Below are 115,343 nucleotides of genomic sequence, written 5' to 3' on the forward strand. Positions count from 1 at the left end.
CGACACCGTCGCGCCCCTGCGGCTCCGCGCCGCCTTCTGCGCTCCGCCTCCGGAGCGCCTCAGCCGGCGTCGAGGGGGCGACCGTGCTCGACCCTCCGGGCCTCCGCGCGCTCACCCCCTCGACACCGTCGCGCCCCTGCGGCTCCGCGCCGCCTTCTGCGCTCCGCCTCCGGAGCGCCTCAGCCGGCGTCGAGGGGACGACCGTGCTCGACCCTCCGGGCCTCCGCGCGCTCACCCCCTCGACACCGTCGCGCCCCTGCGGCTCCGCGCCGAGCCGGGCGGCGACCTCCTCCAGCGCCAGCACATAGACCGCGGCCTGGCGGGCGGCGGCCCCGACCTTCGCCGGGTCCGCCGAACCGTCGAGCAGCGGGAACGACTTGATCTCCACGACGGTCCAGCTGCCGTCGGGGTGGACGACCACCGCGTCCGGCTCGAGGAACGCGGGGGAGCCCGCCACGTCCAGGGCGAGCATCGGATGGTCGAGCAGCGCCCAGGTGCCCGCCTCGGTGGCCTCGCGCAGCGCCAGTGCCGTACGGGCGGTGCGGCCCTCCGGGCCGACCGCGGCGAGGTCGGGGACAAGGGCACCGTCCGGTGCCGCGGCGGCCGGGTCCAGCTTCTCGTGCACCAGCCGGAGCAGCTCGGCGCCGCCGTCCGCCTTGACCCGGGCCTCGAAGGCGTTGCCCCGCATGAAGGCGAACTGCGACTGCCCGAACGCCGACGGCGCACCGAGGGCGCCCGCCAGCACCGCCTTGTCCACCCCCGCCCCGTCCAGGAGCGCGCGCCGCCGGCACCCCGGGTTCGCGGCGAGCGCGGCGAGGGCGCGCGCGTCGAGCGCCTTGGGCGGTACGGCGCCGCGCAGCTCAGCGAGTTGGTGCCGGAGCGCCGTCCCCCGCCTCCGCGGGGGAGGTACCCGGCTCGGCTCGGGGCCCGGTGCGGGAGATGCGCTGTCGGGGAATTCGCTCACCCGTCGAAGTCTGGCATCCGCCACTGACAATCGAGGAACCCGAGGCCCGCGGGGCAGCTGTGACCGGCGCGGACCGGGCCCGCAGCCGGGTCCTGACCGTGTCCACCGCCCGCATGAGTGGCCGTGCCGCCACAAGGCCTGCGCCCATGACGGCGACGCCCGCGACCGCGTCGAGGAGGTAGTGGTTCGCGGTGCCCATCACGACGAGCGCGGTCAGCAGCGGATAGGCGACACCCGCCGCCTTCGCCCAGCGCGTGCGGCCGTGCCGCCACAGCATCACGCCGCACCACAGCGCCCAGCCGACGTGCAGGCTCGGCATCGCCGCGTACTGGTTGGTCATGCCGCCCAGGCCCCGCGGCGCGCTCGCCTGGCCGCCCCACCAGCCGTACGAGCTGTACTGGGCCATGGTGTCGACGAAGCCGTGGCTCCCGGAGAGCAGGCGGGGCGGGCAGGTGGGCAGCAGCGTGAAGCCGATCAGGCCGATGAACGTGGACGTCATCAGCCAGGTGCGGACCGCCCGGTAGTGCTCCGCGTGACGCCTGAAGACCCACACCAGGAGTACCGGCGTCACCAGATAGTGCAGCGAGGCGTACCAGAAGTCGGCCGGTATCCCGATCCACGCCTCACGGGTCAGGAAACGGTTCAGCGGGTGCTCGGCGTCGATGTGGAGCTGCTTCTCCAGCCGCAGGATCGCCAGGCCGTGATCGACGGCGTCGGAGACGTCACCGCGGGCGAGGAGCCGGCCGGCGGAGTACGAGGCGTACACCAGGAGGATCAGGGGCAGTTCGGTCCACCAGCGCAGCCGGGCAGGGCGGACCTGCCCGGTGCCTGGTATCTCGGCCTGCGGCATCCGATTCGCCCTCCCCCTTGCTCTGCTGCGGCACCCGACGGGCCGGTCGTGCCACCCTACGGCGTCCGCTTTGCGCCCCGTCGGGGCGCCCCGGCCCTCAAAGACGCAAGGATCGCCCCCCGGGTTGCCCGGGGCGGAGTGGGACATGATGGAGTGATCCCCCTGTTGATTTCTCCCGGAAAGGTTCCCCATGGCACCGCGCATCCTGCTGGCCCGGCACGGACAGACGGCATGGTCGCTGTCCGGCAAGCACACCGGCAGGACCGATGTGCCGCTTCTGGAGGAGGGGCGACGGGGCGCCAAGCTCCTGGGCGAGCGGCTGCACCGGGCGCCGTTCGACGGGCTGCCCGGTGTCGAGGTGCGCACGAGTCCGCTGGCACGCGCGCGTGAGACGTGTGAGCTGGCCGGATTCGGCGAGCGGGCGAGCACCTGGGACACGCTGATGGAGTGGGACTACGGGGCGTACGAGGGGATGACGCCAGCCGAGATCCAGGCGATCCGGCCGGGCTGGCTGATCTGGCGCGACGGTGTGCCGGAGGGGGAGAGCCTGTCCGAGGTCTCCGCGCGTGCGGACGAGGTCGTCGCCTGGGCCCGCGCGGCGGACCGTGACGTCCTGGTCTTCGCCCACGGCCACATCCTGCGCTCCATAGGAGCGCGCTGGCTGGGCCTGCCCTTGGACTTCGCGGCACGCATCAGGCTCAACCCCACGTCGTTGTCGGTGCTGGGCTGGGCGTACGGGGAGCCGGCGATCGAGTCCTGGAACGACCGCGGCCATCTGACGGTCTAGCGGGGCGCGTCCCACGGCACGTCCGCGCGGGACTGAGGATGCGGCCGCGCGGACTGGGGGTTAGACCGCGCGGACTCACGGCCTCACGGATTGCGGGTCGGGTCGTGCGGCCTCACGGATTGCGGGTTGGGTCGTGCGGCCTCACGGATTGCGGGTTGGGTCGTGCGGACCCACGGATTGCGGGTTGGGCCGCGCGGCCTCACGGACTGCGGGTTGGGGCGGACGCAGGGTGCGGCCGCGCGGGGCCGGGAGTGTGGGTCTTCCGAGGGTGCCACCGCGCCGGGCGGTGCGGTGGCGGTCTCTCACGCCGTGCGCGGCAGGCTCGCGTGCCGGTCGAGGAAGGCCGAGACACCCGATGCCCGCCGGTGTGGCAGCAGCACCCTCGCCGTGCCCGCCAGCATGGTCAGGACCCTGGACGACTGGACCTGGTCCAGGAGGTCCAGTACGCGCAGGCCCGCCTCGGCCGCCTCGTCGGGGCGTCCGCCCCGGGCCAGATCGTCGGCGAGCTCCGCGGTGTACAGCGCGATGTTCCGGCTGAAGTGCGGATCCTGCAGATGCGCCGCGCGCCGCGCGTGCCGGGCGGCGCGCGGCCAGTCGCCCAGCGTCGACCAGCACTGCGCCTCGAGTCCCTCGAGCTCGGCCTCTCCGTAGAAGGTCATCCACTCGGGGTCCGCGTCCGACGTCCCTCGCTCGAACAGGGCCTGCGCCCGGGCCAGCGCCTGTTCGCAGCCCGCCCGGTCCGCGAGCCCCGCCCAGCCGCCCGCCTCCCGCAGCGCGAGCAGCGACATCAGGCGGTGTGAGCCGAGCGGCCGGGCGGCACGCTGCGCCGCCTGTGCCGCCCGTACGGCCTCCCGGGGCCGGCCCGCGTCGCGGGCGAGGAACGCGGTGTTGCAGAAGGCGTGCGCCTCCAGGGCCGGGTCCCCGGACATCCGGGCGGTGGCCAACGCCTCCGCGTAGTGCGAGCGTGCGTCGTCGAAGCGGCCCGAGTCGTGCGCCAGCCACCCCACCGAGATGGCCAGTTCTCCGGCACCCGCGTACAGCCGTTCCGTGACCGCCTGCCGGGACGTGCCCGCATCGAGCAGCGCGTACGCGGTCCGCAGGGGGGCCGCCGCGCGCCGGTAGAGGCCGTCCGCGCCGTGCCGGTCGTCGAGCAGTCTGATTCTGCGAACGGCCTCCTCGAGTGCGCCCGCCTCGGATGTGCCCGCACGGTGGACGGGACGTTCGGCGGCCGCTGCCGAGCCGCCGAAGGTGAGCCCGAACGGGCCCAGGGAGGCGGCCGCCACGGTGGCGGTGCCTCCGGTCATGAATGCGCGACGCCGCACGTCGCTCTCCTCGTGGTTCTGTTCGTCGTCCGGGCCTGTGCCGTACGACTCGTGTGTCTCGTGGATGGCTCGGGTGTCCCGCATGTCATACGTCTCACATGCCCTCGGGGTCTCACCGGGGGCACCGGAGTAGCTGCCGGGGCGCGTGGGGGGCGCCTCGTCGCCGGTGCGCGCCCCCCGGCCGCGTACCGACGAGCGGGGTGCGAACCCCAGGTCCGCGAGCGTGCGACCGGGGAACATGTGCAGGAACACGCGTTCGTAGGCGTAGTTGGGGCAGCGGATCTCACCGGCCTCCACCCGGCCGATGTAACGAGCGTCACAGCTGACCCTTTCGCCGATCTCGCGTGCGGCGCGCCGTACCGCCGCGGCGAACTCGCCGGGCGAGCGCTGTCCGCGCAGTTGCCGGAAGGCGAGGTTCGGCCGCGGTGGCCGGGGGGACTGGGACGAACTCATGGCCGGGCCCTCTCTTGCGAACCGTCGAACCATGCCGGTTTCAGGATGGCTTGTCCGTGTGGTGCCCGTTGGCTCCCTGTGTCCGGCGGTGCAAGAAAGTACCTGCCTCGCGGGTGCCGTCACGCACGGTTTGGCTACAAACCGGATATCTCATGCGCGATCTGCCATGAACTGCCATCCTTAACGGCGGTGTTGTGCCGTTGCCGTTGACGTTCCCCCGCGTTGAACGCTGTGGACCGGGAGCCGCCCGAACTCCCGACCCAACTCAGCGTCGAGGAGGGGTTCCGTTGGAGGCCGGGATGCAGACCAGGCAGAGCACCGAGTTCCGTGAACAGTCGTCGGCCGCACGGTCCGTGCCGACGCCGGAGTGCGGCGCACCGCCGCACCGGGCTCCCGACCTCGTGACCGTCCCGGCCCGGCAGGGACTCGAGGCGGTCGACATCCTCCGCCGCGGCGCGGGCGACTGCGTCGGCCCCGTCCTGCACGACGGCGGCGACACCCTCGGCTTCCTGGTCCCCCCGGGCACGGCGGACGGATGGGACGTCCCGGGCAGCACCTGCACACAGACGGACGGGAAGGGCCTGAGCCTCTTCGCCGAGCAGCCCCAGACCGAGGGCACCGGCTGGCTGCTCCCGCCCGGCGATGTGGAACTGGCCACGGACCCGGCGGTGCTGCGCGAGGCGCTCGGTGAGGCGGCCCGGCTGATCGAGGCCGCGGACAACTGTCGGTGAGCGCTCGCGGACACCGCGGAATCCCGCCGCGGCGGCCACCGGCCCCGAGCGGCCGCCACCTGTCGTTCCCCCGATAATGGCGGGATGGGCAGGTCACGGAACACGCGGCGCGGGCAGGCGGCCGAGGCCGTGGTCGAGGCGGTCGACGGCGGGCTCGCCCAGCTCGTACCCGACCGGGACCGGGCACGCGCCTGGACCCTCCTCATCGACGGCGCCCCGCAGTCGCACGTCGACCTCGACGACCCGGCCCACCTCGCCTTCGAGTACCAGCGCCGCCTCGGCCACATCATCGACCTGGCCGCCCAGCCCGGCCGTCCGGTGCAGGCCGTGCACCTCGGCGGCGGTGCGTTCACCCTCGCCCGCTACACCGCCGCCACCCGCCCCCGCTCCACCCAGCAGGTCGTCGAGCGTGACGCGGCACTCGTCCAACTCGTGCGGCGCGCTCTGCCGTTGGACCCGAACGCCCGGATACGGGTGCGTTCCACGGACGCCCGAGAAGGGCTCGCGAAGATACCCGACGGCTGGGCGGACCTGGTCATCGTGGACGTGTTCAGCGGGGCGCGCACCCCGGCGCATCTCACCTCCGTCGAGTTCCTCGGCGAGGTCCGCAGGGCGCTGAAGGACGGCGGCCTGTACGCCGCCAACCTCGCCGACGGCCCGCCGCTGGCCCATCTGCGCGGCCAGATATCGACCGCGGCGGTCGTCTTTTCCGAGGTCGCGCTGGTCGCCGACCCGGCTGTCCTGCGGGGAAAGCGCTTCGGCAACGCCGTCCTGGTCGCCTCAGCGCATCCGCTGCCGGTCGCCGAACTGACCCGCCGCGCCGCCTCGGACCCGCACCCCGCGCGCGTGGAGCACGGCAGGGCCCTGACCGACTTCACCGGTGGTGCGGCGGCGGTCACCGACGCGGCGGCGGTGGCGTCACCGGCGCCGCCGCCCTCGGTGTTCCGCTGACCGCCGGCGGGCGCCTGCCGCGGGTCCCCACGGGCGGCCGGTGCTCGGCCGGCTAGTAGTTCCCGATCTCCACATGGGGCGGACCGTCGTGCCAGGTGCAGAACACCGACACCCGGTCGGCACCCGAACTGAACTCCACCCGGATCCACGACTCCGTCTTCCACACCTGCATCGACCAGCCCGCCCCGGGCGTGGCCGACACCAGCGTCGCCGACGTCTGCCCGAGGTCGAAGACCGCGCGTCCGCCGTCGGTGTCGTAGCTCTTCACCCGGCCCGAGGAGGACGAGGAGGACGCGGCGGTCGACGGCGAGGACGGGGTGGCGTGTGCGGAGGGGCCGGGACGGGCGCCGGCCGTCTTAGAGGGGGTCGGCCTCGGGCTCGTCGCCGGCTTCCCGCCGTGACTCACCGACGCCTCGGGCCGCTCCGTCGACGACGTCAGCGGGGCCGCCGCTCCCTGTGCCGTGGCACCGCCCGCCGTGATGGGCAGGGCGCGCGGCGGGTCGTACGCGGTCCCCGCCATGACCGTGTGGACACCCCACCACGACAGCGTGACCGCCGCGCCCGTGGCGAGCGACCACGCCAGTACGTGTACGAGTCCTCTCAGCATCCCGGCCATACTGCCTCACGCGTCCCACCCGCGTCTCACGGGTCGCACACAGTTCCGTTTGTCTCGTTGGCCCACAGGAGTTGTCCACAGGCCCCGGCCGGGCTCCCCCGTATGGCGTACGGTGCCGCCCATGGCAAGTGTGCTCGTGGTGGAGGACGACCAGTTCGTACGCTCGGCGCTCATCAGGCACCTGACCGACGCCGGGCACACCGTGCGCAGTGTCGGCACCGCACTGGAGGCGTTGCGCGAGGTCGCCCATCTCTCCTTCGACGTCGTGATCCTCGACCTCGGACTGCCCGACCTGGACGGGTCCGAGGCGCTGAAGATGCTGCGCGGCATCACCGACGTGCCGGTGATCATCGCCACCGCGCGGGACGACGAGACGGAGATCGTCCGCCTGCTCAACGCGGGCGCGGACGACTATCTGACCAAGCCGTTCTCCGTCGAGCACCTGTCGGCGCGGATCGCGGCCGTGCTGCGCCGCTCCCGCGCCGTCGCCACGGACGCCGCGTCGCCGACGGTCATCCGGGTCGGCGGCCTGGCCATCGACCCCCTGCGCCGCCACGCCGAACTGGACGGTATGCGCCTCGACCTGACCCGCCGTGAGTTCGACCTGCTCGCCTTCCTCGCCGGCAGGCCCGGCGTGGTCGTCCCGCGCCGGGAGCTGCTCGCCGAGGTGTGGCAGCAGTCGTACGGGGACGACCAGACCATCGACGTCCATCTCTCCTGGCTCCGGCGCAAGCTGGGCGAGACCGCGGCCAGGCCCCGCTATCTGCACACCCTCAGGGGCGTCGGAGTGAAGCTGGAACCGCCGAGGACGGAGCCGTCGGCATGAGGTGGGCCCTGGTCAAGGTGTGCGTGGCGGTCACCACGATGGTGGTGGTCGCCTTCGCCGTCCCGCTCGGGCTGGTCATCAAGGAGATGGCCCGCGACCGGGCCTTCTCGAACGCGGAACGGCAGGCCGCCGCGATCGCGCCCGCGCTCTCCATCACCACCGACAGGGACGAGCTGGAGCGGGTCGTGGCCTCGGCGGGCTCCGACGACGGGATCGCGGTGCACATACCGGCGGGCGACGGCACGAAGGCGGCCGACATCGGCCGCCGACGCGCCGCGGCCGAGGACATCGAGACCACACGCCGGCTGGGCAGGGCCTCCACCACCGAGGTCCCGGGCGGCTCCGCACTGCTCCAGCCCACCGCGCTCAGCTCCGGTGCGATCGCCGTGGTCGAGGTGTACGTGCCCGAGTCCGACGTGTCCAACGGAGTCGGCACGGCCTGGGCGGTGCTCGCCGGGGTCGGCATCGCGCTGATCGTCGGGTCGGTGGCGGTCGCCGACCGGCTCGGTGTGCGGATGGTGCAGCCCGCGCAGCGTCTGGTGGAGGGTGCGCACGAGCTGGGGGAGGGGAAGCTCGGGGCGCGCGTCCGGGAGGAAGGGCCCACCGAACTGCGCCTGGCGGCGGCCGCGTTCAACTCGATGGCCGACCAGGTCGTACAGCTGCTGGCCAACGAGCGGGAGCTGGCGGCGGACCTGTCCCACCGGCTGCGCACCCCGCTGACCGTGCTGCGGCTGAACGCGGCGTCGCTCGGCGAGGGACCGGCCGCCGAACAGACACGAACGGCCGTGGCACAGCTGGAACGCGAGGTCGACACGATCATCCGCACGGCCCGGGAGGCCAAGCCGCAGACCGTGGCGGCGGGCCCGGGCGCCGGGTGCGACGCCGCCGAAGTGGTCCGCGAACGGATGGAGTTCTGGTCGGCGCTCGCCGAGGACGAGGGCCGCAAGTGGCGGGTGGCCGGGATCGACCGTCCGGTACGGATACCCGTGGCCCGCGCCGACCTCGCGGCCGCGCTCGACGCACTGCTCGGAAACGTCTTCCGGCACACCGCGGAGGGCACGGCGTTCGCGGTCGACGTGCACAACGGCGAGGACGCGGTGATCGTGCTGGTCTCCGACGCCGGGCCGGGCATCGCCGACCCGGACGCGGCGATGGCCCGCGGCCGCGGTTCGGGCAGCGACGGCTCGACGGGCCTCGGCCTGGACATCGTGCGCCGGCTCGCCGAGTCGACCGGCGGGGACGTACGGATCGGCTCGTCGGTGCTGGGCGGCACGGAGGTGCGGATCTGGTTCCAGCTGGACGGCCGGGCCCCGGTGCGCCGGGGGCACCGGGGGTCGGTGCGACGCCGCCGATCCGGGAGATTGGTCTCTACCTTTAACCGTCCCCGATCCCTCCCTTAAGCGCACCCTAAGATCCTCAACGCCCGCCCGGAAGCGGCGTTTTGACCGATTCCGGCTCGCTAGCGTGCTGCCGCATCCACCCCCCAGTGAGCAGCGAAGGCAGGCACGCGATGAGCAGTACGCACCGGCGCAGGATCAGCGGCAGGAACAAGGTGATCGGTGGCATCGTCACCGCCTCCGTCGTCGGCGGCGGGGCGATCCTGATCACCGGCACCGCGCACGCCGCCGGGGTCGGCGCCGTGTACACGAAGACCAGCGAGTGGTCGACGGGATACACCGCGCAGTACGTCGTCACGAACGACAGCGGTCAGGCCAAGGACGACTGGACGCTCCAGTTCGACCTGCCCTCCGGCGCCAGGCTCAGCTCGCTGTGGAACGGCACGTCCACGGTGAACGGACGGCACGTCACCGTGCGGCCGCCGTCCTGGGACAAGGACGGACTCACCGCGGGCGAGTCGGTGACCGTGGGCTTCGTGGTGAACGGAGCGGGCGATCCGACCGGCTGTCTCATAGACGGAGCGAAGTGCTCGGCGGACGACGGCGCGACACCGGAGCCGAGCGGCCGTCCCACCAGGACCGCGACGCCGACGCCGTCTTCGACGCCCACGTCCAGGCCGACGTCCACCGCGACGGCGACCGCCGAGCCGACCCCGACCTCCCCGGTCACCCCGTCCCCCTCCCGGACCACCGGCGGCACGACGACCGGCGCCGGCTTCGCCCCGTACGTCGACACATCCCTCTTCCCGGCCTTCGACCTGCTCGCCTCCGCGAACGCCACGGGCGTCAAGGACTACAACCTGGCCTTCGTCACCGACGGCGGCGGCTGCACGCCCAAGTGGGGCGGCGTCACGGCCATCGGCAGCGACGCGGTGGCCGCGCAGATCGGCGACCTGCGCGCCAAGGGAGGCGACGTACGCGTCTCCTTCGGCGGCGCCTCCGGTTCGGAACTGGCGACCACATGCTCTTCCGCGGACGCGCTCGCGGCGGCGTACGGGAAGGCCGTGGACGCCTACAAGCTCACCAAGGTCGACTTCGACGTCGAGGGCGGCGCGCTGCCGAACGCTGCCGCGAACACGCGCAGGGCGCAGGCCATCGCCAAGCTCCAGCAGCAGCACCCCGGCCTGGACGTCTCGTTCACCCTCCCGGTGATGCCCGAGGGCCTGACCCAGGACGGCGTGAACCTGCTGGCCGACGCAAAGTCGAACGGTGTGAGGATCTCCGCCGTCAACATCATGGCGATGGACTACGGCCCCGCGTACAGCGGAGACATGGGCACCTACGCAGAGCAGGCCGCCACCGCCACCCAGGCGCAGATCAAGAGCGTCCTCGGCCTGTCCGACAGCGCCGCCTGGAAGACGGTCGCGGTCACGCCGATGATCGGCGTCAACGACGTCTCGTCCGAGGTCTTCAAGGTCGACGACGCCACCCAGCTGGTGAACTTCGCCAAGTCCAAGGGTCTGGGCTCGCTGTCGATGTGGTCGGCCGCCCGTGACAAGAGCTGCGCCGGCGGTGCCAAGCCCACTGCGGACGCGACGTGCAGCTCGATCACCCAGGACCCGTTCGCGTTCTCGAAGGCGTTCGCCGCCCGTAACTAGCGGCCGCCCGCCCGGGGCGCGGCACGTCGCGTGCCGCGCCCCGGGCCGGTCAGGCGTCCACCGGGGGCAGCGTCCCCGTCCGGGCCGCCCGGCCGTACCAGTGCGCGCTCGACTTCGGGATGCGGGCCAGCGTCGCGTAGTCCACGTACACCGCCCCGAACCGCTTCCCGTAGCCGTACGCCCACTCGAAGTTGTCCATCAGGGACCACAGGTAGTAGCCGCGCACGTCGGCGCCGTCCGCGAGGGCGCGGCGGACCGCCGACAGATGCGCGTGCAGGTAGGCGATCCGCTCCGGGTCGTGGACGCGGCCGTCCGGGTCCGGCTTGTCGTCGTACGCCGCGCCGTTCTCCGTCACGTACAGCGGCAGCCGGGGCGCCTCCCGCGTGTACCGCATGATCAGCTCGTACAGCCCGGACGGATCGATCGTCCAGCCCATCTCCGTGCGCTCGCCCGGCGTCCGATGGAAGGTCACGTCGTCCGCTCCCGGCCAGGGCGAGTACGGGCTCGCTCCGTGACCGTCGGGCCGCGGGCCGCTCGGGCTCGCCTCCCCGGCCGCGGACACGAGCGTCGGTGTGTAGTAGTTGAGCCCGAGCGCGTCCAGCGGCTGATTGATGACCGCCAGGTCCCCGTCCAGGACGTGCGACCAGTCACTGACCGAGGACGTCGCCGCGAGCAGCGTCTCGGGGTACGCCCCGTGCAGCATCGGGCCGTGGAAGACGCCGTTCGCCAGGTCGTCGATCTTCCGGCCCGCCGCCAGGTCAGCCGGGTCCTGCGACACGGTACGCACCACCGAGGAGTTGAGGCTCACCGCGACCGTGTTGCGGGACGGCATCACGGAACGCAGCGCGGAGGCACCCAGACCATGGGCCAGGTTCAGATGGTGGGCCGCGCGCAGTGACGCCGCCGCGTCCGTACGGCCCGGGGCGTGCACCCCGGAGCCGTAGCCGAGGAACGCGCTGCACCACGGCTCGTTCAGAGTGATCCACTGCTCGACGCGGTCGCCCAGTGCCTCGCCCACGATCCGCGCGTACTCGGCGAACCGGAACGCCACATCCCGCTCCGGCCAGCCGCCGGCGTCCTCCAGTTCCTGCGGCAGATCCCAGTGGTAGAGGGTGATCGCGGGCTTGATGCCGTGGGCGAGCAGTTCGTCGACCAGACGGCGGTAGAAGTCCAGGCCCCGCTGGACCGCGGGACCCCGGCCCGTCGGCTGCACCCGCGACCAGGAGACCGAGAAGCGGTACGCCGTCAGGCCCAGCTCGGCCATGAGCGCGACGTCCTCGCGGTAGCGGTGGTAGTGGTCGACAGCGATGTCACCGGTGTCGCCGTCGGCCGTCCTGCCCGGCGTATGGCTGAAGGTGTCCCAGACGGAGGGCGTACGGCCGTCCTCCCGCACCGCCCCCTCGATCTGGTACGCGGACGTCGCCGCGCCCCAGAGGAAGGCGGGAGGAAAGGTCACGGGCGTTGCGGGCTCAGACATGGAAGCGCTCCCATTGAGGGTCGAGGAGGCCGACGGTGGTCGGGGAGGGGGAGGAGAGGCGGGGAGGCAGGGGAAGGGGTGAAGGGGCCGGGGCCGCGGTGACCCGGCCCCCGGCAGGGCGCCGGGCGGCGGCGGAGAGAGTCAGCCCTTGATCGCCCCCTGCATGATCCCGCCCACGATCTGCTTCCCGAACAGCAGAAAGGCGATGAGCAGCGGCAGCGTGCTGAGCAGGGCACCGGCCATGATCACCGCCTGGTCGGGGACATAGCCGGTGCCCAGCGAGTTGAGCGCGACCTGGACGGTCGGGTTCTGCTGGTTGAGCGCGATGATCGGCCACAGGAAGTCGTTCCAGGCGAACACGAACGTCAGCAATCCGAGCACGGCCATCGCGGGCCGCGCCGCGGGGAAGACCACGTGCCACAGGATCCGGGGACTGCTCGCGCCGTCCACGCGCGCCGCCTCGATCAGTTCGGTGGGCAGCGCCTGCACCAGGTACTGCCGCATGAAGAACGTGCCGAACGCGGTCACCAGGGTCGGCAGGACGACGGTCTGCAACCGGTTCGACCAGCCGAGGTCGGACATCCACAGATACAGCGGCACGACGGCCAGCTGCGGCGGGATCATCATCGTGCCGATGGTCAGCAGCAGCAGTGCGCCGGAGAACCGGAACCGCAGCTTGGCGAAGGCGAACCCGGCGAGCGTGGAGAACAGGACCGTACTGACGGTGATCGTGGTGGCCACCAGCGTGGAGTTGAACATCGCGGTGCCGAGACCCGCCTGGTCCCAGGCCGCCTGCAGGTTCTTGAACAGGTTCCCGCCGAACCACAGCGGCGGTGGCGTCTCGGCGAGCCGCCGGTCGGTGCGGGAGGCCGCGACCGCAGTCCACACCAGCGGCGCCAGCGAGACGAGCGCGAAGACGGTCAGGACGGCATAGGTGACCGGGCCCGCGTCCAGCTGCCTGCCCGCGCCCGTCATCCGGGGTCGCCCAAGACGCCGGCCGCCGCGCGGCCGCGCCTTCGCCCTCGTCCCCGGCTCTCCCCCGGTCTGCGCCTTCGTCGCCTTCGTCTTCGCCCCGGCCTCCCCGGGCGCCTGGGGAAAGGTCAGATCGCCGGCGCTCATGGGGACTTCCTCAGTCGTCGGGAGAGCAGCATGTTGACCACTGCCACGATCACCAGGATCAGGAACATCGACCAGGCGATAGCGGAGGCCTTGCCGAGGTTGCCGATGATCCAGCCCTGGTCGTACATGTACAGGCCGAGCGTCTGGTACTGGTGCTCGGAGCCGCCCTTGGAGCCGCTGACCCCGCCGAACAGCAGGGGCTCACCGAAGAGCTGCGTCGCGCCGATCGTGGAGACGATCACGGTGAACAGGATCGTCGGCCGCAGCATCGGCACCGTCACATGGCGGAACTGCTGCCGGCGCCCCGCCCCGTCCAGCGCCGCCGACTCGTACAGATCGCTGGGGATCGCCTGCATCGCCGCGAGATAGATCAGCGCGTTGTAGCCGGTCCACCGCCAGATCACGATCGAGGACACCGCGAACTGCGAACCCCAGTCCGACTCCCGCCAGTTGACCGGGTCGACGCCGACGAAGTGCAGCAGCCAGTTGATCATGCCGCCGTCCCAGGAGTACAGCAGCGTGAAGACCAGCGTCGCCGCGGCCACCGAGGTGGCGTACGGGGTGAGCATCACGACCCGCCAGGCGGTCGAGCCGCGCAGCCGGTAGTTGAGCAGATGCGCGAGCCACAGGGCGGCGAGCAGCTGCGGCACCGTCGAGATCACACCGATGGAGAAGGTGTTTTGCAGCGCGTTCCAGAAGAACTCCGAGGACAACAGGTTCGTGTAGTTGCCCAGGCCCGCCCAGGTCTGGTGGTCCAGCGCGGACAGCTGCACGTGGTGCAGCGAGTACCAGGCCGTGTAGAGCAGCGGGACCAGTGAGAAGGCCCCGAAGACGACGAAGAAGGGGGCGATGAGCACGTACGGCGACGCCTTCATGTCCCAGCGGTACAGCCGGCTGCGCCAGGAGGCGGTGCCCTTTGGCGGCGTACCGCGACCGTGAGCGCCCCGGGCCGCGCCCGGCTGGTTGCCGGGCGCGGCCTCGGCGCTCGACGCGGGGTGCGCGAGAGCCTCGTGGGAGCTGGTCACTGGCCGAGCACGTCCTTGATCTCCTTGGCGGCCGCCTCCCAGCCCTGGGCCGGGGTCTTGCCCTTCTGCTCGACCTGGAGGATGCCGACGTCGGCGATCGCGCTGTCGATCGGCTTGTCCTTGGGACCGAGGTACTGCGCCGGGATGGTCTTCGCCGAGTCGGAGAAGATCTGGGTGAGCGGTGCGTCGGAGAAGTAGGCGGTGGTGTCGGCCTGCGGCTTCAGGCTCGGGTACGCCGACGGGGTGGAGGGGAAGCTGGCCTGCTTGGCGAAGACCTTCGCCTGCTGCTCGGGCGCGGTCAGCCACTTCGCCAGGGCGATGGCCTCCTTCTGGTGCCTGCTCGCCGTCGGCACGCCGAGGAAGGAGCCTCCCCAGTTCGCCGCGGTCGGCGCCGCCGCCACGTCCCACTTGCCCTTGCCGGAGTCACCGGACTTCTGCTCGATGTAGCCGATCATCCACGCCGGGCAGGCGATCGTGGCGAAGGTGCCGTTGGCGAAGCCCTGGTCCCACGTCGGGTCGAACTGCTTCAGCTTCGCCGACATGTCGCTCGTCGCCGCGGTCATGGCGACGTCCCAGGCCTTCTTGACGCCTTCGGACTTGTCCCAGACGACATTGCCGTCCTTGTCGTAGTACCGCTCGCTCGCGCCGCCCACCGCCGCGTTGTAGACCGAGGCCGCCGAGTCCATGAACTTGGTGCCCTTGGGCGCCTTCTTCATGTACTGCTTGCCGAGGTCGACGTACTTGGCCCAGTCGCCCTTCCACTGCTCGGCGAGCTTGGTGCGGTCCGTCTCCAGACCGGCCTTCCGGAAGAGGTCCTTGCGGTAGCAGACGGCCATCGGGCCGATGTCGGTGCCGAGCCCGATCGTCTTGCCGTCCTTGGTGGTGGCCTGCGCCAGCTTCCAGTCCAGCCACTGGGACTTGTCGGCCTCCTTGCCGAGGTCGACGAACTTGGCGGCCTGCGTCTGCACGGCCTCGGTGATGTTGCCGACCTCGATCGCCTGTATGTCGTCCGTGCCGGAACCGGCCTGGAGCCGGGTGAGGACCTTCGGCCAGTAGACGTCGGTGCGGGTGGTGACGTTCTCCTTGATGGCGATGTCCGGGTGCAGCTTCATGTACTCGTCGTAGAGACCGGCCTGCTGGTAGCCGAAGACGCCGAAGGTGCCGACCGTGAGGGTGATCCTGCCCTTGCCGCCGCCACCGCCGGTCGCGTCCGGCGAGCCGTCGTCCGAGTCGTTGGCGCAGCCGGCCAGCAGCCCCGTGGTCAGCGCGGCGACGGCCGCGAAGGCCACCGGCCCGTGGGACCGGCGGGTACTCGTGCGCATTGCGTCCTCCTGTTGCCTGATGTGCCGACCCCCCGGCCGACTCCATTGGCTGGAGCCGTTCGTACGCGCTGCGGCCCGGGCGGGGAACGTGCGGGACGTGTAGGTGTCAGGTAGTGTGGGAGCGCTCCCATGAGTGATGTGTTGAAGAGTCGTGGGTCGGGACGGGGGTGTCAAGGGAGCGGACGCGGCGAACTGCGTTCGGTTGTCAGGCCGTCAAGCACGGCCGGGGAGGGCGCGCGGCCCGTCCTCCGAGGTCCGGTGGCCCGTCGCGACGATCACCGCGGCGGAGACGGCTGTTAGATTCCAGGCCGGCGTGAGAGTACGGCGGAAGGCGGAGCCCCATGGCAAGCCACGGAGCGCGGGGCCGGAGCGGTGGCCGGCCCACCCTGGAAGAGGTGGCCGCACGCGCCGGTGTCGGACGCGGCACGGTGTCCCGGGTGATCAACGGCTCGCCCCGGGTCAGTGACGCGACGCGCGCGGCGGTCGAGGCGGCGGTCGCGGAACTCGGCTATGTGCCGAACACGGCGGCGCGGGCGCTGGCCGCCAACCGTACGGACGCCATCGCTCTCGTGGTCCCCGAGCCGGAGACCCGCTTCTTCGCCGAGCCGTACTTCTCGGACATGCTCCGGGGTGTGGGGGCCGAGCTGTCGGACACGGAGATGCAACTGCTGCTGATCTTCGCGGGCAACGACCGTGAGCGGCGCCGGCTGGCCCAGTATCTGGCGGCGCACCGGGTGGACGGCGTCCTGCTGGTGTCGGTGCACGCGGACGATCCGCTGCCGGACCTTCTCGCCCAGCTGGAGATCCCGGCGGTGATCAGCGGCCCCCGCTCGGAGCACGAGGCGCTGCCGTCGGTGGACTCCGACAACTACGGCGGCGGCCGCTCGGCGGTCGAGCACCTGATCGCCCGCGGGTGTTCGCACATCGCCACGATCACGGGACGTCTCGACGTCTACGGCGCCCAGCGGCGCGTCGACGGCTACCGGGACGCGCTGCGGGACGCGGGCCGCGCGGTGGACGAGACCCTGATCCTCCCCGGTGACTTCACGGAGGAGGGCGGCCGCCGGGCCATGACGGAACTGCTGGCGCGCCGGCCTCGTCTGGACGCGGTGTTCGCGGAGTCGGACGTGATGGCGGCCGGTGCCCGTCAGGTACTGCGCGAGGCGGGCCGCCGTATCCCCGACGACGTGGCGCTGGTCGGCTACGACGACTCGGCGATCGCCCGCCATATGGATCCGCCCCTGACGAGCGTGCGCCAGCCGATCGAGGAGATGGGCCGGGCGATGACCGACCTCCTCCTGGAGGAGATAGCGGACCGCCGCCCGGCGTCGTCACGCGACCCGGAGCGCCGCAGGCTGGTCCTGCCGACGGAACTGGTGCGGCGGGACTCTTCCTGAGGCGCGGAGGCTTCCGGCGCCCTGATTGCGTACGGTGAGCGCTGCGGAGCGTGCGCCCTGAGCCCCTGGGGAGTCGGCGGCCGAAACGCAGTCCAGCCGGTTCCCGCTCCCACGGGCCACCGGCTGGCTACTGAGGGTGAGTGACGGGACTCGAACCCGCGACATCCTGGACCACAACCAGGTGCTCTACCAGCTGAGCTACACCCACCATGACCGGTGTCTTCTGTTTCCCGCACCGGCCGAGAAAAAGTGTACAGGGTCCGAAGGGGTGCTCGCGCCAGCGTTTCTCCGGGGCCCGTTCGGGCCCCGTCGAGGCCGCTATCGCGCGGGCAGCACGTGCCGGGCGGCGATCGTGCGCGCCGTGTCCGAGTCCGGGCCCGGCTGCGGCACGAAGATCGCCTCCCGGTAGTAGCGCAACTCCGCGATCGACTCGCGGATGTCGGCCAGCGCCCGGTGGTTGCCGTTCTTCTCGGGACTGTTGAAGTACGCCCGCGGGTACCAGCGCCGGGCCAGTTCCTTGATCGAGCTGACGTCCACGATCCGGTAGTGGAGATAGTCCTCCAGCGTCGGCATGTCGCGGGCCAGGAAGCCGCGGTCCGTGCCGACGGAATTGCCGCACAGCGGCGCCTTGCCCGGTTCCTTGACGTGTTCCCGTACGTACGCGAGAACCTGCTCCTCGGCGTCCGCGAGCGTCGTGCCGGCTGCCAGCTCGTCGAGCAGTCCCGAGGTGGTGTGCATCTGACGCACCACCTCCGGCATCGTCTCCAGCGCCGTGTCCGGCGGCCGGATCACGATGTCCACGCCCTCGCCGAGTACATTCAGCTCGGAGTCGGTGACCAGCGCGGCCACCTCGATGAGCGCGTCGTCGGACAGCGAGAGTCCGGTCATCTCGCAGTCGATCCACACCATGCGATCGTTCATGTGTCCCACCTTATGGCCCGCCACGGCCGTGCGGACCGCCCGTGCAGTGACCGTGCGTGGCAGTGCGTGGCAGTGCGGGGCGGTGAATGGCTGGTGCATGGCCGGTGCATGGTGGCGCATGGCGGCGTATGACGCGGATCGGGGGGAGGGCCCTGGCGGCCACCCCGGGCGGACGGCGCGAGTGCGCCGGAAGGGCGGGGCCGTGAGGCGGTACTACGCCGATACGTAGTACCGCCTCACGGATCCCGCCCTTCCCCGGGCCGGCCGCGCTGCTAGTGCGCGCTGCGCTGCCCCGGCAGGCTCGGGCGGCTCGCCGCGTACAGCTCCGGTACATGCCTGCCCGGGTGGTCGACGTGCCTGCCGTGGTGGTCCGTGGACAGGGACGTCGGGTGCCCGAGCGCGCTCGCGGCCGCCGTGCGGCGGGTCTGGAGCGGAACGGGGGCGGCGTCCTGCACCAGATGTGGCGTCGCGGACCCTCCGGGGCCGTCCGGGTCCCCCGGCCGGTCGCCCTGGGGGCGGCGCGCCCGGTACGCGGCCCGGTACGCCGCCGGCGACGAACCGAGCTGGCGCCGGAAGTGCCCGCGCAGCGCCACCGGGGAGCGGAAGCCACAGCGTCCGGCGACCTCGTCGACCGAGTAGTCGGAGGTCTCCAGCAGCCGCTGCGCCTGAAGCACCCGTTGGGTGATCAGCCACTGCAGCGGCGCGCTGCCGGTGAGCGAGCGGAAGCGGCGGTCGAACGTCCGTCGGCTCATGTACGCGCGCGCGGCCAGCGTCTCCACGTCGAACTGCTCGTGGAGATGTTCCAGCGCCCAGGCGACGACCTCCGCGAGCGGGTCGGCGCCGATCTCCTCAGGTAAAGACCTGTCGAGGTAGCGCTCCTGACCGCCGCTGCGGCGCGGCGGGACCACCAGGCGCCGGGCGAGCGCGCCCGCCGCCTCGTTGCCGTGGTCCGTGCGCACGATATGGAGGCAGAGGTCGATACCGGCCGCCGTGCCGGCCGACGTCAGTACGTCGCCGTCGTCCACGAACAGCTCTCGTGGATCGACGTGCACCGACGGATAGCGCTTGGCCAGCGTCGGCGCGTACATCCAGTGGGTGGTGGCCGGTCGCCCGTCCAGCAGCCCGGCCGCGGCCAGGACGAAGGCGCCGGTGCACAGCCCGACGATGCGGGCACCCTCCTCGTGCGCTCGGCGCAGTGCGTCGAGCGCTTCCTCCGGCGGCGGCGAAGTGATCGAACGCCAGGCCGGCACCACGACGGTGCCCGCCCGTGAGATCGCTTCGAGTCCGTACGGCGCGGTGAGTTCCAGGCCCCCTGTGGTCCGCAGTGGGCCTTCCTCTCCGGCGGCCACCAGCAGTCGGTAGCGCGGTACTCCGGCGTCCTGGCGGTCAATCCCGAACACCGAAAGCGGTATGGAACTCTCGAAGATGGGGCCGCCGCTGAACAGCAGCACCGCGACGATCTCCTTGCGGCGTCGCCCGGACAGTTTCCGGGCCCCGGCATCCGCTGTGGCAGTGGAGTCGTGGCTCATCCTGCTAAGCCACCCTTGGTGGTCGCGGCTCCTCGGTTGTGTCGCTCCTGCACGTTTCCCCTCGGTCCTGCACGAGTCCCCCGCCGTAAGACAGTCATGATCGAATTTACTGTGTCCCGCAATGCCGGCGTGACCAGTTCACCATCCGGCACATTGTCGACATGGCAACTTGGCGTGAAGCATTCGATCACGAAGGGTTGCACTCGTGGGCCGTGCAGGGAAGTGCGCCTCGTCCCAGTGGCCAATCCCCATAGGGTGCGGGAGCCCTCCAGGACCCTTTCGGTGCAGGTGGAACGGGGGGTGGGGGGCCGTTCGACCCCCTGATGCACGGGTGCAAGAAGTTGGCTGAAAAGAGGCGGGGGCGTGCGCGGAAACCGGTCAGTCGACCGGAGTGTTCGCTCCCCCGTTCCGCCCGCCCCTACGCGCCCCCGCTCCGGCCGCTCCGGACCGGACGGGGCGGGATGGGCGATCCTCGCCTGCCGACCGTGCCGCGCCCCGCTCGCACTGCCGCAGAAGCGCGCGGCAGGCCCAGGTGACCGCCGCCAGGCCGAGGGTGGCGCTGATCGCACCGGCGACCGAGGTGCCGCTCCAGACGAGGACCACGGGAACCAGCGCACAGGTGAAGCAGGCCCAGCGGATCACCACGGTCGCCGTGTCCGGCGCCGGGCGGTTCCGGGGGGCGGGGCGGGGTGCGGACACGGCGGGCTCCCTGAGGCGGTGGGTCACCGGAATCAACGCGTCCGAGGGCGGTCGGTCACTGGGGGCGCGCCGGTCGGTCCCGGGGGCGAGGTGCGGGCGCCGGTCGGTCACCGACGGCAGGGCGTGCGCCGGTCGATCGCCGGTGACCGTGTGTGCGACCGGTCGCCCACTGTCCGGGCTCTTACCGCGGAAACCGGGCCGCCGCCCTGGTTGCTCGGTGAACCCTGTGCAAACCGGCTGTACGAGGCAGCAACCATTGCGTGACGGGCGTCCTCTCGTGCATGCTCCCTGGAACCCAGTGATGAGGGTCCCCTGGTTCGAGTGAAGTCGAGAACACGGGGAGTGCGCAGGATCTGGGCCGAGGAGGCGTGCCGCCGTACCCTTGGGGGTATGGGGTTGGGAAGATGTTTCCCGGACACAGCTCCGCCGTACAGTGTCGTCCCACCCACGAGGATCACAACGCCGAGACACTCATGGCCGGTCACGAATTCTTCGATCCCGCGGACCGCAAGCGCCGCGTCGCCGACCCCACGGCGGCCGAGCCCTTGGCGGCGGAAGAGTCACGCCCGTCCTGCGACCCCGCCTTCAAGCACGGTGTGGTGGTCGGCTTCGACGGTTCCACCTCCAGCGAGCGCGCGCTCGCCTATGCGATCGGCATGGCCCACCGCTCCGGTTCGGGTCTGATCATCGTCCATGTCGCCAACCGGCTTCCCACCACGGTGTGGGCGGGCTGTGAGCCGCCGGTCTTCGTCGACGTGCCGGACCACCGCACGGAGGTCCTCGGGCTGGAGCTGGCCTGCGCGGAACATCTCGCCGAGGTGCCCTGGATCCTGGTGGAGCGCGGCGGCGACATCTGCCACGAACTCGAAGAGGTGGGCCGGGAGTACGAGGCGGACGCGATCGTCGTCGGCTCCACGCACGGCATCGTCGGCCGTATCTTCGGCTCGGTCGCCGGCCGCCTCGCCAAGCGCGCGCGACGCCCCGTCGTCGTCATTCCCTGACTTCCCCGGGATCGCCCGGCTTCCTCGGCCCCGCTGCGACCCCGGCGTTGTGCAACCGCAACTCGCCGTTGTCTCAGGTGAGATGAGGCGTGGGTAGTGCCAACCCCCTTGTGCGGACGCCTGAACCTACTCGCGCGTAGAGGTGTTTGTGCCCTTGTGAAGGGCATATATCGCTCACCGCACGACCGTACGTGCAGGACAAGAAGGGAGCCCGCCGTGGACAACGACGTCTCTGCGGGAAGCACCACCTCGATCGTCGGCCGACTCGCTCTCGGGATAACGCTGTTGGCCTTCGGTCTCGGAACCACCAAGGTGATCGACGGTGTGACGACGGCCGACGCCGTGTCACTGGCCCACTACGTGGGCGGCGTTGCCCTGTTCCTCGCCGGACTGCTCGCTTTCCGCGACCGCGACACCGCAACGGGTACGGCGTTCTCGGCGCTCGGTGCCCTGTGGTTCACCTGGGCCGTCACGGCGGGTGGCCAGGTGTCCGACAACGCGGCAGGACTCTTCCTCCTGCTGTTCGCCCTCGTCGCCCTGAGCCTGGCGCTCGGAGCGGCCGGCGACGTCCTCGGCCAGGGCACCTACGGTCTGCTCTGCGTCTCGCTGGTGCTGCTGGCCGTCGCCCGCTTCGCCGGCAACGACGCGCTCGGCAAGGCCGGCGGCTGGTGCGCGGTCGCCGCGGGCGCGGTCGCCTGGTACGCGGCGACGGCGGTGCTGGCCAAGTGGCCGACGTCCCTGCCGCGACGTGCTGCCGGCCGGGGGGTGACGGCCGCCGGCTGAGGCAGCGCCGGGCCGGGGAAGGGCGGCCCCGGTCCCGTGAGGGAACGACCCCCTGTGCTGGTGGCGCACAGGGGGTCGTTCACCGCTTCGGACGCGGTCGCCGGACGCGATCGTGAGAGGGAGGGGAGCCGCTACTCCACCGTCACCGACTTGGCCAGGTTCCGGGGCTTGTCGATGTCCCGGCCCAGCGCCAGTGCCGTGTGGTACGCGAGGAGCTGGAGCGGGATGCCCATCAGGATCGGGTCCAGCTCGTCCTCGTTCTTCGGGACCACGATCGTGTGGTCGGCCTTCTCCTGCTCCTCGTGGGCGACCGCGAGGATCCTGCCGCTGCGGGCCTTGATCTCCTCCATGGCCGCGCGGTTCTTCTCCAGCAGGTCGTCGGCCGGCACGATCGCGACCGTCGGCAGGGCCGGCTCGATCAGTGCCAGCGGGCCGTGCTTCAGTTCGGAGGCCGGGTAGGCCTCGGCGTGGATGTACGAGACCTCCTTCAGCTTCAGCGAGGCCTCACGGGCCACCGGGTAGCCGCGCACCCGGCCGATGAAGAGCATCGAGCGGGCATCCGCGAACTGCTGCGCCAGCTCCTTGATCTCCTCCTCCTGCTTGAGGATCTCGGAGATCTGCTCGGGCAGCTTCCGCAGGCCCTCGATGATCCGCTTGCCGTCGCGCACCGACAGGTCCCGGGTGCGGCCGAGGTGCAGCGCCAGCAGCGCGAACGCCACGGTGGTGTTGGTGAAGCACTTGGTGGAGACCACGCACACCTCGGGGCCGGCGTGCACGTACATGCCGCCGTCCGCCTCACGCGCGATCGCCGAGCCGACGACGTTGACGATGCCGAGCACCCGCGCGCCCTTGCGCTTCAGCTCCTGGACGGCGGCCAGCACGTCGTAGGTCTCACCGGACTGGGAGACCGCCACGTAGAGGGTGTCGGGGTCCACGACCGCGTTGCGGTAGCGGAATTCGGAGGCGGGCTCGGCGTCCGCGGGGATACGGGCCAGCTCCTCGATCATCTGGGCGCCGATCATGCCGGCGTGGTACGAGGTGCCGCAGCCGAGGATCTTCACCCGGCGCACCGCGCGCGCCTCGCGGGCGTCCAGGTTGAGACCGCCCAGGTGGACGGTGGAGAACCGGTCGTCGATGCGGCCGCGCAGCACCCGGTCCACGGCGTCGGCCTGCTCGTGGATCTCCTTGTGCATGTAGGTGTCGTGGCCGCCCATGTCGTACGACTCGGCCTCCCACTCCACGGTGGTCGGCTCGGCCGTCGTACGGGTGCCCTCGGTGGTGTAGGTACGGAAGTCGTCGGCCTTCAGCGTCGCCATCTCGCCGTCGTCCAGCGTCACTATCTGGCGGGTGTGGGCGACCAGGGCGGCGACGTCGGAGGCGACGAACATCTCCTTCTCGCCGATGCCGAGGACGACCGGGGAACCGTTGCGGGCGACCACGATGCGGTCGGCGAAGTCGGCGTGCATCACGGCGATGCCGTACGTGCCCTCGACCACCCGCAGTGCCTGGCGGACCTTCTCCTCCAGGGTCTCGGCCTGTGAGCGGGCGATGAGGTGGGTGAGGACCTCGGTGTCGGTCTCGGAGAGGAACTCGACGCCGTCCGCCTCCAGCTTCTTCCTGAGGTCGGAGGCGTTGTCGATGATGCCGTTGTGGACGACGGCGACCTTGTGGTCGGCCGACATGTGCGGGTGGGCGTTCACGTCGGAGGGGGCGCCGTGGGTGGCCCAGCGGGTGTGGGCGATACCGGTGGTGCCCTTGAAGCGCGCGGGGACCTTGGCCTCAAGGTCGCGGACCCGGCCCTTGGCCTTGACCATCTTCAGGCCGGCCGTCTTGGGGGACGTGACGACGATGCCCGCCGAGTCGTAGCCGCGGTACTCCAGCCGCTGCAGACCCTCCAGGAGAAGCGGGGCCACATCGCGCTTACCGATGTATCCGACGATTCCGCACATATATGTCCTTAGTTCTCTCTGTCCCCGTTGTGGTGAATTGTTCCTACGGTCTGTCAGTCGCGTGGTGTCGCGTCTCAGCCGTAGACGATGCGGCGCAGCTGGCGGAGCGTAAGCTCGGGCGGTGCGACCGCGCGGTACCTCAGATCCGCCTCGATCCGCTCGAAGATCGTCGCGTTCACCAGGCCCTGGGCCTGTAGCTCGCGGTGGCGACGACGGACGAACTCCTCGATCGTCTCGTCGAAATAGGCGAGCACGTCCTGGACCACACGCAGCGCCTCGCCCCGGCTCAGGGTCGTGGACCGCGTCAGATGATCAACAAGTTCGTCGTGCACCCGGTAGATCCTGCGGTACAAGCGCCGGAATCGCAAGAATCGTGCCCGATTTCGGGTAGACGCCCCTTGGAACTCTCATGGGTCCGTGTTCGACGGCTGTCCATTCTGTGTCTTGCGCCACGTTGCTGATGTGGAGGAACTTCAGGCCACATGGACATACCTCGTATGGGAGTACCTGAGAAGCTCGCCGGCCGCATGAGCATGGCGGAGCAGCACGAGTACCTGCGCTCGAGATTCTCCCGGCGCACGATGATCAGAGGCGGCGCCGTGACCCTGGGCGCCGTCACGGGTGGCGCGTTCGTACCGGGCGCCACCGCCCAGGCCGCCGTCCCGGCCCAGCGCACGGCCCCCGCGACCGAGTCCGTCGACGGTGCCCTCGTCGCCCCCTTCGGCCGCCACCTCGCCTTCGGCAACGACCCGCGCACCGAGATCACCGTCTCCTGGCAGGTCCCGGTCGCCGTGAAGAAGCCGTTCATCCGCATCGGCGCCCACCCCTGGGACCTGTGCCGCAAGATCCCCGCCGAGGTCCGCACCCTCTACACACCGGCGGGCGTCGGCGCCAGCGGCGACCACACCCAGTACTACCTGCACGCCAAGCTCACCAACCTGCGCCCCGGCAAGACCTACTACTACGGTGTCGGCCACGCGGGCTTCGACCCGGCCGAGCGGCACCTGCTCGGCACCCTCGGCACCTTCACCACCGCTCCCGCCCACAACGAGCCGTTCACCTTCACCGCCTTCGGCGACGAGGGTGTCAGCTACCACGCCCTGGCCAACAACAGCCTGCTGCTCGGCCAGAACCCGGCCTTCCATCTGCATGCCGGCGACATCGCCTACGGCGACCCCGCGGGCCAGGGCAAGACCTCCGACACCGGCTTCGACTCGCGCGTGTGGGACCAGTTCCTGTACCAGACGGAGTCGGTCGCCAAGCAGGTCCCGTGGATGCCGGCCTACGGCAACCACGACATGGAGGCCTGGTACTCGCCCAACGGCTACGGCGGCGAGGAGGCCCGCTGGACCCTGCCGGACAACGGACCGGACCGGAAGAACCTCCCGGGCGTCTACTCCTTCGTCTACGGCAACACCGCCGTCATCTCGCTGGACGCCAACGACATCTCCTTCGAGATCCCGGCCAACCTCGGCATCTCGGGCGGCACCCAGACCAAGTGGCTCGAGGCGCAGCTGAAGACGTACCGGGCCAGCGAGGACGTCGACTTCGTCGTCGTCTTCTTCCACCACTGCGCGTACTGCACCTCCACCGCGCACGCCTCGGAGGGGGGCGTGCGCCAGGAGTGGGTACCGCTGTTCGAGAAGTACTCCGTGGACCTGGTCATCAACGGACACAACCACCAGTACGAGCGCACCGACGTCATCAAGGCGGGCACGGTCGCCAAGAAGCTGCCGATCGGCGGTACGGCGTACCCCGAGACCGAGGGTGTGGTGTACGTCACTGCGGGCGCGGCGGGCCGCAGCCTGTACGCGTTCAGCGCCCCGCTGTCGTACGAGGGCCACGAGAACGAGGTGGACTCGGTCGCCTCGTTCATCAACACCAAGGACGGCAGGCAGAACGAGACGGTCGCCTGGTCGCGCGTGCGCTACCTCGACTACTCGTTCCTTCGCGTCGACGTCACCCCGGCGCCCAAGGGCCGTTACGCCACCCTGACGGTGCGCGGCATCGCCGAGTCGGGTGAGCAGGTCGACCACTTCACGGTGGCGCGCCGCGCGAAGTAGGGCCACTCCCGCGCCCGCAGGACGGGCGCGGGAACGGCGGGCGGCTCTCGCATCGGTGCCGAGGGCCGCCCGCTCGGCATTGACTGACTCACCGGCCCTCAGCACCTCCCGCCACGGGCTGATTTCCGCCGTCGGGGGATTGATTCCCCTCCTGGTGCGGGGAGAGTGGTCTATACCCATCTCGTCCAGTCCGGGCGACCCCTGGGTCCGCGTGGAAGGGAGCGCATGTGTCACAGCACCACAGAACGCCCCGCATCCTCGGAACGCTGCTGCTCGTCGCGACGGCCGGACTCACCGTCGGCGTCGGCACCCAGCCCGCCGCGGCCGCCCGCGGCACCACCGCCACCCCCTTCGACCGGGTGGTCCCGGCGCCCGCCTCGGCCGAGGCGGGCGGATCCCCGTACAAGATCACCCAGGGCACGCGCATCCGGGTGGACGGCACGAGCGAGACCCGCCGAATCGGCGAGTACCTCGCGGGCGCCCTGCGGCCCTCCACCGGCTACAGCCTCCCGGTCACCACGGGCGGCACCGGAGGCATCAGACTCACCCTCGGCAGCGGTCCGTTCGGCGACGAGGGCTACCGGCTCTCGAGCGGCACCGGGGGCGTGACCATCACCGCCCGCCGCCCCGCCGGCCTCTTCCACGGTGTGCAGACCCTGCGTCAGCTGCTGCCCGCGTCCGTCGAGAAGAAGACCGTGCAGCCCGGCCCGTGGACCGTCGCGGGCGGCACCGTCACGGACTCGCCGCGCTACGCCTACCGCGGCGCCATGCTCGACGTCTCCCGCCACTTCTTCACGGTCGCCCAAGTAGAGCGGTACGTCGACGAACTGGCCCTCTACAAGATCAACACCCTGCATCTGCATCTGAGTGACGACCAGGGCTGGCGCATCGCCGTCGACTCCTGGCCGCGCCTTGCCACCTACGGCGGCTCGACCCAGGTCGGCGGCGGCCCTGGCGGCTTCTACACCAAGGCGCAGTACCGGGAGATCGTCCGCCATGCCGCCTCCCGCTATGTGGAGGTCGTCCCCGAGATCGACATGCCCGGCCACACCAATGCCGCCCTCGCCTCGTACGCCGCACTGAACTGCGACGGCGTCACACCCCCGCTCTACACGGGCACCGACGTCGGCTTCAGCTCGCTGTGCGTGCCCAAGGCGGTGACGTACGACTTCGTGGACGACGTCGTGCGGGAACTCGCGGCCCTCACCCCGGGCCGCTACCTCCACATCGGCGGCGACGAGGCGCACTCCACCGGCCACACCGACTATGTGGCGTTCATGGACCGGGTGCAGCCGATCGTCGCCAGGTACGGCAAGACCGTGATCGGGTGGCATCAGCTGACCGGAGCGCACCCGGCGAAGGGCGCGCTCGCCCAGTACTGGGGGCTCGACGACACGAGCGCCGCGGAGAAGGCCCAGGTCGCGCAGGCCGCGCGGAACGGCACCCGGCTGATCCTGTCCCCGGCCGACCGGGTCTACCTCGACATGAAGTACACCGAGGACACGCCCCTCGGACAGGACTGGGCCGGGCTGGTGGAGGTCCAGCGGTCCTACGACTGGGATCCCGGCGGCTATCTGCCGGGCGCCCCGGCCTCTGCGGTCGCCGGCGTCGAGGCGCCGCTGTGGTCCGAGACGATCGTCACCGACGCCGACATCGACTACATGACCTTCCCACGGCTGCCGGGCGTGGCCGAGCTGGGCTGGTCGCCGGCCGCCACACACGACTGGGACGCGTACCGGGTGCGGCTCGCGGCGCAGGGACCGCGGTGGGAGGCGCTGGGGATCGGGTACTACCGGTCGCCGCAGGTGCCCTGGCCCGCGTGACAGGCCACCCGAGGCTCGCGCCGTAGGCCGCACGAGGGGCGGTGAACCCGCCGGCGGGCACCCCGGTGGACCGTACACCGGGGTACCCGCCCGCCCCGTGGGGGTCAGCGGCCCGCGATCGGATTCCTCAGGGTCCCGGCCAGCTGGAGCGCACCCGAGGGGTCCGTCAGATCCACCATCTGCCGGTTGTCGCGCAGCTGGAGCCGGTTGAGGCAGGACAGGGCGAACTCCGGGGCGAACATGTCGTACCGCCGGAACCGCTCGGCGAGGTGCGGGTTCGCGTCCTGGTACTCGTGCACGACCTCGGCGACCGTGCGCCAGAAGTCCTCCTCCTCCAGGATGCCCTCGTCGGCGAGGTTCGCCGCGACGAAGCGGAAGAAGCAGTCGAAGACGTCCGTGAAGACGGACAGCAGTCTGTGCTCCTCCGGGACCTCGACCCGGATCCGTGCCACCTCCGGCGGCAGCACCGCGTCCGGGTCCATCACCGCGATCTCCTCCGCGATGTCCTTGAAGACCGCGCGCCGCACCACACCGTCCTGAAGGACGAGGATGACGTTCTCGCCGTGCGGCATGAAGACGAGGTCGTAGGCGTAGAAGCAGTGCAGCAGCGGGGTGAGGTAGGCCCGCAGATAGTGGCGCAGCCACTCGGCCGGGGCGAGTCCGGACCGCTCGATCAACGCCCCCGCGAAGGAGGCACCCTCATGGTCGACATGGGCCAGGGAGGCCATCGTCGCCAGGGTCTCGCCCTCCTGGAGCGAGGCGACCGGGCTCTCGCGCCACAGGGCGGCGAGCATCTTGCGGTACGGGGAGGTGCGGTCGGTGGCCGCCTCGTACTCCGGATGGCGGTAGCCGACGGCCGCCCGCTCGCGCAGGATCGTCAGTCCGGTCGACCTCAGTACCGGATCGCTCTCGATCAGCCCGTGCAGCCAGTCGTTGATTGCCGGGGTCGCCTCCATGTAGGCGGCCGAGAGACCCCGCATGAAGCCCATGTTGAGGACGGACAGGGCCGTCTTCACATAGTGCTTCCCGGGGTTGTCGCGGTTGAAGAAGGTCCGTACGGACTGCTGGGCCAGGTACTCGTCGTCACCCTCGCCGAGGCAGACGAGGTGCCGGCGGGCGACCTCCGCGGCGAAGGTGACGGTGAGCTTGTTCCACCACTGCCAGGGGTGGACGGGGATGAGGAGGTAGTCCGCCGGGTCCAGGCCCTGGTCGGTGAGGTGCCGGTGGAAGCGTGCCAGGGTCGCGGCCCCCAGCTCCTGCCGCAGGAACGACTCGTAGGTCAGGCCCACGCCCGCCGTGAACGCGGCCCGTGAGCGGTGCGCCGCCAGCCACACCAGCCGAAGGGGGCTCGCGGTCTCGGGCGCGTACGACAGGTACTCGTGGATGCCGAAGCCGAGCCGCCCGTTGTTGGCGACGAAGCAGGGGTGGCCCTCGGTCATCCCGGTCTCTATGGCCTGGAAGCCGCTCCGGGCGAGTGCGGCGGAGGTGATCTCCGGCTTGGTGAGCTTGTAGCAGGTACCGGAGAGCGTGGAGGAGATCTCCTCCAGGTAGACGGGCAGGATCTCGTCACTCAGGCCCAGCGAAGTCCTCAGCTCGATGAAGAAGTCCAGGGCTGACAGCGGAAGTTCGGCACCGTCACGGTGGCGGGTGATCGACTCGGGGGCGATCCGCCAGTGGTCGAGGGCGCGCAGGGTGGCGCTGAACCGGTAGCGGGTGAGCCTGTCGTCGCTGAGGACGACGTAGTGGCCGTCGTCCCCCGGTTCGGGGGTGATCAGCCGCTCGTGCGCGAACTCGGCCAGCGCCTTGCGTATGAGCAGACGGTTGGCCTGCTCCCAGCGCTCGGGGGAGAGGTGGGCCACGGCGTCGGCGAGGTTCATCCCGTCACCGCCCGCTCGAACCGGTCGCGGGTGCAGAAGCTGAGCAGCGCCGTCTTCTCCGGCTTGGTGATCTCACGGTCGGGCACGAAACCGACGGCGGCGTTCAGCGCGTGTACGGCCGTGTTGCGCACGTCGGGCTCCACCACGATCCGCTCGGTGGCCGGGTCCTCGAAAAGGTGCCACAGCACGGCGGTGATGACGGCCCGGGTGAACCCGTGCACGGGCCGGTCGGTGGGGGCGACGAGGAAATGCATGCCGACGTCGCCGGGCCGGGGCTCGTACAGGCCGACGAGTTCCCGGTGGGCGGGGTCGTACTGCTCCATCAGGAAGGCGGGTTCGCCGTCGTGCAGCCCGAGGAACGCGTGGTGGTGCCGGTCGGCCGCGATCTCCATGTACGCGCGCTCGACGTCCTCGAGCCGGGCGTCCTGCATCATCCAGAAGGCCGCCTTGGGGTGGGTGAGCCAGCCGTGCAGGAGTTCGGCGTCCTCGAGGGGGTCGAGGGGGCGGAAGGCGAGGGTGCCCATCAGAGGGGCGGTGCTCATTGGGGACTCCTGGGCCGTGTGGGTGATCGTCTTTGAGACGGGAATGCGATTGCGTGGTCCGGTACAGGTGGCGAGTTTCCCGAGTGCGCCTGGTACGGACCGAACTCGTGGTCCTCGACCGGGACCACAACGCTGCACAGACCATCCTGGCCGCCGGGCAGGCGGTGTCGGCCTGTGGAGCCGGTGTAAGACCTCAACGGAAACCCTCCGGGCGGGCGGTCGGCGATGAGGCAGGAAATCCTTTGGCGCGAGCCGTTGGAGTCCCGCCCCGTAGGGCGGGGAGATGTCAAACGGCGAACTCCTGGAAGGCGATGGTCTTCTCGACGGGGTAGTACTCGGTGCCGAGCAGCTCCCGGATGATGTACGTATTCCGGTAGGCGCCCATGCCCAGGTCGGGGCTGGTGATGCTGTGCGTGTGGACGCCGGCGTTCTGCAGGAACACGCCCCGGCCCGACACATCGATGGCGTAGTTGCGGGACACGTCGAAGTTGCCGTGCCCGTCGTAGCGCAGACGGTCGCGGACGGGCTTGAGGAACTCCGGCTCGACGTACCGGTAGCCGGTCGCGAGGATCAGCCCCTGGGAGCGAAGCTCGTAGTCCTTCTCCTGCTCCTCCTGGCGGAAGCCGAGGGTGAACATGCCGTCCTCGTGACGGGCGGCGGTGAGCGTGGAGTTGGTGAGCAGACGGGTGGGCACCGGACCGTCGAGGCTCTTCTGGTACAGCAGGTCGAAGATCTCGTCGATCAGGTCCCCGTCGATGCCCTTGAACAGGCCCTTCTGCTGCTCGCAGAGGCGGTAGCGGGTCTGCTCGGGCAGGGCGTGGAAGTAGTCGACGTACTCCGGAGAGGTCATCTCCAGGGTGAGCTTGGTGTATTCCAGCGGGAAGAAGCGCGGGGAGCGGGTCACCCAGTCCAGCCGGTAGCCGTGGACGTCGATCTCGCTGAGCAGGTCGTAGTAGATCTCGGCGGCGGACTGGCCGCTGCCGACCAGAGTGATCGACTCCTTGGCCTGGAGCCGGTGCTTGTGGTCCAGATAGCGGGAGTTGTGGATGGCGTCGCCTGCCAGGCTCCGGCACGCCTCTGGGATGTGGGGCGGGGTGCCGGTGCCGAGGACCAGGTGGCGGGCCCGGTGGACGGTACCCTCCCGCGTGTGTACGACGTACACGGCGTCCTGTTCCTCGTACGTCACCTCGGTGACGGTGGTGCCGAAGCGGATGCAGCTCAGCTTCGAGGCCGCCCAGCGGCAGTAGTCGTCGTACTCGACGCGCAGGGGGTAGAAGTTCTCGCGGATGTAGAACGAGTACAGCCGCCCGCGCTCCTTCAGGTAGTTGAGGAAGGAGTACGGAGAGGTGGGGTCGGCCAGGGTGACCAGGTCGGACATGAAGGGGGTCTGGAGGTGGGCGCCCTCCAGGAACATTCCGGAGTGCCACTCGAAGGTGGGCTTCGTCTCCAGGAACACGCCGTCGAGTCCGTCGATCGGCTCGGTGAGGCAGGCGAGGCCGAGGTTGAAGGGACCGAGTCCGATCCCCACGAAGTCGTGGACGGTGTCGGGGGTGTCAGGATGCGCGGTCAAGGGACTCTCCCAGGTACTGCTCGGCGTGGCCGGCGATCAGATCGAGTACGGCGGCGATGTCGCCGGCCGTCGTCTCGGGGTTGAGCAGGGTGAACTTCAGGTAGTGGCGGCCGGCGACCTTGGTGCCCGCGACCACGGCGTCGCCGGAGGCGAACAGGGCCTTGCGGGCGTAAAGGTTGGCGCGGTCGATTCCGGCGGGGTCGGTCACGGCCGCCGGGATGTAGCGGAAGACGAGGGTGGACAGCTGCGGCTCGACGGCGACGTCGAAGCGGGGGTCGGCGGCCAGCAGCTGCCAGCCCTCGCGTGCCAGGTCGCAGACCTCGTCGAAAAGGGAGCCGATGCCGTCGGCACCCATCACACGCAGGGTCATCCACAGTTTGAGGGCGTCGAAGCGCCGGGTGGTCTGGAGCGACTTGTCGACCTGGTTGGGGATGCGCTCGGTGACCATGCGGCGGGGGTTCAGATAGTCCGCGTGGTAGGTGGCATGGCGCAGCGTGGCGGCGTCGCGGACCAGCACGGCGGACGAACTGACCGGCTGGAAGAAGGACTTGTGGTAGTCGACGGTGACCGAGTCGGCGCGTTCGATGCCGTCGAGGAGATGGCGGCGGGCGGGCGAGACGAGCAGTCCGCAGCCGTAGGCCGCGTCCACGTGCAGCCAGGTGCCGTACCGGGCGCACAGCCCGGCGATCTCGGGCAGCGGGTCGATGGAGCCGAAGTCGGTGGTGCCCGCGGTGGCGACGACGGCCATCGGGATCAGGCCGTCCCGGACGCAGCGCTCCAGCTCGTGGGCGAGGGCGACGGTCCGCATGCGCTTGTCGGCGCCGACCGGGACGGGGACGACGGAGCCGGCGCCCAGACCGAGCAGTTTCGCCGACTTCTGCACGCTGAAGTGGCTGACCTCCGAGGCGAGGATCCGCAGCCTGGCGAGATCGTCGCTCTTGGCCTCCTCGCGGGCCAGCAGCAGCGCCTGGAGGTTGGACTGGGTGCCGCCGGAGGTGAACACGCCGTCGGCGGCGGGACCGAGGCCGATGCGCCCGGCGGTCCAGTCGATGAGCCTGCGTTCGATGAGGGTGCCGCCCGCCGACTGGTCCCAGGTGTCCAGTGAGGAGTTGACGGCGGACAGGACGGCCTCGCCGAGGACGGCCGGGATGACCACCGGGCAGTTGAGGTGGGCGAGGTACCGCGGGTGGTGGAAGTAGACGGCATCGCGGAGGTAGAGCTCCTCCAGCTCGTCCAGGGCCGCGGTGGTGTCGTGCAGCGGGCGGTCCAGGTCGATGCCCTCGATGCGGGGGGCGAGGGCATCGACCGTGGCGCCGGTGAACGGACGGTCGGCGGTGGCGAGTTTGGCGGCCACCCGCTCGACTCCTTCGGTCACGGAGCGGCGGTAGTGCTCCGCGGTCAGGTCGTTGAGCAGGTGCGAGCGCATGTGGGGGTCCTCCGGTGGGGACAGTCCGTGCGGGACGGATGAGAGGCGGAGTCGCCTTGTGAACTTAGGTTAGCCTAACCTAAATTTGATCTCGGATCACCGTGCCCCCCGTGAACGGCCTCACTCCTCGGCGCGCAGCTGCTCCTCGCTCAGCCCCTGCCGCCAGTAGCCGACGAAGGTGACGCGCCGGCGGTCGATCCCGCGCTCGCCCACGAAGTGCCGGCGCAGCTCCTTGACCCGGCCGGATTCCCCCGCGATCCAGACGTACGGCGCCTGTGCGCGGGGGAGTTCGGCGCTGCGCAGGGCCGCGAGCGCCGTGGGGGATCCTGCGCCGCGGACGAGCCAGGTGATCTCGGCATCGGCCTCGGTCGCGAGGTCCTGGATGTCACGGGCGTGGGCCGCCTCCAGCCAGACGCCGGCCCGTGTGCCCGCGGGCAGCCACTGAAGGATCGCGGAGGCGGCGGGCACGGCGGTCTCGTCGGCCCAGATCAGCACCAGGTCGGTGTCCTCGGGCGGACGGAAGCGGATCGCGCGGTTGTCCTCGACTGCCGGGCCGAGCAGGACCACACGGTCGCCGGGGGCGGCCCGGGAGGCCCAGCGCGAGGCCGGACCCGCCGGGACGTGGGCGCCCGGCTCCACTCCGTGCAGTACGAAGTCGATGTCGATCTCATCGGGTTCGCCGGGCACGCGCCGCAGGGCCCGCAGGGTGTACGAGCGCATCACCGCCCTCACGTCGTCGGGCAGTTCGCGCCAGCCCTGCCACCAGAGGTCGCCGAGCTCGATCGGCACGGCGGGCTCGCTCTGGCCCGGATGCGGAAGGAAGAGGGACAGGCTCTGGTCGCGTCCGTCGGAGTGGAACGCGCGCAGATCGTCCCCCGCGAAGGTGATACGGACGACGGACGGGCCGAGCCGCCTCGTCCGTACGACCTGGAGGGAGAAGAAACGGAACGGAGCGGCTACGGCCGTCGTCATATGTGCTCCTGAGGTGCCGTCAGGGGGAGTTCAGCCGACCTTCCTGGCCGTCTCGATGGCCTTGGCGAGGTCCTCGAGCAGCGGGGCGCACTTGTCGTACGACAGGATCGGCTCGGGGTTGCGGGCGATGACCTGGCCCGCCTTGACCGCGGGAAGCTTCTTCCAGGTCGCCTCGGTGATGTCGGCGGGCTGGATGGCCGAGCTGCGGTTGTCCATCATGATGACGTCCGCGCGGTACTTGTCGACGTTCTCCCAGCTCAGGTTCTCGAACCAGCCGCCGCTCGCCTTCAGGGCGGAGGCGGGGGGCTCGACGAAGTTCACGCCGAGGGCCTTGAAGTACTCCAGGTCGATGGAGAGGTCGGAGCCGGAGACGTAGAAGACGTCCTGGCTCGCGGAGCCCGCCAGCACCTTGATGCCGGGGTTGGCCTTGGTGGCCGCGCGCAGCCGGGCGGCCGCGTCCTCGAACCGCTTCCTCGCCTGGGCGGTCTTCACGGAGGCGGTGTCCGCGCCGAGCGACTCGGCGAGCTCCAGCATCCGCTGGAGCGGCTCGGTGAGCGGGCGGTCGTAGACGGAGACGCCGACGCTGGGGGCGCCCACGGCGAGGACCTTCTTCGTGGACTCCTCCGGGACGTACCACAGCGTGCCGGCGCCGTCGAACATCGTGGTGACGAGCAGATCGGGGGCGAGGGCCGCGTACTTCTCGATGCTGAACTGGCCCCACTCGTTGCCGAGGACCGTGACCTTGTCGATGTCGAGGTCGCCGGCCTGTACGTCGGCCTTGCCGTCCTTGGTCTTCGTCGGACCGAAGACGCCCTTCACGCCGACGCCGTAGTCGTGCAGCGCGGCCGCGACACCGATGAACGCGACGATGCCCGTGGGGACCTTGTCCGCCTTGGCCGTCTGCCCTCGGTCGTCCCTGAACGACCAGGGGCCCGCCTTGCCCGCGCTCTTCCCGCTGCCCGGGCGTTCGTTTCTGCCCTTGTCGTCCCCGCAGGCCGCGAGCACGGCGCCGAGGCCGAGGGCGCCGCCGGCGGCCAGGATGCCGCGGCGGGAGAGACGGGTGGCATGGGCATGGGACATGGGTGTGCTGCCTTCGAACGGGGCGGAGCATCCGCCGGACGAGTTCGAAGGTAGGTTAGCCTAACCTCACTTCCTGTCCAGGGGGCGGGGAAGCGGGGAGGGGCGACGCCTGACCACCCCTCATACGCGAAGAGACCGCCCTACGCGAAGGGGCACCCGCCCTTCGCGAGGGGGCCCCGCCCACGCGAAGGGGCCCGCGCCTGTGCGGCGCGGGCCCCTCCTTGCGGGCGCGGCTCAGCCCGCCAGCCCCAGCTCCCGCGCGATCAGCATGCGCTGGACCTCGCTCGTGCCCTCGCCGATCTCCAGGATCTTGGAGTCGCGCCACATACGGGCCACCGGATACTCGTTCATAAAGCCGTAACCGCCGTGGATCTGGGTGGCGTCGCGGGCGTTGTCGACGGCGACCGTCGACGAGTAGAGCTTCGCCAGGGCCGCCTCCTTCTTGAAGGGCTCCCCGGAGACCAGACGGGACGCCGCGTCGCGCCAGGCCAGGCGGGCCGTGTGGGCCTTCATCTCCATGTCGGCGATCTTGAACTGGATCGCCTGGTACGCGCCGATCTGACGGCCGAACGCATGGCGCTGCTTCGCGTACTTCACCGACTCGTCCACACAGCCCTGCGCCAGGCCCGTCGCCAGTGCCGAGATCGCGATCCGGCCCTCGTCCAGGATGCGCAGGAACTGGGCGTAGCCGCGGCCCTCCTCGCCCAGCAGGTTCGCGGCCGGGACACGCACGTCCGCGAAGGACAGCTCACGGGTGTCCGACGCGTTCCAGCCCACCTTCGAGTAGGGGGTCGCGACCGTGAAGCCCGGTGTGCCGGACGGGACGATGATCGAGGAGATCTGCGGACGGCCGTCCTGTGCGCGGCCGGTGACGGCCGTGACGGTCACCAGGCCGGTGATGTCCGTGCCCGAGTTGGTGATGAAGCACTTCGTGCCGTTGATCACCCACTCGTCCGTGTCGGTGTCCAGCCGCGCCGTCGTGCGCGTCGCACCCGCGTCCGAACCGCCGTCCGGCTCCGTCAGGCCGAAGGCGCCCAGGAGTTCGCCGGAGCACAGCCGCGGGAGCCACTCCCGCTTCTGGGCCTCTGTGCCGAAACGGTAGACCGGCATCGCGCCCAGCGAGACGCCCGCCTCCAGGGTGATGGCCACCGAGGAGTCCACACGGGCGAGTTCCTCCAGGGCGATGCCCAGCGCCAGGTAGTCGCCGCCCATGCCGCCGTACTCCTCCGGGAACGGCAGCCCGAACAGGCCCATGCGGCCCATCTCGCGGACGATCTCGTAGGGGAACTCGTGGCGCTCGTAGAAGTCGCCGATCTTGGGCGCCACGACGTCGTGTGCGAACTCCTCGACCGTGCGCCGGAGTTCCTCCAGCTCGGGGGAGAGGCGGTGGTCCATGGGGGTCACTCCTTGTGGGAGAGGGCTCGGAGGGTGCGGGACGGGCTGGGCCGGTCCAGGTGGGCGGCCATCCACACGCTCGTGGCGGTGAGCCGGCCGAGGTCGACCCCGGTCTCGATGCCGAGGCCGTGAAGCATCCACACCAGGTCCTCGGTGGCGAGGTTCCCGGTGGCTGACTTGGCGTACGGGCAGCCGCCGAGACCGCCCGCGGAGGCGTCGACCGTCGTCACGCCGTGCTGGAGCGCCGCCAGGGTGTTGGCGAGGGCCTGGCCGTAGGTGTCGTGGAAGTGCACGCCGATGGCGCTGGTCGGCACGCCCTCCTCGTTCAGCTCGGAGAGCAGGTTCAGGACGTGGCCCGGCGTCGCCACACCGATCGTGTCGCCCAGGCTCAGCTCGTCGCAGCCCATGTCCATCAGCGCCTTGCTGACGCGCACGACCTGATGGATGGGGACCGGGCCCTCCCAGGGGTCGCCGAAGCACATCGACAGATAGCCGCGGACGTGCACCTTCTGGTCTTTCGCACGCCGGACCACCGGCTCGAACATCGCCAGGGCCTCGTCCACCGTGCGGTTGAGGTTCGCCTTGGCGAAGGACTCGGTGGCGCTGGCGAACACGGCGATCCGGCGGGCACCCAGCGTCAGGGCCCGGTTCAGGCCGCGTTCGTTCGGCACGAGGACCGGAAGCGCCACCGGCAGGTCGTTCACCAGCGGGAACAGCCGCTCGGCGTCCGCCAGCTGGGGCACCCACTCGGGGTGGACGAAACTCGTGGCCTCGATGGTGGACAGTCCCGCGTCGGCCAGCCGGCGGATGAACTCCGCCTTCACCTCCGTCGGGACCGTGCGCTGCTCGTTCTGGAGCCCGTCGCGCGCGCCCACCTCGTGGATCCTGACCCGCGGGGGGAGGCCCTCGGACGGCACGGCCATGGGCAGTCCCTGAGCGGTCATTTCCCCGCCTCCATGTCCTCGGGGTCTTCGCGGTTCGCGCGGCCTTCCAGGTCGCCGCGGTCGTCCTCGTGTGGCGCGATCACGGCCAGCACCTGGTCCATGGCGACCGTCGTGCCGGGGGTGACGTCGAGTTCGGTGACGGTCCCGGCGTGCGGGGCGGAGATGACGTGCTCCATCTTCATCGCCTCGACCACCAGCAGGCTCTGCCCGGCCGCAACCTCGTCCCCGACGGCCACCTTGACCACGGTCACCGTGCCGGGCATGGGCGCGGTCAGCGACTCGGTGCCGGAGTGGGCCGCCCTCGTGAGCGACGCGGCGACCGGGTCGTGGTCGCGCACATGCCAGGTGTCGCCGTCGCGGCCCAGCCAGTCCCCGGCCCGCCGGAAGGTATGGCGTACACCGTCCAGGACGACGGCCACCGAGTCCTCGGTGACGGTGTGGGTGCCCCGCGGGGCGTACTCCACGGGGTCGGACACCCGCAGGGAGAACGCCACCGGCCTGGGCTCGCCGCCGAGCCGCCAGCCGCTCGGCACGGAGAACGGGTCGGTCCAGCCCGCGCCGCGCGGCTTCAGCGCCTCCAGACGAACGGCCGCCGCGGCCTCGTAGACCTCCTCCGGTACCTCGGTGGTGACCAGCGTGTCCACCACCCGCTCCACCAGACCCGTGTCCAGGTCGCCCGCCACGACCGCGGGATGGGCCAGCAGACGGCGCAGGAAGCCGGCGTTGGTCTGCACGCCCAGGGTGACCGTCCCCGCCAGGGCCGCCCGCAGCTTCCGCAGGGCGGTCGCGCGGTCGGGGCCGTAGGCGATGACCTTCGACAGCATCGGGTCGTACAGGCTGCCGACCTCGGTGCCCTCGGTCAGGCCCGAGTCCGTGCGCACCCCGTCCCCCTGCGGCTCGCGCAGCGCCAGCACGGTGCCTCCGGACGGGAGGAAGCCGCGGGCCGGGTCCTCGGCGCAGATACGGGCCTCGACGGCGTGTCCGGTGAGCGTGATGTCCTTCTGCTCGAAGGACAGGGGCTCTCCGGCCGCCACCCGCAGCTGCCACTCCACCAGGTCCAGGCCCGTGACCAGTTCGGTGACCGGGTGCTCCACCTGCAGCCGGGTGTTCATCTCCATGAAGTAATACGACGAGGGATCGCCGCCCGGAACGATGAACTCGACCGTGCCCGCGCCCCGGTAGCCGCAGGAGCGGGCCGCCTGGACCGCCGCCTCGCCCATCGCGGTGCGCGTGGCCTCGTCGAGGAGCACGCTGGGCGCCTCCTCGATGATCTTCTGGTGGCGGCGCTGGAGGGAGCACTCGCGCTCGCCCAGGTGCACCACGTTCCCGTGCCCGTCGGCCAGGACCTGGATCTCGATATGACGGGGGCGGTCGATCCAGCGCTCGACCAGCAGCGTGTCGTCGCCGAAGGAGGCGCGGGCCTCCCGGCGGGCGGCGGCGATCTCGTCCGCCAGCACGGCCGGGTCCCGGACGAGCCGCATGCCCTTGCCGCCGCCGCCCGCGCTCGGCTTCAGCAGCACCGGCACACCGATCTCATGAGCCGCGGCGGCCAGCTCCTCGTCCGTGAGGCCGCTTCCGCTGGAGCCGGGGACGACCGGAACCCCGGCCGTCCGCACCGTCTCCTTGGCGCGGATCTTGTCGCCCATCAGGGCGATCGCCTGAGCGGGAGGACCGATGAAGACCAGGCCGGCCTCGGCGCACGCCCGCGCGAACCCGGCGTTCTCCGCCAGGAAGCCGTACCCGGGGTGCACCGCCTGGGCCCCGGTCCGGGCGGCGGCCTCCAGCAGCCGCTCCACCGAGAGATAGCTCTCGGCCGCGGGCGCCGGACCGATCCGCACCGCCGTGTCGGCCTCGCGGACGTGGCGGGCGTCGGCGTCGGCGTCGGAGAAGACGGCCACCGAGCGCACGCCCATCGACCGCAGCGTGCGGATGACGCGTACGGCGATCTCGCCCCGGTTGGCCACAAGCACCGTGTCGAACATGGTCCCCCTCACATCCTGAAGACGCCGAACTGGGGCTCACCCAGGGGCGCGTTGGCGCATGCCGTCAGGGCCAGGCCCAGCACCTGCCGGGTCTCCAGCGGATCGATCACACCGTCGTCCCACAGTCGGGCCGTCGCGTAGTACGCGTTGCCCTGGCGCTCGTACTGGGCGCGGATGGGCGTCTTGAAGGCCTCCTCTTCCTCCGCGGGCCAGGCCTCCCCGCGCGCCTCGAACTGGTCGCGCTTGACGGTCGCGAGGACCGATGCGGCCTGCTCGCCGCCCATCACCGAGATCTTGGCGTTCGGCCACATCCACAGGAAGCGCGGTGAATAGGCCCGCCCGCACATCGAGTAGTTGCCCGCGCCGAACGAGCCGCCGATGACGACCGTGAGCTTCGGCACGCGGGTGCAGGCGACCGCCGTGACCATCTTGGCGCCGTGCTTGGCGATGCCGCCCGCCTCGTAGTCACGGCCGACCATGAAGCCGGAGATGTTCTGCAGGAACACCAGGGGGATGCCGCGCTGGTCGCACAGCTCGATGAAGTGGGCGCCCTTCTGGGCGGACTCGGAGAACAGGATGCCGTTGTTCGCGACGATCCCGACCGGGTGGCCGTGGATGCGGGCGAAGCCGGTGACGAGGGTCTGCCCGAACTCCGCCTTGAACTCGGCGAAGCGCGAGCCGTCCACCACACGCGCGATGACCTCGCGGACGTCGTACGGCGTGCGGGAGTCGACCGGGACCGCCCCGTACAGCCCGGAGGGATCGAGCTTCGGCTCGACGGAGGGGACGACCTCCCAGGGCAGCTCCCCGCGCGCGGGGAGCGTGGAGACGATGGTCCGCACGATCCGCAGCGCGTGCGCGTCGTCCTCCGCCAGGTGGTCGGTCACGCCCGACACCCGTGCGTGGACCTCTCCGCCGCCCAGCTCCTCGGCGCTCACCACCTCGCCGGTGGCCGCCTTCACCAGGGGCGGGCCGCCCAGGAAGATCGTGCCCTGGTTGCGCACGATCACGGCCTCGTCGCTCATCGCCGGGACATAGGCCCCGCCGGCCGTGCAGGATCCGAGCACGGCGGCGATCTGGGGGATCCCGGCGCCCGACATCCGCGCCTGGTTGTAGAAGATCCGTCCGAAGTGCTCGCGGTCGGGGAACACCTCGTCCTGCATGGGCAGGAAGGCACCCCCGGAGTCGACCAGATACACACAGGGGAGGCGGTTCTCGAGCGCCACCTCCTGGGCCCGCAGGTGCTTCTTCACCGTCATCGGGTAGTACGTGCCGCCCTTGACCGTGGCGTCGTTGGCGACGATCACGCACTCGCGGCCGCCGACCCGCCCGATCCCGGCGATCACCCCGGCGGCCGGGGCCTGTCCGTCGTACATCCCGTCGGCCGCGAGGGGTGCCAGTTCGAGGAAGGGCGACCCTGGATCCAGCAGGGTGTCCACGCGGTCGCGCGGCAGCAGCTTGCCGCGCGCGGTGTGGCGTGCGCGTGCCTTCTCGCCGCCGCCCAGACGTGCCGCGGCCAGCTTGGCGCGCAGCTCCTCGCCCAGGGCGCGGTGCGCCTCCTCGTTGGCCCGCCAGGCCTCCGACGCGGGGTCTGCCGCGCTCGTCAGCTCCGGTGCCTCTTGCATCCTGCGGTCCCCTCACCGTGTTAATGAGCGTTAACGCATTTCCTTCAGGTTAACGACCGCTAACCTCCCTGTCTAGAATCGTTTTCATGGCCACGAGAACCGACGCGCCCACCCGTCGCGAGCAGATCCTCAAGGAGGCCGCGCGCCTGTTCGCCGAGCGCGGCTTCCACGGCGTCGGCGTCGACGAGATAGGCGCCGCGGTCGGCATCAGCGGCCCCGGTCTGTACCGGCACTTCGCGGGCAAGGACGCGATGCTCGCCGAGCTGCTCGTGGGTATCAGCGGGCAGCTGCTGACCGGGGCGAGACGGCGGGTCGCCGAGGCCGAGGGGGACTCCGTGGACCGTGACGCCGGGGCGGTCCTCGACTCGCTGATCGAGGGGCACATCGACTTCGCGCTCGACGACCGTCCCCTGATCACCCTGCACGACCGGGAGCTGGACCGCCTCCGCGACAGCGACCGCAAGCTGGTGCGTCAGCTCCAGCGGCAGTACGTCGAGCTGTGGGTGGGGATCGTCCGGGAGGTGTACCCCGGCCTGGCCGAGCCGACCGCCCGCTCGGCGGTGCACTCGGTGTTCGGCCTGCTCAACTCGACGCCGCATCTGGGACGCCCGGGCTCGCTGCCGGGGCGCGGCGCGATGGCGCAGCTGCTCCACCGGATGGCGAGGGGCGCGTTCGAGGCGGCCGGTACGGACTGAGCCGGCTGCTCCGCAAGCGTGATGAGCGTTACCCATTGGTTGCTCTGGACGACGGTTCCTACCCGCCGGTACGGTGAGGTCTGAGCAAGCGCTTAGACAGATCAGGTGGAGGTGGCGTGGTGCGCCGTACGGTGTTCAACGAGGATCACGAGGCGTTCCGGGAGACCGTGCGCGCCTTCATCGAGGCCGAGGTCGTCCCCGTCTACGACGAGTGGCTCGCAGCCGGCCAGGCGCCGCGCGACTTCTACTACAAGCTCGCCGAGCTGGGCATATTCGGCATCCGCGTCGACGAGGAGTACGGCGGCGCCGGCATCGACTCGTACAAGTTCGAGGCGGTCCTCTACGAGGAGACCGCCCGCGCCGGCGTCACCTTCGGCGGCTCCGGCGTGCATGTGCTGCTCGGCCTGCCGTACATCAAGCTGCTCGCCACCGACGAGCAGAAGAAGCGCTACCTGCCGAAGTTCGTCTCCGGCGAGGAGATGTGGGCCATCGCGATGACCGAGCCGGGCACCGGCTCCGACCTCGCGGGCATGAAGACCACCGCCAAGCTCTCCGAGGACGGCACGCACTACGTCCTCAACGGTGCCAAGACCTTCATCACCGGTGGCGTGCACGCCGACCGCATGATCGTCTGCGCGCGCACCTCCGCGCCCACCGCCGAGGACCGCCGCTACGGCATCTCCCTCTTCGTCGTGGACACCAAGGCCGAGGGCTACTCGGTCGGCCGCAAGCTGGACAAGCTGGGCCTGAAGACCTCCGACACCGCCGAGCTGGCGTTCGTCGACGTCAAGGTGCCCGTCGAGGACCTCCTCGGCGAGGAGAACAAGGGCTTCTACTACCTCGGCCACAACCTGGCCTCCGAGCGCTGGGGCATCGCCTACGGCGCCTACGCGCAGGCCAAGGCCGCCGTCCGGTTCGCCAAGGAGTACGTCCAGCAGCGCACCGTCTTCGGCCAGCCCGTCGCCGCCTTCCAGAACACCAAGTTCGAGCTGGCCGCCTGCCAGGCCGAGGTGGACGCGGCCGAGGCCGTCGCCGACCGCGCGACGGAGGCCCTCGACGCCGGTGAGCTGACCCCCGCCGAGGCCGCCTCCGCCAAGCTCTTCTGCACCGAGGTCGCCCACCGCGTGATCGACCGCTGCCTCCAGCTGCACGGCGGCTACGGCTTCATGAACGAGTACCCGATCGCCCGCCTGTACGCCGACAACCGCGTCAACCGCATCTACGGCGGCACCAGCGAGATCATGAAGTCGATCATCGCCAAGGACATGGGCCTGTAAGGCGCCGGCCGGCGGATACAACTGCGCCTATGAGTCAGGCACTACAGGATCTCCTCGATCTCCTCGACCTGGAGCAGATCGAGGAGAACATCTATCGCGGCCAGTCCCGGTCCGCCGTCGTCCCCCGCGTCTTCGGCGGACAGGTGGCGGCCCAGGCACTGGTCGCCGCCGGGCGCACGGTCCCCGGGGACCGGCTCGCCCACTCCCTCCACGCCTACTTCCTGCGCATGGGGGACCCGGGCGCGCCCATCGTCTACAGCGTCGACCGCCTCCGCGACGGCCGGTCCTTCACCACCCGCCGGGTCGTGGCCGTGCAGCACGGCAAGCCGATCTTCACGCTGTCCGCGTCGTTCCAGACGGACGAGGAGGGCCTCGACCACCAGGCACCGATGCCGCCCGCGCCCGACCCGGTCACCCTGCCCACCTCCCAGGAGCGGCTGCGCTCCTACGACCACCTCGACCCCCAGGTGGTGGAGCGGTTCCTGGAGGCCCGCGAGGCGATCGACCTGCGCTACGTCGACGAGCCGCCGTACGGGAGGTTCGGCGAACCGCGCGAGCCGCACTCCCAGGTGTGGTTCCGCACCAGCGGCAAGCTCGCGGACGACCCCCTGCTGCACGTGGTCCTGGCGACGTACGTCTCCGACATGACGCTCCTGGACTCGGTGCTGCTCGCGCACGGGCGCGGCGGCTGGGCCATCGGCGATGTCGTCGGCGCCTCCCTGGACCACGCCATGTGGTTCCACCGCCCCTTCCGGGCCGACGAGTGGCTGCTCTACGACCAGGAGTCCCCGTCCGCGTACGGCGGCCGCGGCCTCGGCCAGGCCCGCATCTACACCCAGGACGGCCGCCTGGCGATCTCGGTGATCCAGGAGGGCGTGGTCCGCGTCCCCTGGTAAAGCACCCACGGGACGGGGCCACACCCCTTCGGGGCGGGACCCGGTCGCGGCGGATCGGCTCCGGGCCGCTCAGGCCAGCCCCGCAGCGTTCAGCAGGTACGCCGTCAGCGGGTCGTAGTGGCGGGGGCTGGTGACGTGGTCGTCGAGCGGGACCGTCACCTGGACGGTGCCCTCGGCCTCCGCCAGGAACAGGGCCGGGTCGTTGCAGTCGGCGTAAGCGACGGAGTCGAGGCCCAGTTGACCCGCGCAGCCCGCCCAGCCGTGGTCGGCGACGACCAGATCGGGCAGCGGGCGGCCCTCCGCCTCAAGACCCTTCAGGATCGCGCGCATCGGCTCGCCGGAGTGGGTGTGCCAGAGCGTGGCGCCGTGCTCCAGCACGGCCACGTCGGCGAACTGCATGACATACCCCTCGTTCGTCTGGAGCCCGTCCGGGATGACGACGATCTCGCAGCCCGCGGCGCGCAGCGCGGCCGCGGTGGCCCGGTGGACGTCGAGGAGCCCGCCGGGGTGGCCGGTGGCCAGCAGCACGCGCTGTTCGCCGTCGGCGGCCTTGCGCAGCCGGGCCGCCAGGCGCTCCAGGGCGTCGACGGTCAGTTCCGGGTCGATGGTGTCCTGGCCGTAGCGGTACTCGGGGTCGTCGTTCACCCCGCAGCGCTCCGCCATGACCGCGAGCACGTCCTGCTCGTCGCTCCAGCGGTCCTCCAGTTCCAGGCCGAGCCAGAAGGAGCGGTCGCCGTTCGCGAGCTTGCGGTAGTGGGAGAGGTTGTTCTCACGGGGCGTGGCGACGTCGCCCGCGATACGGGTCCGTACGAGGTGGTCGACGAGCTCGGCGCGGCTTGGGGTCCCGGGTATCGGCATGGCACCCATTCTGCCGTCGTGCTCCGCCGGGCCGGCCGCTGTTCCGCAGCGTGGGACGTGCGTCACTCGGGGGCGGGGGCGGCCTCTAAGCGCTGCCCGATCTGCCGCAACGCGAACCACAGTTCCATCCGTACGTCCGGGTCGTCCAGGTCGGCGTCCAGCAGCGCCGTACACCGGGTGATGCGCTGTCGCACGGTGTTGCGGTGGACCGACAGGGCGACCGCCGTGCGGTCCCAGCTGCCGTGCAGGGAGAGCCAGGTGTGCAGGGTCTCGACGAGAGCGGGCGTTTCGGTGATCGGCGCGAGCAGGGTGCGGGCGTGCAGCTCGGCCTGAGCGGCCGGGACCAGGTCGGCCAGGCCCGTGTGCTCCCCGTGGCGTACCAGCTCGGCGCGGGTCGCGCGGGCGCGGGCCAGGGCCCGGGCCGCCTGGGCGTCGGCCGCGGCCCAGTCGCCCGGGGAGACGGCGGCGCTCACACCCAGGGTCCAGCCCGGCAGCGGGGCCGGTTCCCGGTCGGCGGGGACGAGGACCCGTACAGCCCCGTCGCCGAGGTCGATGAGCGGGGATCCGAGCGCGGCGCCGAGGGCGGAGGCGGCCACGGCGTCGTGCGGGCCTGAGTCACCCGGGGGCGGCTCCACGGCCCCGGGAGCCCCGGCGTCCGGGCGGGCGTGCACGACGAACCACCGCCCGTCCCCGAGCAGCGGCGCCACCGACTCCGGGGCGGCACCCAGCAGCAGCCGTACCAGCGCCGACGAGCGGGCCGCGCCCGCGCCGCTCTGGTGCTCGCCGGTCAGCAGGGAGAGCAGGACCGCGGCGACCGAGGCGATGGTGTGGTCCCCGGGATCCCGCTGCGGGGACGCGACACCGAGGACGAAGCCCCGGCCGGGAGCGAGGGCGTAGGCGGCGAGGTGGGTGCCGGCGACGGCGTCGGTGGCCGAGGAGGGGGACGGGCGGCCCCCCGCGGCGGGCCGCACCACCCGCGCCAGCTCCGCCATCGCCTCCCGCACCTGGGTCTCCGGCCCCCGCCCCGCCGCCGCGATCCGCGTGCCGTCCGGGCCGTAGAGCACCGACCAGCCCGCCAGCCGCTGGGCCAGCTGGCGCAGCACCGAGGGCACGGGGTCCGTCCGGGAGGCCGCCGCGGCCAGGCTCTGCTGGGCCTCCGTGACGCGGCGCAGCTCCGCGAGGCGGGCCTGCGCCATCAGCTGCCACACCGCCCGCGCCACACCCGAGAACGTGGTCTGCGGCGGTACCTCGAGCAGCGGCAGCCCGTGGCGTTCGCAGGCCGCCACCAGGGCCCGCGGCACCGTGTCGTGCACCGGGGCCAGGCCGAAACCGAGTGCTGCGCCGCCCGCCGCCACGATCCGGGAGACGTAGTCGTCGAAGTAGTCCTCGAGCCTCGGCTTCTCCTCCGGCCCCCCGCCCGGGCCCGCCGCCGTGGGGACGTGCACGCCCGCCGTCAGCAGCAGCTCACCGCCCAGCAGGTACGGGTAGGGGTCGGCCATCTCCGATGTGTGCGCCCAGTGGATCACGATGCCGGGATCCGTCGGCCCGGCGATCTGCCGCAGGGCCAGGTCCTCCCGGGCGAGCAGGGCCGTCAGCGGTACCGGTGGCGTGGGCGGTACCGCTGGGGCGGCCGGGGATCCGGCCGGGGCTGACGGGTCCGGCATGGTGGATGGTTCCTCCATCCTGCTCGGTTCAGATGGATGAAACGTACACTTCGCAGTCGCTTTCCGGCCACTTAGTGTCTGTCCAGACCGGCAGCCGCGGGTACGGGCGGATGTCCCCGCGATCCGCTGCCGATGTCCCTGTCCACAGGAAACACCCCCACGTATCTGCACGACACGCCACCGGAATGTGCGCGAAGGAGGGCCCCATGGCCGTCGACTACACAGTGATCGTCGTCTATCTGGCCGGCATGCTGGCCATGGGCTGGTGGGGCATGCGCCGTGCCAGGTCCAAGAGCGACTTTCTGGTCGCGGGCCGCCGCCTCGGCCCCGCCATGTATTCCGGAACCATGGCCGCGATCGTCCTCGGCGGCGCGTCCACCATCGGCGGTGTCGGCCTCGGTTACCAGTACGGGCTCTCCGGCGCCTGGATGGTGTTCACCATCGGCCTCGGCCTGCTCGCCCTGTCCGTCTTCTTCTCCGCGCGCATCGCCCGCCTGAAGGTCTACACCGTCTCCGAGATGCTCGATCTGAGGTACGGCGGCCGGGCCGGCGTGATCTCGGGCCTGGTCATGTGGGCGTACACCCTCATGCTGGCGGTCACCTCGACCATCGCCTACGCCACCATCTTCGACGTCCTGTTCGACATGAACCGGACCGTCGCGATCATCCTGGGCGGCTCCATCGTCGTCGCCTACTCGACGCTCGGCGGCATGTGGTCCATCACGCTGACCGACATGGTGCAGTTCGTGGTGAAGACGATCGGCGTCCTGCTCCTGCTGCTCCCCATCGCGGTCGTCCGGGCGGGCGGCTTCAGCGAGATGAAGGCCAAGCTGCCGACCACGTACTTCGACCCGCTGGGCATCGGCGGCGAGACGATCTTCACCTATGTCCTCATCTACACGTTCGGCATGCTGATCGGACAGGACATCTGGCAGCGCGTGTTCACCGCCCGCAGCGACAAGACGGCCAAGTGGGGCGGCACGGTCGCCGGCACCTACTGCCTGGCGTACGCGCTCGCCGGCGCCGTCATCGGCACCGCCGCCAAGGTGCTCTTCCCCAAGCTGGACAGCCCGGACGACGCGTTCGCGACCATCGTCAAGCAGGAACTCCCCGTCGGCGTGCGGGGGTTGGTTCTGGCCGCTGCCCTCGCCGCGGTGATGTCGACGTCTTCCGGTGCCCTCATCGCGTGTGCGACCGTCGCCAACAACGACATCTGGTCGCGACTGCGCGGTGCGGTGCGGCGCAGCGAGGGCGCGCACGACGAGGTCAAGGGCAACCGCGTCTTCATCCTGCTCATGGGGGTCGCCGTGATCGGTACGGCCATCGCGCTGAACAACGTGGTCGAGGCGCTGACCGTCGCCTACAACCTGCTCGTCGGCGGACTGCTGGTCCCGATCCTGGGCGGACTGCTGTGGAAGCGCGGCACCGTGCAGGGCGCGCTCGCCTCGGTCTCCGTGGGCGGTCTCGCCGTCATCGCCCTGATGGCGTCCTACGGCATCCTCGCCAACGAGCCCGTCTACTACGGCCTGCTGGCCTCGCTGGTGGCGTACGTCGTGGTGTCGCTGGTGACGAAGCCGACCGACGAGGCCGTGCTGGCCGCCTGGCGCGAGCGGCTCGCGGGCCGCGGCGCGCCGGCCGCGGAGGAGCCCGCGGCGGTGGGCGCCTAGCGCCGGATGCTTCGGTCCGGCCGCCGCGCGGCGGCCGGACCGTGCGGACCCCGCCTCGGGGTCCGCGACACTGTAGGAAACACGCATGACCCGGAGGAGTCCGACGATGAGCACCACCGAGAACCCCGCAGCAGGCGCGGGCCGACCCCGCGGACCCGTCGACTCGTCCCGCATCCCGCGGTACGCGGGCCCCGCGACCTTCGCCCGGCTGCCCCGCCTCGACGAGGTCGGCACCGCGGACGTCGCGGTGGTCGGTGTGCCCTTCGACTCGGGCGTCTCCTACCGCCCCGGCGCCCGCTTCGGCGGCAATGCCATCCGTGAGGCGTCCCGCCTGCTGCGCCCGTACAACCCGGCGCAGGACGCCTCCCCCTTCGCCCTCGCGCAGGTCGCGGACGGCGGCGACATCGCCGTGAACCCGTTCAACATCAACGAGGCCGTGGAGACCGTCGAGGCCGCCGCCGACGAGCTGCTCGGCACGGGCGCCCGCCTGATGACCCTCGGCGGCGACCACACGATCGCGCTGCCCCTGCTGAGGAGCGTCGCCAAGAAGCACGGCCCGGTCGCCCTGCTCCACTTCGACGCCCACCTCGACACCTGGGACACCTACTTCGGCGCCGAGTACACCCACGGCACCCCGTTCCGCCGCGCCGTCGAGGAGGGCATCCTCGACACCTCCGCGCTCTCCCACGTCGGCACCCGCGGCCCGCTGTACGGCAAGCAGGACCTCACCGACGACGAGAAGATGGGCTTCGGCATCGTCACCTCCGCCGACATCTACCGGCGCGGCGCGGACGAGGTCGCCGACCAGCTGCGCCAGCGCATCGGCGACCGCCCGCTGTACATCTCCATCGACATCGACTGCCTCGACCCGGCGCACGCCCCCGGCACCGGCACCCCCGAGGCCGGCGGCATGACCTCGCGCGAGCTCCTGGAGATCCTGCGCGGCCTCGCCTCGTGCAACCTCGTCTCCGCGGACGTCGTCGAGGTGGCGCCCGCCTACGACCACGCGGAGATCACCTCGGTGGCCGCCTCTCACACCGCCTACGAACTGACGACCATCATGACCCGTCAGATCGCGGCCGCCCGCGCCGGTGAGGAGACCGAGAGCAAGTGACCCACGACCACGACCTGGTCCTCCGTCCGACGCAGGCGCAGACCGAGGCCGCGCTGAATCCTCCCTCCGGCCGCAACGGCGGAGACCTGGTCGTGGAGACCCTGGCCGGGCTGGGCGCCACCACCGTCTTCGGGCTGCCCGGCCAGCACGCCCTCGGCATGTTCGACGCGCTGCGCCGCTCCGATCTGCGGTATGTCGGTCTGCGGGTGGAGAACAACGCGGGCTTCGCCGCGGACGCGTACGGCCGGGTCACCGGAGAGGCCGCCCCGCTCCTCCTCTCCACCGGCCCGGGTGCGCTGACGTCCCTGGCCGCACTCCAGGAGGCGGCGGCCGCCTCGGCTCCGGTCCTGGCCATCAGCAGCCAGATCCCGACCGCCGGTCTGGGCGGCGGCCGCCATGGCTATCTGCATGAACTCCCCGACCAGGCGGCCTCGTTCCGGGGCGTGGTCAAGTCGGTCCACACGGTGCGCACGCAGTCGCAGATCCCGTCGGCGATCGCGGCGGCGTGGAAGTCGGCACTGACGGCTCCGCATGGGCCGGTGTGGGTGGAGATCCCCCAGGACGTGCTGCTCGCGGAGACGAGCCTGCCCGTGGTGACGGCGGTGGACGCGACGCCGGAGGACCTGGCCCCGCGCCCCGAGCTGACCGCGGTCGCCGCCGACCTGCTGTCGAAGGCGTCCCGCCCGGCGATCATCGCGGGCGGGGGAGTGGTCCGGGCGGACGCGGCGGGCAAACTCCTGCAGCTCGCCGAGAAACTGAACGCCCCCGTCGTCACCACCTTCGGCGGCAAGGGTGCCTTCCCCTGGGAGCACCCGCTCTCCCTCCAGTCCTGGCTGGAGGACCGCCACACCACGGACTTCCTCGAGGACGCGGACGTCCTGCTGGTGGTCGGCTCGGGCCTGGGCGAACTGTCGTCGAACTACCACACGTTCAGGCCCCGCGGCCGGGTCGTCCAGATCGAGGCGGACCTGGGCAAGCTGGAGTCCAACCACCCCGCCCTGGGCATCCACGCGGACGCGCGCCTGGCGTTGCAGGCGCTGCTGGAGACGGTGCCCGTACGGGAGGACGGCACGGCCCCGGAGCGCGTACGGGCGCTGCTCGCGCGGGTCGCCGACCGGATCGCGTCCCAGGAACTGACCCTGGAACAGCAGCTGCTGGCGTCGGTGCGGCGCGCCCTGCCCGCCGACTCCCCGTCCTTCTGGGACATGACGATCCTGGCGTACTGGGCGTGGTCGGCGTTCGATCCGCGCGGGACGAACACGATGCACTCGGCTCAGGGCGCGGGCGGCCTCGGCTACGGCTTCCCGGCCGCGCTCGGTGCCGCCGCGGCCGACCCCACGCGCCCGGTCCTGGCGGTCTCGGGTGACGGCGGTGCGCTGTACTCGATCGCCGAGCTGGCGACCGCACGGCAGTACGGCCTGAACGTGACCTGGCTGATCGTCGACGACGGCGGCTACGGCATCCTGCGTGAGTACATGACGGACGCCTTCGGTCAGGCCACGGCGACGGAACTGGCCCGCCCCGACTACGTGGCCCTGGCGGAGTCGTTCGGTGTCCCGGGTGTCCGTACGACCCCCGAGACCCTTCAGGAGGACCTGGCGAAGGCCCTCGCCGAGCCGGGCCCTTCGGTGGTCGTCCTCCCGGCGGTGCTGCGCATGTTCGCACCGACTCACCTCGCGGACGCGGACTGACGCGGACTCACAGGACCGGAGACGTGGCACGCCACCACCTCGTGGACAGCGCGGCTGCCGGGGGCCGTGCAACCTTTGACCCACGTCTGTGAGTCATGAGGACAGGACGTGCGTGGGGCACGTAAACGAATCCACGCAACGGATGACGAATCCACGCAAGGGATGGGACTCCATGACTCACCGGATGTCCCGGCGTGCCCGTGTGCTCTGTGCGAGCCTCGGTGCCGGGATGCTCATACCGATCGCGGCCGCCGCCGCGCCCGCCGCCGCGACGACGCCGACGGTCAGCTGCACGTCGGGCAAGGCGGGCCTGGCGACGAAGCTGCAGCAGGACATCACCGCGGCCCTCGCGGGCCGCAAGGGCACCGTCGCGGTCGGCCTCTACGACCGTTCCACGAACACCACCTGCTCGCTGCGCGCCACCAGCGCCTACGACTCGGCCAGCGTCGTCAAGGTCACCGTGCTGGGCACGCTGTTGTGGGACGCCAAGAAGCACAACCGCTATCTGACCGACCGTGAGAACACCCTCGCCACGGCGATGATCACCAAGTCGGACAACAGCGCGACCAGCGCGCTGTGGAAGCAGCTGGGCCTGACGAAGATCAACGGCTTCCTCACGGCCGCCGGCATGACCCAGACCAAGCCGGGCGCGGACGGCTACTGGGGCCTGACCCAGATCACCGTGCAGGACGAGCAGAAGCTGCTCAAGCTCATCACCGCCAGGAACTCCGTGCTGAGTGACAACTCCCGCGCCTACATCCTGAAGCTGATGGGGCAGGTCGTCTCCTCCCAGCGCTGGGGCACCCCGGCGGGTGCACCCTCGGGTGTCTCCGTGCACGTCAAGAACGGCTGGCTGCAGCGCGCCACGCACGGCTGGCGCGTGCACAGCGTCGGCACGTTCAACGGGAACGGGCACGACTACATGATCACCGTGCTGACACAGGACAACAGCACCATGGACTACGGCGTCGCCACCATCCAGAACGTGGCCAGGGCCATCCATAAGGACCTGGTGCCGACACCGTCCACCACCAGCAAGTACGTGCCCACGAGCACGCCCGGGGAGGCGTTCCCGGCGGTGCCCGCCGACTGACGAACGGCCGCGGTGGTTCACGGGGAGTCAACCCCCGGGTCACGCGGCTCGGCCTACGGTGACGGTATGCGCCTGAGAATCCTTCTCGCCACCGTCACCGCCACCCTGGCGGCGGCCACCGTACCGGCCGCCGCCGACACGGCCGCCGGTACCGGCAGCGCCGCCCACGCATGTTCCTCCGCCGTCGGCATCCAGGGCTTCTCCGACGCCCTGGACAAGACGACCTACGGCAACACGTTCGTCGGCAACCTCTCCGCGCTCTCCGTCGACCGGGACAAAGGGATGGCCGGACTGTCCGACCGCTCGTCGCTGTTCACCCTGGACCCCGGGACCCTCAAGCCCACGAGCGTGGTGAACCTCGCCGACGAGAAGGGCGCCGCGCTCGACTCCGAGGGTCTGGTCGCCGACCGCGACGGCACCTGGCTCGTCTCCTCCGAGACCGAACCGTCGGTGCGCCGCTACTCCCGCGACGGAAGGATCCTGGACCGCCTTCCGGTGCCGGACGCGCTGGGGGTCGCACCGGCCGGCCGCGCCGTGTCCAACCAGACCTTCGAGGGCCTGACCCTGCTGCCCGGCGGGCGCACGCTGCTGGCCGGTATGGAGGGCTCGCTGAGCGGCGACGCCCCGGGCATCGTCCGCTTCCAGACCTGGACGCGCCAGGGGAAGCACTTCGCGCTCGCGGCCCAGTACGGATACCTCAAGGACCCCGGGCTCGGCGTCGCCGAGACCACGGCAACGCCCGACGGCCGTCTGCTGGTCCTGGAGCGCGGGTTCACGGCCGGGTACGGGAACACGATCCGCCTCTACCTGGCTGACCTGCGGCACGCCACCGACACCCGCGGCATCGACACGCTGACCGGCCGGGACGGCGTGCGCCTCGCCCGCAAGACCCTCCTCGCGGACCTGGTGAACTGCCCCGCGCTCGGTGCGCAGGCCAAGCAGCCCCAGCCGAACCCGCTGCTCGACAACATCGAGGGCATGACGGTCACGGGCGCCTCGCACGGCCGGCTGAACCTGCTCCTGGTCAGCGACGACAACCAGAGCACCGCCCAGATCACCCGCCTGTACTCCCTGCGCGTACGCCTCCCGCACCCCGCCACCCGCTGACGGCCCGCGGAAAGCGGAACGGCCGGGCGCCACGCCCGGCCGTTCCCCCGTTCGGTCCCCGGGCCGGGTCATCACCGTCACCGTAGAAACGTCACTCACCTTCCAACGGCGTAGGTCCGGGGTCGCAGGCGCCTTCCGACCTTAGGCCGGGAATTGTTGCGGAGGGATGAAATCCGCCCTGGTCGGCGTTGGTGGCTTGCGGACGGACAGGGCGACGGGAAGGGGCCGACGTGGTGGCGCAAGAGGGGGACATACGCGGCTGGGCACGCAGGCTCGCGGGGTATGCATGGCGCCATCCGAAGGACGTCGTTCTCGCGCTCGGCTCGTCCCTGGGCGGCATGGCCGTCATGGCGGTCGTCCCACTGATCACCAAGGTGATCATCGACGATGTCGTGGGGAACCACAGCCGGTCCATGGCCCCCTGGGCCACCGCCCTCGTCGGCGCCGCCGTCCTCGTCTACGTCTTCACCTACATCCGCCGTTACTACGGCGGCCGGCTCGCCCTGGACGTCCAGCACGACCTGCGCACGGACATGTACGTGACGATCACCCGGCTCGACGGGCGGCGCCAGGACGAACTGTCCACCGGACAGGTCGTCGGCCGCGCCACCAGCGACCTCCAGCTGATCCAGGGCCTGCTCTTCATGCTCCCGATGACCATCGGGAACGTCCTCCTCTTCCTGATCTCCCTGGTGATCATGGCCTGGCTGTCGCTGCCGCTGACCCTGGTGGCGCTGGCCGTCGCGCCCGCCCTGTGGTTCATCGCCAAGCGCAGCCGCACCCGCCTCCACCCGGCCACCTGGTACGCCCAGGCCCAGGCGGCCGCTGTGGCGGGCGTGGTCGACGGAGCCGTCAGCGGCGTCCGCGTGGTCAAGGGCTTCGGGCAGGAGGAACAGGAGACCGGCAAGCTGAAGGAGGTCGGGCGCCGCCTCTTCGCGGGCCGGCTGCGGACCATCCGGCTGAACGCCCGGTACACCCCCGCCCTTCAGGCCGTGCCCGCCCTCGGCCAGGTCGCCATGCTGGCGCTCGGCGGCTGGCTCGCGGTGCGCGGGCACATCACCCTCGGCACGTTCGTCGCCTTCTCGTCCTACCTCGCACAGCTCGTCGGCCCGGTGCGCATGCTCGCGGTGGTGCTCACGGTGGGCCAGCAGGCCCGCGCCGGAGCCGAGCGCGTCCTGGAGCTGATCGACACGGAGCCCTCGCTGACGGACGGCACCAAGGACCTGCCCGCCGACGCCCCCGCGACCGTCGAGTTCGACGACGTCTCCTTCGCCTACGAGGACGGCCGGCCGGTCCTCGACGGCCTCTCCTTCGAGATACGCCCCGGCGAGACCCTCGCCGTCGTCGGCTCCTCCGGCTCCGGCAAGTCGACGGTCTCGCTGCTGCTGCCCCGCTTCTACGACGTCACGCACGGCGCCGTCCTCGTCGGCGGCCACGATGTCCGCGAGCTGTCCCTCACCTCCCTGCGCGCCGCGATCGGACTGGTCCCCGAGGACTCCTTCCTCTTCTCGGACACGGTCCGCAACAACATCGCCTACGGCCGCCCCGGCGCCACCGACGAGCAGATCGAGCGGGCCGCCCGCGCGGCGCAGGCCGACCGCTTCATCGCCGAGCTGCCCGGTGGGTACGACACCAAGGTCGGCGAACACGGCCTCACCCTCTCCGGCGGACAGCGCCAGCGCATCGCGCTGGCCCGGGCGATCCTCACCGACCCCCGGCTGCTGGTCCTCGACGACGCGACCTCGGCGGTGGACGCCCGCGTCGAGCACGAGATCCACGAGGCGCTGAAGCAGGTCATGGAGGGCCGCACGACGCTGCTGATCGCCCACCGGCGCTCCACTCTCAACCTCGCCGACCGCATCGCCGTCCTGGACGGCGGCCGGCTCGCCGACATCGGCACGCACGCGGAACTCCAGGAGCGGTCCGCCCTCTACCGGCGGCTGCTCACCGACCCCGACGAGCTGGGCGGGGTCTCCCCGGGCCACTCCCGGCCCGAGCCCCCGCAGGAGGACACGACCGTCCGGGAGGAGCTGGACGCCGAGTTCGACGCGGAGCGAGGCGTGACCCCGCATCTGTGGACCGGTGACCGCGAGCCCAGGGACCACGCGCTGAGCGGGACCCCGGCGACCCCCGAACTCCTCGCCCAGGTCGAGCAGCTGCCCCCGGCCGACGACACCCCGGGCGTCGACGAGACACGTGCGGTGCGGCCGGAGGAGTCGTACGGCCTCACCCAGCTGCTCCACGGCTTCGGCCTGCCCCTGCTCGTCAGCCTCGTCCTCGTCGCGGTCGACGCGGGCATGGGCCTGCTGCTGCCGGTCCTGATCCGGCACGGCATCGACCAGGGTGTGTCCCGGATGGCCCTCGGAGCTGTCTGGGCCGCGTCCCTGCTGGGCCTGCTCGCCGTCCTCGTCCAGTGGACGGCGCAGGTCGCCGAGACCCGTATGACCGGGCGGACCGGTGAGCGCGTGCTCTACTCCCTCCGGCTGAAGATCTTCGCGCAGCTCCAGCGGCTCGGCCTCGACTACTACGAGCGGGAGCTGACCGGCCGGATCATGACCCGGATGACGACCGACGTCGACGCGCTGTCGACGTTTCTCCAGACGGGGCTCGTCACCGCCTTCGTCTCCGTGGTCACCTTCTTCGGCATCATGGTCGCGCTGCTGGTGATCGACGTGCAGCTCGCGCTCGTGGTGTTCGCGACGCTGCCGCCGCTGATCGTGGCGACCGTCTTCTTCCGCCGGGCCAGCGTGAAGGCGTACGAACTCGCCCGCGAGCGGGTGTCGGCGGTCAACGCGGACCTTCAGGAGTCGGTGTCCGGGCTGCGGATCCTTCAGGCGTTCCGGCGCGAGCGCGACGGCGGACGGCGGTTCACCGAGGGCAGTGACAGCTACCGCCGCGCGCGCATCCGCGGTCAGTGGCTGATCTCCGTCTACTTCCCCTTCGTGCAGCTGCTGTCGTCGGTGGCCTCCGCGGCCGTGCTGATCGTGGGCGCGCACCGGGTGGGCGCCGGCACGCTGACGACGGGCGCGCTGGTGGCGTACCTGCTGTACATCGACCTGTTCTTCGCCCCGGTGCAGCAGCTCTCCCAGGTCTTCGACGGCTATCAGCAGGCCACGGTGTCGCTCGGCCGTATCCGGGAGCTGCTCCAGGAGCCGACGTCGACGAAGGCCGCGGCCGACCCGCTGGAGGTGGTGTCCCTGCGCGGCGACGTCACCTTCGAGGGCGTCGGCTTCGCCTACGGCGACGACGAGGAGGCCCTCAGCGGCATCGACCTGAGGATCCCCGCCGGCCAGACCGTCGCGTTCGTCGGCGAGACGGGAGCGGGCAAGTCGACCCTGGTGAAGCTCGTCGCCCGGTTCTACGACCCCACACGCGGCCGGGTGACGATCGACGGCACCGATCTGCGCTGCCTCGACCTGACCTCGTACCGGCACCGGCTCGGCGTGGTCCCGCAGGAGGCGTATCTGTTCGCCGGGACGGTCCGGGACGCCATCGCCTACGGACGTCCGGACGCGACCGACGCCGAGGTGGAGGCCGCGGCCCGGGCGGTCGGTGCGCATGACATGATCGCCCGGCTCCCGGGTGGCTATCTGCACCAGGTCGCCGAGCGTGGCCGCAACCTGTCCGCCGGGCAACGGCAGCTGATCGCCCTGGCCCGCGCGGAACTGGTCGATCCGGACATCCTGCTCCTCGACGAGGCCACGGCCGCGCTGGACCTGGCCACCGAGGCGCAGGTCAACCAGGCGACCGACCGCCTCACCGGCCGCCGCGCCGCCCGCCCGTCGCCCGACCACCACCCCTCATCGAGCGCCTGCGCGCGCACCACCTTGATCGTCGCCCACCGGCTGACGACCGCCGCCCGTGCCGACCGCGTGGTGGTCATGGACCACGGCCGGATCGCGGAGGACGGCACGCACGAGGAGCTGCTGCGCCGCGGCGGCCGCTACGCGCAGTTGTGGCGGACGTTCATCGGGGCGCCGGAGCCCGAGGAGCGGGTCGGGTCCACGGCCTGACCCGGCGCCCTGGCCGGGCACCCCGGTCCGGCCGGGGGAGCGCGCACCCGTGCGACGCAACCATCCGACATACGTCCTGCGTCCGTACACCAGTACGTTGATGGTCGCGGGAGGGACGAGAAGTGGACAGTGGTGCGATACGCCGGCGCCTGGCGCTCGGTCTGGCCGTGCTGACGGCGTCCGGCCTGCTCGCCGTGGCGAGCCCGGGGCACGCGGAGGCGGACGACTTCTGTTCCGGACGGAAGGTACGCACGCTCTCGTTCTCCGCCGGCTCGGTGCGCATCTACAAGCGCGACGGCTTCGTGTGCGCGGTGACCGTGGCGAAGAGCACCTCCGGCCGGAAGTCGATGTCGGTCAGTGTGCAGGCGCGCGGCAGCCGCCCCGTGACCGACAGCGGGCGGTACCTGCACGTCGCCGGGCCGGTGGTCGTGCACGCCGGCCACCGCTGTGTGTGGATCCGCGGATCGGTGGGCTCGTCCTCGGTCAGTTCCGGCTGGATGATGTGCTGACAGTCAGGCCGGCAGCCGGGGAACCTTCTTGGCCAATTCACAGGTTTCCCCAACTTCCCCTGGTGCAACGGGAGTTGCTCCGCTAGGTTCCGGCGGACATCCGCGTACACAGGGGAGGGTGCATGCGCAAGGCGCTCAGATGGCTGCTGGCGCTCGTGGTGCTCATCGGCACGCTGAGCACGGCCGGGGCGGCCACCGCCGCCGCGGCGGACACGGACATCAAGGACCGGCTGCTCGCCATACCCGGCATGAGCCTGATCGAGGAGAAGCCGTACCCCGGTTACCGCTTCTTCGTCCTGAACTACACCCAGCCGATCGACCACCGGCACCCGTCCAAGGGCACGTTCCAGCAGCGGATCACCGTGCTGCACAAGGACGTCTCACGGCCGACGGTCTTCTACACCAGCGGCTACAACGTCTCCACCACCCCGGGCCGCCGTGAGCCGACGCAGATCGTGGACGGCAACCAGGTCTCCATGGAGTATCGATTCTTCACCCCCTCCCGCCCCGCCCCGGCCGACTGGTCGAAGCTCGACATCTGGCAGGCGGCGAGCGACCAGCACCGCGTCTACGAGGCGCTCAAGCCGGTCTACGGCCACAGGTGGATCGCGACGGGCGGCTCCAAGGGCGGGATGACGGCGACGTACTACGAGCGCTTCTACCCGCACGACATGGACGGCGTCGTGGCATACGTGGCCCCCAACGACGTCGTGAACGACGAGGACTCGGCGTACGACCGCTTCTTCGCGTCGGTCGGCACCAAGGAGTGCCGGGACCGGCTGCAGGCGGTCCAGCGTGAGGCGCTGGTGCGCCGGGAGTCGCTGAAGCGGAAGTACGAGCAGTTCGCGGCGGCCGGCGGCTACACGTTCACCACGATCGGCGGCCTGGACCGGGCCTACGAGGCGGTCGTCCTGGACTATGTGTGGGGCTTCTGGCAGTACAGCCTGCTGTCGGACTGCGCCACGGTCCCGGCGGACGCCGCACACGCCACCGACCAGCAGATCTGGGACTCGGTGGACACCATCTCCGGCTTCTCCGCGTACACGGACCAGGGACTGGAGACGTACACGCCGTACTACTACCAGGCCGGTACGCAGCTCGGGGCGCCCACGATCCACTTCCCGTACATCGAGAAGACGCTGATCCACTACGGCTACCAGCCGCCCCGGAACTTCGTGCCCCGCTCGATCCCGATGCGGTTCCAGCGGTGGGCGATGCGGGACGTGGACACCTGGGTGCGCCACCACGCACGGCACATGCTGTTCGTGTACGGCCAGAACGACCCGTGGGGTGCGGAGCGCTTCCGTCTCGGCGCGGGCGCGAAGGACTCCTACGTCTTCACGGCTCCCGGCCTGAACCACGGCGCGAACGTGGCCGGTCTGGTCGCCGACCAGAAGACCCTGGCCACGGCCCGCATCCTGGACTGGGCGGGCGTGGCGTCGGCGACGGTCCGCTCCGACCCGTCGGCGGCACGGCCGCTGGCGCGGTACGACGCGCGCCTGGACCGCCGGGACGTGGAGCGGGAACCGGCGCTCCGGCCGTGACACTCCGGCTGTGCCCGGCCGGCTCACACCGTCCGGGCACAGCCCACCGGTCTGTCGCCGCCCAGCTGGACGTACAGCGCGGTGGACGACGGGCACTGCGAACGCCGCGTCACCGCCGAGGTCACCTTGTACTCGGGCGCGTGACCGCCCTTGCCGTCGCAGGCCGTCTCGCGGACCTCGCCCCGGCCCGCGCCGTAGACGCAGTCCCCGACGATCGTGCGGGGGCCGCCCCCGCCGCCGGGGTCGCCCGGATGCGGCGGTTCGAGGTTCCGCATGCACGCGTACCCCCGGGGCACCGACGTGGACGCGCCGATGTGCAGAACGAAGTCCGTGGTCGCCGGGCACCCGGGCGCGCCGGACGGATCGCCGTCGAACCGGGCGATCACCCGCGCCGCCGCCCGTTCGCTGGTGCACGGCACCTCGGTGAAGCTCGTCGTCCCGAACGAGCTGCACTCGTCGACCGCGAGGAACTCGGCCCCGTACCCGGACGGCCCCGGTGACGTGGATCCCCCGCCCGGCCGGTCCCGTGCCGTCCCCGAGGAGGTCTGGCACCCGCACAGCCCGGTCACCGCCAGCGCGGCCGTGAGCAGCGCACCCAGCCACGTTCGTGTCCCTCGCATCGCCCATCCCCCCGTCCACCCCCGTCCAGCGTGAACCGCGGCCACGGCCCACGCCAGACATCCGGGGTGCTTTGCGACATTCGGGGACCACGCGCCCGGTCTCCGGCGTACTTCTAGTACGACAGTCCGTACCCGAGGGGGTACAGCACCTGCGCCGGATCGTCCGCCCGCTGCACCGGCACCGGCAGCCGCCCGCGCGGTCTCACCCGTCCCGCGATCACCCGGGCCGCCGCGCGCACTTCCACGTCGGTCCAGGAGTAGGACGCCAAGCAGGCCGCCGCATCGGGGAGTCGGGCCACGTCGTACGGATTCCGGAGGGCGAGCGCGACCACCGGCCTCCCGGTGGCGGTCAGCCGGCTCACCAGGGTCGGCTGGGAACTCGTCGCGCTGACGTTGTAGGTGCCCACGATCACCGCGTCCGTGTTCCCGGCCGCCGTCACCGCCTTATCGATCGCCGCCGGTGTGGGTGCCGTGCCGGTGGACAGCGCGGTCACCGTGAAGCCCAGCGAGGTCAGGGCGTTCGCCAGGACGGTGGTGGGCGGCCCGTCGGTGCCGGACGGCGACGCCGGGTCCGCACCCACGACCAGGAGCCTGGGGTGCGTACGGCGCGACAGCGGCAGCACGCCCCCCTTGTTCACGAGCAGGGTGGTCGTGCGGTCCGCGATGCGGTCCGCCGCGTGTAGATGCCCGGGGGTGCCGACGGTCCGGTCGACTCCGGTCGCGGTGACGTAGGGCCGGTCGAGCAGCCCCAGTTTCGCCTTCAGACGCAGGATGCGCAGCAGCGACTCGTCGAGCCGTGCCTCCGTCAGTTCGCCGTCGCGCACCGCCGTGCGCACCGCGTTCCAGGCGAGGTCCAGGGACGGCGGGTTGAGCAGCTGGTCGACGCCGGCCTTCAGGGCGAGCACCGGCACCCGGTCGTCGCCGTACTTCTGGCGCACGCCCTCCATGCCCAGCGAGTCGGTCACCACCACCCCGTCGTAGCCCAGCTCCTCGCGCAGGATGCCGGTGAGGATCGGTCGCGAGAGGGTCGCCGGGTCACCGGAGTCGTCGAGTGCGGGGACCATGATGTGCGCGGTCATGATCGCGTCGATCCCGGCGCGGATCGCCGACCGGAAGGGCACCGCGTCGAGCTTCTCCCACAGTTCGCGGCTGTGGGTGATGACCGGGAAGCCGAAGTGGCTGTCGACGGCGGTATCCCCGTGGCCGGGGAAGTGCTTGGCGGTGGCCGCGACGCCGGAGTCCTGATAGCCCCTCACCTCCGCCGCGACGAGCCCCGCCACCGCCTCCGGGTCCGCGCCGAAGGACCGTACGCCGATGACCGGGTTGGCCGGATTGACGTTCACGTCGGCGTCGGGCGCGTAGTCCTGGCGGATGCCGAGGGCGCGCAGCTCGGCGCCGGAGATCCGGCCGAGGGTCCGGGCGTCGGCCCGTGAGCCTGTGGCCCCGACCGCCATGGCGCCGGGGAAGAGGGTGGCGGGCCTGCCCACACGGGCGACTATGCCGTGTTCCTGGTCCGTGGCGATGAGCACGGGCAGCCCGCGTGGCTGGGCGAGGGACGCCCGCTGGATCCCGTTCGAGAGATCCGCGATCTGGTGCGGCGTACGGGTGTTGTGCGCCCAGGTGAAGTAGATGATGCCGCCGACGCGGTACCTGGCGATCAGTTCGGTGGCCGTGCGGACGCCGATCTCCCGGAGGTTGGCGTCGATGTCGGCCTGGTCGGGGTCGGTTGCCGAGTGGCCGTAGACCCGCATCACGAACAGCTGGCCGACCTTCTCCTCCAGCGTCATGCGGGAGATCAGGGCCTTGAGCCGCTCGTCGTCGTGCCCGGCGGCGCGGGCGGGGTCCGGGGTGAGGGCGAGGGCCGCGGTCAGGCCCGCGGCGGCGAGGACCGTGCGTCTGGAGGGGTGTGCGGTGCTTCCCGTGCCGGCGTCGTGCACGTGCGCTCCTTCCGGAGGAGAACGCTTGGGGAGAACGCTGAAGGAAACTTCCGAGGAGTCACCAATATCCGGGAAGTTTCTGCCAGTCAAGGGAATACGCGGGAACCGGCGGGGGCCGCCATCGGCGCGGTAGGAGGGGGCAGCGCCGATGGCGGCGTGCTGCCGGCCGCGTGCGGCGGAGAGGGTGGTCAGCGATCGCAGCCAGCAGCGAGGCCGACACCGCAGGCGGAGACTCATCCGGCAGCCTGCGCCTTGGACGACGGCGGGCGCGGACGGGTTCCCGGTGCGCGGCCCGTTTCCGCAAAGTCGGTACGAGCGGGGTCAGCGCGGTGTGTGTGCCGCCGCCCCGCTCCAGCGTTCCTGCAGGGTCCGCACGGTCTCCGCGATCGCCGGCCTGCGGGCGGCGCCCGTGCGCCACAGCGCGTAGAGCCGTCGTACGGGCATCGGGTCGAGTGCGACCTCGACGACCCCGGCCGGCAGCGGGCCGCGGCCCAGGCGCGGGATCAGCGCGACCCCCAGACCGGCGGCGACCAGAGCGACGAGCGTCGGGTTCTCGTCGGCCTGGTGCACCACCTCGGGCTCATGCCCCGCCGCCCGCAGGGTCCGCAGCAGCCAGTCGTGACAGACCCGGCCCGGCGGCTGGCAGATCCACCGTTCGCCGCCCAGATCCGCACGCCGTACGGCCGTCCGCCCCGCGAACGGATGCCCCTCGGGCACGAGCAGATCGCACAGGTCGTCCCCGATGACCGCCTGCTCCACCCCCGCGGGCGCCGGCAGCGGGGCGATGTCCCAGTCGTGCACGACGGCGAGGTCGACCGCACCCTTGGCGACCAGGTCCACCGACAGATGCGGGTCGATCTCGGTGAGCCGGGCGTCCAGCGCGGGATGCCGCCGTGCGAGGTCCGCGAGCACGCCCGGCATCAGCCCGCGCGCCGCGGAGGGGAACGCGGCCACGGTCAGCCGTCCGGCCGGCACCCCGCGGCGCTCCTCCAGATCCGTCTCGGCACGCTCCACGATCGCCATCAACTCCTGTGCGGCGGTCACGAGTTGCCGCGCCTCGTCGGTGAGCCGCACCCCACGCCCCTCCCGCTCGAGCAGGGTGGTCCTGGTCTCCCGCTCCAGCTTGGCGATCTGCTGCGAGACGGCGGACGGCGTGTACCCGAGCGCGGCGGCCGCGGCACCGACCGTGCCGTGGACGGAGACGGCGTGCAGGGCGCGCAGCCGCTGGAGATCGAGCACGGACCCTCCCTCGGGCCTGACAGGAATTAGCGATGCTTCATCCAACCATGATCATCGCTGGTGCTTCACGGTCGCGGCACGTGATCCTCGAGCCATGCGACCCGCACATCTCCTCCTCGCCGTCCTCGTCGCCGCCGTCTGGGGCGTGAACTTCACGGTCATCGAGATCGGACTCGGCCACTTCCCGCCGCTGTTGTTCTCGGCCCTGCGCTTCCTGACCGCCGCCGTTCCGGCCGTCCTCTTCGTCGGGCGCCCGAAAGTCGCCTGGAAGTGGATCGTGGCGGTGGGGCTGGTCCTGGGCGTAGCCAAGTTCGGCCTGCTGTTCCTCGGCATGGACGCGGGCATGCCCGCCGGACTCTCCTCCCTGGTGCTCCAGATCCAGTCCGTCTTCACGGCGCTGATCGCCTTCGCGGTCCTCGGCGAACGGCCTTCCCGTCCAAGGGCCCTGGGGATGGCGGTGGCTCTCGGCGGAGTGGCCCTCGCGGCCGTCGACGAGGGCACGGCCGGTCCGCTCGGCGCGTTCGCCCTGGTGATCACCGCGGCGGCCTGCTGGGGCCTGTCCAACGTCCTGACCCGCAAGGCGTCCCCGCCGGACGCGCTGAACTTCATGGTGTGGGTGAGCACGGTGCCGGTCCTGCCGCTGCTCGGTCTGTCCGTCCTGACGGAGGGCCCCTCCCGGGACCTCGCTGCCCTGCGCGCCCTGGACTGGCAGGGCGTGGGCGTCGTCCTCTACGTGGCCTGGATCACCACGGTGTTCGGCTTCGGCGCCTGGGGCTGGCTGCTGCGCCGCCACCCCGCGTCCACGGTCGCACCGTTCTCCCTCCTCGTCCCCGTCTTCGGCATGTCGTCCGCGGCCCTGTTCCTGGGCGAGCAGCTCACCCCACTGCGCTGGGGCGCGGCGGCACTGCTGGTGGGCGGGGTGGCGCTGACGTCCCTGGCCCCGGCGGGGACCCGGCCGTCGGAGGTCGTTGTGGACGAGAGGGAAATGCGTTCGACGACGGCGGCCGGATCCGGCAGGCTTCAGCCGTGACGTTCGTCTTGAAGGGGCCGGTCCTGGAGGGTGCGCTCGTGCGGCTCGAGCCGCTGGGGCACCGGCACGCGGCCGATCTGGCGGTGGCGGCGGAGGAGGACCGGACCTCCTACGCGTACACCTGGGTGCCCAGGGCCCATGAAGTCGGGGACTACATCGACGCACAGCTCGCCCGCGCGGCGGCGGGCCGGCTCGCGCCCTACGCCCAGATCTCCCTCGCCACGGGGCGGGCGGCCGGAACCACCTCGTACTGGGAGCCGCGCTGCTGGCTGTCGGACGACCGGCTCGACGCCGTCGAGGTCGGCTTCACCTGGCTCGCCCGGTCCGCCCAGGGCACGGGCGTCAACGCCGAGTCCAAGCTCCTGCTGTTCCGTCAGGCGTTCGAGGAGTGGGGCGTCTCGCGCGTCGACCTGAAGACCGACGCGCGCAACGCCCGCTCCCGCGCGGCCATCGAGAGCGTCGGCGCCCGCTTCGAGGGAGTCCTGCGCAACTGGTCCCCCTCCAGGGTCCCCGGGGAGCAGGACCGCCTCCGGGACTCCGCGATCTACTCGATCACATCGGAGGAATGGCCGGAGCGCCGCCCGCTCCTGGAAGCCAGGGTGAGGAAGTCGGCCGCGAGCGGACACAACAGGACCCCGCTGAACTGAGTGCCGCCCGCCGGGGGCCGAGGGGCCTACGATGAGACCATGACGTCCAGCGCTCGCACCGGCTCAGAGGTGAGCTCTGCGCGCTGGATGTGGCTGGTCCTGGCCCTGGTGGCGGGGGTGTTGGGGATGCATGCCCTGTCGCCCACCGGTATGCCGGCTGCGGGCCGGCACGACGTGATGATGCCGGTGGAGTCCTCAGAGCACCACTCCACGCTCGCCCATGGTGTCGGTGGAGACTGCCGGCATCTGTCGGATGCGGGCAACGGTGGCATGGTCATGGACCATGCCGGAGGGACATGCGCGGCAGGCGGTACGTCCAGTGCTTACGTTCCGCCCGCCTTGCTGCCCACCCTGACTGCTCGCGTCGAGCCTGCGGCGTCCGCCTGCAGCGGCCCGGCCGCTGGGACGGTTGACGGCCGCGCACCGCCCGATCTTTCCGAGTTGCAGCTCCTGCGGATCTAGAGGCGCCCGCACGACACCCTCCTGACGAAGGTGGCGTGCTCTGGCCTGCCTGAATCCGTCTTCCCGCGCCTGGGCGCGGGTGTGCTTCAAGGAGTTGTACCTCTCATGGCATCTCGCCGTTCCCTCATCCGCCGTACCGCTGCGCTGGCTACTGCTGTCACCGCCGCGGTGGTGCTGGCCGCCTGCGGCAGCAGCAGCGATTCCTCCTCCTCGTCCCCGTCGTCGGGGCACTCCGGCCACGACATGGGGGCGATGTCCTCCGCCAGCCCCTCGGGCACCGCCGCGCAGGGCAGCCACAACGCGCAGGACCTGTCGTTCGCGCAGGGGATGATCCCGCACCACCGACAGGCCGTCGCCATGGCCGACCTGGCTGCCTCGCGGGCGAAGTCCCCGCAGGTGAAAGACCTGGCCGCGAAGATCAAGCAAGCGCAGGATCCTGAGATCAACACCATGTCCGGCTGGTTGAAGGCCTGGGGCGAGAAGGTCCCGGACGACAGCATGTCCGGCATGGAGAGCATGCCGGGCATGGACCACTCCGGCTCGTCGATGCCCGGCATGATGCCGGACCACGATATGGACAAATTGAAGGGCCTGTCCGGTGACGCCTTCGACAAGGCGTTCCTGCAGATGATGACCAGTCATCATCAGGGCGCCATCGAAATGGCGAAGACCGAGCAGGCCAAGGGCGCCTACGGCCCGGCCGAGGCGACGGCGAAGTCGATCGTCACCTCGCAGTCGGCCGAGATCACCGCGATGAACAAGCTACTCGGCAAGCAGTAGATCACTCATCCGGTCCGGGCTCGGGGCAGCCGGCGAACGGCGGCCCCGAGCCCGGCGGCTCCGTGCACGCTCGTGCGCCATGGCGGACGGGCGTGGCGCATCGCGGTGCGGAGGCCGATCGGGTACCTCGGCCTCCGGTCACCGCATATCGCCGCGTCAGGCCGACTCGCTGAGCAGCCGCGCCAGGTGGTCCCGGCCGGCGTCCAGCAGTTCCGGCAACGGCGCCGCGGCCTCGTTCCACCGTTTCTCGTACTCCCAGCACAGCCAGCCGTCCCAGCCGTGGCGGGAGAGGACCTCCACGGTCTCGGTGAGCGGGAGGACGCCGGAGCCCAGCGGCAGCGGGGTCCTGTCGTCGGCGGAGGCGATGTCCTTGACCTGGACGTAGCCGAGGTACGTGGACAGGGCCGCGTACGTCTCCTGCGGCTGCTCGCCGCGCAGCCAGGTGTGCATGACGTCCCACAGCGCACCCACGTGACGGTGGCCCACCGCGCCCAGGACGCGGAGGACGTCCGCACCGGTGGGGTGGGAGTCATGGGTCTCCAGCAGGATCCTCACGTCGAGGTCGGCGGCGTACTCGGCGGCCGTGCCCAGGCGCCGGGCGGCGGTCGCGTCGGCCTCCTGCGGAGACTGCTCGTTGCCACCGCCGGGGAGGACCCGCACGAAGGGGGCGCCCAGGTCGCGGGCCAGCTCCAGGAGCGCGCGGATCTCGGCGAGCACGGGTTCGTCGTCACCGGGCGCGGCGACACGTGCGTACCCCGCGAGCCCCAGGATCTCGACGCCACCTCTCTCGAACTCGGCGGTGACGGCGGCCCGTTCGGCGGGCGCGAGTCCGGGGTGCACGGGCTCCTCGGGGTGCGTGCGCAGTTCGACACCGTGATAGCCGTGCGCCGCCGCGAGCCGGACGACGTCCGTTATGGGCAGACCGGGCACACCGAGGGTGGAGAACGCCAGCTTCATGGTCACGGAACCTACCCCGCGACCCGCGGGTAACGCCCGTCCCGGGCCGCGGCCGGTGTGGCGTGGCGCGCGGCACGTCGGTCACGGGCGCTCAGCCGCGGGGTACCCCGGTCGACCCCCGTACCATCAGCTCCCCGGGCACCGTGGCGATCCCGCCCGGCGGCGGCTCCTCCCGGCCCCTGGCGATGCGGCCCGCCCGGGCCCCCGCCTCCGACAGCGGCAGCCGTACCGTCGTCAGGGCCGGCACCGTGTCGACAGCGAAGGGGAGGTCGTCGAAGCCGGTCACCGACACGTCCTCGGGGATGCGCAGACCGAAGTCGCGCAGTGCCGCGCACGCGCCCAGCGCCACCGTGTCGTTCGCCGCCACGATCGCCGTCAGCGATGGTTCCCGGCGCAGCAGTTCCCGTGTCGCCTCGTAGCCGGCGCGGCGGTCGTAGCGCCCGTGCACCGTCAGCCGGGGGTCGTCCTCGATTCCGGCGGCGGCCAGGGCCGCCCGGTGGCCTTCCAGGCGGTGCCGGGTGGTCGTGCGCTCCTCGGGGCCCGCGATATAGCCGAGCCGCCGGTGGCCGAGGCCGGTCAGGTGCCCGGTGAGCCGCTGTGCGCCCCCGCGGTTGTCGAAGGTCAGTGCGATCGCCTCGGAGGTGGGCGGGCGGCCGCACAGCACCACGCGCGTTCCGGCCGCCGCCAGTTTGCGCAGCTTGGCGCCCACGGCCTCGATGTGCGCGCCGTCCTCCACCGCCCCGCCGGTCAGGACCACCGCCGCCGCCCGCTGCCGCTGCAACAGCGTCAGATACGTCAGCTCCCGCTCCGGCGAGCCGCCGGTGTTGCAGACCACGGCGAGCCGCTCGCCGCCGGCCCGTCCCCCGGGACCCCCGATCTCCGACTGGATCGCACTCGCCATGATCCCGAAGAAGGGGTCGGCGATGTCGTTCACCAGGATCCCGACCAGGTCGGAGGTGGCCGCAGCGAGCGCGCTCGCCGGGCCGTTGAGGACGTAGTCCAGCTCGTCGACCGCGCGCAGCACCCGCTCCCGGGTGGAGGCCGCCACCGGGTAGTTCCCGTTGAGCACACGCGAGACGGTGGCCGGCGACACCTGCGCGCGCGCCGCCACGTCCGCCAGGGTCACCGTCATCGTCGTCGTCCTCCGGTCGCATGTCATGTCTTGTCGGGGATCCGTCTACAGCTCTCCGGACACCCGTGTACAGGTCTGTGGTTCCCCTCTGTTCGACGGGCCGACCAACCCGGCGTTCGACGGGCCGACCACCTCGACGCCTTCCGTGACCACCATGTCACACCCGGTGACGCCTTATGTGCGGCGGTCGTCCGGTTGTTCGGGGACATGCCGTCCGGCGACGCGTCGTCTCGCCGTCCCCGACGGGGACGCGACCCCCGCCTTCCGGTGCCTTCCGTGCTCGCCCCGGCTCACGGCGGGAGCAGCGTGCCCAGCGGACCCAGGTCGAGGTTGAGGTCGGCGAGGGTGAGGCCGTACCGGTCGCACAGTTCGGCCATCCGGTCGTGCAGGAGCATCAGGGTCAGTCCCAGCCGCTCCTCCTGGTCCTCCGTCAGATTCCCCTCGTCGACGCGGCGCAGGGCCTGCCGCTCCATCAGCTGACGCAGCAGCTCGACGATGGTCAGGACCAGCTTGACGAGGTCCCGCTCCACCGTGTCCGGGTCGGTGTGCAGGCGGCGTGCGGCGGCCCGGCCGCGGCCGGACGACGGCGGGCCCATCTCGTCCGGACTGGCCGGCAGCACGGAGAACGCCCGGGTGGCGGCTTCCGCCACCTCCCGCAGCCGGTCGGCGCCCGGGGCGTCAGACGGGTTCGTCACCGGGCCCGTCCCGTCCCGTGAGTGCAGGGCCCGACGGCAGGAGCGTCGCCCACTGCTCGTCCAGCTCCTCGCGGACGGCGACCATCACGGCGCGCAGCGAGATCCTGACCAGGTCGATGTCGGCGATGGACAGGACGAGATCGCCGGTGAGCACGGCGCCGCCGCTCAGCAGCCGGTCCAGCAGGTCGATCAGCGCGACCTGCGGCTGGCTGACCGGGCGGTCGTCGTAGGTGTCGTACTCGCTCACCGCTGCCCGGCCCCTTCCGCCGCGCCGGGTGCCACGGACGCGGTGAACGAGTAGGGCGCCCACGGTCCGGTGACATCCACACGCACCCCGGGCAGGCCGTCCGCCGCGTGCAGCATCCGGGTGCGGAACTCCTCGGAGAGCCGACGGGGGACCAGATAGGCGTCGTTGGCGACGTTCTCACCCGGCACCCGGGCCAGACCGCCCTGCTGCGGCCGGTGCCGGGTCCGCTCCACCGCAAGGCCACGGGCCTGCTGCTCCGTCCGCCGTACGGCCTCCTCGGCGACCCGCCACGCGTCCTCGCGCGCCTGCCGCTGATACCGGCGGCGCCGCAGGTAGGCGCGTCCGGCGTCGGCGCCGGCCGGCTCGGAGGGGGGCGGGGCGGCGGTGGGGGCGGACGGGGACGAGGGCGGCACCTCTGCGTACACCTTCACCCCCCACTCCACGTGGTCGGTGAGCCGGTCCAGCAGTGCCGCGAAGTCCGCCTCCCGCTCGCGGAGCATCTGCCGGACCCGTGCCTCGTCGAGGTACACGGTGGCCAGCCGCAGCGGAAGGACCGTGGTGTGCGCGGCGAGGGTCTCGATGACGGAGTGGTGCGCGCGGGCCGTCGCCTCCAGCCACTCCAGGTCCTCCAGGCCCACCTTCAAGGCCGCCTCCGAGAACCCTTCCCAGGGCACCGCGCTGATCGCGGCGGCCACCGCTCCCGAGTCGACCAGGGTGACGGGTGCGCCCGCCACCCCGCGGACACCGGCGAGGTCCGGCGGGGCGGACGACCCCACCACGGCGTATGCGTAGCACAGCTGCTCGTCCACCGGTCTCAGCTCCGGTCCTCGTCGTCACGTGCCCTGCGCGTGCCCCCGGCCGGGCGGCTTGTGCGGGTGCCCTCGGCCGTACGGGCTCTGCGCGCGCCCTGCTCGGCACGGGTTCCCTCGCCCTCGCGGTCGTCGTCGCTCACGCGCCGTCTGCGCCGGGGCTCCGCGGGCGGCTCCCGGTCGGTGTCCCGGGCCTCGCGCGGGCGGCGGCCGTCCTCCGGGCTGCTCCCGGACAGCTCCGCCGGGGTCTCGGCGATCCGTCTGCGCAGTTCCTCGACTTCGGCGCGCAGCCGCTCGTTCTGTTCCTCCAGGCTGCGCCGGCCGTCGCTGCGGGAGGCCCGGGAGGACAGGGCGGGATCGTGCTCCCACCAGTCGATACCGATCTCCCTGGCCTTGTCCACGGATGCCACCAGAAGCCGGAGCTTGATGGTGAGCAGCTCGATGTCGAGCAGGTTGATCTTGATATCGCCGACGATGACGATGCCCTTGTCGAGCACGCGTTCAAGGATGTCGGCCAGGTTCGCGCCGGACGGACCCTGACTGTACGGGGAGAGGGCTCGCGACGTTGTGGGGACGGCGGGCTCGGACTCGGTCACGGCAGACTCGACCTCGTTTCGCTGAGGCCCCGGCGTCGGCGACGCGGGAACCGGCGGGCTCGCGCACCTCAGCGCCCGGATCTAACCGCGACGCCGGCGCGTCTGCGGGGCTTCTTCCTCCGTCTCGTCGTGGCGGTCCTCGGGCTCTTCGTCCTCCTCCCGGTAGCCTTCATCGGATTCGTCGGAGGCGTAGTCGTCCTCGTCCCCCTCTTCCTCTTCGGCGTGGTCGTCCTCGGGCTCCTCGTCCTCGACGCCCTCTTCCTCGTCCGCCTCTTCTTCTTCCTCGTCCTCGGGGTAGCCCTCTTCGTCCTCGTCGTCTCGCCGGCCCGGCTCCTCCTCCTCGGCCTCTTCCGCCTCTTCCGCCTCTTCGGCCTCTTCGGCCTCTTCGGCCTCCTCGGCCCTCTCGGCCTCTTCGGCCTCCTCGGCCTCCTCATGGGTGCGGACCACTTCCCCGTCGCGGATCTCGCCGCGCCAGGCGCCGGTGGCCTCTCCCCGGCTCATGACGAACGTGCGGTAGAGCTTCAGATCGAGTCGCACCCGGCGGCCCTGGGCGCGCCACAGACCGCCGGTCTTCTCGAAGAGGCCCTGGGGGTAGTACTGGATGACCAGCAGCACCTTGGTGAGGTTGTCCCCGAGCGGGTGGAAGGTGACGACGCCCTTGTGGGTGCCCTTGGGTCCCTCGGTGGTCCAGGCGATCCGCTGATCGGGCACCTCCTCCGTGACGGTGCCCCGCCAACTCCGGCGCGACTTGGCGATCTTCGCCTTCCAGTGGCTCGAGATCTCGTCGTCCTGCCGGACGTCCTCGACGCCCTTGGCGAACCGGTTGAAGTCGGTGAACTGCGTCCACTGGTTGTAGGCCTCACGCACGGGCACGCCCACGGTGATGTCTTCGACGATGTTCAGCGACTTGCCCTGGCCGTCGGGCTTGTTCTTGCGTCCCCCTCCCATCGCCTCCTTGGCCTTGCCCAGCAGCGCGTCCTTGGCCGTGGACAGCATCCCGCCGTGTCCGTCCGCTTCTCCGCCGCCGAGAAGCCCGCCGCCGATGAGCTTCTTGCCGCCCTTGAGGACGAGATTGCCCAACATGCCGGGACCGACGTGCGTCTCGGCCAGTCGGCGCGCCCCCTCGCCCAGCCGCTCGCCCAAGTCCTCGACCGTCACCTCGAGCCGGGTCCGCAGGTATTCCTCCAGCTCTTGCTTCAGCCGGTCCGTGGCGGGGTTCTGCTTCACCTGCTCACGCACCTTCTCGAGGGTGCCCTCAGTCATCGTCCGGCCTCCTCGGTCCTGCGGAGCCGCTCTTCGAGCGGCTCCGGGCGGCCGGCGCCTTCTTCCCGCGCGGCTCGCCTCCCTGGTCCGATCCGCGCTGCTGCGTTTTCCTCTCGCGCCCCGCGCCCCGGCTTTCCCGGCTCCTGCGCGCTCCGCCCCGGCGCTCCTCGCCCTCAGGCTCCTCGCCCTCAGGCTCCTGCTCCTCCCGGTCCTCTTCGTCCGGCCCGCCCCCGCCCCGTCCCCTCTCCTTCAGGCCGGTGGTGCGTTCGTGGAGTGCGTCGGCCAGGCTCTCGGCCTTCGCCGACAGCAGCGTGGTCGCCGCGGTCTTGCCCGCCTCCGTCAGTTCGGTGCGGACCTGATCACCGACGTTCCCGACAAGGGGCGAATCCTGGAGGAGCTTTCCGAGCTGACCCGGTTTCACCCGCGACCCGGCCAGCATCGCGCCGAGGCTCATCGCGAGCTTCGCCTTCTTGGTCCGGCCCAGCACATAGCCGGCGAGGACCGCCGCGCCGATCTTGGCGTTGTTCATGATCCGTCTTCTCTCCTTGCCCCGCGGGTCACGGCCCGGCGTCGCGAGCCGCGCGTCACGGCCGAACGCCCCCGATCACGGCCGGCGCCTCACAGTCCGCTCTGCCCGCCGCGCCGCAGTTGGTAGGCCCTGATCTCCTCCAAGCGGTGCAGCAGTTCCTCCTCACGCCGCGTGAACTCCTCTTCGCCGATGCGGCCTTCGTTCCTCGCCCGCTCCAGCTGCACCAGTCCCTCCTGCACGGGGGCAGGGTCGTAGAACTCGTCCTCGGCGGTACGCACGACCTTCTCGAGCACCCAGCCGATGCCCCGCACGGGGGCGAACGGCAGCGTCAGAATCCCGGTGACCAGTCCCACTGCGCCTCCTCGTGCCGTCGGGCTGTGGTCGGTGGAGACACTCAGCTGAAGCTGTACGGCGGCAGCGGACCCCGTACCCGCACCTCGATGCCTTCGCCCAGGCGCTCGGCCAGTTCACGGCCGGTCCGGGCGAACTCGTCGCCGCGCTCGTTCTCCACCAGGAAGGAGGCGTTCACGAAGTACTGCTGAGAGGGCGGGGCGACCTGCTCCGACAGTGCAAGCGGCCGCAGTGCGGCGAGCACCTCACCGGCGAGAGCCTCCTGACGCCTCTGCACCTCCTCGGCCACGAGCTGACCCAGCGCCAGCCGGTCCTGGTACGTCCCAGAGCCGTCCCGGGTCGCCTCGTTCAGCATGCGGGCCTGCTCGGACTCCTCCAGGACGGTGCGCAGCACCGCGTCCTCGTCCTGCAGCCCCTTCACGTTGAACTCGGCCCGTCCGGTGAGCTCCTCGAGGCGCTCGGAGAACGCCTCGGCCCTCTCCTCCAGCACGGCGCGCACCGATTCCTCGTCCGGGGCGACGAACCCGAAGCTCAGCGGCAGGATGGTCCCGTCGGCCCACAGCCGCTCCTGGGCCTCGTGGTGCGCCTCCAGGTCGCGGCGCGCGACCGAGAGGTCCTCCGGGGCCTCACTGACGACGGCGCACAGGGACTCCCCGCGTACCGCTCGCAGCTCGGAGGGCGAGGCGCCCACGCCCTTGATGCCCTCCAGATCCAGGGGGTGCGAGTCGTTGGTGATCGCGTATACGTACAGCGCCATCGGTGCGCTCACTCCTCCCGGTCCTTGGAAGAACGGCGGCTCGAGCCGCGTTCGACGTGCTCGCGCTCCTTCTCGCGCCTGTCCTCACCGCGGCCCTGCAACGACTCCGTGAACGCCTCGACCGCGCCGGTCAGCGCCCCCTTGCTCTTGCCGCGGGCACCACCCTCCGTGACCCCCTCGACTATGTCGGTCAGTTGCGCCGGAGCCTTGCGGCCCGACTCCAGATCCAGCCGGTTGCAGGCCTCCGCGAAGCGCAGATACGTGTCGACGCTGGCCACGACCACGCGGGCGTCGACCTTCAGGATCTCGATGCCCACCAGGGACACCCGTGCGAACACGTCGATGACCAGACCGCGGTCGAGCACGAGTTCCACTACGTCGTACAGGGTTCCCGAGCCCCCGCCGCCCCCGGCGACGGCGCCACCGCCACCTCCTGGTACCACAGTCACGATGTTTTCCCCTCGTAAGGCCTCACGCGAAGGAGGGACGCTGCTAGCGGTCCTCTCTGTCGACCTGTGCGCGGGTGTAGCGGCGTGCACGCTCGTACGCCATCAGCTGACCCGCAGGATCCAGAACGACCTTGTAGCTGGCCATCACGCTGCTCGTGTCCGGGATGCGCTCCAGCTCGACGACCTCCACCAGGGCCTCCCAGCCGTCGGGTGTCGGCCTCAGCGAGGAGACGGACTGGGGGGCGCGCCCCAGCAGCTCCGAGAGCTGCCGCGCCGCGTTCCGCATGGCCTGGGGGGCGGGCACACGCTCGGGAGCGGAGCCCTCCGGCTCCTTCGCGGACGTCTCCCGCTCCCGGCCGGACGACTCCCGCGACGCGGGATGTGCCTTCTTGGGCTCACGGTCGTTCGTGATCATTCACCTTCTTGCTCCTCTGTCCATGATTCACCCTCTTTGCACTGTATGCCAGTTATATGACCGACTTTTCCGGAGGCCCGGGACGCGAAAGAAATTTCCTCCACGGCCGATGCAACCCTTCTCGCACCCCGCGTGTCGTACTGGGCGTCAGAACCTCTGGAGGGGGATCTGGGGGGATCGCGGGGGTTCTGATGCGGAGGGGAAACCGAGGGGCCCGATCTGTGGACCGGGCCCCTCGAAATCACAGGGCGGCGACCTCCTCGGCACTCGGGAAGGACTCCTGGGCCCCGGCGCGCGTCACCGCCGCCGCACCCACGCGCGCCGCGTACGCCGCCGCGTCCGGCAGCGACGAGCCGGCGCCCAGCCGCCACGCCAGTGCCGCCGTGAACGCGTCGCCCGCGCCGGTCGTATCCACCGCGTCCACCTTCACGGACGGGACACGGGTCACAGCCTCCCCGTCCGCCACCAGCGCCCCCTGAGCGCCCAGGGTGACCACCACGGACCGCGGCCCGAGGGTCAGCAGCGCGGCCGCCCAGTCCTCGGGTGAGCCGTCCAGCGCACGCCCGGCGATCACCCGGGCCTCGTGCTCGTTCACGATCAGCGGGTCGCACGCCGCCAGCACCGCGGCGGGCAGTGGCCTGGGCGGCGACGGGTTGAGCACGAAACGGGTGCCGGACGGCAGGTTCAGTACGACCTCCTCGACCGTCTCCAGCGGGATCTCCAGCTGCGCCGAGACCACCCGGGAGGCCCGCAGCAAGGCGTCCGCGGCCCGTACGTCCTCGGGCGTGAGCCGCGCGTTGGCCCCCGGGGAGACCACGATGCTGTTGTCCCCCGAGGGATCCACCGTGATCAGCGCGACCCCCGTGGGAGCCCCGCCGACCAGCACCCCCGCGGTGTCGACGCCCGCCGCGCGCTGCGTGCCCAGCAGCAGCCTGCCGTGCGCGTCGTCGCCGACGCGGGCCAGCAGCGCCGTACGGGCGCCGAGACGGGCGGCGGCGACGGCCTGGTTCGCGCCCTTGCCGCCCGGGTGGACCACGAGGTCGGAGCCGAGCACGGTCTCCCCGGCCGCGGGCCGCCGCTCCACTCCGATCACCAGGTCGGCGTTGGCCGATCCCACGACCAGGAGGTCGTAGTCGTACATGAAAGGACTCCCTGAGAGATGACAGAGGCGGGCGGTCACCGGACCGCCTGCCCGCTCCGCGACGTCAGCCGCCGAACCCGGCCACGTTCTGCTTCGTTACCACCTTGACCGGCGCCTGGAACACCGCCGTCCGTCCCCTCCTGTCAGTCCCCGGCGGTAGCGTCGGATCATGACCCAGGAGGCGAGTCGGGCAGGACAGGCGGGCGCGGACGAGCGGCGCCCGGCCACGCTGGAGGGCGTGCTCGAGCGGATCACCTATGCAAACGAGGAGAACGGATACACGGTCGCCCGCGTCGACACCGGCCGTGGCGCCGGTGATCTGCTCACCGTCGTCGGCGCGCTCCTCGGCGCCCAGGTGGGGGAGTCGCTCCGGATGGAGGGCCGCTGGGGTTCGCATCCCCAGTACGGACGGCAGTTCACCGTCGAGAACTACACGACCGTCCTGCCGGCCACCGTGCAGGGCATCCGCCGCTATCTCGGCTCCGGCCTCGTCAAGGGCATCGGCCCCGTCTTCGCCGACCGCATCACCCAGCACTTCGGCCTGGACACCCTGCGGATCATCGAGGAGGAGCCCAAGCGGCTCATCGAGGTCCCCGGCCTCGGGCCCAAGCGGACCAAGAAGATCGCCGACGCCTGGGAGGAGCAGAAGGCGATCAAGGAGGTCATGCTCTTCCTGCAGACCGTCCAGGTCTCCACGTCCATCGCGGTGCGCATCTACAAGAAGTACGGCGACGCCTCCATCTCCGTCGTGAAGAACGAGCCGTACCGCCTGGCCGCCGACGTCTGGGGCATCGGTTTCCTCACCGCCGACCGCATCGCCCAGTCCGTCGGCATCCCGCACGACAGTCCCGAGCGCGTCAAGGCCGGACTGCAGTACGCGCTGTCGCAGTCCGCCGACCAGGGGCACTGCTATCTGCCCGAGGAGCGGCTCATCGCCGACGCGGTCAAGCTCCTCCAGGTCGACACGGGGCTCGTCATCGAGTGCCTGGCGGAGCTGGCGGCGCCCTTGGAGGACGGCTCCGACCCCGGCGTCGTACGGGAGAAGGTGCCCGGACCCGACGGAGGCGGGCCCGTCACCGCCGTCTATCTGGTCCCCTTCCACCGGGCCGAACTCTCCCTCTCCGCACAGCTGCTGCGTCTGCTGCGGACGGACGAGGACCGGATGCCCGTCTTCCGGGACGTGGCATGGGACAAGGCGCTGGGCTGGCTCAGGCAGCGCACGGGAGCGGATCTCGCCCCCGAGCAGGAGGAGGCCGTTCGGCTGGCGCTGACCCGGAAGGTCGCCGTCCTCACCGGAGGCCCCGGCTGCGGCAAGTCCTTCACCGTACGGTCCGTCGTGGAACTCGCCCGGGCCAAGCGCGCCAAGGTCCTGCTCGCGGCGCCCACCGGACGGGCGGCCAAACGCCTGTCCGAGCTGACCGGCGCCGAGGCCTCCACGGTCCACCGGCTGCTCGAGCTGAAGCCCGGCGGCGACGCGGCCTACGACAGGGACCGCCCGCTCGACGCCGATCTGGTCGTCGTGGACGAGGCGTCGATGCTCGACCTGCTGCTCGCCAACAAGCTGGTCAAGGCCGTGCCTCCGGGCGCCCATCTGCTCTTCGTCGGTGATGTCGACCAACTGCCGAGCGTCGGCGCCGGAGAGGTCCTCAGAGACCTGCTCGCCAAGGGCAGCCCCGTCCCCGCCGTCCGGCTCACCCGGGTCTTCCGTCAGGCCCAGCAGTCCGGCGTCGTCACCAACGCGCACCGCATCAACGCCGGACAGCACCCGCTCACCGAAGGCCTGAAGGACTTCTTCCTCTTCGTCGAGGACGACACCGAGGAGGCCGGCCGGCTCACCGTGGACGTGGCGGCACGGCGGATCCCGGCCCGGTTCGGCCTCGATCCGCGCCGAGACGTCCAGGTACTCGCCCCGATGCACCGGGGCCCCGCCGGTGCGGGCACCCTCAACGGCCTGCTCCAGCAGGTCATCACACCCGGCCGCCCCGATCTGCCCGAGAAGAGGTTCGGCGGCCGCGTCTTCCGTGTCGGGGACAAGGTCACCCAGATCCGTAACAATTACGACAAGGGCAAGAACGGTGTCTTCAACGGCACCGTGGGCGTGGTCACCTCGCTCGACCCGGTCGACCAGCGCCTCACGGTGCTGACGGACGAGGACGAGGAGGTGCCCTACGAATTCGACGAACTGGACGAACTGGCACACGCGTACGCGGTGACCATCCACCGCTCGCAGGGCAGCGAGTATCCGGCGGTGGTGGTCCCGGTCACCACCGGGGCCTGGATGATGCTCCAGCGGAACCTGCTCTACACGGCGGTCACCCGGGCCAAGAAGCTGGTCGTCCTGGTCGGTTCACGCCGGGCGATCGGGCAGGCGGTGCGCACGGTGTCGGCGGGCCGGCGCTGCACGGCCCTGGACTTCCGGCTCACACCCGGACCCCTCGACGGCTGAGGTTCCGGCCCGCGGCCCGCCTTCAAAAAATGATCGATCAAATGAGTCGCGAAGGTCACAGAGCACTTCCGGAACCGGGCGAACGGGGGCAGGATGAGCAAGTTGACGGCACTCAGTGCCGCCGATGAGCCCAATGGTCGACCCCGAGTGCACTCTCCTGCGCCAAATGGGGGATGGTAGAGACAGTCAGGGCACCTCGAAGATGAGGCACTACGTCGGTGAGGGAAGACGTGAGCGACAACTCTGTAGTACTGCGGTACGACGGCAACGAGTACACCTACCCGGTGGTCGACAGCACCGTCGGTGACAAGGGCTTCGACATCGGGAAGCTCCGCGCCCAGACCGGTCTGGTCACCCTGGACAGCGGCTACGGCAACACCGCCGCCTATAAATCCGCCGTCACCTACCTGGACGGCGAGAAGGGCATCCTCCGGTACCGCGGCTACCCGATCGAGCAGCTGGCCGAGCGCTCCACCTTCCTGGAGGTCGCCTACCTGCTGATCAACGGCGAGCTTCCGACCGTCGACGAGCTCTCCACCTTCAAGAACGACATCACGCAGCACACCCTGCTGCACGAGGACGTCAAGAACTTCTACAAGGGCTTCCCGCGCGACGCGCACCCGATGGCGATGCTGTCCTCGGTGGTCTCCGCGCTGTCCACCTTCTACCAGGACAGCCACAACCCCTTCGACGACAAGCAGCGCAGCCTCTCCACCATCCGCCTGCTCGCCAAGCTTCCGACGATCGCCGCGTACGCCTACAAGAAGTCGATCGGCCACCCCTTCGTCTACCCGCGCAACGACCTCGGCTACGTCGAGAACTTCCTCCGTATGACGTTCTCCGTGCCGGCGCAGGAGTACGAGCTCGACCCGGTCGTCGTCTCCGCGCTCGACAAGCTGCTGATCCTGCACGCCGACCACGAGCAGAACTGCTCGACCTCCACGGTCCGCCTGGTCGGCTCCTCGCAGGCGAACATGTTCGCCTCGATCTCGGCCGGCATCAGCGCCCTCTGGGGCCCGCTGCACGGCGGTGCCAACCAGTCCGTGCTGGAGATGCTGGAGGGCATCCAGGAGACCGGTGGCGACGTCGACTCCTTCATCCGCAAGGTGAAGAACAAGGAGGACGGCGTCCGCCTGATGGGCTTCGGCCACCGGGTCTACAAGAACTTCGACCCGCGCGCCAAGATCATCAAGGCCGCCGCTCACGACGTGCTCTCCGCCCTCGGCAAGTCCGACGAGCTGCTGGACATCGCCCTGAAGCTGGAAGAGCACGCGCTCTCCGACGACTACTTCGTCTCGCGCAGCCTCTACCCGAACGTCGACTTCTACACCGGTCTGATCTACCGGGCCATGGGCTTCCCGACCGAGATGTTCACGGTCCTGTTCGCCCTCGGCCGTCTGCCGGGCTGGATCGCCCAGTGGACCGAGATGATCAAGGAGCCGGGCTCCCGCATCGGCCGTCCGCGCCAGATCTACACGGGCGTGGTGCAGCGCGACTTCGTTCCGGTAGAGGAGCGCTGAGCGCGCCCCCTCGGCTCACTCACCACGGAAAAAGCAGAAGGCGCCCCGGCGGCGGTCCCCCCACGGGCCGACGCTCGGGGCGCCTTCCCATGTCCCGGTGCGGATTCCCCCCACGGGATCCGGCCGGGCGTCTGCGGGACAGCGCCTGAATCGCCACGAGCAAAACGAGCAAAACTCGGCGTACCACTGCGATGCGGTCTGCCGGGACGCGTACGGACGGGAGGGCCGCTCAAAGCTCCCCGGTGTACGTGTCCCGGCAACGCAGTTTCCCGGAAACGTCCCCCAAGACATCCCCGGATGTCAGTCGCGCCCCCCAAGACGCTCCCGACATCGCCAACTTAGACCCACGAACCCTTCCGTTGGTTACGTTCACATCACTGTGATCTGCGTCTCTTGCATACGTCCTGAAAATGCGCAAGAGGTCCGATACGGCTACCGGGGCCCCAGCGTAAGGATGATGCGCGAGCCTTGTGAAGAGCTTATGTGAGGCATGCGTCGGACTCTAGAGGCAGTCTTGCCTCCGCGTCATGAGAATGCCCGCAGTCGAAGGCTGTTCGTGACCACGAAGACGGACGAGAAGGCCATCGCCGCGCCCGCGATCATGGGGTTGAGCAGCCCGGCGGCGGCCAGCGGCAGCGCGGCCACGTTGTAGCCGAAAGCCCAGACCAGGTTGCCCTTGATGGTGGCGAGCGTCCGCCGTGACAGCCGGATCGCGTCCGCCGCGACCCGCAGGTCCCCGCGCACCAGCGTCAGATCGCTCGCCTCGATCGCCGCGTCCGTACCGGTGCCCATGGCGAGCCCCAGATCGGCGGTGGCGAGCGCGGCCGCGTCGTTGACGCCGTCGCCGACCATGGCGACGGTGCGCCCCTCGTTCTGCAGCCGCCTGACGACGTCGACCTTCTCCTGCGGCAGCACCTCGGCGATCACATCGCCGGCGTCGACGCCGACGGCACGCGCCACGGCCTCGGCCACCGCCCGGTTGTCGCCGGTCAGCAGCACCGGCCTCAGTCCCAGGGCGCGCAGCTCCCGCACGGCCTCGGCGCTGGTCTCCTTGATCGTGTCGGCGACGGTGAGCACACCGAGTGCCTCGCCGTCCCGGGTCACCACGACGGCCGTGTGTCCCTCCGCCTCGGCCTCGGTCTTCGCGCGGGCCACGGTGTCCGGGAGCGCGTCCGGGAACCGGCCCACCGTGACCTCGTGGCCCTCGACGCGTCCGCGCACCCCGAGCCCGGGCACGTTCTGGAAGTGTTCCGGCACCGGAAGGACCCCGGCGCGCTCCTGTGCGCCCGCTGCGACCGCCCGGGCGACGGGGTGCTCGGAGGCGTGTTCCAGGGCTCCGGCGAGCCGCAGAAGCTCCTTCTCGTCGGTGCCCTCGGCGACATGGACCCCCTGGAGGGCCATCCGGCCGGTGGTGACCGTGCCGGTCTTGTCCAGGACCACGGTATCGACGCGGCGGGTGGACTCCAGCACCTCGGGACCCTTGATGAGAATGCCGAGCTGAGCGCCACGGCCCGTCCCCACCATCAGCGCGGTCGGGGTGGCGAGGCCCAGCGCGCAGGGGCAGGCGATGATCAGCACCGCGACGGCCGCGGTGAAGGCGGCGACGGTGTCGCCGGTGACGCCGAGCCACACCCCGAAGGTGCCGAGCGCGATCAGCAGCACGACGGGGACGAAGACCCCGGAGACGCGGTCGGCGAGGCGCTGCACCTCGGCCTTGCCGTTCTGCGCGTCCTCGACGAGGCGTGCCATCCGTGCGAGCTGGGTGTCGGCGCCCACCCGGGTCGCCTCGACCACCAGCCGGCCCCCGGCGTTCACGGTCGCGCCGGTCACCGCGTCCCCGACGGCCACATCGACGGGCACCGACTCACCGGTCAGCATCGACGCGTCGATCGCGGAGGCGCCCTCCACGACGGTCCCGTCCGTGGCGATCTTCTCCCCGGGCCGTACGACGAACCGGTCGCCGACGGCCAGCCGAGCCACCGGGACGCGTACCTCGCGGCCGTCCCGCAGGACCGCCACGTCCTTCGCGCCCAGTTCGAGCAGCGCCCTCAGGGCCGCGCCCGCGCGCCGTTTGGAGCGGGCCTCCAGATAGCGTCCGAGCAGGATGAACGCGACGACGCCCGCGGCCACTTCGAGATAGATGGTCCCTGATCCGCCGGTGCGGGAGACGGTGAGGTCGAAGCCGTGCCGCATGCCGGGCATCCCGGCGTCTCCCCAGAACAGCGCCCACAGCGACCAGCCGAAGGCGGCCAGCGTGCCGACGGAGACGAGGGTGTCCATGGTGGCCGTGCCGTGCCGGGCGTTGGTGAACGCGGCGCGGTGGAAGGGCAGTCCGCCCCAGACGACGACGGGGGCGGCGAGTGTCAGCGAGAGCCACTGCCAGTCGTCGAACTGCAGAGCCGGGACCATCGACAGCAGGACCACGGGCAGGGCGAGCAGGGAGGAGACGGTCAGACGCCGGCGCAGCGCGGCCGTCTCGGTGTCCTCTTCGGGGGTCATGGACCCGTCCGGCCCGGGCTCCTCGAGCCGCGGCGGCGGGGGTGCTTCGGCCGTGTAGCCGGTCTTCACCACGGTGGCGATCAGATCGGCGACCTCGATGCCGTCGGCGTACGAGATCTTCGCCTTCTCCGTCGCGAAGTTCACCGTGGCGGTGACGCCGTCCAGGCGGTTGAGCTTCTTCTCGACCCGGGCCGCGCAGGAGGCGCAGGTCATGCCGCCGATCGTCAGTTCGACCTCGAAGAGCGCGGCCCGGTCTATCGGGGCTGGTGCTGCGGTACTGGTCATGTCCGGACTCCAGACGGAGGACCGGGGCGTACGGAGCCGGTATCAGCCGGTCGGCACGGCCCGGTGCGGAGAGCGGGGGATGGGGCGGTTCAGGCCTTGCCGACGAGCTCGAAGCCCGCCTCGTCGACCGCGGCGCGCACGGCCTCGTCGTCGAGGGGCGTAGCGGAGACCACGGTGACCTCGCCGGTGGCCGCGACGGCCGTGACCGAGCTGACACCGGCGATGCCGGAGATCTCGCCGGAAACGGAGCCCTCGCAGTGCCCGCAGCTCATCCCGCTCACCTTGTAGACGGTCGTCACGGAGCCCTGGGTGTCGGTCTGCGCGGTCATGTCGTTACTCCTCGAGGAGACGTATGGGGCTTACGGGAGTCAGACTATACCCCTAGGGGGTATCCAGCCCAAGAGGGGTCCCGCCTTCTCGTCGGGGCGGGCCGGCCTCAGGTCCCCGGGGGACATGATCAGGCCGGATCCGCCGCGGCGAGGGCACGCGCCACGGTCGGCGGCGCGGGTGCGCCCGTCCGGCGGAACGCCCGTCGGACGGCCCCGCGGGCCTCTTCCCGGCCGGAGCCCCGCTGCTCGACCGGCGTCGCGCCGCTCCGGCCGGCGACGCGTGCCACCGGCCGGGGTCGCGCCACTTCGGCCGACGTGGCGCATCCCCGGTGGTGGTCGCGCATCCCCGAGAGGCGTTGCTCATCCACGAGAGACGTTGCTCATCCCCGGTCGTCGGTCGGCTCTCCCGATCGCTCTCGCCTTCACTCGGCTAGCGTTCCGCCGCGAGCGAAGTCCCCGGGACTGCCGGGGACCGCGGTGGCGGGCGGAGGGTGCGGTCGTATGCGTGCGGTGATGTTCGAGCGGTACGGGGAGCCGGCCGAGGTGCGGGAGGTGCCGGATCCGGAGCCTTCCGGGCACGGGGTCGTGGTACGGGTCGAGGCGACGGGGCTGTGCCGCAGCGACTGGTACGGCTGGATGGGGCACGACCCGGACATCACGCTCCCGCATGTGCCCGGGCACGAACTCGCCGGTGTGGTGGAGGCGGTGGGCAGCCGGGTGACCGGCTGGAGTCCCGGCGACCGGGTCACGGTCCCGTTCGTCTGCGCCTGCGGCAGCTGCCCCTCCTGCGTGGCGGGCGACCAGCAGGTGTGCGAGCGCCAGACCCAGCCGGGGTTCACGCACTGGGGATCCTTCGCGCAGTACGTGGCCCTGGATCACGCGGACGTGAATCTGGTGGCGGTGCCGGAGGAACTGTCGTTCCGGACGGCCGCGGCGCTGGGGTGCCGGTTCGCCACGGCGTTCCGCGCGGTCGTCCGGCAGGGCCGGGCGGCGGCGGGGGAGTGGGTCGCCGTGCACGGCTGCGGGGGCGTCGGCCTGTCCGCGGTGATGATCGCGGCTGCCGCGGGGGCGAGGGTCGTGGCCGTCGATGTGTCACCCCCGGCACTGGAGCTGGCACGGGAGTTCGGGGCGGTGGAGTGCGTGAACGCGACGCACGCCGGGGACACGGCGGAAGCGGTCCGTGAACTGACGGGCGGCGGTGCCCATGTCTCCCTGGACGCGCTGGGCTCCCCGCCCACCTGCGCCGCGTCGGTGAACGGCCTGCGCCGCCGCGGCCGCCATGTCCAGGTCGGCCTGCTGCCCTCGCCCGACGGCACGACCCCGGTCCCGATGGCCCGGGTGATCGCTCTGGAACTGGAGCTGCTCGGCAGCCACGGAATGGCGGCCCACGCCTATCCGCCGCTGCTGGAACTGGTCCGCTCGGGCGCCCTGCGCCCCGAACTCCTGGTCACCTCGGCGATCCCGCTGGAGGCGTCGCCGGCGGCCCTGGCGTCCCTGGGGACGGCGCCGGGCCGCGGAGTGACCGTCGTCGAACCGTGGGGCTGAGTGCGGGGCGCCATGGACGGCGCTCCCGCCGTGGCGCGGGAGCGGCCCGCCCCGAAGGGGGGCGGACCACTCGCCGGAAGGAGGGGTCAGGGCTCCGCGCGGCCGCGGTTGCCGGGCCGGGAGGCGACCCAGGTCCGGACCGTGTCGGCGTACCAGTAGGGTTTCCCGCCCTCCACATGGTCGGGCGGGGGAAGCAGCCCGTGTTTTCGGTACGACCTCACGGTGTCCGGCTGCACCCGGATGTGCGCGGCGATCTCCTTGTACGACCAGAGGTGGCGGTCGGTCATCAGTAGCACCTCCCCGCGCGCGCCGCGGCGGCGACCGGGGGAGGCCGACGGGGGAGCCGGGGCTGCGCTGGCGATCACGAACCTGTGACTGCGTCAACGACAGGGAGCCGGGGCGGGCAGGGCCTGTGGGCGGGGTGTGACCGAATGACGGTCCGCCCGGAACACCTGTGACGTGCCGGGGTTCTTTGTGACACGGATGACGCATTGGCCCGGTGGGTCGCTTGTCGCCGGGGACGGCGACGGCCCAGGGGCGGCACCCGTATACAGCGGGTGCCGCCCCTGGGCCGTGGACTGAGGGGATCGGGCGGGTGCCGGACGTGGACGCCCGGCACCCGTCGCACTAGAAGCGGGACGCGGCGCGGCCCCGTCGGTACAGGATGAGCCCGCCGGCCAGCATCGCGATGCTTACGGCCGAGGCCGCGATGACGCCTTCACTGCCGGTCTCGGCCAGGGCGGGCGTCGGGTGCGAGGCGGGGACGGGCGCGTGCGGCACATGGCGCGCAGGCGGTTGCGGCGGCGTCTGCGGCGGCGTCTGCGGCGGCGTCTGGGGGGTCTGCGGCGGCGTCGGCGGGGTCTGCGGCGGCGTCTGCGGCGGCGTCTGCGGCGGCGTCGGCGGCGTCTGCGGCGGCGTCTGCGGCGGCGTCGGCGGCGTCTGCGGCGGCGTCGGCGGGGTCTGCGGCGGCGTCTGCGGCGGGGTCTGCGGAACCGTCTGCGTGCCGGTGGCCGGGCCGCAGGAGTTGCCGGACGCCGTGTTCAACAGGGCGGCCACGTTGACGCTGTTGCCGCAGGCGTTGACCGGGACGTGCACGGGGGCCTGGACGTTGTTGCCGGAGCCCACGCCGGGCGAGCCGGTCGTCGTGCCCGTGGCGTGCGCGCCCGTGGACGAGGCCTGTCCGCCGGAGGTGCTGCCGCAGGAGTTGCCGGACGACGTGTTCAACAGGGCGGCCACGTTGACGCCGTTGCCGCAGGCGTTGACCGGGACGTGCACGGGAGCCTGGACGTTGTTGCCGGAGGCGACGCCCGGCGAGTCGGCCGTCGTACCCGTGGCGTGCGCGCCCGTGGACGAGGCCTGCCCGCCGGAGGCGTGGGCACAGGCATTGCCGAAGGCGGGGTTCAACGCGGCGATCACATTGACCGTGTTGCCGCAGATGTTGACCGGGGCGTTCACCGGGACCTGGAGGCTGTTGCCGGAGGCGACGCCGGGCGATCCGCTGGCAGTGCCGTCGGCGTGCGAGTCCGCGTACACCGGGTTGCCGCACAGGGAAAGAATGCCCGTCGCGGCGGCCGCCGCGACCATTCCCCTGCTCAGGGTCTGTCGCAATCTCGTTGTCTTCCTGCTGGTAGAAGTGGGTGAAGTGGGAAGGCCGGCCCTGGTTCCGGAAAGAGGAGTCCAAGGCCGGCCGGGACACAGCCAGGCAGCTGCTGTGTGACGACCTCAGCCGTCGGCGGCCATGACGTCAGGGGGTCGCGCAGGTGTTGGCGGCGGCCGGGTTGAGCAGCCCGATGACGCTGACGGTGTTGCCGCACACGTTGACCGGAATGTCCACGGGCACCTGGACGACATTCCCGGAGACGACGCCCGGGGACATGGTCGAGGTGGCATCGGCACCGGAGTCGGCCATGGCCGGAGCGGCCATGCCGAGCGCCATGACGGCACCGGCGACGACGGTGGCACTCTTCTTGTGCTTCACGTACTTTCCCTTCTTCGCGGTCGTGCCCCTGTGACGGCCGAAACCGAGCGAGCACGGCTTGAACGGCTCGCCGCACGACCTGCAGTCTGTGAAACGAGGAATAGACGACCGAAGCAACTCCCCGTCGGAGGGCACCGGTCAATTCACCCGAATGCCATCGCCGAATTCACACGCCGGGCGAGTAGCGGGTATTGACGCGGAGCGCTCAGCCGGTGCCCGCGCTGCCGCCCGCCAGGAGCGGCGCGGCCTGGGCCGCGTCCGGTACGGCAGGGAGGACCGAACCGGTGCCGGTCTGCGCCGGCAGACCGGTGCCGAGCCTGTTCAGAGAGGTCTGCACCAGGGAGGACTGCGGACTCGTACCGCTCCCGGTCGCCTGGTCGCCGATCGGGCCCGAGACGGTGGGTGAGCCGGTGGACGTGGTGCGCCCGTCGTCACCGAGAGCAAGCGCCTGGGGAGCGGCCGCCGCCGTGGCACCGACGACGGAAGCCACGACCGCCGCCATGGCCATTGCCTGCTTGAGCATTTTTCTCGCGTTCCTTTCCTGGCAGAGACACGTGTTCTGCTCTGCCACCAACCAGGCGTATCCGTATTGGTTTCGGTGATTCACCCGGTCGGCCGTTCGGGGAACGGTAATTGCGCTCATAGCGGTAATGCGGATCCGAACGCGCGGGCGCCGCCGGTGCGGCGGTCGCCCGGGCGGCCCGGCCTCTCAGCCGCCGTACAAGGCGTCGATCTCCCGGTCGAACGCCGTCGTCACCGCCTGGCCTTCTGGACGTCCGCGCGTATCCGGGGATCACGGACGATCTCGGACATCGGGGTGTCCGAGGGCAGCCCGCGCACGGCGAGCCGGTGGGCGAGCGCCTCGGGGTCCGGGGTGATCAGGGCGGCGACATACGGGCGGTTGTCGCCGACCACGATGCACTGGCCGACGGGGGAACGGCTGCGCAGCCGTTCCTGCAGCACGGACGGGGAGACGTTCTTGCCGCCCGTATTGATGAGGACGTCCTTCTTCCGGCCGGTGATGGTGAGATAGCCGTCCTGGTCGAGGGCGCCGAGGTCGCCCGTCGCGAACCACTCCCCGGCCAGGACGGCGTCCGCGGCGGCCGGGTTGTTCCAGTACGCGCCGAAGACCGGACCGTCCTTGATCAGGCCCTCCCCGTCGTCGGCGATGCGCGCACGGTCCGCCGTGCACAGGGCTAACCGAGGTCGTGGAGGCCGGATGCCTGCCGGATGGCCGCGGCCAGCTCGCGTACCTCGGCGTCCCGGGTGCGCGCGGCGAGCGTGTCGGCACGGTCGGCGAGCACGGGGAGCCCGGGGGCCCCGGGGAGCGGGCCCCGGCCGGTGTCGGCCCGGCGCAGGCTCTCCGCGAAGTAGGCCGCGGTCGCGGCGACTTGCAGCCCGTACGGCGCGTGCCCCAGGTCGTCGTCCAGGGAACCGGTCTCCACCTGGCCCGACTCCTCGTGCGGGGCACGGGTGGCCGGGTCCAGCCAGCGGACGCTCGCCGTGGCGAGATGCCCGGTGGCACCGGGCCGGGTGCGGACCGCGTAGAGCGCGGTGACCGTGTGGCCGGGGCCGATCTCGCCGCCGTCCACGCGGTCGTCGCGGAAGTCCCGGTCGGCGACGCGCCGGTCGTCGTAGCCGATGAGACGGAACTCCCGTACGTTCCGCGGATCGAAGGCGACCTGTGCCTTCGCCTCCCGGGCGGTCAGCTGGACGTTCTGCGGCAGCTGGTCGCAGAAGACCCGGTGTGCGTCGTCGGTGGTCGAGACATAGGTGGTGTGGCCGTCGCCCCGGTCGGCCAGGCGCTCCATCAGCGCGTCGCCGTACTCGCTGCCCACACCGACACCGAAGAGGGTGATGCCGTGCTCCCGGCGGGCGTTCGCGATGCGCTCCAGGATGGTGTCGGCGTCGGTGTCACCGGTGTTGGCGAGCCCGTCGGACAGCAGCACGACCCGGTTGGTGGCACCCGGGCGCAGGCCCCCGACGGCGGTGGCGTACCCGGTGCGGACGCCGGCGCCGAGGTTGGTCGAGTCCGTGGGACGCAACTCGTCGACCGCGTCGTGGACCCGGGCGCGATGTCCGCCGAGCCGGGTCATCGGAAGCACGGTCCGCGCCTCGTCGCTGAAGGTGACGAGCGCGACCGAGTCGTCGTCGCGCAGCCGGTCCGTCAGCACGCCGAGAGAGTCCCTGACCAGGTCGAGACGGCCGGGCTCGCCCATGGACCCGGAGATGTCGACGACGAACGTCAACGCGGCGGGCGGGCGTTCGGACTCCGGTGGCGCGGTGCCGGTGGCGAGTCCGACCCGGAGGAGGGACCAGTCGTCCGGGCCGGTGCGTGCGCCGTCGACGGTGACCGTGAAGCCGTTGCCCGCCGGGCGCTCGTAGTGCTGGTCGAAGCTGTTGACGAACTCCTCCGGGCGGACCGTCGACGGCTCCGGCAGCCGGCCCTCCGCGAGGGCGCGGCGCGCATAGCCGTACGAGGCGGTGTCCACGTCCAGGGCGAAGGTGGAGAGCCGGCCGGAACCCTCCTCGCGGGCGTCGTGTCCCGGGCTGTACGCCGGTGCGGGGAACGGGAGCGCGCCGTTCGACCCGTCCGGGCCGTTCGACTTGCCCGGCCCGTCCGACGCGCCCCCCGCGCAGCCGGTGAGCAGCAGTCCCCCCGCGAGTGTGAGCGCAAGCAGCGCGCCGCCAGGTCCTCGTGGCCGGTACTCCCCCATCGATGCCCCTCCGTCCGTCGGCGTCGCCGTCCATGGCTTTCCTCTGTGGCGACGTCTGTGACTGTGACGGCGGAAGGGGCGCCGATGTGCGCCACGGGGCGTTGCGGATGGATCTCGAACCGGCCACGGTGGGCGGCCGCCGAGACCGGTGGGAGATCCTCCGTTGACCTAGGACACGACGTCCTTGCGCGCGAAACCGCGGAAGGCCAGGGCGAACAGCACCAGCGCGTACGTTATGGAAACCGCCGCGCCCTGGACCATGCCCGACCACTCGGGGCGGGGCTGGACGGCGTCCGCCCAGGCGAACTGCCAGTGCGCGGGCAGAAAGTCCCGCCAGTGGCCGAGCGCGGTGACCGCGTCCAGCACGTTCCCGACGATCGTGAGGCCGACCGCGCCGCCCACCGCGCCCAGCGGAGCGTCCGTCCGGGTGGACAGCCAGAACGCGAGCCCGGCGGTGACCAGTTGGGACACGAAGATGTACGCCACCACGACCACGAGCCGCTGGGCCGCCGTGCCCGCGGACAGGGCGCCGCCCGTCGGTATCTCCAGCGGCCCCCAGCCGTAGGCCGCCGTACCCACCAGGAGCGCGACGACCGGCAGCAGCACCATGGCCGCGAGACTCATACCGAGTCCGACCGCGAGCTTGGACCACAGCAGACGGGCGCGCGGGACGGGTGCCGCGAGCAGGTAGCGCAGCGAGGACCAGCTCGCCTCGGAGGCGACCGTGTCCCCGCAGAACAGGGCGACCGGGATCACCAGCAGGAATCCGGCTGAGACGAAGAGGTTCACCGCGGCGAAGTTGGCGCCCGACGCCGTCGCCGTGTCCATGAGCGTGACCTGCCCGTTGCGCGAGCCCGGGTCGCCGCCGATGGCGAAGGCCACGACCAGCACGAACGGCAGTACGGTCAGGATCGCGCCCATGACGAGCGTACGGCGCCGCTTCACCTGACGGACGAGTTCGACGCGCAGCGGGAGCGTCCGCCGCGCCCGGTACCCGTCGGCCGTCTCCGCCCGCTCGGCCAGCGCACTCATGCGGAACCTCCGATCAGCGTGAGGAAGGCGTCCTCGAGACGTCGGTGGGGCCCGAGCGAGGCCACCGGCACGTCGAGCCGGACCAGCTCGACGAGCAGCCGCGCCGCGGCCGCGGAACCGGAGGTGGAGGCGAGCGGCTCGGCCGGGTCGGCCGCGGGCACGGTGGAGGCGAGCGGCTCGGGCGGGTCGGCCGCGGGCACGGTGGAGGCGAGCGGCTCGGGCGGGTCGGCCGCGGGCACCGTGGAGGCGAGCGGTTCCGCCGCCGGTGTGAGGCGTACCAGCAGTCCGCCCTCCGTCCGTATCGCCGACGAGACGCCGGGCAGTGCGGCCACCTTCTCCACCAGCGGGTCCGCGACGTCGGCCGCCAGGCCCACGAGCAGGGTGTCGCCGGAGCCCACGATCTCCTCCACCGGCCCCGCCTGCACCAGTCGGCCGCGGTCCATGACCACCAGGTGTGTGCAGGACTGCTCGACCTCCGCCAGGAGATGGCTGGAGACGATGACCGTGCGGCCGCCCGCCGCGTACCGGATCATCACCTCGCGCATCTCCCGGATCTGCGGCGGGTCCAGACCGTTGGTCGGTTCGTCGAGGATCAGCAGGTCCGGCAGGCCGAGCATGGCCTGCGCGAGGGCGAGCCGCTGGCGCATGCCCTGGGAGTACGTGCGGACCGCGCGGGACAGCGCGTCACCGAGCCCGGCGATCTCCAGCGCCTCGTCCAGGTGCGCGTCCTCGGCCGGGCGGCCCGTCGCCCTCCAGTACAGCTCCAGGTTCTCCCGGCCGGACAGGTGCGGCAGGAAGCCCGCGCCCTCCACGAAGGCGCCGACCCGCGACAGCACCGGTGCGCCCGGCCGGATCGCGTGGCCGAAGACCCGGATCTCCCCGCCGTCCGGCTTGATGAGGCCCATCAGCATGCGCAGGGTCGTCGTCTTGCCCGCGCCGTTCGGCCCGAGCAGGCCCAGTACCTGGCCCCGCTCCACCCGGAAGGAGAGGTCCCGTACCGCGTACCGGTCCGCCGACTTCGCGTACCGCTTGCCCAGATCCGTGATCTGGAGCGGAACCTCGGCCAGCGCCGGGTCCGGAGCCGGTGTCGTCGTGGCGCGGCGGCCCGTCAGGAACAGGGCCGCCGCGACCGCCGCTCCGGCGAGCGGCAGCCACCAGACCCAGGAGGGCAGCGGGGCCGCGGCGGTCGTCACGCCCGGTGCCGTGGGGACCGTGAGGCCGCTTCTCAAGGCGACCCGGTACGTGGCCGGCGCGGCCGGGGACGCATAGCCGAGGTCCGTGGAGGCGAGGACCAGCCGCAGTCGGTGGCCCTTCTGCACCTCGTGGTCGATGGCGGGAAGGGCCAGCGTGACATCCTTGCCGTCTTTGGCGCCGGTCACCCGGACGGGGGCGACCAGTTGCGAGGGCAGCACCGGCCGGCTGCCGCCGGGGCCGGCGTCGTACACCTTTCCGAAGAGCACGGCGTCGTCGCTCGTCGACGTCACATGGAGGGTCACCGTCGGCGACCCGGTGATCCGCAGGTCGTCGCGGACCGGAGCCGAGTCGAACTGCGCGTACTGCCCGGGGAAGTCGAGTGACACCCCGATGCCCAGCGACGACAGCCGGGACAGGCCCCCGGAGCCGCCGAGGCCGGGGAGCGCGGAGACCGCGGGCGGGCTCGCGCCCGCCGGGTTGGCGAAACTCTGTTCGCGACCGGCGAGCGGGAGCGTCCGCCGTCCGCTGTCCAGGCCCGGGTAGGTGTCCGCGCTCGCGCCGCGCAACAGGGCCGCCCCGTCCGTGGAGTCGATGCCCCCGGTCCGGGTGATGCGGAAGGCGGGGCCGGTGCCGACACCCTTCTCGTCCTTCAGATAGCGGTCGAACCACGCCGTGACCCGCGCCTGGACGCGGTCCGTCTCCAGGTCGCCGCCGTCGTGGCCGCCCGCGATCCAGTCGACGTCCACAGGCGCGCCGTTCGCCCGGACGGCCCTGGCCGCCGCGTCCGCCTGGCCGAGCGGGAAGAGCGAGTCGGACTGGCCCTGCACCAGCAGCGCGGGCACCCTGATGTCCTTGCCGACGGCGGACGGGGAGCGGGCCTGGAGGAGAGCGCGCGCCTGCGCGTCGGGCGTTCCGGACTCCGCGACCCGCTCGTACATCCGGCACAGCTCGTCGGTGAACTTGCCGCAGCCGCCGCCGGAGTTCAGGAAGACGCCGGCCCACAACTTCTTGAACACGCCGTTCGGGAACAGGGCGTCCGCCAGGTTCCAGTAGGTGATCGCCGGGGCGATCGCATCCACCCTGTGGTCGTGGCCGGCGGCCAGCAGCGAGATCGCCCCGCCGTAGGACGCGCCCGCCATGCCCACGCGCGGGTCGCCGGGCTTGTCGAGTTCGACCTCGGGCCGCTTCGCCAGCCAGTCGAGCAGCTTGGAGACGTCGGCGACCTCGCCCTTGGGATCGTTCAGCCCGATCTTTCCCGTGGACCTCCCGAAGCCGCGCGCCGACCAGGTCAGCACGGCATACCCCTCCCGGGCGAGCTTCTCCGCCTGGCCCCTGACGTCGTCCTTGCTGCCGCCGAATCCGTGGGCGAGCAGGACGGCCGGGCGCCGGCCGGCCGACCCCGCGGTGAAGTAGGACGTGTCGATCCGCACGCCGCCGCCCATGTCCATGACTCCGTCGGCGCGGTGCACGGCAGGCACGTCGTCCGAGGCGACGGCCGACCATGTACCGACGCAGGCCAGGACGAGGACGACCGCGGCCACGGCGGCCACGGTCCCTCGGCGCAGCCCCCGGAGCGCGGGCAGTCGAAGATCCATGCGTCAACGGTAGAGGCCGCCACCGACAACCGCGGCACCCGCCGGACGGAACTCCGGGCCCTCCCCCAGGCGTACGGACCCGGTGCCGCATACCGCAGCCGCGGTACGAGCGCTTTACTCAGATCACAACCGGCCGCAGAAGCACCGGCCTCAGGTCGGCGCACCCCCGCGGTGCCGGCAGGGCAGCCGGCCGCAGAGGTGCGGACCCATCCCGAGGCGCTGCGGCAGTGATACCCGCGGTGGGCTTCGCCTCCTGCACCGTGTATCGGCAGAGGCGGACCGGCCCGGGGGCCTCAGGCCCGCGCGTCCTCCGGGATCGACACCAGCCAGCGGGTGTCGCGGCGGGGACGGAGGTAGAGCGCCCAGTACAGGGTGGCCGCCGCGGTGATGCCGCCGGTCCACAGCAGGTAGCCGACCTCCTGCCGGCTGAGGATGTACGCGAGGACCGCGATCAGCAGGGCCGGCATCGCGGGCCACAGCGGCATGCGCCAGGCGGACGTGTGCCGGTGCGTGCCGCGCCGGGCGAGCAGGGCGGCGACCGCGACCAGCAGGTACATGCCGGTCACCGAGACGCCCGTGACGCCGTAGAGGGTGTCCAGGTTGACGAAGCACAGGAGCGCGCCGGGGACGCCGACGACGAGGGTGGCGACCCAGGGGGAGCCGAACCGGCCGAGCTTGGACAGTGCGTTGTTGACCGGCTCGGGCCAGGCCTTGTCGCGGGCGGAGGCGAACAGCACACGGGAGTTCTGGATGACCATGACGATGCCCGCGTTGATGATGGCGAGCGCCACGCACAGGCTCACGAAGGTGCCGACGGCCGAGTTGGACCAGGCGGTGACCATGCTGCTGATGTCGCCGCTCGTCAGCGCCTTCAGGTCGGAGGCGCCCATGGTGATCGCCACGACCGGGACCAGGATGACGACCGTGGAGATGGCGAGGGTGGCCAGGACCGTGCGGGCGACGTTGCGGCGCGGGTTCTCCAGCTCCTCGGAGAGGTAGACGGCGGTCGAGAAGCCCTGGGTGACGAAGAGGGCGATGGCGAGCCCGGAGACCACCAGCATGGCCGTCACGGTGTCCGTGTGTCCGCCGGAGCCGGTCACCTGCATCGAGACGAGGCTGCCGAGGCCGCGCCGGCCGTGTGTGAAGCCCAGGAGCGCGACGACGCCCGCGGCCACCACTTCCAGGACCAGGAAGATGCCGGTGATCCAGGCGTTGGCGCGCAGGTCCAGCAGTCCGGCGAGGGTGGCGAGCAGCATGACGGTGGCGCCCGTCATCGCCGGGTCGAGGTGCACGAGCGGTGCGAGGTAGTCCGCCGTGCCCATGGCGATCACCGGCGGGACGATCATCACGACCAGCAGGGACAGCACGAAGACCAGCCAGCCGGCGAGTCGGCCGGCCAGCGTCGACACCATGGCGTACTCGCCGCCCGCGCTGGGGATCAGGGTGCCCAGCTCCGAGTAACAGAACGCCACGGCGATACAGAGGAGGGAGCCGATGGCGATCGTGAGGGCGGTGGCGGTGCCCAGCGAGCCGAACAGGTCGGGGACGACCACGAAGAGCGTGGAGGCGGGCGTCACGCACGACAGGGTGAGCAGGGTGCCGCCGACGACGCCGATGGAACGCTTGAGCGTCTGGGGGCTTTTCTCCGGCGCCTGGGCGACGGAGTTCTCGACAGGGCTGAGCGTGTCGGTCATGCGGCGGTTCCGATCGACTGGTGCGGCGGTGATGGGGGCGGGAGCGCTATCGCCTCCGGAGGCTGGGTCGTACTACTGCTCGTCCTCTCCCGGTGCGCTGCATGGAACCCCGACGAAAACCGCTGCGTCAATGCCCGTTTACCTTCGGAATCCGCACGTGTAAAGCGGTCTGGGTCACGTTGCTTTCCCAGGACGCGACAGCCGTTCGTCTCATTAGCCAAGCTCTGGCATGAGTGGACCTTGCTTTCCAAGGTGGAATACGGGCTAGGCCTGCGTCATCCGTTTCATCCCGCCCGCACGGGAACCGTAGGAGCGGCGTCAAAAAAATGTCAGGCCGTCCGGTATCCGGACGGCCTGACGGGGATTTCTCCGTGGCACTCAGTGGTTGCGCGGGAAGCCGAGGTCCACGCCTGCCGGGGCCTCCGAGGGGTCGGGCCAGCGGGTGGTGATCACCTTGCCGCGGGTGTAGAAGTGCGTGCCGTCGTTGCCGTAGATGTGGTGGTCGCCGAAGAGCGAGTCCTTCCAGCCGCCGAAGGAGTGGTAGCCCACCGGGACCGGGATCGGCACGTTGACACCGACCATGCCCGCCTCGATCTCCAGCTGGAAGCGGCGGGCCGCGCCGCCGTCCCGGGTGAAGATCGCGGTGCCGTTGCCGAAGGGAGAGGCGTTGATCAGGGCGACGCCCTCCTCGTACGTCTCCGCGCGCAGCACGCACAGCACCGGGCCGAAGATCTCGTCCTGGTACGCCTTCGCAGTGGTCGGCACCTTGTCCAGAAGCGAGATGCCGATCCAGTGGCCGTCCTCGTAGCCGTCCACGGTGTAACCGGTGCCGTCCAGGACGACCTCGGCGCCCTCCGCCGCCGCGCCCGTCACGTACGACGCCACCTTGTCCCGGTGCACCTTGGTGATCAACGGGCCCATCTCGGAGGCCGGGTCGCCGCCCGGACCGATCTTGATCTTCTCGGCGCGCTCGCGGATCTTCTCCACCAGTTCGTCGCCGATGGATCCGACGGCGACGACGGCGGAGATCGCCATGCAGCGCTCGCCCGCCGAGCCGTACGCCGCCGAGACCGCCGCGTCCGCCGCCGCGTCCAGGTCGGCGTCCGGCAGGACCAGCATGTGGTTCTTGGCGCCGCCCAGGGCCTGGACCCGCTTGCCGTTCGCGGAGGCGGTGGTGTGGATGTAGCGGGCGATCGGGGTCGAGCCGACGAAGGACACCGCCTTGACGTCCGGGTGCTCGAGGAGACGGTCCACGGCCACCTTGTCGCCGTGGACGACGTTGAAGACGCCGTTCGGCAGGCCCGCCTCCGCCAGCAGCTCGGCGATCCGGATCGAGGCGGACGGGTCCTTCTCGGACGGCTTCAGGACAAAGGTGTTCCCGCACGCGATGGCGATCGGGAACATCCACATCGGCACCATCGCCGGGAAGTTGAACGGCGTGATGCCGGCGACGACACCGAGCGGCTGACGGATCGCGGCCACGTCCACACGGCTCGCGACCTGCGTGGACAGCTCGCCCTTCAGCTGCACGTTGATGCCGCACGCCAGGTCGACGATCTCCAGGCCGCGCGCCACCTCGCCGAGCGCGTCGCTGTGGACCTTGCCGTGCTCGGCGGTGATCAGCTCGGCGATCTCGTCGCGGTGCGCGTCCAGCAGCGCCCGGAACTTGAAGAGGATGGACGTGCGCTGGGCGAGGGAGGACTGCCCCCACGTCGCGAACGCCTCCCTGGCCGCGGCGACGGCCGCGTCCACCTCGTCCACGGTCGCGAAGGCGACCTTGGTGGTGACCGCACCGGTCGCCGGGTCCGTCACCGGACCGTACGTGCCCGACGCGCCTTCGACGGTCTTGCCGCCGATCCAGTGGTTGACGATCTTCGTCATGCCCAAGAACTCCTTCACAGATGGCGGCGTCGGGTCGAGACGTGCCGGTCGTACTCCTTGCGCGCCTCGACCGCCGACGGCCGTGTCGCGGTCTCGGCCACGGGTACATCCCACCAGGCCTGCGCCGGGGGTGCGCCCGACACAGTGTCTGCGGTTTCGGTCTCCACGTAGACACATGTGGGAGTGTCCGCGGCGCGTGCCTCCGCGACGGCGGCCCGCAGGTCGCCCACGGTCTTCGCGCGCAGCACCCGCATGCCCAGGCTGGCCGCGTTGGCGGCCAGGTCCACAGGCAGCGGTGCCCCCGTGTACCCGCCGTCCCCGGAGCGGAAGCGGTAGGCGGTGCCGAACCGCTCGCCGCCCACGGACTCCGACAGGTTGCCGATGGACGCGTAGCCGTGGTTCTGCACGAGCAGGACCTTGATCGCGATCCCCTCCTGTACGGCCGTGACGATCTCCGTCGGCATCATCAGATAGGTGCCGTCGCCGACCAGCGCCCACACCGGCCGGTCGGGTGCCGCCATCTTCACGCCGATCGCGGCCGGGATCTCGTAGCCCATGCACGAGTAGCCGTACTCGAGGTGGTACTGATCGGGCGAACGGGTCCGCCACAGCTTGTGCAGATCGCCCGGGAGCGAGCCGGCCGCGTTGACGAGGATGTCGGAGTCGTCCACCACGGCGTCCAGCACCCCGAGGACCTGCGGCTGTGTCGGCCGTACGTCCGGCTCGTCCGCCTCGAAACAGGCGTCCACGCGGTGCTCCCAGCGCTGCTTGTCCTCCGTGTACTCGGTGACGTACGACGGATCGACGCGGTGTCCGTGCACTGTCAGCGCCTCGGTCAGCTCCTCCAGGCCGCTGCGCGCGTCGGCGATCAGCGGCAGCCCGGAGAGCTTGTGGCCGTCCAACGGGGCGATGTTGAGATTGACGAAGCGGACGCCCTCGGCGGTGAAGAGTGTGCCGGAGGCCGTGGTGAAGTCCGTGTAGCGGGTGCCGACGCCGATCACCAGGTCGGCGGTGCGGGCCAGCTCGTCGGCGGTGGCCGTGCCGGTGTGGCCGATGCCGCCCACGTCCTGCGGGTGGTCCCAGCGCAGCGAGCCCTTGCCGGCCTGGGTGGAGGCGACCGGGATGCCGGTGGCCTCGGCGAACTCCGCCAGTGCCTGCTCCGCGCGGCTGTGGTGGACGCCGCCGCCGGCCACCACGAGCGGGCGCCGGGCGCCACGGACCGCCTGGACGGCCTCGGCGAGTTCGACCGGGTCGGCGCCCGGGCGGCGCACCGTCCAGATCCGTTCGGCGAAGAACTCCTGCGGCCAGTCGAAGCCTTCGGCCTGCACGTCCTGCGGCAGCGCAAGGGTGACCGCGCCCGTGTCGACCGGGTCGGTGAGCACGCGCATCGCCTGGAGGGCGGCCGGGATCAGCGCCTCCGGGCGGGTGATCCGGTCGAAGTACCTCGACACCGGCCGCAGACAGTCGTTGACGGACACGTCACCGGCGTAGGGCACCTCCAGCTGCTGGAGCACCGGGTCGGCCGGGCGGGTGGCGAAGACGTCGCCGGGCAGCAGCAGGACCGGGAGGTGGTTGATCGTGGCGAGGGCGGCGCCCGTGACGAGGTTGGTCGCACCGGGCCCGATGGACGTCGTCACCGCGTGCGCGGACAGCCGGTTGGACTGCCGGGCGTATCCGACCGCCGCGTGCACCATCGACTGCTCGTTGCGGCCCTGGTGGTAGGGCATGACGTCGCCGTACTCGACCAGTGCCTGCCCGAGGCCCGCGACGTTGCCGTGGCCGAAGATGCCCCACGTGGCGCCGATCAGCCGGCGGCGCACGCCGTCGCGCTCGGTGTACTGGGCGGCCAGGAAGCGCACGAGCGCCTGAGCGACCGTGAGCCTCGTCGTTGAGGTCATCGGTAACCCCCTGTGGTTTCTACGTGATCCGGGTGGAAGCAGATCCGCCACTGGCGTTCCTCGCCCGGCCCCGCCATGACGTTCAGGTAGTACATGGTGTGTCCGGGCTGGGCGATCGACGGGCCGTGCCAGCCGTCCGGTACGAGGACGGCGTCGCCGGTGCGGACCTCGGCGAGGACGTCTGAACCGCCCTCGCGCGAGGGGAATACGCGCTGGTACCCGAGACCGTTCCGACCCTCGATCTCGAAGTAGTAGATCTCCTCCAGCTCGGTCTCCTCGCCCGGCCGCGTCTCGTCGTGCTTGTGCGGCGGGTACGAGGACCAGTTGCCGCCGGGAGTGATCACCTCGACGGCGATGAGCCTGTCGCAGTCGAAGGCGTCCGCGGAGGCGAAGTTGCGCACCTGACGGGCACAGTTGCCGCTGCCGCGGTCTTCGACGGGAACCTCCGGCGCGGGGCCGTAGCGGGCGGGGAGTCGGCGCTCGCACTTCGCTCCTGCCAGGGCGAAGCGGCCTCCCGCGCCGGAGGCGATCTGTACCCGGGCGTCTCGGGGCACGTACGCGAAGTCCGATACCCCCGCGAAGACGTTGTCCCTGCCCAGGAGTTGAAACGCTTTGTCCTCCATGTGCACCGTACAGGTGCCCTCGAGGGGAAGTACGATCCACTCGCTGTCACCGGTGGTGAACATATGCGTGTCACCCGGCCGGAGCTCCACGACCCGCAGGCTGCTGTGGCTCCAGCCGGCCCGTTTCGGGTCGATGTCGAGGGTGTACTGCGCGTTCGCGGTCGCGCCCCTGGGGACGTACAAGTCGTTGCTCATGCGGCCCTCACAGAAGTCCTACGGCGGTGTCCACGGCCGTGGCGACGTCGCCGTCCGCCGGGTACAGCAGCGAACGGCCGACCACCAGGCCACTGACGGTGGGAAGTCGCAGCGCTCCGCGCCACTTCTCGTACGCGCCCTCCTGGTCCCCGCCGACATCGCCGCCGAGCAGCACGGCCGGCAGGGTGGAGGTCTCCATCACCCTGGCCATGTCGTCCGGGTCGTCGGTCACCGGGACCTTCAGCCAGGTGTACGCAGACGTGCCGCCCAGTCCGCTGGCGATGGCGATGGACCTGGTCACGGCCTCGGCGCTCAGATCGTTGCGGAGCCGGCCCTCGGGGGTGCGGCGGCTGATGAACGGCTCCACGAACACCGGGAGCCGGCGCTCGGCCATCTCGTCGATCACCCGGGCCGTGGACTCGAGGGTGTTGAGCGACCCCGGGTCGTCGTAGTCGATGCGCAGCAGCAGCTTGCCCGCGTCGAAGCCGAGCCGCTCGATGTCCTGCGGGCGGTGACCGGTGAACCGGTCGTCCAGCTCGAAGGACGCCCCCTGGAGGCCGCCGCGGTTCATCGACCCCATGACGACCTTGTGTTCGAGGGCGCCGAGCAGCAGCAGGTCGTCGAGGATGTCGGCGGTGGCCAGCACACCGTCGACGCCCGGACGGGACAACGCGAGGCACAGCCGCTCCAGCAGATCGGCGCGGCTCGCCATGGCCATCCTGCGGTCGCCGACGCCCAGGGCACCGCGGGCGGGGTGGTCGGCGGCGACGATCATCAGCCGGCCGGTGTCCCCGAGGAGCGGCCGCCGGGCCCGCCGGTCGGCGGCCTCGGCGACGGCCTCGGGGTGCCGGGTCCGGATCCGGACGAGCTCGGCGACGTCCACACGGGGAAAGGCGGAGCGTATGCGCGCGGTGCCGTTCTCTTCGTGCACGCGTGCGTGGGCGGCGCCGTCGTCCCGGTGCGGGGTGCCGGCCTCGCCCTCGTGCCGGGTGCCCCCGACGTGTCCCGCCCTCATCGCACCGCTCCCGCCGTGACGGCGGCCGCGACCTCGGCGGCCGTGGGCATCGCCGAGGAGCACTCCAGACGGGAGGCCACGATCGCCCCCGCGGCGTTCGCGTACCGCATGATCCGCTCCAGGTCCCATCCGGCGAGCAGCCCGTGGCAGAGCGAACCGCCGAAGGCGTCGCCCGCGCCGAGGCCGTTGAGGACCTTGACCGGGAGCGGGGGCACCTGAGCCGACTCGCCCGTGGCGCTGACCGCCAGCACTCCCTCGGGTCCCTGCTTGACCACCGCGAGTTGCACACCGGCGTCCAGCAGGGCGCGGGCGGCTGCGTGCGGATCGCGCTCCCCGGTGGCGATCTCCACCTCGTCGATGTTGCCGACGGCGACCGTGGTGTGGCGCAGGGCCTCGGCGTAGAACGGGCGCGCCGAGCCGGCGTCCTGCCAGAACATGGGGCGCCAGTCGAGGTCGAAGACCGTGGTACCGGAGTCGGCCCGGTGGGCGAGGGCGGCGAGCGTCGCGGTACGGCTCGGCTCCTCGCTCAGGCCCGTGCCCGTCATCCAGAAGATGCGCGCTGCGCGGATCGCGTCCAGATCCAGCTCGTGGGCGTCGATCTCCAGGTCCGGGGCCTTGGGCCGGCGGTAGAAGTACAGCGGGAAGTCGTCCGGCGGGAAGACCTCGCAGAACGTGACCGGAGTGGGCAGCCCCGCGACCGGGGTCACCCAGCGGTCGTCCACGCCGAAGCCGCGCAGCGCCTCGTGAAGGTAGGTGCCGAAGGGGTCGTCACCCGTGCGTGTGATCACCGCCGTACGGCGTCCGAGACGGGCGGCGGCGACCGCGACGTTCGTCGCCGACCCGCCCAGGAACTTCCCGAAGGTCGTCACCTGGGGCAGGGGCACGCCCGTCTGCAGCGGATACAGATCCACGCCGATCCGGCCCATGGTGATCAGGTCGTACGGGGCACCGGCGCCGTGCGGGCCCCACTCCTCGGACTCCTCCATCGAGTTCCCTTCCCATCGGCTGCCCCCAGGTCTAACCGTGCGGAGTGAGCCCTGTCAATGCTTTGTCCAGACATTCGGACGACAGCTTGACATGGCTTCGGGGCGGCCTGAAGCTGGCGGCCATGACGTCGTTGCCACCCGCAGGATCACTCTCCCGCATCCGCATCGGATCGGCCCCCGACTCCTGGGGCGTCTGGTTCCCGGACGACCCCCGGCAGGTGCCCTGGCGGCGCTTCCTCGACGAGGTCGCCGGGTCCGGCTACGAGTGGATCGAGCTGGGCCCGTACGGCTATCTGCCCACCGATCCCGCGGTCCTGGCCGAGGAGACCGGGCGGCGGGGCCTGAAGGTCTCCGCCGGCACGGTCTTCACCGGGCTGCACCACGGTCCGGAGGTGTGGGACGCCACCTGGGCGCATGTCTCGGACATCGCGGCGCTGACGCAGGCCATGGGCGGCTCGCATCTCGTGGTCATCCCGGCGTTCTGGCGGGACGACAAGACGGGCCGGGTGCTGGAGCCGGGCACCCTGACCGCCGGGCAGTGGCGGAACCTCACCACGGGGACCGAGCGGCTGGGGCGGGAGGTGCGCGAGCGGTACGGCCTGGAGATCGTCGTCCATCCGCACGCCGACACACACATCGACAGCGAGGAGAACGTGACGCGCTTCCTCGACGCGACGGACTCCTCGGCGGTGTCGTTGTGCCTGGACACCGGGCACTACGCGTACTGCGGTGGCGACAGCGTGAAGCTGATCGAGACGTACGGTGAGCGGATCGGGTACCTCCACCTCAAGCAGGTCGACCCCGCGGTCCTCGCCGAGGTGCGGGCCGAGGAGATCCCGTTCGGCCCCGCCGTGGCGCGCGGGGTCATGTGTGAACCGCCGTCCGGCGTCCCGGAGTTGGAGCCCGTGCTGGCGGCTGCGCAGCGGCTCGGTGTCGACCTGTTCGCGATCGTGGAGCAGGACATGTACCCGTGCGACCCGGACAAGCCGCTGCCGATCGCACGGCGCACCCGGGCGTATCTGAGGTCCTGCGGCGCGTGAGAGGGCGGGTGCGCCGGATGCGGAGAGGACGTGCCGGGGTGAAACCATAAAGTCCGGCAATTCCGGAGATCACCCCATCGGGGGCGCAACCCGGACGGGGGCATCGCAGTTGACTCAACGTCGGGCATTCCGCCCGGTTGTTGTGACGACTTCCAAGGAGCACCTCTCCATGTCGCGTATCGCGAAGGGCCTCGCCCTGACCACCGTTGCCGCTGCGGCCGTGGCGGGCACCGCCGGTATCGCCGCCGCCGACAGCGGCGCAAGCGCCTCCGCCGACACCTCCCCGGGCATCGTGGCGGGCAACGTTGCGCAGGCGCCGGTCCACGTTCCGGCCAACGTCTGCGGGGTCACGGCCACGGTCATCGGCCTGCTGAACCCGGCGTCCTCCAACAACTGCGCCAACGGCTGACGTCCGAGCGGACCCTTCTGGCCGGCCGTTCTCCCATGGGAAGCGGCCGGCCGGCGTGTGTGTGGGGGCCGGTGCGCGGGCCGGCGTGTGTGCGGGGGCCGGCCGGTGTGGGCCGGGGCCGGTCGGCGCCGTCGCGGGGCCGTTCGGCGCAGGCCCTGGGAGGCCGGCCGTTCCGCCGAACGGGTGGGGCGCGTTTCGATCTGTCCAGGGGCCCTCCCACCAGGCACGACGGGGTGACGAGGTCACCCGTGTCAGCTACCCGGAGCGGCCGAACGGTTGCAGCCAGCGATGTCCCCTTTCACGGTGAATTCAGGCACCAAGCCTCACGACGAAAGGAACATCCATGCGTGTTCTGCCCGCGCGGCGCTTTGCCTCCTCCGCTCTGTGCGCCGTTCTGCTCATCGGTATCACCGGACCGGCCGCCGTGGCGGCCGACCACTCCTCGGCGCGTGGCCGGGTCACCGCGGAGGCCCCCCTGCCGCCCAACGCCGACATCCTTGTGCGCCCGGTCAACGACCTGCTGGCCGCCGTGCTGAAGGCGGACCACAACCGGCTCTCCGCCGACGAGGCGGCCAGGCTCGGCAAGGCCGTCGACGACGCCATCGCCAAGGTCAGCATGGACACGGCCACCAAGGCCCCGGGGACCGACGACGACGACGCCCTCGCCGGCCTGCGACAGGCGATCGACAAGCTGCTCGCGGCCGCCACCTCCGCCAACCCCAACCTGGTCGCGCCGGCCGCCACCGCGGTGGTGACCGAACTCGTCAAGGTCCTCGCCACGGGCTTCGTCACCGGCGGTCTGCTGCCCCTGCCGAACCCCTCAGGCCCCTCGACCCTGCCCAGCCTCCCGTCGACCCTGCCCAGCCTCCCGACGCTGCCGTCGACGAAGCCGACCCCGCCGCACGTGCTGCCGCCGATTCCGTCCGCGTCGCGCATGCTGACGCCGATGCCGTCCCGCTCGACGAGCTGAGTACCGCGCCGCACGGCGACCCGGGTCCCATGGCGCCCTGCGAAACGCGCCGACCCGAGTCCCGTGGCGCGTGACGAAGCGCGCGCCGCCCCCAGTCCCGGCGACGCCCGCACCGCACAGCCGCCCGCCCGGCCCAGGCCCGCGGGCGGCTGTCGGCGTGCGCGGCCGCCCCGTGCGGTCGTCGGATCAGCGAAGGCGGCGGACCGGCTCCCCGGCGAGGTACGCCTTGATGTCCCCGACGGCCTCGCCGTAGTACGTCGCGTAGTTGGCGCGGGAGACATACCCCAGGTGAGGGGTGGCGAGCAGCCGCGGTGCGGTACGCATCGGATGGCCGGCCGGGAGCGGCTCCTCGTCGAACACGTCGACGCCCGCGCCCGCGATACGGCCCTCGTGCAGGGCGGCGAGCAGGGCGTCCTGGTCCACGATGGCGGCGCGCGAGGTGTTGACGAGATAGGCGGTCGGCTTCAGGAGCGCGAGCTCGCGGGCCCCGATCAGCCCGCGGGTGCGGTCGCCGAGCGCAAGGTGCACCGAGACGAAGTCGCTGCTCACGAGCAACTCCTCCAGCGACGCGGCGCGTTCGGCGCCGACCTCGTGCGCCCGCTCCTCGGTGAGGTGCTTGCTCCAGGCGGCGACCTCCATGCCGAAGGCGAGCCCGACCCGGGCCACCCGGCTGCCGATCTTCCCGAGCCCGAGCAGCCCGAGCCGCCGCCCGTGCAGATCCGCGCCCACCGTGCTCTGCCAGGGACCGCCGTCCCGCAGGGCGTTGTTCTCCTCCACCACCCCGCGCGCCAGCCCGAGCAGCAGTGCCCAGGTCAGCTCGACGGGCGGCGTGGAGGAGCTGGCGGTGCCGCAGACGGTCACGCCGTGCGTCTCCGCGGCCTCGTAGTCGATGACGGAGTTCCGCATTCCGGAGGCGACCAACAGCTTCAGCCGGGGCAGCCGGGCCAGCAGGGAACCGGGGAAGGGCACGCGTTCGCGCAGTGTGACGACGATGTCGAATTCCGCGAGCGCCTCGGCGAGGGCGTCCTCGTCGGCGAAGTGCTCGGCGAAGGAGACCACATCCACCCGGTCCGCCACCGGCGACCAGTCCGCGACGGAGGTCGCGATCCGCTGGAAGTCGTCGAGCACGGCACACCGAAGCCGCATACCAGCCCCCTCTGATCGACGGGGAAACTCTATCGACCCGGTGTGCGGGCTTACCTTCCCTGGCGCTTGCCGAAGACCACGACGCCGTCGCCGACGCGCAGCATGGGCCACAGGGTCATGGCGTCTTCGTAACGGAGGTTCACACAGCCGTGGGAGCCCGGGTCCTCGAAGATCGGGCGATGGCTCGCGTGGAGGGCCTCGCCGCGGTCGAAGAACTGACTGAACGGCATGGGAGCGTCGTACAGACTGGACCAGAACTTCTCCACGCGCTTGTAGATCCTGTACGACCCGTTGCGGGTCCTGTGGCCGGGCATCCCGGTGCGTGTGGGCACCGGCCCGAAAACGATCTCTTCGCTCCGCTGCACCCACAGCAACTGGCGCGTCTGGTCGATGCAGACGACGAGCCTCGACCGCCCGGCACAACCGGTGAGCGAGGCCGGGTTCCGCATGGCCCAGTCCAGCGCCGCGGCCCGATGGCTCACGAGCCCGGCGTAGCCGTCCGCCGGACTGATGCCGTACGCGCTCTGCAAGCTCTGGATCGCCGCGCAGTCCTCCGCGGACTGCTTGCCGTCCTGGAGCAGGTCCAGGTATTTCTCCACCTGACGCTGGTAGGGCCCGGCGGACAGGCGACACATCGCGGTGCCGTCGTCCCCCCGAGGAGGAACTGCGGGAGCAGCCGAGGCCGATGCCCCCGCCACGCCGGTCAGCACCAGGGAACCCACCATGGCGGCCAGGGCGGCGAGGCGACTCCGTCCGCAGCGGACGCGCGACCTCTTCGTCATCGGTTCCTCCTGTGCCGTGGTGCGCTCCCGCGCGAGCTCTCCGGTATGTCCCACGGAACCGTTGACGTTCTTTTGTCATATAAAACGAAGTCGCCCTGGCTCTCACCCCAATGCCCGGTCTGACACGTGGTGTCGGTGCGGGAACACGACCGTGCCCCGGGCTCGGCACACGGCCCGGGGCACGGTCGCGGGTCACTAACGCCGAGTGGGGTGAACGGCCTTGTCCTGGACCTGGACGGTGCCGAGGGTCCAGCAGTCCCTGCTGGCATTGGCCGTCGGGCAGTTGCTGCCGAGGTTGTCGGAGACGATCCCGTTCTGCAGCCGCAGGTTGCCGAAGTCCTGGCTGTCGACGGTGATCGAGTACCGGATGGTCACCGTCTCACCGCGCCTGAGGTCACCCGTCCAGGTGAGCCTCGGCTCGGCGTAGCCGACGACACCGCGGGTGGCGTCCGCGTCGTCGTTGTACCGGGCGTCGTCCAGCAGATCGGTCAGATCGTCCGTGAAGTGCGCCTGTGCGGCGCCCACGTAGTCCGTGTCCCCGGTGTTGCGGACCCTGACGGTGTATCGGACGGTGTCGCCCGGATGGATCGTATGGGGCGCCTCCGCGGTCTTGGTGATCCTGAGGCCGGCCTGCGTGACCCGGTTGCTGGCCGTGTTGTTGCCCAGGCTTGGGTCGAAGTCGAGGCCCCTGACGACCGCCGTGTTCCGCACGCCGTTGAAGCCCGGGCCGGCGGTGCCGGTCACGGTGACCGTGGCGGTGGCTCCCACGGCCAGCGGACCGCCGGTGCAGGTCAGCAGGTTGGAGACGGAGACGCTGCAGCCCGGCGAGGTGGTGTACGGGCCGTGCAGGGTCGCCGGAAGCTGGTCGCTGACGGTCCAGCCGGTCGAGGCGTGCGGGCCGTTGTTCCGCACCGTGAGGGTGTACGTCACCTGGCTGTTGGCGGGCGCCGTCGAGGGCCCCGACTTCGTCAGCGACAGGTCCGCCTGCCGCCGCGCGACCGCGGTGCGCACCGCGGCCGCGTTGTTGGTGTAGTCCGTGTCGGGCTCGACGCCTTCGACGGTGACGATGTTCTGAAGGTTGGTGAAGTCCTGGCCGGCGGTGCCGGTCACGGTGATCGTGGCGCTGGCATGGCCCGCAAGCGCACCGTGGGTGCAGACCAGCCGGCCCGGGGCGGGGATGGCGCAACCGGGCGGGGCGACAACGCCGCGGATCCCCGTCGGAAGGTAGTCGGTGACGGTGTAGCCGCTCGAGGGGCTCGCGCTGTTGTTCGTCACGGTGATGGTGTAGGTGACGACGTCGCCCTCCGTCGCGGAGGCGGGGCCGTCCTTCGTCACGGCGAGGTCGACGCCGGCCTGCCGTGACAGCGCATGCACCCCCTTCACCTCGGTGACGGAGTGGCTGGGGGCGGCGACCGCGGTGGAGGAAGCCATGCCCGAAGTCAGCGCCGTCATGATGCCCACGGTGAGCGCCGACACCGCGCCGACACGTCGAGCGCCGGGGCGCATGCCGTTACCTTGACTCACGAGGTTTGACCCTTCATGCAGGAGGCCTGGTGCAGCCGGCGCCCATGCGTCCGCTGCCGAAATCGGCCTGTCCGAAGATTGCAGCTGAAGAAGAGCACACGGCTCTATATCAGTCACTTTTGGCGCGGTATTCAGGCCTTTTTTAGTCCCAATGGAGCATGCGCCGTTCGGGGTGTGGACGCGTGAGGAGCCATGCGATGACCGTGTATTTTTCGACGGCCAAACGCCCTCCCAATTGCTAACGTATCCGCAGATCCTGGGTGTGATGCGTGGGTTTCGAGGGTCGGGATCCATCGACTCGGTCTAGGAGAAACGATTCAGGTGCGCGCAATTTCACAAACAGCGTTCGATTCGGGTAAAACGCTTCTTCAAGTTCACAACCGATCCGGAAATTGCATTGCGGGCAAAACTCCGCGAAGGGCGGCCGGGGCGCCGGCTTCGGCAAGACGACCCCGGGGAGACCAAGCCGCCCACCTGGACCCTGCCGGAGCCCACCGCGCGCAGGGTCAAGTCCGCCGACCACGCCGATCCGGCCGGCGGCCGCGGCGTGTCACGAGGTCGCGGAGGCGGTCCCAGGGACCCCATGCCTGCGCGGTGGCCTTCACCAGGGCAGCGGATTCGGGTGCGCCTGGCCGGGGCCGGGTGGGCGCGGAAGCCTCCGTGTCGCGGACCTTGGTGCCCAGATCCCGCAGGACGTCGGCGGGACAGACCGCTTGGAGGCGTGGGAAGAGGAGCTGCTCCTCCTCGACGACGTGTTCCGTCACGCGGGTGATCACGGACAGCAGGAGCTGCGTGAACTCCTCACTGCCCGACTCCTGAGCCTCCAGGGACTTCAGCAGCTCCTCGATCCGGCGGTGCCCGGTGAGTTCGCGATCGGCCCAGGCAGCGCCGTCTGCCACGAATCGGCGCACCGCGGGGTACAGGTACTCCTTCTCAGCCACCGAGTGGCGAACCAGGCTGACGCTGACCTGCTCGACAAGAGTCCTGCGTTCGCCGCTGCCCGGCGCCGAGGAGCGGATGCGGTCGAAGAGACGCTGGATCTTTCGGTGGTCTGCCGTGAGTACCTCGATGATGCTGCTCCGACTGCCCATCACCACTCCCTGGTGGCCCTGCCCCGTTCGGCCTCGTGTGCCGGGCGGCGATCGGGGGCGCAGCATCCGGCCGCCGTTGAAAACCGTGCGCCCTCGGCATGCCTCCGCGATGCGCCTCGGGATCACGATCAAGATTGAATCACGCGGCGCTCGGTGCTCCCGGCGTGCGGCGCGGCCGACCGAGCTGCGCGGCACGCCGGTGTGGGAAAGGACGTGGAGGAGCGTGGTGCGGCGTGCTGATGGGGCAGCGCAGGGCGAGGCTGGAGGCGAAGGGGCGGCAGGCGGCGTTCCAGGCGTACGTGGCGATGGACCGGCGTGCGCCCGTCTCGGAGCTGGCCGGACAGCTGCTGCGGAAGGCCTTCCCCGACCACTGGTCGTTCCTGCTCGGTGAGATCGCTCTGTACAGCTTCGCCGTTCTGGTACTGACCGGCAGTTACCTGACGCTCTACTTCGATCCGAGTCTGGCCCAGGTGACCTACGCCGGTTCGTACAAGCCTCTGCAGGGCCTGCTGGTCACGAAGGCGTACGACTCGACGCTTCATATGAGCTTCGACGTGCGCGGTGGTCTGCTGATCCGTCAGATGCACCACTGGTCTGCCCTTGTCTTCGTCGCGGCCATCGGCGTCCACATGCTGAGGATCTTCTTCACCGGCGCGTTCCGCAGGCCCCGGGAGATCAACTGGGTCATTGGCGTGACCTTGTTCCTGCTGGCCCTCCTGGAGGGTTTCTGCGGTTACTCGCTCCCCGATGACCTGCTGTCCGGCACGGGGCTGCGCACCGCCCACACGATCGTGATGTCGATCCCGGTCGTCGGGACGTATCTGGCCTTCTTCCTGTGGGGCGGCTCCTACCCCGGCACAGAGCTCAGCCAGCGGCTCTACATCGTGCACGTGCTGTTCGCCCCCGGCCTGCTGATCGCCCTGATCGCCGTGCACCTGTTCATGGTGGTCTATCTCAAGCACACGCAGTGGGCGGCACCGGGGAAGACCAACCGAAACGCGGTGGGGCAGCCGATGTACCCCTCGTTCGCCGCCAGGTCGACCGGGTTGTCCCTGATCGTCTTCGCCGTCACCGCACTGCTGTCTGCGGTCGCACAGATCAATCCTGTCTGGGCCTACGGCCCCTACGTCGCCGATCAGGTCTCGACCGACGCCCAGCCGGACTGGTACGTCGGGTTCCTGGAAGGGGCGTTGCGGCTGATGCCGGGCGTGGAGACCGACGTCGCCGGCCACACGTTGATGTGGAACGTCCTGCTGCCAGCGGTCGTGCTGCCCGCGCTGCTGTTCGTCGTGCTGTACCTGTATCCGGTCTTCGAGCGATGGGTGACCGGGGACCTGGTGGAGCACCATTTGTGCGACCGGCCGCGCGACCGGCCGGTGCGGACCGGGCTCGGCGTGGCGGGCATCGTCTTCTACGCCGTGCTGCTCATGGCGGGCGGCAACGACGTGATCGCCTATGAGTTCGGTGTTTCCGTCAACGGTCTCACGTGGCTCTTCCGCATCGCTGTGCTCGTCGGCCCCGTCCTCGCTTACCTCCTCTCCAGGCGCATCTGTCTCGCGCTGCAACTGCACGAGCGGCAGCTGTACCGGGAAGGTGAGGAGACGGGCATGGTGCGTCAGGACCTTGCGGGTGGCATGGGGGAGTCCCATGCCGGTCTCGACCGGGAGCAGCGCTACCGCCTGCTGGTCAGGGAGCTTCCCCGGCCGCTTGAGCACCCTGGACCTCAGGCGCCGCCGCGCCGCCGGCTCAGGGCGTCGCTGAGCGCGTGGTACTACCGCGACCGGGTCGAGCTGCCCGTCACACCCGAGGAACGCCTGCAGATCACGGGCCGTACGGCGGATCCCGTGTCGGGCGGAGCCGACGGGGAAGGGTGAGGGGCCTCACCCCCGGACGCGACGCCTCACTCCCGGAACAACAGGGAGAAGCGGAGGGTGGTGGTGGGCAGGGTGCGCTCGCCCACCCACGTAGCGGCCCGCCGGTGCTGGGACACGCCGAGGTGCTGGTCGTGTCCCCGTCTCATCGACTCTCTCGAGTCCCGAACTGGAAGACCATGCCGAGGACGCCGGGCCAGAGGAGACCGAACCCGACAAGGATGATCCATACGCCGTAGACGATGCCGACCGCGATTACCGCGGCGCCCAGCGCGGTGACGACCGGGTAGCCGCTGTGCGGGGGGAAGAAGTCGATCGTGCCGCTGCGCTCGCGGATCTCGGAGTCCGGGCGGTCTTCGGGGCGCAGCCCCTTGCGTCCGTAGTTGATCAGGCAGAAGAAGGAGATCACCGAGGACATGCCGAAGGAGACGCTCAGTGCGGCGATGCCGGCGGGTTCGCGGGCGAACCAGATGTAGGCGGCGTCGGTGAGGAGGAAGAACAGTGCCACGCCGGCGAAGAGGTACGCCTCGGATTTCATTCGCCCTGCTCTCCCCGGGGGTCGGGGGTCGGCTCCGCCGTTCCGTGAGCGCGTCGGGGCAGTTCCTGCCGGAACTCGGGGTGATGCAGGTCGAATGCGGGGGAGTCGGAGCGTACACGGGGTAGCGCCGTGAAGTTGTGCCGGGGCGGGGGGCACGAGGTCGCCCACTCGAGGGAACGGCCGTATCCCCAGGGGTCATCCACGTCGACCTTGGGTGCGTACTGCGCCGTTTTCCACATGTTGTAGAGGAAGGGCAGGGTGGAGAGGCCGATGAGGAAGGCGCCGATCGACGAGATGACGTTGAGGGTGGTGAAGCCGTCGGCGGGCAGATAGTCCGCGTAACGGCGGGGCATGCCTGCCTCTCCGAGCCAGTGCTGGACGAGGAAGGTTGTCTGGAAGCCGACGAACAGCGTCCAGAAGTGGATCTTCCCGAGGCGTTCGTCGAGGAGCTTGCCGGTCATTTTGGGCCACCAGAAGTAGAAACCGCCGAACATGGCGAAGACGATGGTTCCGAAGAGCACGTAGTGCAGGTGGGCGACGATGAAGTAACTGTCGGTCAGGTGGAAGTCCAAGACGGGGGAGGCGATGACGACGCCGCTGAGTCCGCCGAGCAGGAAGGTCACCAGGAAGCCGGCCGCCCACAACATCGGTGTTTCGAAGGAGACGCTGCCCTGCCACATGGTGCCGATCCAGTTGAAGAACTTCACCCCGGTCGGAACGGCGATGAGGAACGACATCAGGGAGAAGAAAGGCAGGAGCACCGCTCCCGTGGCGAACATGTGATGGGCCCAGACGGCTGCCGACAGCATCGTGATCGCGATCGTCGCGCCCACCATGCCGATGTACCCGAAGACCGGCTTACGGCTGAACACCGGAATGATCTCCGTGACGACGCCGAAGAACGGCAGCGCCACGATGTAGACCTCCGGATGGCCGAAGAACCAGAACAGGTGCTGCCACAGCAGTGCCCCGCCGGCGGCTGAGTCGAAGATGTGGGCACCGTAGGCCCGATCGGCCACCAGGGCCAGCAGGATCGCGGTGAACACCGGGAAGGCCAGCAGCACGAGGATCGACGTGAACAGGATGTTCCAGGTGAAGATCGGCATCCGGAACATGGTCATTCCCGGGACCCGCAGGGACAGGATCGTGGCGATGAAATTGACGGCGCCGAGGGTGGTGCTCACCCCGGCGACCGCCAGACCCATGGCCCACAGGTCGCCGCCGTGGCCGGGGGAGCGGACCGCGTTGTTCAGCGGTGAGTAGGCGAACCAGCCGAACGCCGCCGGGCCCTGGTCGACGAAGTATCCGGAGACAACGATCAGTCCGCCGAAGAGGAAGAGCCAGTACGACAGTGCGTTCAGGCGGGGGAAGGCCACATCGGGGGCGCCGATCTGCAGCGGCATGACGGCGTTCGCGAACCCGGCGAACGTGGGGGTCGCGAAGAGCAGCATCATGATCGTGCCGTGGATCGTGAACAGCTCGTTGTACTGCTGATTGGTGACGATCTGCAGTCCGGGTCGGGCCAGCTCGGCGCGCATGAGCATCGCCAGTACTCCGGCGAACAGGAAGAAGCCGAACGAGGTGAAGAAGTACAGGTGGGCGATCTTCTTGTGATCGGTGGTCGTCAGGTAGTCCCTGATGCGCTCCGCTGTGGGTACCCGAGGCTCACGGGTGGTGACCTGTGGCTCTCCCGGGCCCGGGATTGTCCGTGACATGAGCGCCCTCCACGTGGCGGCAGTTTCGCCCAGTCACGCGGGTCCTCCCGTTCCTGTCGCTCCCGCACCGGTCGTTGTTGGGCCGGGAGGGGCAACTGGGAGCGGATGGTGTGTCCTAGCGGCGTGCGTGGCACCGCGAGGGTTTCCGGCCCGGACGACACGGCGTCAGCATGCCAGCGATGATCGCCTGCTGCGTAGGACACGGCGGCTCATCCGGGTTGACTCACCCTCCGGCGGAGCGTGACGGCATGTGAGTCGGGCATCCGGGTGACGGGTCCGACGCTCTGAGTGCCACGGCGATCCCGAGCCGGGCGGCTCGGCGGCTGTGTCCGGGCAGGACGAGCGTGACGGCGGTCTTCCCGGCGAGACGTCGAACGCGCACATCCGTTGCCGTGGCGTGAGGGTGGCGTCGCCTGCGGCGTGGGGGTGGCGTCGCCGCACGCACCGTTTACATGACCCCTTCAGGGGTCACTCATCGTGGCGGCGAAGGTGCGTCCGAGGGAGCGAACATGTCACTTGTGGCCGATTTCGTCCTGCAGCGTCTGACCGAGTGGGGTGTCGAGCGGGTCTACGGCTATCCGGGTGACGGGATCAATGGGCCGGTCGGTGCCTTCGACCGGGCCGAGGCCAGCCCGGAGTTCATTCAGGTCAGGCATGAGGAGATGGCCGCGTTCATGGCGTGCGCCCATGCCAAGTTCACCGGGGAGGTGGGCTGTTGCACGGCCACCTCCGGTCCCGGCGCGGTCGGCGCCGCCTGGGACGAGGCGCTCGCCTGCGACGGGCCGGTGGTGCTGGAGTTCAAGGTGGACCAGGAGATCGCCCCGATCCCGCCGCACATCATGACCGAGCAGGGCAAGAAGGCCGCCAAGGCGGCCGTCCGCGACCCGGAGAGGGTGGGCATCACCACCAAAGGGCTGCGCCAGAAGCTCAGCGAGTATGCCGAGCGTCTCCCCGGACGCCACCATGGGGACTGACGCCGGGGACGGGGGTCCGGCGCCGGCCGGGTGCCGTGTCGACGCGGTCGACGTGCACGCCTTCGAGGTGCCCACCGACGGCCCGGACGGCAAGGAGCAGGACGGCACGCTGGACTGGGATTCCACGACGGTCGTCCTGGTGCGGGTGCACGCCGGCGGGCTGACCGGGCTCGGCTACACCTACGGGGACGTGTCGGCCGCCTTGTTCGTGGACTCAAAGCTGGCGCCGGCGATCAAGGGCCAGGACGTGTACTCGCCGCCGGCGCTGTGGCAGCGGATGGGGGTGCTGATCCGCAACGCCGGGCGTCCGGGCGTCGGAGCCATGGCGGTGTCCGCGGTCGACGTGGCGCTCTGGGACCTCAAGGCGAGGCTGCTGGGGCTCCCGCTGGTCCGGCTGCTCCCCGCCTACCACGCCCGTGTACCCGTCTACGGCAGCGGCGGTTTCACCAACTACTCCCTGGACCGTCTCACCGGCCAGCTCGCCGGATGGGTGGACCAGGGCATTCCCCGCGTCAAACTGAAGACGTCGCGGGAGCCCGAACGCGACCCACTGCGGCTGACCGCGGTACGCAAGGCGGTCGGCGACGAGCCGGAGCTGTTCACCGACGCCAACGGGGCGCTCGGCCGCAAGGAGGCGCTCTACTGGGCGCGCAGGTTCCACGACGAGTGGGACGTGCGCTGGTTCGAGGAACCCGTCAGCTCCGCCGACCTGGAAGGACTGCGCCTGCTGCGCGAACGCGGACCGGAGCGACTGGAGATCGCGGCGGGCGAGTACGCCTACACGATGCGGGACTTCGTCAACCTCGTGGAGCGTCCCGCCGTGGACTGCCTCCAGACCGACGTCACCCGTTGCGGCGGCATCACCGGTGTGCTGGAGGTGGCCGGCCTCTCCGCGGCCCATGACCTCGACCTGTCGGCGCACTGCGCCCCTGCTGTGTCCGCGCACGCCTTCTGCGCCGTACGACGGCTGCGGCACCTGGAGTACTTCCACGACCACGTACGCGTCGAGAGCCTGCTGTTCGACGGCACCCTGTCGCCCGTGGACGGCGCCCTGCGACCCGACACCGGCCGTCCGGGGCTCGGCCTGGACGTCAGGTGGGCCGACGCCGAGCCGTATCGCGTGTACGGGGCACGGCCGGTCTGATCAGGCTCGCGAAGGAAGGGCGAGGATCGATGGCGAAGGCGGCACGCCGACGACGCGCGAGGTGCCGGCCGAGACCCACCCGGAGATCGCGGGCCCGCCGCGGGCCAGGATGACCCATGACGTGGGCAGGCCCGAAGGGGCCCCTGCGCCGCCTGGCGCAGGCGCTGCCGTGGGGCCACGGCCACCAGCGCGCCACCGGCGGCATGACCGCCGAGCAGGAGCTGCTGGAGAAGAGCAAGGACTGCCTGGTGGCGGCCGACGGCTTCGCCCGCACGACGCAGGTCAAGGAGGCACGCACGGGGCGGCGGGCCCTGCACATGGCGGAGGCCATTACGGGATGCGCACGGCTCGTAACTGAAAAAGCGAGGCCGGCGACGAGAGCAGCCGCCGATATCGGGAACGAATGTTCCCATATGTCCCGGGCACTCGGATGGATGTGCTCACGTACCTGCTGTCGGTACTGGCGGCCTGTGCCAACGCCGTGTCCTCGGTGCTGCAGCGCAAGGCGAACCGCGAGATGCCCCCCGAATTGGCGCTGCGGCCGAAACTCATCTTGGAGCTGTTGCGCCAGCCGGTGTGGCTCGCCGGGGTGGCCGGGGTCATCATCGGTTTCCTTCTCCAGGCCGCTGCGCTCGATCAGGGTGAGCTGTCCGTGGTGGAGCCGATCCTGGTCTGTGAGCTACCGCTGACCTTGTTCCTGGCCGCATGGGTGTTCCACGCACCGCTGAGGCTCCGGGAGGCGGGCGCGGCCGTAGGGATGGCGGCGGGGCTGGCCGGACTGCTGTTCTTTCTCGCTCCGTCCGCGGGGCAGGCGGAGGAGGTGCCGTGGTACGCGTGGCTGCTGGCGAGCGTCGCAACCATGGCGGCGACAGCGGCGGCGTTCGAGTGGGCGCGGCGTGGCCGTATCGCCCGGGACCAGAGGGAAGGCAGCGCACGGCGGGCTGCGGGGTTCGGCATGGCGGCCGGGTGCACATTCGGTTTGACGGCGGCGTTCATCAAGGCGGCCACGGTCCGGTACAACGAGGGCGGTCTGGCCGGGGTGTTCACGGGATGGGAGCTGTACTGCATGGTCATCGCCGGCGTGCTGGGGATGTTCCTGCTCCAGTCGGCGATGCACGCGGGCCGACTGGTCGCCGCGCAGCCGGCCCTGACACTGAGCGATCCGCTGGTCTCCGTCCTGTGGGGCGTCACCGTCTTCGGAGAGATCGTGCGCGGTGGGCTCTACCTGCTGCTCGCCACGGCCAGCGGCGTGCTCCTGGCGGCCTCCGTCGTGGTCCTTTCCCGCTCTCCAGCGATCGGCGAGAAGGAGACCCGCCACGTTCGAGGAGGCTGACGGGACGTGTCAGGCTCGGTCTACGCATACGGTCTCGCCGCCGCATGCCTGCTGGGGCTCGGCTTCGTACTCCAGCAGCGCGCCGCGCAGCGCGCCCCGCTCGCCGACATGCTCCGCTTCCGGCTCCTGCTGGACCTGGTGCGCGACCGGGTGTGGCTGGCCGGCATCGGCTGC

97 protein-coding genes, 1 tRNA gene and 3 pseudogenes (1 of these 101 running past the window's edge) are annotated in these 115,343 nt (G+C 71.1%); 37 read left to right on the top strand and 64 right to left on the bottom strand.

Annotation, left to right across the window (positions count from 1 at the left end; all coding sequences use genetic code 11):
- Together LZ604_RS14465 and LZ604_RS14470 are read right to left on the bottom strand one after the other, a co-directional pair.
- Positions 1-964, bottom strand: a pseudogene (locus LZ604_RS14465) (hypothetical protein); the annotation flags it as partial.
- The gene (locus LZ604_RS14470; protein ID WP_234515495.1) at positions 861-1,814 is read right to left on the bottom strand and encodes a phosphatase PAP2 family protein; all 954 of its coding nucleotides are present in this window, start codon (positions 1,812-1,814) and stop codon (positions 861-863) included. The pseudogene LZ604_RS14465 and the gene LZ604_RS14470, both read right to left, overlap by 104 nt.
- Before the next feature lie 190 nt (positions 1,815-2,004).
- On the opposite strand from LZ604_RS14470, the gene LZ604_RS14475 reads away from it, so the two are divergent.
- Complete coding sequence (locus tag LZ604_RS14475) at positions 2,005-2,601, top strand: histidine phosphatase family protein (protein WP_234515496.1); 597 nt, start codon at positions 2,005-2,007, stop codon at positions 2,599-2,601.
- A gap of 302 nt (positions 2,602-2,903) precedes the next feature.
- On the opposite strand, the gene LZ604_RS14480 is transcribed toward LZ604_RS14475, so the two are convergent.
- On the bottom strand, positions 2,904-4,376 hold the full coding sequence (locus LZ604_RS14480) for an NsdA family TPR-like regulatory protein (RefSeq protein ID WP_234515497.1): 1,473 nt from the start codon (positions 4,374-4,376) through the stop codon (positions 2,904-2,906).
- Between the two features lie 299 nt (positions 4,377-4,675).
- Here LZ604_RS14480 and LZ604_RS14485 point away from each other — a divergent pair, with 299 nt between their 5' ends.
- Both LZ604_RS14485 and LZ604_RS14490 read left to right on the top strand, forming a co-directional pair.
- Positions 4,676-5,107, top strand: a complete 432-nt coding sequence (locus LZ604_RS14485) for a hypothetical protein (protein ID WP_234515498.1) — start codon at positions 4,676-4,678, stop codon at positions 5,105-5,107.
- 84 nt (positions 5,108-5,191) lie between these two features.
- Complete coding sequence (locus tag LZ604_RS14490) at positions 5,192-6,058, top strand: spermidine synthase (RefSeq protein WP_234515499.1); 867 nt, start codon at positions 5,192-5,194, stop codon at positions 6,056-6,058.
- A 52-nt stretch (positions 6,059-6,110) separates the two neighbouring features.
- Here the strand turns inward: LZ604_RS14490 and LZ604_RS14495 are convergent, their stop codons facing one another.
- A complete protein-coding gene (locus tag LZ604_RS14495; protein WP_234515500.1) occupies positions 6,111-6,665 on the bottom strand; it encodes a hypothetical protein in 555 nt (184 codons plus the stop codon).
- A 130-nt stretch (positions 6,666-6,795) separates the two neighbouring features.
- On the opposite strand from LZ604_RS14495, the gene LZ604_RS14500 reads away from it, so the two are divergent.
- The 3 genes from LZ604_RS14500 (at position 6,796) to LZ604_RS14510 (ending at position 10,495) form a co-directional block, all read left to right on the top strand.
- Complete coding sequence (locus LZ604_RS14500; RefSeq protein WP_234515501.1) at positions 6,796-7,500, top strand: response regulator transcription factor; 705 nt, start codon at positions 6,796-6,798, stop codon at positions 7,498-7,500.
- Positions 7,497-8,900 (top strand): sensor histidine kinase, encoded by a 1,404-nt coding sequence (locus LZ604_RS14505; protein ID WP_234515502.1) that lies wholly within the window; start codon positions 7,497-7,499, stop codon positions 8,898-8,900. The genes LZ604_RS14500 and LZ604_RS14505 overlap by 4 nt, the downstream gene beginning before the upstream one ends.
- 110 nt (positions 8,901-9,010) lie before the next feature.
- Complete coding sequence (locus LZ604_RS14510) at positions 9,011-10,495, top strand: glycoside hydrolase family 18 protein (RefSeq protein ID WP_234515503.1); 1,485 nt, start codon at positions 9,011-9,013, stop codon at positions 10,493-10,495.
- 49 nt (positions 10,496-10,544) lie between these two features.
- Here LZ604_RS14510 and LZ604_RS14515 read toward each other — a convergent pair whose 3' ends face one another.
- From LZ604_RS14515 to LZ604_RS14530, 4 genes are all read right to left on the bottom strand, one after another.
- On the bottom strand, positions 10,545-11,972 hold the full coding sequence (locus LZ604_RS14515) for a GH1 family beta-glucosidase (RefSeq protein ID WP_234515504.1): 1,428 nt from the start codon (positions 11,970-11,972) through the stop codon (positions 10,545-10,547).
- 141 nt (positions 11,973-12,113) lie between these two features.
- Positions 12,114-12,947: a carbohydrate ABC transporter permease gene (locus LZ604_RS14520; RefSeq protein WP_234515671.1), complete on the bottom strand. Its 834-nt coding sequence runs from the start codon at positions 12,945-12,947 to the stop codon at positions 12,114-12,116.
- A 140-nt stretch (positions 12,948-13,087) separates the two neighbouring features.
- Positions 13,088-14,116: a carbohydrate ABC transporter permease gene (locus tag LZ604_RS14525; protein ID WP_234515505.1), complete on the bottom strand. Its 1,029-nt coding sequence runs from the start codon at positions 14,114-14,116 to the stop codon at positions 13,088-13,090.
- Entirely contained in the window at positions 14,113-15,438 is a 1,326-nt protein-coding gene (locus tag LZ604_RS14530; RefSeq protein ID WP_234515506.1) for an ABC transporter substrate-binding protein, read from the bottom strand. The genes LZ604_RS14525 and LZ604_RS14530 overlap by 4 nt, the downstream gene beginning before the upstream one ends.
- A gap of 341 nt (positions 15,439-15,779) precedes the next feature.
- Between LZ604_RS14530 and LZ604_RS14535 the strand changes: the two genes are divergently transcribed.
- Positions 15,780-16,835 (top strand): LacI family DNA-binding transcriptional regulator, encoded by a 1,056-nt coding sequence (locus tag LZ604_RS14535; RefSeq protein ID WP_234515507.1) that lies wholly within the window; start codon positions 15,780-15,782, stop codon positions 16,833-16,835.
- A gap of 135 nt (positions 16,836-16,970) precedes the next feature.
- On the opposite strand, the gene LZ604_RS14540 is transcribed toward LZ604_RS14535, so the two are convergent.
- From LZ604_RS14540 to LZ604_RS14555, 4 genes are all read right to left on the bottom strand, one after another.
- Positions 16,971-17,043, bottom strand: a tRNA-His gene (locus LZ604_RS14540).
- Positions 17,044-17,153: 110 nt separating this feature from the next.
- Positions 17,154-17,756, bottom strand: coding sequence for an oligoribonuclease (gene orn, locus LZ604_RS14545; protein ID WP_234515508.1), 603 nt, complete (start codon positions 17,754-17,756; stop codon positions 17,154-17,156).
- A 272-nt stretch (positions 17,757-18,028) separates the two neighbouring features.
- On the bottom strand, positions 18,029-19,285 hold the full coding sequence (locus LZ604_RS14550) for a helix-turn-helix domain-containing protein (RefSeq protein WP_234515509.1): 1,257 nt from the start codon (positions 19,283-19,285) through the stop codon (positions 18,029-18,031).
- A gap of 378 nt (positions 19,286-19,663) precedes the next feature.
- Positions 19,664-19,984 carry a hypothetical protein gene (locus LZ604_RS14555; RefSeq protein ID WP_234515510.1) on the bottom strand — a complete coding sequence of 107 codons (321 nt, stop codon included), beginning with the start codon at positions 19,982-19,984 and terminating at the stop codon, positions 19,664-19,666.
- A 473-nt stretch (positions 19,985-20,457) separates the two neighbouring features.
- On the opposite strand from LZ604_RS14555, the gene LZ604_RS14560 reads away from it, so the two are divergent.
- Positions 20,458-20,985 carry a universal stress protein gene (locus LZ604_RS14560; RefSeq protein WP_234515511.1) on the top strand — a complete coding sequence of 176 codons (528 nt, stop codon included), beginning with the start codon at positions 20,458-20,460 and terminating at the stop codon, positions 20,983-20,985.
- A 216-nt stretch (positions 20,986-21,201) separates the two neighbouring features.
- Positions 21,202-21,768 (top strand): GPR1/FUN34/YaaH family transporter, encoded by a 567-nt coding sequence (locus LZ604_RS14565; RefSeq protein ID WP_234515512.1) that lies wholly within the window; start codon positions 21,202-21,204, stop codon positions 21,766-21,768.
- Between the two features lie 131 nt (positions 21,769-21,899).
- Here LZ604_RS14565 and glmS read toward each other — a convergent pair whose 3' ends face one another.
- Together glmS and LZ604_RS14575 are read right to left on the bottom strand one after the other, a co-directional pair.
- Positions 21,900-23,717, bottom strand: coding sequence for a glutamine--fructose-6-phosphate transaminase (isomerizing) (gene glmS, locus LZ604_RS14570; RefSeq protein WP_234515513.1), 1,818 nt, complete (start codon positions 23,715-23,717; stop codon positions 21,900-21,902).
- Between the two features lie 74 nt (positions 23,718-23,791).
- Positions 23,792-24,049, bottom strand: coding sequence for a hypothetical protein (locus LZ604_RS14575; RefSeq protein WP_234515514.1), 258 nt, complete (start codon positions 24,047-24,049; stop codon positions 23,792-23,794).
- A 165-nt stretch (positions 24,050-24,214) separates the two neighbouring features.
- On the opposite strand from LZ604_RS14575, the gene LZ604_RS14580 reads away from it, so the two are divergent.
- A complete protein-coding gene (locus LZ604_RS14580) occupies positions 24,215-25,780 on the top strand; it encodes a purple acid phosphatase family protein (protein WP_234515515.1) in 1,566 nt (521 codons plus the stop codon).
- 227 nt (positions 25,781-26,007) lie between these two features.
- A complete protein-coding gene (locus tag LZ604_RS14585) occupies positions 26,008-27,603 on the top strand; it encodes a beta-N-acetylhexosaminidase (protein WP_234515516.1) in 1,596 nt (531 codons plus the stop codon).
- A gap of 104 nt (positions 27,604-27,707) precedes the next feature.
- Here LZ604_RS14585 and LZ604_RS14590 read toward each other — a convergent pair whose 3' ends face one another.
- The 10 genes from LZ604_RS14590 to LZ604_RS14640 all read right to left on the bottom strand — a co-directional run bounded on the left by LZ604_RS14590 (position 27,708) and on the right by LZ604_RS14640 (position 41,016).
- Positions 27,708-29,480 (bottom strand): IucA/IucC family protein, encoded by a 1,773-nt coding sequence (locus LZ604_RS14590; protein WP_234515517.1) that lies wholly within the window; start codon positions 29,478-29,480, stop codon positions 27,708-27,710.
- Positions 29,477-30,022, bottom strand: a complete 546-nt coding sequence (locus LZ604_RS14595; RefSeq protein WP_234515518.1) for a GNAT family N-acetyltransferase — start codon at positions 30,020-30,022, stop codon at positions 29,477-29,479. The genes LZ604_RS14590 and LZ604_RS14595 overlap by 4 nt, the downstream gene beginning before the upstream one ends.
- Before the next feature lie 286 nt (positions 30,023-30,308).
- Entirely contained in the window at positions 30,309-31,592 is a 1,284-nt protein-coding gene (locus LZ604_RS14605; RefSeq protein ID WP_234515519.1) for a lysine N(6)-hydroxylase/L-ornithine N(5)-oxygenase family protein, read from the bottom strand.
- Entirely contained in the window at positions 31,576-33,018 is a 1,443-nt protein-coding gene (gene desA, locus LZ604_RS14610) for a lysine decarboxylase DesA (protein WP_234515520.1), read from the bottom strand. Before desA ends, LZ604_RS14605 begins: the two co-directional genes overlap by 17 nt.
- A 120-nt stretch (positions 33,019-33,138) precedes the next feature.
- The gene (locus tag LZ604_RS14615; protein WP_234515521.1) at positions 33,139-33,990 is read right to left on the bottom strand and encodes a siderophore-interacting protein; all 852 of its coding nucleotides are present in this window, start codon (positions 33,988-33,990) and stop codon (positions 33,139-33,141) included.
- A 30-nt stretch (positions 33,991-34,020) separates the two neighbouring features.
- Complete coding sequence (locus LZ604_RS14620; protein ID WP_234515522.1) at positions 34,021-35,070, bottom strand: ABC transporter substrate-binding protein; 1,050 nt, start codon at positions 35,068-35,070, stop codon at positions 34,021-34,023.
- 234 nt (positions 35,071-35,304) lie between these two features.
- Positions 35,305-36,465, bottom strand: coding sequence for an acyl-CoA dehydrogenase family protein (locus LZ604_RS14625; protein ID WP_234515523.1), 1,161 nt, complete (start codon positions 36,463-36,465; stop codon positions 35,305-35,307).
- Between the two features lie 5 nt (positions 36,466-36,470).
- Entirely contained in the window at positions 36,471-37,409 is a 939-nt protein-coding gene (locus tag LZ604_RS14630) for a hydroxymethylglutaryl-CoA lyase (RefSeq protein ID WP_234515524.1), read from the bottom strand.
- Positions 37,406-39,391, bottom strand: coding sequence for an acetyl-CoA carboxylase biotin carboxylase subunit (locus tag LZ604_RS14635; RefSeq protein ID WP_234515525.1), 1,986 nt, complete (start codon positions 39,389-39,391; stop codon positions 37,406-37,408). Before LZ604_RS14635 ends, LZ604_RS14630 begins: the two co-directional genes overlap by 4 nt.
- Positions 39,392-39,399: 8 nt before the next feature.
- Positions 39,400-41,016, bottom strand: coding sequence for a carboxyl transferase domain-containing protein (locus LZ604_RS14640; protein ID WP_234515526.1), 1,617 nt, complete (start codon positions 41,014-41,016; stop codon positions 39,400-39,402).
- Positions 41,017-41,102: 86 nt separating this feature from the next.
- On the opposite strand from LZ604_RS14640, the gene LZ604_RS14645 reads away from it, so the two are divergent.
- The 3 genes from LZ604_RS14645 (at position 41,103) to LZ604_RS14655 (ending at position 43,884) form a co-directional block, all read left to right on the top strand.
- Positions 41,103-41,711 carry an SACE_7040 family transcriptional regulator gene (locus LZ604_RS14645; RefSeq protein ID WP_234515527.1) on the top strand — a complete coding sequence of 203 codons (609 nt, stop codon included), beginning with the start codon at positions 41,103-41,105 and terminating at the stop codon, positions 41,709-41,711.
- 119 nt (positions 41,712-41,830) lie between these two features.
- On the top strand, positions 41,831-42,988 hold the full coding sequence (locus LZ604_RS14650; protein WP_234515528.1) for an acyl-CoA dehydrogenase family protein: 1,158 nt from the start codon (positions 41,831-41,833) through the stop codon (positions 42,986-42,988).
- Between the two features lie 29 nt (positions 42,989-43,017).
- Positions 43,018-43,884: an acyl-CoA thioesterase gene (locus LZ604_RS14655; RefSeq protein WP_234515529.1), complete on the top strand. Its 867-nt coding sequence runs from the start codon at positions 43,018-43,020 to the stop codon at positions 43,882-43,884.
- A gap of 69 nt (positions 43,885-43,953) precedes the next feature.
- Here the strand turns inward: LZ604_RS14655 and LZ604_RS14660 are convergent, their stop codons facing one another.
- Positions 43,954-44,742 (bottom strand): phosphatase, encoded by a 789-nt coding sequence (locus tag LZ604_RS14660; RefSeq protein ID WP_234515530.1) that lies wholly within the window; start codon positions 44,740-44,742, stop codon positions 43,954-43,956.
- A gap of 62 nt (positions 44,743-44,804) precedes the next feature.
- Positions 44,805-46,424, bottom strand: a complete 1,620-nt coding sequence (locus LZ604_RS14665) for a PucR family transcriptional regulator (protein WP_372482139.1) — start codon at positions 46,422-46,424, stop codon at positions 44,805-44,807.
- A 188-nt stretch (positions 46,425-46,612) separates the two neighbouring features.
- Between LZ604_RS14665 and LZ604_RS14670 the strand changes: the two genes are divergently transcribed.
- From LZ604_RS14670 to LZ604_RS14705, 8 genes are all read left to right on the top strand, one after another.
- Positions 46,613-48,073, top strand: coding sequence for a sodium:solute symporter family protein (locus LZ604_RS14670; RefSeq protein ID WP_234515532.1), 1,461 nt, complete (start codon positions 46,613-46,615; stop codon positions 48,071-48,073).
- Positions 48,074-48,179: 106 nt separating this feature from the next.
- The gene (gene speB / locus LZ604_RS14675; protein WP_234515533.1) at positions 48,180-49,187 is read left to right on the top strand and encodes an agmatinase; all 1,008 of its coding nucleotides are present in this window, start codon (positions 48,180-48,182) and stop codon (positions 49,185-49,187) included.
- Positions 49,184-50,878, top strand: a complete 1,695-nt coding sequence (locus LZ604_RS14680; protein ID WP_234515534.1) for a thiamine pyrophosphate-binding protein — start codon at positions 49,184-49,186, stop codon at positions 50,876-50,878. Before speB ends, LZ604_RS14680 begins: the two co-directional genes overlap by 4 nt.
- 172 nt (positions 50,879-51,050) lie before the next feature.
- The gene (locus LZ604_RS14685) at positions 51,051-51,971 is read left to right on the top strand and encodes a serine hydrolase (protein ID WP_234515535.1); all 921 of its coding nucleotides are present in this window, start codon (positions 51,051-51,053) and stop codon (positions 51,969-51,971) included.
- Positions 51,972-52,037: 66 nt separating this feature from the next.
- Positions 52,038-53,078, top strand: a complete 1,041-nt coding sequence (locus LZ604_RS14690; protein ID WP_234515536.1) for an esterase-like activity of phytase family protein — start codon at positions 52,038-52,040, stop codon at positions 53,076-53,078.
- Between the two features lie 230 nt (positions 53,079-53,308).
- Positions 53,309-57,091 carry an ABC transporter ATP-binding protein gene (locus LZ604_RS14695; protein ID WP_234515537.1) on the top strand — a complete coding sequence of 1,261 codons (3,783 nt, stop codon included), beginning with the start codon at positions 53,309-53,311 and terminating at the stop codon, positions 57,089-57,091.
- Positions 57,092-57,213: 122 nt separating this feature from the next.
- Positions 57,214-57,600, top strand: coding sequence for a hypothetical protein (locus LZ604_RS14700; protein ID WP_234515538.1), 387 nt, complete (start codon positions 57,214-57,216; stop codon positions 57,598-57,600).
- A 122-nt stretch (positions 57,601-57,722) separates the two neighbouring features.
- Positions 57,723-59,144: a S28 family serine protease gene (locus LZ604_RS14705; RefSeq protein WP_234515539.1), complete on the top strand. Its 1,422-nt coding sequence runs from the start codon at positions 57,723-57,725 to the stop codon at positions 59,142-59,144.
- 23 nt (positions 59,145-59,167) lie between these two features.
- On the opposite strand, the gene LZ604_RS14710 is transcribed toward LZ604_RS14705, so the two are convergent.
- The 3 genes from LZ604_RS14710 to LZ604_RS14720 all read right to left on the bottom strand — a co-directional run bounded on the left by LZ604_RS14710 (position 59,168) and on the right by LZ604_RS14720 (position 62,940).
- Positions 59,168-59,764: a hypothetical protein gene (locus tag LZ604_RS14710; protein ID WP_234515540.1), complete on the bottom strand. Its 597-nt coding sequence runs from the start codon at positions 59,762-59,764 to the stop codon at positions 59,168-59,170.
- 113 nt (positions 59,765-59,877) lie between these two features.
- Positions 59,878-61,701, bottom strand: coding sequence for a glycoside hydrolase family 3 protein (locus LZ604_RS14715; RefSeq protein ID WP_234515541.1), 1,824 nt, complete (start codon positions 61,699-61,701; stop codon positions 59,878-59,880).
- Positions 61,702-62,022: 321 nt separating this feature from the next.
- Positions 62,023-62,940, bottom strand: a complete 918-nt coding sequence (locus tag LZ604_RS14720; protein ID WP_234515542.1) for a LysR family transcriptional regulator — start codon at positions 62,938-62,940, stop codon at positions 62,023-62,025.
- Between the two features lie 94 nt (positions 62,941-63,034).
- On the opposite strand from LZ604_RS14720, the gene LZ604_RS14725 reads away from it, so the two are divergent.
- The 4 genes from LZ604_RS14725 to LZ604_RS14740 all read left to right on the top strand — a co-directional run bounded on the left by LZ604_RS14725 (position 63,035) and on the right by LZ604_RS14740 (position 65,859).
- Complete coding sequence (locus tag LZ604_RS14725) at positions 63,035-63,970, top strand: EamA family transporter (protein WP_234515543.1); 936 nt, start codon at positions 63,035-63,037, stop codon at positions 63,968-63,970.
- Positions 63,967-64,617 (top strand): GNAT family N-acetyltransferase, encoded by a 651-nt coding sequence (locus LZ604_RS14730; RefSeq protein WP_234515544.1) that lies wholly within the window; start codon positions 63,967-63,969, stop codon positions 64,615-64,617. Before LZ604_RS14725 ends, LZ604_RS14730 begins: the two co-directional genes overlap by 4 nt.
- Positions 64,618-64,656: 39 nt before the next feature.
- The gene (locus tag LZ604_RS14735) at positions 64,657-65,079 is read left to right on the top strand and encodes a DUF6153 family protein (RefSeq protein WP_234515545.1); all 423 of its coding nucleotides are present in this window, start codon (positions 64,657-64,659) and stop codon (positions 65,077-65,079) included.
- Between the two features lie 105 nt (positions 65,080-65,184).
- Complete coding sequence (locus LZ604_RS14740; RefSeq protein ID WP_234515546.1) at positions 65,185-65,859, top strand: DUF305 domain-containing protein; 675 nt, start codon at positions 65,185-65,187, stop codon at positions 65,857-65,859.
- Between the two features lie 156 nt (positions 65,860-66,015).
- On the opposite strand, the gene LZ604_RS14745 is transcribed toward LZ604_RS14740, so the two are convergent.
- The 13 genes from LZ604_RS14745 to LZ604_RS14805 all read right to left on the bottom strand — a co-directional run bounded on the left by LZ604_RS14745 (position 66,016) and on the right by LZ604_RS14805 (position 75,200).
- Complete coding sequence (locus LZ604_RS14745) at positions 66,016-66,816, bottom strand: sugar phosphate isomerase/epimerase family protein (RefSeq protein ID WP_234515672.1); 801 nt, start codon at positions 66,814-66,816, stop codon at positions 66,016-66,018.
- 91 nt (positions 66,817-66,907) lie between these two features.
- Positions 66,908-67,948, bottom strand: a complete 1,041-nt coding sequence (locus LZ604_RS14750; RefSeq protein ID WP_234515547.1) for a LacI family DNA-binding transcriptional regulator — start codon at positions 67,946-67,948, stop codon at positions 66,908-66,910.
- Between the two features lie 290 nt (positions 67,949-68,238).
- A complete protein-coding gene (locus tag LZ604_RS14755; RefSeq protein WP_234515548.1) occupies positions 68,239-68,643 on the bottom strand; it encodes a gas vesicle protein K in 405 nt (134 codons plus the stop codon).
- Complete coding sequence (locus tag LZ604_RS14760) at positions 68,627-68,890, bottom strand: gas vesicle protein (RefSeq protein ID WP_234515549.1); 264 nt, start codon at positions 68,888-68,890, stop codon at positions 68,627-68,629. Before LZ604_RS14760 ends, LZ604_RS14755 begins: the two co-directional genes overlap by 17 nt.
- Positions 68,887-69,699, bottom strand: a complete 813-nt coding sequence (locus LZ604_RS14765; RefSeq protein WP_234515550.1) for a GvpL/GvpF family gas vesicle protein — start codon at positions 69,697-69,699, stop codon at positions 68,887-68,889. Before LZ604_RS14765 ends, LZ604_RS14760 begins: the two co-directional genes overlap by 4 nt.
- A gap of 5 nt (positions 69,700-69,704) precedes the next feature.
- Positions 69,705-70,196, bottom strand: coding sequence for a gas vesicle protein GvpJ (gene gvpJ / locus LZ604_RS36245; RefSeq protein ID WP_372482140.1), 492 nt, complete (start codon positions 70,194-70,196; stop codon positions 69,705-69,707).
- Between the two features lie 180 nt (positions 70,197-70,376).
- Complete coding sequence (locus tag LZ604_RS14775) at positions 70,377-71,558, bottom strand: SRPBCC family protein (RefSeq protein WP_234515551.1); 1,182 nt, start codon at positions 71,556-71,558, stop codon at positions 70,377-70,379.
- Complete coding sequence (locus LZ604_RS14780) at positions 71,551-72,087, bottom strand: ABC transporter substrate-binding protein (RefSeq protein WP_234515552.1); 537 nt, start codon at positions 72,085-72,087, stop codon at positions 71,551-71,553. Before LZ604_RS14780 ends, LZ604_RS14775 begins: the two co-directional genes overlap by 8 nt.
- An 89-nt stretch (positions 72,088-72,176) precedes the next feature.
- The gene (locus LZ604_RS14785; RefSeq protein ID WP_234515553.1) at positions 72,177-72,440 is read right to left on the bottom strand and encodes a gas vesicle protein GvpG; all 264 of its coding nucleotides are present in this window, start codon (positions 72,438-72,440) and stop codon (positions 72,177-72,179) included.
- 41 nt (positions 72,441-72,481) lie between these two features.
- Positions 72,482-73,195, bottom strand: a complete 714-nt coding sequence (locus LZ604_RS14790) for a GvpL/GvpF family gas vesicle protein (RefSeq protein ID WP_234515554.1) — start codon at positions 73,193-73,195, stop codon at positions 72,482-72,484.
- A gap of 8 nt (positions 73,196-73,203) precedes the next feature.
- The gene (gvpJ, locus tag LZ604_RS14795) at positions 73,204-73,638 is read right to left on the bottom strand and encodes a gas vesicle protein GvpJ (RefSeq protein WP_372482144.1); all 435 of its coding nucleotides are present in this window, start codon (positions 73,636-73,638) and stop codon (positions 73,204-73,206) included.
- Positions 73,639-73,687: 49 nt separating this feature from the next.
- Positions 73,688-74,059, bottom strand: a complete 372-nt coding sequence (locus tag LZ604_RS14800) for a gas vesicle protein GvpO (RefSeq protein ID WP_234515556.1) — start codon at positions 74,057-74,059, stop codon at positions 73,688-73,690.
- 241 nt (positions 74,060-74,300) lie between these two features.
- Positions 74,301-75,200, bottom strand: a complete 900-nt coding sequence (locus tag LZ604_RS14805) for a ribokinase (RefSeq protein WP_234515557.1) — start codon at positions 75,198-75,200, stop codon at positions 74,301-74,303.
- Between the two features lie 169 nt (positions 75,201-75,369).
- On the opposite strand from LZ604_RS14805, the gene recD2 reads away from it, so the two are divergent.
- Positions 75,370-77,646 carry an SF1B family DNA helicase RecD2 gene (recD2, locus tag LZ604_RS14810; protein WP_234515558.1) on the top strand — a complete coding sequence of 759 codons (2,277 nt, stop codon included), beginning with the start codon at positions 75,370-75,372 and terminating at the stop codon, positions 77,644-77,646.
- Between the two features lie 230 nt (positions 77,647-77,876).
- A complete protein-coding gene (locus tag LZ604_RS14815; RefSeq protein ID WP_234515559.1) occupies positions 77,877-79,166 on the top strand; it encodes a citrate synthase in 1,290 nt (429 codons plus the stop codon).
- Between the two features lie 525 nt (positions 79,167-79,691).
- Here the strand turns inward: LZ604_RS14815 and LZ604_RS14820 are convergent.
- Positions 79,692-81,950, bottom strand: a complete 2,259-nt coding sequence (locus tag LZ604_RS14820; RefSeq protein WP_234515560.1) for a heavy metal translocating P-type ATPase — start codon at positions 81,948-81,950, stop codon at positions 79,692-79,694.
- 89 nt (positions 81,951-82,039) lie between these two features.
- Positions 82,040-82,279 (bottom strand): heavy-metal-associated domain-containing protein, encoded by a 240-nt coding sequence (locus LZ604_RS14825; RefSeq protein ID WP_234515561.1) that lies wholly within the window; start codon positions 82,277-82,279, stop codon positions 82,040-82,042.
- A 501-nt stretch (positions 82,280-82,780) separates the two neighbouring features.
- Between LZ604_RS14825 and LZ604_RS14830 the strand changes: the two genes are divergently transcribed.
- Entirely contained in the window at positions 82,781-83,824 is a 1,044-nt protein-coding gene (locus LZ604_RS14830; RefSeq protein ID WP_234515562.1) for a zinc-dependent alcohol dehydrogenase family protein, read from the top strand.
- Between the two features lie 86 nt (positions 83,825-83,910).
- Here LZ604_RS14830 and LZ604_RS14835 read toward each other — a convergent pair whose 3' ends face one another.
- From LZ604_RS14835 to iolC, 14 genes and pseudogenes are all read right to left on the bottom strand, one after another.
- On the bottom strand, positions 83,911-84,111 hold the full coding sequence (locus LZ604_RS14835; protein ID WP_234515563.1) for a helix-turn-helix transcriptional regulator: 201 nt from the start codon (positions 84,109-84,111) through the stop codon (positions 83,911-83,913).
- A 340-nt stretch (positions 84,112-84,451) separates the two neighbouring features.
- Entirely contained in the window at positions 84,452-85,432 is a 981-nt protein-coding gene (locus tag LZ604_RS36030; RefSeq protein WP_308283587.1) for a chaplin, read from the bottom strand.
- A 136-nt stretch (positions 85,433-85,568) separates the two neighbouring features.
- Positions 85,569-85,802, bottom strand: a complete 234-nt coding sequence (locus LZ604_RS14850; RefSeq protein ID WP_234515564.1) for a chaplin — start codon at positions 85,800-85,802, stop codon at positions 85,569-85,571.
- A 205-nt stretch (positions 85,803-86,007) separates the two neighbouring features.
- Positions 86,008-86,325: an RdlA protein gene (locus LZ604_RS36035; RefSeq protein ID WP_234515565.1), complete on the bottom strand. Its 318-nt coding sequence runs from the start codon at positions 86,323-86,325 to the stop codon at positions 86,008-86,010.
- A gap of 239 nt (positions 86,326-86,564) precedes the next feature.
- Positions 86,565-86,975, bottom strand: a pseudogene (locus LZ604_RS14860) (long-chain fatty acid--CoA ligase); the annotation flags it as partial.
- Positions 86,976-86,998: 23 nt separating this feature from the next.
- Positions 86,999-88,519, bottom strand: coding sequence for a vWA domain-containing protein (locus LZ604_RS14865; protein ID WP_234515566.1), 1,521 nt, complete (start codon positions 88,517-88,519; stop codon positions 86,999-87,001).
- A gap of 168 nt (positions 88,520-88,687) precedes the next feature.
- On the bottom strand, positions 88,688-89,551 hold the full coding sequence (locus tag LZ604_RS14870) for an ABC transporter permease (protein ID WP_234515567.1): 864 nt from the start codon (positions 89,549-89,551) through the stop codon (positions 88,688-88,690).
- Complete coding sequence (locus LZ604_RS14875) at positions 89,548-92,340, bottom strand: alpha/beta fold hydrolase (RefSeq protein ID WP_234515568.1); 2,793 nt, start codon at positions 92,338-92,340, stop codon at positions 89,548-89,550. The genes LZ604_RS14870 and LZ604_RS14875 overlap by 4 nt, the downstream gene beginning before the upstream one ends.
- Positions 92,341-92,633: 293 nt before the next feature.
- A complete protein-coding gene (locus LZ604_RS14880; RefSeq protein ID WP_234515569.1) occupies positions 92,634-94,034 on the bottom strand; it encodes an APC family permease in 1,401 nt (466 codons plus the stop codon).
- A 378-nt stretch (positions 94,035-94,412) separates the two neighbouring features.
- A complete protein-coding gene (mmsA, locus tag LZ604_RS14885; protein ID WP_234515570.1) occupies positions 94,413-95,915 on the bottom strand; it encodes a CoA-acylating methylmalonate-semialdehyde dehydrogenase in 1,503 nt (500 codons plus the stop codon).
- 14 nt (positions 95,916-95,929) lie between these two features.
- Positions 95,930-97,813, bottom strand: coding sequence for a 3D-(3,5/4)-trihydroxycyclohexane-1,2-dione acylhydrolase (decyclizing) (gene iolD / locus LZ604_RS14890; RefSeq protein WP_234515571.1), 1,884 nt, complete (start codon positions 97,811-97,813; stop codon positions 95,930-95,932).
- On the bottom strand, positions 97,810-98,631 hold the full coding sequence (gene iolB, locus LZ604_RS14895; protein ID WP_234515572.1) for a 5-deoxy-glucuronate isomerase: 822 nt from the start codon (positions 98,629-98,631) through the stop codon (positions 97,810-97,812). The genes iolD and iolB overlap by 4 nt, the downstream gene beginning before the upstream one ends.
- A gap of 7 nt (positions 98,632-98,638) precedes the next feature.
- Complete coding sequence (locus LZ604_RS14900) at positions 98,639-99,514, bottom strand: Cgl0159 family (beta/alpha)8-fold protein (RefSeq protein ID WP_425577904.1); 876 nt, start codon at positions 99,512-99,514, stop codon at positions 98,639-98,641.
- Between the two features lie 128 nt (positions 99,515-99,642).
- Positions 99,643-100,632, bottom strand: coding sequence for a 5-dehydro-2-deoxygluconokinase (gene iolC / locus LZ604_RS14905; protein ID WP_234515574.1), 990 nt, complete (start codon positions 100,630-100,632; stop codon positions 99,643-99,645).
- Positions 100,633-100,754: 122 nt separating this feature from the next.
- Here iolC and LZ604_RS14910 point away from each other — a divergent pair, with 122 nt between their 5' ends.
- From LZ604_RS14910 to LZ604_RS14920, 3 genes are all read left to right on the top strand, one after another.
- Positions 100,755-101,672 carry a sugar phosphate isomerase/epimerase family protein gene (locus tag LZ604_RS14910; protein ID WP_234515575.1) on the top strand — a complete coding sequence of 306 codons (918 nt, stop codon included), beginning with the start codon at positions 100,755-100,757 and terminating at the stop codon, positions 101,670-101,672.
- Positions 101,673-101,841: 169 nt separating this feature from the next.
- On the top strand, positions 101,842-102,081 hold the full coding sequence (locus tag LZ604_RS14915; protein WP_234515576.1) for a chaplin: 240 nt from the start codon (positions 101,842-101,844) through the stop codon (positions 102,079-102,081).
- 343 nt (positions 102,082-102,424) lie between these two features.
- Positions 102,425-103,051 carry a hypothetical protein gene (locus LZ604_RS14920; protein ID WP_234515577.1) on the top strand — a complete coding sequence of 209 codons (627 nt, stop codon included), beginning with the start codon at positions 102,425-102,427 and terminating at the stop codon, positions 103,049-103,051.
- A gap of 186 nt (positions 103,052-103,237) precedes the next feature.
- Here the strand turns inward: LZ604_RS14920 and LZ604_RS14925 are convergent, their stop codons facing one another.
- From LZ604_RS14925 to LZ604_RS14940, 4 genes are all read right to left on the bottom strand, one after another.
- Entirely contained in the window at positions 103,238-104,197 is a 960-nt protein-coding gene (locus LZ604_RS14925) for a D-2-hydroxyacid dehydrogenase family protein (protein ID WP_234515578.1), read from the bottom strand.
- A 50-nt stretch (positions 104,198-104,247) separates the two neighbouring features.
- Complete coding sequence (locus tag LZ604_RS14930; protein ID WP_234515579.1) at positions 104,248-104,979, bottom strand: L,D-transpeptidase; 732 nt, start codon at positions 104,977-104,979, stop codon at positions 104,248-104,250.
- Positions 104,980-105,174: 195 nt separating this feature from the next.
- A complete protein-coding gene (locus LZ604_RS14935; RefSeq protein WP_234515580.1) occupies positions 105,175-106,485 on the bottom strand; it encodes a DUF11 domain-containing protein in 1,311 nt (436 codons plus the stop codon).
- A gap of 524 nt (positions 106,486-107,009) precedes the next feature.
- A complete protein-coding gene (locus tag LZ604_RS14940) occupies positions 107,010-107,594 on the bottom strand; it encodes a hemerythrin domain-containing protein (protein ID WP_234515581.1) in 585 nt (194 codons plus the stop codon).
- Between the two features lie 239 nt (positions 107,595-107,833).
- Between LZ604_RS14940 and qcrB the strand changes: the two genes are divergently transcribed.
- The gene (gene qcrB / locus LZ604_RS14945; protein ID WP_267971405.1) at positions 107,834-109,468 is read left to right on the top strand and encodes a cytochrome bc1 complex cytochrome b subunit; all 1,635 of its coding nucleotides are present in this window, start codon (positions 107,834-107,836) and stop codon (positions 109,466-109,468) included.
- Positions 109,469-109,610: 142 nt separating this feature from the next.
- Here qcrB and ctaF read toward each other — a convergent pair whose 3' ends face one another.
- Positions 109,611-110,003, bottom strand: coding sequence for an aa3-type cytochrome oxidase subunit IV (gene ctaF, locus LZ604_RS14950; protein ID WP_234515583.1), 393 nt, complete (start codon positions 110,001-110,003; stop codon positions 109,611-109,613).
- On the bottom strand, positions 110,000-111,718 hold the full coding sequence (ctaD, locus tag LZ604_RS14955; RefSeq protein ID WP_234515584.1) for an aa3-type cytochrome oxidase subunit I: 1,719 nt from the start codon (positions 111,716-111,718) through the stop codon (positions 110,000-110,002). The genes ctaF and ctaD overlap by 4 nt, the downstream gene beginning before the upstream one ends.
- Positions 111,719-112,227: 509 nt before the next feature.
- Here ctaD and LZ604_RS14960 point away from each other — a divergent pair.
- From LZ604_RS14960 to LZ604_RS14975, 4 genes and pseudogenes are all read left to right on the top strand, one after another.
- Positions 112,228-112,464: pseudogene (locus tag LZ604_RS14960) on the top strand (thiamine pyrophosphate-binding protein); the annotation flags it as partial.
- Between the two features lie 217 nt (positions 112,465-112,681).
- A complete protein-coding gene (locus LZ604_RS14965; RefSeq protein WP_234515585.1) occupies positions 112,682-113,836 on the top strand; it encodes an enolase C-terminal domain-like protein in 1,155 nt (384 codons plus the stop codon).
- Positions 113,837-114,266: 430 nt separating this feature from the next.
- Positions 114,267-115,169 carry a DMT family transporter gene (locus LZ604_RS14970; protein ID WP_234515586.1) on the top strand — a complete coding sequence of 301 codons (903 nt, stop codon included), beginning with the start codon at positions 114,267-114,269 and terminating at the stop codon, positions 115,167-115,169.
- 6 nt (positions 115,170-115,175) lie between these two features.
- On the top strand, positions 115,176-115,343 hold the start of the coding sequence (locus LZ604_RS14975) for a DMT family transporter (RefSeq protein WP_234515587.1). 732 nt of this gene lie beyond the right edge of the window; 168 of the gene's 900 nt are visible here — the first part of the coding sequence; the start codon lies at positions 115,176-115,178; the stop codon falls past the right edge of the window.

The organism is Streptomyces glomeratus (assembly GCF_021462825.1).
GTDB lineage: Bacteria > Actinomycetota > Actinomycetes > Streptomycetales > Streptomycetaceae > Streptomyces > Streptomyces glomeratus.

Excerpts from the sequence above, each read along its gene's own strand:
- LZ604_RS14470 (WP_234515495.1), bottom strand. The coding sequence starts at position 1,814 with ATGCCGCAGGCCGAGATACCAGGCACCGGGCAGGTCCGCCCTGCCCGG.
- LZ604_RS14475 (WP_234515496.1), top strand. The coding sequence starts at position 2,005 with ATGGCACCGCGCATCCTGCTGGCCCGGCACGGACAGACGGCATGGTCG.
- LZ604_RS14480 (WP_234515497.1), bottom strand. The coding sequence starts at position 4,376 with ATGAGTTCGTCCCAGTCCCCCCGGCCACCGCGGCCGAACCTCGCCTTC.
- LZ604_RS14485 (WP_234515498.1), top strand. The coding sequence starts at position 4,676 with ATGCAGACCAGGCAGAGCACCGAGTTCCGTGAACAGTCGTCGGCCGCA.
- LZ604_RS14490 (WP_234515499.1), top strand. The coding sequence starts at position 5,192 with ATGGGCAGGTCACGGAACACGCGGCGCGGGCAGGCGGCCGAGGCCGTG.
- LZ604_RS14495 (WP_234515500.1), bottom strand. The coding sequence starts at position 6,665 with ATGCTGAGAGGACTCGTACACGTACTGGCGTGGTCGCTCGCCACGGGC.
- LZ604_RS14500 (WP_234515501.1), top strand. The coding sequence starts at position 6,796 with ATGGCAAGTGTGCTCGTGGTGGAGGACGACCAGTTCGTACGCTCGGCG.
- LZ604_RS14505 (WP_234515502.1), top strand. The coding sequence starts at position 7,497 with ATGAGGTGGGCCCTGGTCAAGGTGTGCGTGGCGGTCACCACGATGGTG.
- LZ604_RS14510 (WP_234515503.1), top strand. The coding sequence starts at position 9,011 with ATGAGCAGTACGCACCGGCGCAGGATCAGCGGCAGGAACAAGGTGATC.
- LZ604_RS14515 (WP_234515504.1), bottom strand. The coding sequence starts at position 11,972 with ATGTCTGAGCCCGCAACGCCCGTGACCTTTCCTCCCGCCTTCCTCTGG.
- LZ604_RS14520 (WP_234515671.1), bottom strand. The coding sequence starts at position 12,947 with ATGACGGGCGCGGGCAGGCAGCTGGACGCGGGCCCGGTCACCTATGCC.
- LZ604_RS14530 (WP_234515506.1), bottom strand. The coding sequence starts at position 15,438 with ATGCGCACGAGTACCCGCCGGTCCCACGGGCCGGTGGCCTTCGCGGCC.
- LZ604_RS14535 (WP_234515507.1), top strand. The coding sequence starts at position 15,780 with ATGGCAAGCCACGGAGCGCGGGGCCGGAGCGGTGGCCGGCCCACCCTG.
- orn (WP_234515508.1), bottom strand. The coding sequence starts at position 17,756 with ATGAACGATCGCATGGTGTGGATCGACTGCGAGATGACCGGACTCTCG.
- LZ604_RS14550 (WP_234515509.1), bottom strand. The coding sequence starts at position 19,285 with ATGAGCCACGACTCCACTGCCACAGCGGATGCCGGGGCCCGGAAACTG.
- LZ604_RS14560 (WP_234515511.1), top strand. The coding sequence starts at position 20,458 with ATGGCCGGTCACGAATTCTTCGATCCCGCGGACCGCAAGCGCCGCGTC.
- glmS (WP_234515513.1), bottom strand. The coding sequence starts at position 23,717 with ATGTGCGGAATCGTCGGATACATCGGTAAGCGCGATGTGGCCCCGCTT.
- LZ604_RS14580 (WP_234515515.1), top strand. The coding sequence starts at position 24,215 with ATGGGAGTACCTGAGAAGCTCGCCGGCCGCATGAGCATGGCGGAGCAG.
- LZ604_RS14590 (WP_234515517.1), bottom strand. The coding sequence starts at position 29,480 with ATGAACCTCGCCGACGCCGTGGCCCACCTCTCCCCCGAGCGCTGGGAG.
- LZ604_RS14595 (WP_234515518.1), bottom strand. The coding sequence starts at position 30,022 with ATGAGCACCGCCCCTCTGATGGGCACCCTCGCCTTCCGCCCCCTCGAC.
- desA (WP_234515520.1), bottom strand. The coding sequence starts at position 33,018 with ATGCGCTCGCACCTGCTCAACGACCTGACCGCGGAGCACTACCGCCGC.
- LZ604_RS14615 (WP_234515521.1), bottom strand. The coding sequence starts at position 33,990 with ATGACGACGGCCGTAGCCGCTCCGTTCCGTTTCTTCTCCCTCCAGGTC.
- LZ604_RS14620 (WP_234515522.1), bottom strand. The coding sequence starts at position 35,070 with ATGTCCCATGCCCATGCCACCCGTCTCTCCCGCCGCGGCATCCTGGCC.
- LZ604_RS14625 (WP_234515523.1), bottom strand. The coding sequence starts at position 36,465 with ATGGACCACCGCCTCTCCCCCGAGCTGGAGGAACTCCGGCGCACGGTC.
- LZ604_RS14630 (WP_234515524.1), bottom strand. The coding sequence starts at position 37,409 with ATGACCGCTCAGGGACTGCCCATGGCCGTGCCGTCCGAGGGCCTCCCC.
- LZ604_RS14635 (WP_234515525.1), bottom strand. The coding sequence starts at position 39,391 with ATGTTCGACACGGTGCTTGTGGCCAACCGGGGCGAGATCGCCGTACGC.
- LZ604_RS14640 (WP_234515526.1), bottom strand. The coding sequence starts at position 41,016 with ATGCAAGAGGCACCGGAGCTGACGAGCGCGGCAGACCCCGCGTCGGAG.
- LZ604_RS14645 (WP_234515527.1), top strand. The coding sequence starts at position 41,103 with ATGGCCACGAGAACCGACGCGCCCACCCGTCGCGAGCAGATCCTCAAG.
- LZ604_RS14655 (WP_234515529.1), top strand. The coding sequence starts at position 43,018 with ATGAGTCAGGCACTACAGGATCTCCTCGATCTCCTCGACCTGGAGCAG.
- LZ604_RS14660 (WP_234515530.1), bottom strand. The coding sequence starts at position 44,742 with ATGCCGATACCCGGGACCCCAAGCCGCGCCGAGCTCGTCGACCACCTC.
- LZ604_RS14665 (WP_372482139.1), bottom strand. The coding sequence starts at position 46,424 with ATGGAGGAACCATCCACCATGCCGGACCCGTCAGCCCCGGCCGGATCC.
- LZ604_RS14670 (WP_234515532.1), top strand. The coding sequence starts at position 46,613 with ATGGCCGTCGACTACACAGTGATCGTCGTCTATCTGGCCGGCATGCTG.
- speB (WP_234515533.1), top strand. The coding sequence starts at position 48,180 with ATGAGCACCACCGAGAACCCCGCAGCAGGCGCGGGCCGACCCCGCGGA.
- LZ604_RS14685 (WP_234515535.1), top strand. The coding sequence starts at position 51,051 with ATGACTCACCGGATGTCCCGGCGTGCCCGTGTGCTCTGTGCGAGCCTC.
- LZ604_RS14690 (WP_234515536.1), top strand. The coding sequence starts at position 52,038 with ATGCGCCTGAGAATCCTTCTCGCCACCGTCACCGCCACCCTGGCGGCG.
- LZ604_RS14705 (WP_234515539.1), top strand. The coding sequence starts at position 57,723 with ATGCGCAAGGCGCTCAGATGGCTGCTGGCGCTCGTGGTGCTCATCGGC.
- LZ604_RS14710 (WP_234515540.1), bottom strand. The coding sequence starts at position 59,764 with ATGCGAGGGACACGAACGTGGCTGGGTGCGCTGCTCACGGCCGCGCTG.
- LZ604_RS14725 (WP_234515543.1), top strand. The coding sequence starts at position 63,035 with ATGCGACCCGCACATCTCCTCCTCGCCGTCCTCGTCGCCGCCGTCTGG.
- LZ604_RS14735 (WP_234515545.1), top strand. The coding sequence starts at position 64,657 with ATGACGTCCAGCGCTCGCACCGGCTCAGAGGTGAGCTCTGCGCGCTGG.
- LZ604_RS14740 (WP_234515546.1), top strand. The coding sequence starts at position 65,185 with ATGGCATCTCGCCGTTCCCTCATCCGCCGTACCGCTGCGCTGGCTACT.
- LZ604_RS14745 (WP_234515672.1), bottom strand. The coding sequence starts at position 66,816 with ATGAAGCTGGCGTTCTCCACCCTCGGTGTGCCCGGTCTGCCCATAACG.
- LZ604_RS14750 (WP_234515547.1), bottom strand. The coding sequence starts at position 67,948 with ATGACGGTGACCCTGGCGGACGTGGCGGCGCGCGCGCAGGTGTCGCCG.
- LZ604_RS14775 (WP_234515551.1), bottom strand. The coding sequence starts at position 71,558 with ATGACTGAGGGCACCCTCGAGAAGGTGCGTGAGCAGGTGAAGCAGAAC.
- LZ604_RS14780 (WP_234515552.1), bottom strand. The coding sequence starts at position 72,087 with ATGAACAACGCCAAGATCGGCGCGGCGGTCCTCGCCGGCTATGTGCTG.
- LZ604_RS14790 (WP_234515554.1), bottom strand. The coding sequence starts at position 73,195 with ATGGCGCTGTACGTATACGCGATCACCAACGACTCGCACCCCCTGGAT.
- LZ604_RS14800 (WP_234515556.1), bottom strand. The coding sequence starts at position 74,059 with ATGATCACGAACGACCGTGAGCCCAAGAAGGCACATCCCGCGTCGCGG.
- LZ604_RS14805 (WP_234515557.1), bottom strand. The coding sequence starts at position 75,200 with ATGTACGACTACGACCTCCTGGTCGTGGGATCGGCCAACGCCGACCTG.
- recD2 (WP_234515558.1), top strand. The coding sequence starts at position 75,370 with ATGACCCAGGAGGCGAGTCGGGCAGGACAGGCGGGCGCGGACGAGCGG.
- LZ604_RS14820 (WP_234515560.1), bottom strand. The coding sequence starts at position 81,950 with ATGACCAGTACCGCAGCACCAGCCCCGATAGACCGGGCCGCGCTCTTC.
- LZ604_RS14825 (WP_234515561.1), bottom strand. The coding sequence starts at position 82,279 with ATGACCGCGCAGACCGACACCCAGGGCTCCGTGACGACCGTCTACAAG.
- LZ604_RS14830 (WP_234515562.1), top strand. The coding sequence starts at position 82,781 with ATGCGTGCGGTGATGTTCGAGCGGTACGGGGAGCCGGCCGAGGTGCGG.
- LZ604_RS14835 (WP_234515563.1), bottom strand. The coding sequence starts at position 84,111 with ATGACCGACCGCCACCTCTGGTCGTACAAGGAGATCGCCGCGCACATC.
- LZ604_RS36035 (WP_234515565.1), bottom strand. The coding sequence starts at position 86,325 with ATGCTCAAGCAGGCAATGGCCATGGCGGCGGTCGTGGCTTCCGTCGTC.
- LZ604_RS14865 (WP_234515566.1), bottom strand. The coding sequence starts at position 88,519 with ATGGGGGAGTACCGGCCACGAGGACCTGGCGGCGCGCTGCTTGCGCTC.
- LZ604_RS14870 (WP_234515567.1), bottom strand. The coding sequence starts at position 89,551 with ATGAGTGCGCTGGCCGAGCGGGCGGAGACGGCCGACGGGTACCGGGCG.
- LZ604_RS14875 (WP_234515568.1), bottom strand. The coding sequence starts at position 92,340 with ATGGATCTTCGACTGCCCGCGCTCCGGGGGCTGCGCCGAGGGACCGTG.
- LZ604_RS14880 (WP_234515569.1), bottom strand. The coding sequence starts at position 94,034 with ATGACCGACACGCTCAGCCCTGTCGAGAACTCCGTCGCCCAGGCGCCG.
- mmsA (WP_234515570.1), bottom strand. The coding sequence starts at position 95,915 with ATGACGAAGATCGTCAACCACTGGATCGGCGGCAAGACCGTCGAAGGC.
- iolD (WP_234515571.1), bottom strand. The coding sequence starts at position 97,813 with ATGACCTCAACGACGAGGCTCACGGTCGCTCAGGCGCTCGTGCGCTTC.
- iolB (WP_234515572.1), bottom strand. The coding sequence starts at position 98,631 with ATGAGCAACGACTTGTACGTCCCCAGGGGCGCGACCGCGAACGCGCAG.
- iolC (WP_234515574.1), bottom strand. The coding sequence starts at position 100,632 with ATGGAGGAGTCCGAGGAGTGGGGCCCGCACGGCGCCGGTGCCCCGTAC.
- LZ604_RS14910 (WP_234515575.1), top strand. The coding sequence starts at position 100,755 with ATGACGTCGTTGCCACCCGCAGGATCACTCTCCCGCATCCGCATCGGA.
- LZ604_RS14915 (WP_234515576.1), top strand. The coding sequence starts at position 101,842 with ATGTCGCGTATCGCGAAGGGCCTCGCCCTGACCACCGTTGCCGCTGCG.
- LZ604_RS14920 (WP_234515577.1), top strand. The coding sequence starts at position 102,425 with ATGCGTGTTCTGCCCGCGCGGCGCTTTGCCTCCTCCGCTCTGTGCGCC.
- LZ604_RS14925 (WP_234515578.1), bottom strand. The coding sequence starts at position 104,197 with ATGCGGCTTCGGTGTGCCGTGCTCGACGACTTCCAGCGGATCGCGACC.
- LZ604_RS14930 (WP_234515579.1), bottom strand. The coding sequence starts at position 104,979 with ATGACGAAGAGGTCGCGCGTCCGCTGCGGACGGAGTCGCCTCGCCGCC.
- LZ604_RS14935 (WP_234515580.1), bottom strand. The coding sequence starts at position 106,485 with ATGCGCCCCGGCGCTCGACGTGTCGGCGCGGTGTCGGCGCTCACCGTG.
- LZ604_RS14940 (WP_234515581.1), bottom strand. The coding sequence starts at position 107,594 with ATGGGCAGTCGGAGCAGCATCATCGAGGTACTCACGGCAGACCACCGA.
- qcrB (WP_267971405.1), top strand. The coding sequence starts at position 107,834 with ATGGGGCAGCGCAGGGCGAGGCTGGAGGCGAAGGGGCGGCAGGCGGCG.
- ctaF (WP_234515583.1), bottom strand. The coding sequence starts at position 110,003 with ATGAAATCCGAGGCGTACCTCTTCGCCGGCGTGGCACTGTTCTTCCTC.
- ctaD (WP_234515584.1), bottom strand. The coding sequence starts at position 111,718 with ATGTCACGGACAATCCCGGGCCCGGGAGAGCCACAGGTCACCACCCGT.
- LZ604_RS14965 (WP_234515585.1), top strand. The coding sequence starts at position 112,682 with ATGGGGACTGACGCCGGGGACGGGGGTCCGGCGCCGGCCGGGTGCCGT.
- LZ604_RS14970 (WP_234515586.1), top strand. The coding sequence starts at position 114,267 with ATGGATGTGCTCACGTACCTGCTGTCGGTACTGGCGGCCTGTGCCAAC.